At 70.2% G+C, this 114106-nt stretch carries 101 protein-coding genes, 1 tRNA gene and 3 pseudogenes (2 of these 105 running past the window's edge); 62 read left to right on the top strand and 43 right to left on the bottom strand.

Going from position 1 to position 114106, the window contains the following annotated elements; genetic code table 11:
- The 7 genes from ACFYPC_RS08790 to ACFYPC_RS08760 form a co-directional block, all read left to right on the top strand.
- On the top strand, positions 1-986 hold the end of the coding sequence (locus ACFYPC_RS08790) for a phage tail tape measure protein (protein WP_388672795.1). It extends 1117 nt beyond the left edge of the window; the window shows 986 of its 2103 coding nt (coding positions 1118-2103); the start codon falls outside the window, past its left edge; the stop codon is at positions 984-986.
- Positions 987-999: 13 nt separating this feature from the next.
- Positions 1000-3732, top strand: coding sequence for a hypothetical protein (locus ACFYPC_RS08785; protein WP_388672794.1), 2733 nt, complete (start codon positions 1000-1002; stop codon positions 3730-3732).
- Positions 3733-3742: 10 nt separating this feature from the next.
- Positions 3743-4249: a hypothetical protein gene (locus tag ACFYPC_RS08780; RefSeq protein WP_388672793.1), complete on the top strand. Its 507-nt coding sequence runs from the start codon at positions 3743-3745 to the stop codon at positions 4247-4249.
- 74 nt (positions 4250-4323) lie between these two features.
- On the top strand, positions 4324-5247 hold the full coding sequence (locus tag ACFYPC_RS08775) for an N-acetylmuramoyl-L-alanine amidase (RefSeq protein ID WP_388672792.1): 924 nt from the start codon (positions 4324-4326) through the stop codon (positions 5245-5247).
- 18 nt (positions 5248-5265) lie between these two features.
- A complete protein-coding gene (locus ACFYPC_RS08770) occupies positions 5266-5451 on the top strand; it encodes a hypothetical protein (protein ID WP_388672791.1) in 186 nt (61 codons plus the stop codon).
- 10 nt (positions 5452-5461) lie between these two features.
- A complete protein-coding gene (locus ACFYPC_RS08765; protein WP_388672790.1) occupies positions 5462-5728 on the top strand; it encodes a hypothetical protein in 267 nt (88 codons plus the stop codon).
- Positions 5725-6372, top strand: coding sequence for a collagen-like protein (locus tag ACFYPC_RS08760; protein WP_388672789.1), 648 nt, complete (start codon positions 5725-5727; stop codon positions 6370-6372). The genes ACFYPC_RS08765 and ACFYPC_RS08760 overlap by 4 nt, the downstream gene beginning before the upstream one ends.
- 67 nt (positions 6373-6439) lie before the next feature.
- Here the strand turns inward: ACFYPC_RS08760 and ACFYPC_RS08755 are convergent, their stop codons facing one another.
- The 3 genes from ACFYPC_RS08755 to ACFYPC_RS08745 are packed head-to-tail and all read right to left on the bottom strand — an operon-like array spanning position 6440 to position 8078.
- A complete protein-coding gene (locus tag ACFYPC_RS08755; protein ID WP_388672787.1) occupies positions 6440-7294 on the bottom strand; it encodes a helix-turn-helix domain-containing protein in 855 nt (284 codons plus the stop codon).
- Between the two features lie 24 nt (positions 7295-7318).
- Positions 7319-7846 carry a DUF6879 family protein gene (locus ACFYPC_RS08750; RefSeq protein ID WP_388672785.1) on the bottom strand — a complete coding sequence of 176 codons (528 nt, stop codon included), beginning with the start codon at positions 7844-7846 and terminating at the stop codon, positions 7319-7321.
- Entirely contained in the window at positions 7818-8078 is a 261-nt protein-coding gene (locus ACFYPC_RS08745; protein ID WP_388672783.1) for a hypothetical protein, read from the bottom strand. Before ACFYPC_RS08745 ends, ACFYPC_RS08750 begins: the two co-directional genes overlap by 29 nt.
- Positions 8079-8304: 226 nt before the next feature.
- On the opposite strand from ACFYPC_RS08745, the gene ACFYPC_RS08740 reads away from it, so the two are divergent.
- From ACFYPC_RS08740 to ACFYPC_RS08730, 3 genes are read left to right on the top strand one after another with little or no spacing between them, the layout of a single operon-like run.
- A complete protein-coding gene (locus ACFYPC_RS08740) occupies positions 8305-8583 on the top strand; it encodes a hypothetical protein (protein ID WP_388672781.1) in 279 nt (92 codons plus the stop codon).
- On the top strand, positions 8580-8777 hold the full coding sequence (locus ACFYPC_RS08735) for a hypothetical protein (protein ID WP_388672779.1): 198 nt from the start codon (positions 8580-8582) through the stop codon (positions 8775-8777). The genes ACFYPC_RS08740 and ACFYPC_RS08735 overlap by 4 nt, the downstream gene beginning before the upstream one ends.
- Positions 8777-8938 carry a hypothetical protein gene (locus ACFYPC_RS08730; protein WP_388672777.1) on the top strand — a complete coding sequence of 54 codons (162 nt, stop codon included), beginning with the start codon at positions 8777-8779 and terminating at the stop codon, positions 8936-8938. The genes ACFYPC_RS08735 and ACFYPC_RS08730 overlap by 1 nt, the downstream gene beginning before the upstream one ends.
- Positions 8939-9021: 83 nt before the next feature.
- Here ACFYPC_RS08730 and ACFYPC_RS08725 read toward each other — a convergent pair whose 3' ends face one another.
- Positions 9022-9264 carry a helix-turn-helix domain-containing protein gene (locus tag ACFYPC_RS08725; protein ID WP_388672775.1) on the bottom strand — a complete coding sequence of 81 codons (243 nt, stop codon included), beginning with the start codon at positions 9262-9264 and terminating at the stop codon, positions 9022-9024.
- 536 nt (positions 9265-9800) lie between these two features.
- A tRNA-Val gene (locus ACFYPC_RS08720) sits at positions 9801-9875 on the bottom strand.
- A 262-nt stretch (positions 9876-10137) separates the two neighbouring features.
- Here ACFYPC_RS08720 and ACFYPC_RS08715 point away from each other — a divergent pair.
- From ACFYPC_RS08715 to ACFYPC_RS08700, 4 genes are all read left to right on the top strand, one after another.
- On the top strand, positions 10138-10977 hold the full coding sequence (locus tag ACFYPC_RS08715; protein WP_388672773.1) for a DUF4097 family beta strand repeat-containing protein: 840 nt from the start codon (positions 10138-10140) through the stop codon (positions 10975-10977).
- Positions 10978-11051: 74 nt separating this feature from the next.
- Positions 11052-12503 (top strand): hypothetical protein, encoded by a 1452-nt coding sequence (locus ACFYPC_RS08710; protein ID WP_388672771.1) that lies wholly within the window; start codon positions 11052-11054, stop codon positions 12501-12503.
- Between the two features lie 201 nt (positions 12504-12704).
- On the top strand, positions 12705-13289 hold the full coding sequence (locus ACFYPC_RS08705) for a DUF4383 domain-containing protein (protein ID WP_388672769.1): 585 nt from the start codon (positions 12705-12707) through the stop codon (positions 13287-13289).
- Between the two features lie 40 nt (positions 13290-13329).
- Positions 13330-13548: a zinc ribbon domain-containing protein gene (locus ACFYPC_RS08700; RefSeq protein ID WP_388672767.1), complete on the top strand. Its 219-nt coding sequence runs from the start codon at positions 13330-13332 to the stop codon at positions 13546-13548.
- A gap of 135 nt (positions 13549-13683) precedes the next feature.
- On the opposite strand, the gene ACFYPC_RS08695 is transcribed toward ACFYPC_RS08700, so the two are convergent.
- Positions 13684-14277 (bottom strand): TetR family transcriptional regulator, encoded by a 594-nt coding sequence (locus ACFYPC_RS08695; RefSeq protein ID WP_388672765.1) that lies wholly within the window; start codon positions 14275-14277, stop codon positions 13684-13686.
- A 176-nt stretch (positions 14278-14453) separates the two neighbouring features.
- Between ACFYPC_RS08695 and ACFYPC_RS08690 the strand changes: the two genes are divergently transcribed.
- The 3 genes from ACFYPC_RS08690 to ACFYPC_RS08680 all read left to right on the top strand — a co-directional run bounded on the left by ACFYPC_RS08690 (position 14454) and on the right by ACFYPC_RS08680 (position 17695).
- The gene (locus ACFYPC_RS08690) at positions 14454-15887 is read left to right on the top strand and encodes an aldehyde dehydrogenase (RefSeq protein WP_388672763.1); all 1434 of its coding nucleotides are present in this window, start codon (positions 14454-14456) and stop codon (positions 15885-15887) included.
- 49 nt (positions 15888-15936) lie between these two features.
- Entirely contained in the window at positions 15937-16773 is an 837-nt protein-coding gene (locus ACFYPC_RS08685) for an oxidoreductase (RefSeq protein WP_388672761.1), read from the top strand.
- A 73-nt stretch (positions 16774-16846) separates the two neighbouring features.
- Positions 16847-17695, top strand: coding sequence for an MBL fold metallo-hydrolase (locus ACFYPC_RS08680; protein WP_388672759.1), 849 nt, complete (start codon positions 16847-16849; stop codon positions 17693-17695).
- Positions 17696-17723: 28 nt separating this feature from the next.
- Here the strand turns inward: ACFYPC_RS08680 and ACFYPC_RS08675 are convergent, their stop codons facing one another.
- From ACFYPC_RS08675 to ACFYPC_RS08665, 3 genes are all read right to left on the bottom strand, one after another.
- The gene (locus ACFYPC_RS08675) at positions 17724-18671 is read right to left on the bottom strand and encodes an HAD family hydrolase (RefSeq protein ID WP_388672757.1); all 948 of its coding nucleotides are present in this window, start codon (positions 18669-18671) and stop codon (positions 17724-17726) included.
- Positions 18671-21142: a phosphoribosyltransferase gene (locus ACFYPC_RS08670; RefSeq protein WP_388672755.1), complete on the bottom strand. Its 2472-nt coding sequence runs from the start codon at positions 21140-21142 to the stop codon at positions 18671-18673. Before ACFYPC_RS08670 ends, ACFYPC_RS08675 begins: the two co-directional genes overlap by 1 nt.
- 227 nt (positions 21143-21369) lie before the next feature.
- On the bottom strand, positions 21370-22539 hold the full coding sequence (locus tag ACFYPC_RS08665) for an HpcH/HpaI aldolase/citrate lyase family protein (protein ID WP_388672753.1): 1170 nt from the start codon (positions 22537-22539) through the stop codon (positions 21370-21372).
- Positions 22540-22727: 188 nt separating this feature from the next.
- On the opposite strand from ACFYPC_RS08665, the gene ACFYPC_RS08660 reads away from it, so the two are divergent.
- Positions 22728-23606, top strand: a complete 879-nt coding sequence (locus tag ACFYPC_RS08660) for a TerD family protein (protein ID WP_388672751.1) — start codon at positions 22728-22730, stop codon at positions 23604-23606.
- 24 nt (positions 23607-23630) lie between these two features.
- Here the strand turns inward: ACFYPC_RS08660 and ACFYPC_RS08655 are convergent, their stop codons facing one another.
- The 6 genes from ACFYPC_RS08655 to ACFYPC_RS08630 all read right to left on the bottom strand — a co-directional run bounded on the left by ACFYPC_RS08655 (position 23631) and on the right by ACFYPC_RS08630 (position 28209).
- Positions 23631-24368 (bottom strand): Tellurium resistance, encoded by a 738-nt coding sequence (locus tag ACFYPC_RS08655; RefSeq protein WP_388672749.1) that lies wholly within the window; start codon positions 24366-24368, stop codon positions 23631-23633.
- 144 nt (positions 24369-24512) lie between these two features.
- The gene (locus ACFYPC_RS08650; protein ID WP_388672747.1) at positions 24513-25658 is read right to left on the bottom strand and encodes a DUF475 domain-containing protein; all 1146 of its coding nucleotides are present in this window, start codon (positions 25656-25658) and stop codon (positions 24513-24515) included.
- 75 nt (positions 25659-25733) lie between these two features.
- Positions 25734-26309 carry a TerD family protein gene (locus ACFYPC_RS08645; protein ID WP_388672745.1) on the bottom strand — a complete coding sequence of 192 codons (576 nt, stop codon included), beginning with the start codon at positions 26307-26309 and terminating at the stop codon, positions 25734-25736.
- Positions 26310-26408: 99 nt separating this feature from the next.
- Positions 26409-26984, bottom strand: coding sequence for a TerD family protein (locus ACFYPC_RS08640; RefSeq protein WP_385734688.1), 576 nt, complete (start codon positions 26982-26984; stop codon positions 26409-26411).
- Between the two features lie 112 nt (positions 26985-27096).
- Positions 27097-27555, bottom strand: coding sequence for a peroxiredoxin (locus ACFYPC_RS08635; protein WP_388672743.1), 459 nt, complete (start codon positions 27553-27555; stop codon positions 27097-27099).
- Between the two features lie 213 nt (positions 27556-27768).
- The gene (locus ACFYPC_RS08630; protein ID WP_388672741.1) at positions 27769-28209 is read right to left on the bottom strand and encodes a DUF3052 domain-containing protein; all 441 of its coding nucleotides are present in this window, start codon (positions 28207-28209) and stop codon (positions 27769-27771) included.
- Between the two features lie 459 nt (positions 28210-28668).
- Here ACFYPC_RS08630 and aceE point away from each other — a divergent pair, with 459 nt between their 5' ends.
- Positions 28669-31401: a pyruvate dehydrogenase (acetyl-transferring), homodimeric type gene (gene aceE, locus ACFYPC_RS08625; RefSeq protein WP_388672739.1), complete on the top strand. Its 2733-nt coding sequence runs from the start codon at positions 28669-28671 to the stop codon at positions 31399-31401.
- 105 nt (positions 31402-31506) lie between these two features.
- Positions 31507-32313 carry a potassium channel family protein gene (locus ACFYPC_RS08620; protein WP_388672737.1) on the top strand — a complete coding sequence of 269 codons (807 nt, stop codon included), beginning with the start codon at positions 31507-31509 and terminating at the stop codon, positions 32311-32313.
- 46 nt (positions 32314-32359) lie between these two features.
- Here ACFYPC_RS08620 and ACFYPC_RS08615 read toward each other — a convergent pair whose 3' ends face one another.
- The gene (locus ACFYPC_RS08615; RefSeq protein WP_388672735.1) at positions 32360-32668 is read right to left on the bottom strand and encodes a small hydrophobic protein; all 309 of its coding nucleotides are present in this window, start codon (positions 32666-32668) and stop codon (positions 32360-32362) included.
- Positions 32669-32930: 262 nt separating this feature from the next.
- On the bottom strand, positions 32931-34550 hold the full coding sequence (locus tag ACFYPC_RS08610; protein ID WP_388672733.1) for an MFS transporter: 1620 nt from the start codon (positions 34548-34550) through the stop codon (positions 32931-32933).
- Positions 34551-34696: 146 nt separating this feature from the next.
- Here ACFYPC_RS08610 and ACFYPC_RS08605 point away from each other — a divergent pair, with 146 nt between their 5' ends.
- The 3 genes from ACFYPC_RS08605 to ACFYPC_RS08595 all read left to right on the top strand — a co-directional run bounded on the left by ACFYPC_RS08605 (position 34697) and on the right by ACFYPC_RS08595 (position 37718).
- A complete protein-coding gene (locus tag ACFYPC_RS08605; RefSeq protein ID WP_388672731.1) occupies positions 34697-35356 on the top strand; it encodes a TetR family transcriptional regulator in 660 nt (219 codons plus the stop codon).
- 214 nt (positions 35357-35570) lie between these two features.
- Complete coding sequence (locus tag ACFYPC_RS08600; protein ID WP_388672729.1) at positions 35571-36779, top strand: alpha/beta hydrolase; 1209 nt, start codon at positions 35571-35573, stop codon at positions 36777-36779.
- A gap of 66 nt (positions 36780-36845) precedes the next feature.
- Complete coding sequence (locus ACFYPC_RS08595; protein ID WP_388672727.1) at positions 36846-37718, top strand: DUF4429 domain-containing protein; 873 nt, start codon at positions 36846-36848, stop codon at positions 37716-37718.
- 145 nt (positions 37719-37863) lie between these two features.
- Here ACFYPC_RS08595 and ACFYPC_RS08590 read toward each other — a convergent pair whose 3' ends face one another.
- Positions 37864-38880 (bottom strand): aldo/keto reductase, encoded by a 1017-nt coding sequence (locus ACFYPC_RS08590; protein WP_388672725.1) that lies wholly within the window; start codon positions 38878-38880, stop codon positions 37864-37866.
- Positions 38880-39362, bottom strand: coding sequence for a MerR family transcriptional regulator (locus tag ACFYPC_RS08585; RefSeq protein ID WP_388672723.1), 483 nt, complete (start codon positions 39360-39362; stop codon positions 38880-38882). Before ACFYPC_RS08585 ends, ACFYPC_RS08590 begins: the two co-directional genes overlap by 1 nt.
- A 94-nt stretch (positions 39363-39456) precedes the next feature.
- On the opposite strand from ACFYPC_RS08585, the gene ACFYPC_RS08580 reads away from it, so the two are divergent.
- The 3 genes from ACFYPC_RS08580 to ACFYPC_RS08570 all read left to right on the top strand — a co-directional run bounded on the left by ACFYPC_RS08580 (position 39457) and on the right by ACFYPC_RS08570 (position 42654).
- Complete coding sequence (locus ACFYPC_RS08580) at positions 39457-39927, top strand: GNAT family N-acetyltransferase (RefSeq protein ID WP_388672721.1); 471 nt, start codon at positions 39457-39459, stop codon at positions 39925-39927.
- 19 nt (positions 39928-39946) lie between these two features.
- Positions 39947-40771: a serine hydrolase domain-containing protein gene (locus ACFYPC_RS08575; protein ID WP_388672719.1), complete on the top strand. Its 825-nt coding sequence runs from the start codon at positions 39947-39949 to the stop codon at positions 40769-40771.
- A gap of 95 nt (positions 40772-40866) precedes the next feature.
- Positions 40867-42654, top strand: a complete 1788-nt coding sequence (locus tag ACFYPC_RS08570) for a protein kinase (RefSeq protein WP_388672717.1) — start codon at positions 40867-40869, stop codon at positions 42652-42654.
- 48 nt (positions 42655-42702) lie between these two features.
- Here the strand turns inward: ACFYPC_RS08570 and ACFYPC_RS08565 are convergent, their stop codons facing one another.
- Complete coding sequence (locus tag ACFYPC_RS08565) at positions 42703-43356, bottom strand: pirin family protein (RefSeq protein WP_388673400.1); 654 nt, start codon at positions 43354-43356, stop codon at positions 42703-42705.
- A 92-nt stretch (positions 43357-43448) separates the two neighbouring features.
- Between ACFYPC_RS08565 and ACFYPC_RS08560 the strand changes: the two genes are divergently transcribed.
- The 5 genes from ACFYPC_RS08560 to fabF all read left to right on the top strand — a co-directional run bounded on the left by ACFYPC_RS08560 (position 43449) and on the right by fabF (position 48403).
- Positions 43449-44654 (top strand): PucR family transcriptional regulator, encoded by a 1206-nt coding sequence (locus tag ACFYPC_RS08560; RefSeq protein ID WP_388672715.1) that lies wholly within the window; start codon positions 43449-43451, stop codon positions 44652-44654.
- Between the two features lie 89 nt (positions 44655-44743).
- Entirely contained in the window at positions 44744-45670 is a 927-nt protein-coding gene (locus tag ACFYPC_RS08555) for an ACP S-malonyltransferase (RefSeq protein ID WP_388672713.1), read from the top strand.
- A 4-nt stretch (positions 45671-45674) separates the two neighbouring features.
- Positions 45675-46706 carry a ketoacyl-ACP synthase III gene (locus ACFYPC_RS08550; protein ID WP_388672711.1) on the top strand — a complete coding sequence of 344 codons (1032 nt, stop codon included), beginning with the start codon at positions 45675-45677 and terminating at the stop codon, positions 46704-46706.
- A gap of 71 nt (positions 46707-46777) precedes the next feature.
- On the top strand, positions 46778-47026 hold the full coding sequence (locus ACFYPC_RS08545; RefSeq protein ID WP_326723380.1) for an acyl carrier protein: 249 nt from the start codon (positions 46778-46780) through the stop codon (positions 47024-47026).
- A 105-nt stretch (positions 47027-47131) separates the two neighbouring features.
- Entirely contained in the window at positions 47132-48403 is a 1272-nt protein-coding gene (gene fabF, locus ACFYPC_RS08540; protein WP_388672709.1) for a beta-ketoacyl-ACP synthase II, read from the top strand.
- 77 nt (positions 48404-48480) lie between these two features.
- Here the strand turns inward: fabF and ACFYPC_RS08535 are convergent, their stop codons facing one another.
- Complete coding sequence (locus tag ACFYPC_RS08535) at positions 48481-48975, bottom strand: DUF3145 domain-containing protein (protein WP_388672707.1); 495 nt, start codon at positions 48973-48975, stop codon at positions 48481-48483.
- A gap of 220 nt (positions 48976-49195) precedes the next feature.
- On the opposite strand from ACFYPC_RS08535, the gene ACFYPC_RS08530 reads away from it, so the two are divergent.
- Positions 49196-50095: an SGNH/GDSL hydrolase family protein gene (locus ACFYPC_RS08530; RefSeq protein WP_388672705.1), complete on the top strand. Its 900-nt coding sequence runs from the start codon at positions 49196-49198 to the stop codon at positions 50093-50095.
- A gap of 97 nt (positions 50096-50192) precedes the next feature.
- Positions 50193-51182, top strand: a complete 990-nt coding sequence (locus tag ACFYPC_RS08525) for an aldose epimerase family protein (protein ID WP_388672703.1) — start codon at positions 50193-50195, stop codon at positions 51180-51182.
- A 133-nt stretch (positions 51183-51315) separates the two neighbouring features.
- Here ACFYPC_RS08525 and ACFYPC_RS08520 read toward each other — a convergent pair whose 3' ends face one another.
- On the bottom strand, positions 51316-53898 hold the full coding sequence (locus tag ACFYPC_RS08520) for a glycoside hydrolase family 3 protein (protein WP_388672701.1): 2583 nt from the start codon (positions 53896-53898) through the stop codon (positions 51316-51318).
- A gap of 193 nt (positions 53899-54091) precedes the next feature.
- Here ACFYPC_RS08520 and ACFYPC_RS08515 point away from each other — a divergent pair, with 193 nt between their 5' ends.
- On the top strand, positions 54092-55372 hold the full coding sequence (locus ACFYPC_RS08515) for a pyroglutamyl peptidase (protein ID WP_388672699.1): 1281 nt from the start codon (positions 54092-54094) through the stop codon (positions 55370-55372).
- Between the two features lie 40 nt (positions 55373-55412).
- On the opposite strand, the gene ACFYPC_RS08510 is transcribed toward ACFYPC_RS08515, so the two are convergent.
- The 3 genes from ACFYPC_RS08510 to ACFYPC_RS08500 form a co-directional block, all read right to left on the bottom strand.
- Positions 55413-56222 (bottom strand): EI24 domain-containing protein, encoded by an 810-nt coding sequence (locus ACFYPC_RS08510; RefSeq protein WP_388672697.1) that lies wholly within the window; start codon positions 56220-56222, stop codon positions 55413-55415.
- A 63-nt stretch (positions 56223-56285) separates the two neighbouring features.
- Positions 56286-56813, bottom strand: coding sequence for a pyridoxamine 5'-phosphate oxidase family protein (locus tag ACFYPC_RS08505; RefSeq protein WP_388672695.1), 528 nt, complete (start codon positions 56811-56813; stop codon positions 56286-56288).
- A gap of 180 nt (positions 56814-56993) precedes the next feature.
- On the bottom strand, positions 56994-57470 hold the full coding sequence (locus ACFYPC_RS08500; RefSeq protein ID WP_388673398.1) for an RrF2 family transcriptional regulator: 477 nt from the start codon (positions 57468-57470) through the stop codon (positions 56994-56996).
- Between the two features lie 154 nt (positions 57471-57624).
- Here ACFYPC_RS08500 and ACFYPC_RS08495 point away from each other — a divergent pair, with 154 nt between their 5' ends.
- Positions 57625-58353 carry an SDR family oxidoreductase gene (locus ACFYPC_RS08495; protein ID WP_388672693.1) on the top strand — a complete coding sequence of 243 codons (729 nt, stop codon included), beginning with the start codon at positions 57625-57627 and terminating at the stop codon, positions 58351-58353.
- A 478-nt stretch (positions 58354-58831) separates the two neighbouring features.
- The gene (locus ACFYPC_RS08490; RefSeq protein WP_388672691.1) at positions 58832-61366 is read left to right on the top strand and encodes a M14 family zinc carboxypeptidase; all 2535 of its coding nucleotides are present in this window, start codon (positions 58832-58834) and stop codon (positions 61364-61366) included.
- Between the two features lie 72 nt (positions 61367-61438).
- Here ACFYPC_RS08490 and ACFYPC_RS08485 read toward each other — a convergent pair whose 3' ends face one another.
- Positions 61439-61858 carry an organic hydroperoxide resistance protein gene (locus ACFYPC_RS08485; RefSeq protein WP_388672689.1) on the bottom strand — a complete coding sequence of 140 codons (420 nt, stop codon included), beginning with the start codon at positions 61856-61858 and terminating at the stop codon, positions 61439-61441.
- Positions 61859-61985: 127 nt separating this feature from the next.
- Positions 61986-63008: an NADP-dependent oxidoreductase gene (locus ACFYPC_RS08480; protein WP_388672687.1), complete on the bottom strand. Its 1023-nt coding sequence runs from the start codon at positions 63006-63008 to the stop codon at positions 61986-61988.
- Positions 63009-63164: 156 nt separating this feature from the next.
- On the opposite strand from ACFYPC_RS08480, the gene ACFYPC_RS08475 reads away from it, so the two are divergent.
- Positions 63165-63599, top strand: coding sequence for a MarR family winged helix-turn-helix transcriptional regulator (locus tag ACFYPC_RS08475; protein ID WP_388672685.1), 435 nt, complete (start codon positions 63165-63167; stop codon positions 63597-63599).
- A gap of 151 nt (positions 63600-63750) precedes the next feature.
- On the opposite strand, the gene ACFYPC_RS08470 is transcribed toward ACFYPC_RS08475, so the two are convergent.
- Positions 63751-64452: a hypothetical protein gene (locus tag ACFYPC_RS08470; protein ID WP_388672683.1), complete on the bottom strand. Its 702-nt coding sequence runs from the start codon at positions 64450-64452 to the stop codon at positions 63751-63753.
- Positions 64453-64721: 269 nt separating this feature from the next.
- Here ACFYPC_RS08470 and ACFYPC_RS08465 point away from each other — a divergent pair.
- From ACFYPC_RS08465 to ACFYPC_RS08455, 3 genes and pseudogenes are all read left to right on the top strand, one after another.
- Positions 64722-65210 (top strand): annotated as a pseudogene (locus ACFYPC_RS08465) (mandelate racemase/muconate lactonizing enzyme family protein); the annotation flags it as partial.
- 10 nt (positions 65211-65220) lie between these two features.
- Positions 65221-65967, top strand: a pseudogene (locus ACFYPC_RS08460) (sugar ABC transporter permease); the annotation flags it as partial.
- 262 nt (positions 65968-66229) lie between these two features.
- Positions 66230-67906 (top strand): aminotransferase class I/II-fold pyridoxal phosphate-dependent enzyme, encoded by a 1677-nt coding sequence (locus tag ACFYPC_RS08455; protein WP_388672681.1) that lies wholly within the window; start codon positions 66230-66232, stop codon positions 67904-67906.
- A 150-nt stretch (positions 67907-68056) separates the two neighbouring features.
- Here the strand turns inward: ACFYPC_RS08455 and ACFYPC_RS08450 are convergent, their stop codons facing one another.
- On the bottom strand, positions 68057-68911 hold the full coding sequence (locus ACFYPC_RS08450; RefSeq protein WP_388673396.1) for an RNA polymerase sigma factor SigF: 855 nt from the start codon (positions 68909-68911) through the stop codon (positions 68057-68059).
- Positions 68912-69154: 243 nt separating this feature from the next.
- Here ACFYPC_RS08450 and ACFYPC_RS08445 point away from each other — a divergent pair, with 243 nt between their 5' ends.
- From ACFYPC_RS08445 to ACFYPC_RS08435, 3 genes are all read left to right on the top strand, one after another.
- Complete coding sequence (locus tag ACFYPC_RS08445; RefSeq protein ID WP_388672679.1) at positions 69155-69568, top strand: ATP-binding protein; 414 nt, start codon at positions 69155-69157, stop codon at positions 69566-69568.
- 65 nt (positions 69569-69633) lie between these two features.
- Positions 69634-70281: a class I SAM-dependent methyltransferase gene (locus ACFYPC_RS08440; protein WP_388672678.1), complete on the top strand. Its 648-nt coding sequence runs from the start codon at positions 69634-69636 to the stop codon at positions 70279-70281.
- Positions 70282-70847: 566 nt separating this feature from the next.
- On the top strand, positions 70848-72023 hold the full coding sequence (locus ACFYPC_RS08435) for an acyltransferase family protein (protein ID WP_388672676.1): 1176 nt from the start codon (positions 70848-70850) through the stop codon (positions 72021-72023).
- 109 nt (positions 72024-72132) lie between these two features.
- On the opposite strand, the gene ACFYPC_RS08430 is transcribed toward ACFYPC_RS08435, so the two are convergent.
- Positions 72133-73068 (bottom strand): SDR family oxidoreductase, encoded by a 936-nt coding sequence (locus ACFYPC_RS08430; protein ID WP_388672674.1) that lies wholly within the window; start codon positions 73066-73068, stop codon positions 72133-72135.
- A 131-nt stretch (positions 73069-73199) separates the two neighbouring features.
- Between ACFYPC_RS08430 and ACFYPC_RS08425 the strand changes: the two genes are divergently transcribed.
- Positions 73200-73766 carry a TetR/AcrR family transcriptional regulator gene (locus tag ACFYPC_RS08425; RefSeq protein ID WP_388672672.1) on the top strand — a complete coding sequence of 189 codons (567 nt, stop codon included), beginning with the start codon at positions 73200-73202 and terminating at the stop codon, positions 73764-73766.
- Between the two features lie 29 nt (positions 73767-73795).
- On the opposite strand, the gene ACFYPC_RS08420 is transcribed toward ACFYPC_RS08425, so the two are convergent.
- On the bottom strand, positions 73796-74707 hold the full coding sequence (locus ACFYPC_RS08420) for a sulfite exporter TauE/SafE family protein (RefSeq protein WP_388672670.1): 912 nt from the start codon (positions 74705-74707) through the stop codon (positions 73796-73798).
- 381 nt (positions 74708-75088) lie between these two features.
- Here ACFYPC_RS08420 and ACFYPC_RS08415 point away from each other — a divergent pair, with 381 nt between their 5' ends.
- Positions 75089-78037: a beta-galactosidase gene (locus ACFYPC_RS08415; RefSeq protein WP_388672668.1), complete on the top strand. Its 2949-nt coding sequence runs from the start codon at positions 75089-75091 to the stop codon at positions 78035-78037.
- Between the two features lie 16 nt (positions 78038-78053).
- On the opposite strand, the gene ACFYPC_RS08410 is transcribed toward ACFYPC_RS08415, so the two are convergent.
- The 5 genes from ACFYPC_RS08410 to ACFYPC_RS08390 form a co-directional block, all read right to left on the bottom strand.
- Positions 78054-78896, bottom strand: coding sequence for an SMP-30/gluconolactonase/LRE family protein (locus ACFYPC_RS08410; RefSeq protein WP_388672666.1), 843 nt, complete (start codon positions 78894-78896; stop codon positions 78054-78056).
- Complete coding sequence (locus ACFYPC_RS08405) at positions 78893-79666, bottom strand: IclR family transcriptional regulator (RefSeq protein WP_388672664.1); 774 nt, start codon at positions 79664-79666, stop codon at positions 78893-78895. Before ACFYPC_RS08405 ends, ACFYPC_RS08410 begins: the two co-directional genes overlap by 4 nt.
- A gap of 128 nt (positions 79667-79794) precedes the next feature.
- On the bottom strand, positions 79795-81039 hold the full coding sequence (locus ACFYPC_RS08400; RefSeq protein WP_388672662.1) for a helix-turn-helix domain-containing protein: 1245 nt from the start codon (positions 81037-81039) through the stop codon (positions 79795-79797).
- The gene (locus tag ACFYPC_RS08395) at positions 81036-81347 is read right to left on the bottom strand and encodes a hypothetical protein (protein WP_388672660.1); all 312 of its coding nucleotides are present in this window, start codon (positions 81345-81347) and stop codon (positions 81036-81038) included. Before ACFYPC_RS08395 ends, ACFYPC_RS08400 begins: the two co-directional genes overlap by 4 nt.
- Position 81348: 1 nt before the next feature.
- Positions 81349-81501 carry a hypothetical protein gene (locus tag ACFYPC_RS08390; protein ID WP_384385684.1) on the bottom strand — a complete coding sequence of 51 codons (153 nt, stop codon included), beginning with the start codon at positions 81499-81501 and terminating at the stop codon, positions 81349-81351.
- A gap of 286 nt (positions 81502-81787) precedes the next feature.
- Here ACFYPC_RS08390 and ACFYPC_RS08385 point away from each other — a divergent pair, with 286 nt between their 5' ends.
- The 10 genes from ACFYPC_RS08385 to ACFYPC_RS08340 all read left to right on the top strand — a co-directional run bounded on the left by ACFYPC_RS08385 (position 81788) and on the right by ACFYPC_RS08340 (position 94303).
- Positions 81788-82765, top strand: a complete 978-nt coding sequence (locus tag ACFYPC_RS08385; RefSeq protein WP_388672658.1) for a DUF3068 domain-containing protein — start codon at positions 81788-81790, stop codon at positions 82763-82765.
- A gap of 326 nt (positions 82766-83091) precedes the next feature.
- Entirely contained in the window at positions 83092-84282 is a 1191-nt protein-coding gene (locus tag ACFYPC_RS08380; protein WP_388672656.1) for a glycosyltransferase family 4 protein, read from the top strand.
- Between the two features lie 197 nt (positions 84283-84479).
- Positions 84480-85205: a class I SAM-dependent methyltransferase gene (locus tag ACFYPC_RS08375; protein WP_388673394.1), complete on the top strand. Its 726-nt coding sequence runs from the start codon at positions 84480-84482 to the stop codon at positions 85203-85205.
- Positions 85202-89683: an alpha-(1->3)-arabinofuranosyltransferase family protein gene (locus ACFYPC_RS08370; RefSeq protein ID WP_388672654.1), complete on the top strand. Its 4482-nt coding sequence runs from the start codon at positions 85202-85204 to the stop codon at positions 89681-89683. Before ACFYPC_RS08375 ends, ACFYPC_RS08370 begins: the two co-directional genes overlap by 4 nt.
- Positions 89680-90999 carry a condensation protein gene (locus tag ACFYPC_RS08365; RefSeq protein WP_388672652.1) on the top strand — a complete coding sequence of 440 codons (1320 nt, stop codon included), beginning with the start codon at positions 89680-89682 and terminating at the stop codon, positions 90997-90999. Before ACFYPC_RS08370 ends, ACFYPC_RS08365 begins: the two co-directional genes overlap by 4 nt.
- Complete coding sequence (locus ACFYPC_RS08360) at positions 90996-91754, top strand: class I SAM-dependent methyltransferase (RefSeq protein WP_388672650.1); 759 nt, start codon at positions 90996-90998, stop codon at positions 91752-91754. The genes ACFYPC_RS08365 and ACFYPC_RS08360 overlap by 4 nt, the downstream gene beginning before the upstream one ends.
- Positions 91755-91769: 15 nt before the next feature.
- Entirely contained in the window at positions 91770-92675 is a 906-nt protein-coding gene (locus ACFYPC_RS08355; RefSeq protein WP_388673392.1) for a hypothetical protein, read from the top strand.
- Complete coding sequence (locus ACFYPC_RS08350) at positions 92672-92899, top strand: Trm112 family protein (protein WP_385734809.1); 228 nt, start codon at positions 92672-92674, stop codon at positions 92897-92899. Before ACFYPC_RS08355 ends, ACFYPC_RS08350 begins: the two co-directional genes overlap by 4 nt.
- Positions 92896-93792 carry an FkbM family methyltransferase gene (locus tag ACFYPC_RS08345; protein ID WP_388672648.1) on the top strand — a complete coding sequence of 299 codons (897 nt, stop codon included), beginning with the start codon at positions 92896-92898 and terminating at the stop codon, positions 93790-93792. The genes ACFYPC_RS08350 and ACFYPC_RS08345 overlap by 4 nt, the downstream gene beginning before the upstream one ends.
- Positions 93695-94303 (top strand): hypothetical protein, encoded by a 609-nt coding sequence (locus tag ACFYPC_RS08340; RefSeq protein ID WP_388672646.1) that lies wholly within the window; start codon positions 93695-93697, stop codon positions 94301-94303. The genes ACFYPC_RS08345 and ACFYPC_RS08340 overlap by 98 nt, the downstream gene beginning before the upstream one ends.
- Here ACFYPC_RS08340 and ACFYPC_RS08335 read toward each other — a convergent pair.
- The 7 genes and pseudogenes from ACFYPC_RS08335 to ACFYPC_RS08305 all read right to left on the bottom strand — a co-directional run.
- Positions 94284-95183 (bottom strand): RimK family alpha-L-glutamate ligase, encoded by a 900-nt coding sequence (locus ACFYPC_RS08335; protein ID WP_388672644.1) that lies wholly within the window; start codon positions 95181-95183, stop codon positions 94284-94286. The genes ACFYPC_RS08340 and ACFYPC_RS08335 overlap by 20 nt on opposite strands.
- A gap of 89 nt (positions 95184-95272) precedes the next feature.
- Complete coding sequence (locus ACFYPC_RS08330; RefSeq protein WP_388672642.1) at positions 95273-96658, bottom strand: FAD-dependent oxidoreductase; 1386 nt, start codon at positions 96656-96658, stop codon at positions 95273-95275.
- Between the two features lie 56 nt (positions 96659-96714).
- Positions 96715-97932: an MAB_1171c family putative transporter gene (locus tag ACFYPC_RS08325; RefSeq protein ID WP_388672640.1), complete on the bottom strand. Its 1218-nt coding sequence runs from the start codon at positions 97930-97932 to the stop codon at positions 96715-96717.
- A gap of 6 nt (positions 97933-97938) precedes the next feature.
- A complete protein-coding gene (locus tag ACFYPC_RS08320; protein ID WP_388672638.1) occupies positions 97939-98547 on the bottom strand; it encodes a toxin-antitoxin system, toxin component family protein in 609 nt (202 codons plus the stop codon).
- Positions 98544-98735 carry a hypothetical protein gene (locus tag ACFYPC_RS08315; protein ID WP_388672636.1) on the bottom strand — a complete coding sequence of 64 codons (192 nt, stop codon included), beginning with the start codon at positions 98733-98735 and terminating at the stop codon, positions 98544-98546. The genes ACFYPC_RS08320 and ACFYPC_RS08315 overlap by 4 nt, the downstream gene beginning before the upstream one ends.
- A 97-nt stretch (positions 98736-98832) precedes the next feature.
- Entirely contained in the window at positions 98833-100350 is a 1518-nt protein-coding gene (locus ACFYPC_RS08310; protein ID WP_388672634.1) for an oxidoreductase, read from the bottom strand.
- Between the two features lie 271 nt (positions 100351-100621).
- Positions 100622-100771 (bottom strand): annotated as a pseudogene (locus tag ACFYPC_RS08305) (UTRA domain-containing protein); the annotation flags it as partial.
- A 125-nt stretch (positions 100772-100896) separates the two neighbouring features.
- Between ACFYPC_RS08305 and ACFYPC_RS08300 the strand changes: the two are divergent.
- From ACFYPC_RS08300 to fxsT, 7 genes are all read left to right on the top strand, one after another.
- A complete protein-coding gene (locus ACFYPC_RS08300) occupies positions 100897-102471 on the top strand; it encodes an acyl-CoA synthetase (protein WP_388672632.1) in 1575 nt (524 codons plus the stop codon).
- Entirely contained in the window at positions 102468-103799 is a 1332-nt protein-coding gene (locus tag ACFYPC_RS08295; protein ID WP_388672630.1) for a carboxyl transferase domain-containing protein, read from the top strand. Before ACFYPC_RS08300 ends, ACFYPC_RS08295 begins: the two co-directional genes overlap by 4 nt.
- Positions 103800-104226: 427 nt before the next feature.
- Entirely contained in the window at positions 104227-105264 is a 1038-nt protein-coding gene (locus ACFYPC_RS08290) for a rod shape-determining protein (RefSeq protein WP_388672628.1), read from the top strand.
- 58 nt (positions 105265-105322) lie between these two features.
- The gene (locus ACFYPC_RS08285; protein ID WP_388672626.1) at positions 105323-106804 is read left to right on the top strand and encodes a GAF domain-containing protein; all 1482 of its coding nucleotides are present in this window, start codon (positions 105323-105325) and stop codon (positions 106802-106804) included.
- A gap of 609 nt (positions 106805-107413) precedes the next feature.
- The gene (gene fxsBH, locus ACFYPC_RS08280; protein WP_388672624.1) at positions 107414-109591 is read left to right on the top strand and encodes a radical SAM/SPASM protein FxsBH, inactivated beta-hydroxylase extension form; all 2178 of its coding nucleotides are present in this window, start codon (positions 107414-107416) and stop codon (positions 109589-109591) included.
- Positions 109592-109821: 230 nt separating this feature from the next.
- Positions 109822-111150: a TIR-like protein FxsC gene (locus ACFYPC_RS08275; RefSeq protein WP_388672622.1), complete on the top strand. Its 1329-nt coding sequence runs from the start codon at positions 109822-109824 to the stop codon at positions 111148-111150.
- A protein-coding gene (gene fxsT, locus ACFYPC_RS08270; protein ID WP_388672620.1) for an FxSxx-COOH system tetratricopeptide repeat protein crosses the window boundary here: on the top strand, positions 111147-114106 show its 5' portion. 982 nt of this gene lie beyond the right edge of the window; the window shows 2960 of its 3942 coding nt (coding positions 1-2960); its start codon is at positions 111147-111149; its stop codon lies beyond the right edge, outside the window. The genes ACFYPC_RS08275 and fxsT overlap by 4 nt, the downstream gene beginning before the upstream one ends.

Genomic DNA, 114106 nt, shown 5'->3' with positions numbered 1-114106 from the left:
CGATCAAGGGCGGGATGATCCTGTGGGCCGCCGCGCAGACCGCGTGGGCGGGTGCCACCGCTATTGCCACGGCTGCGCAGTGGGCATGGAACGCGGCGTTCGCTGCCACCGGTATCGGCGCGATCATCATCGGGGTCACCCTGCTGATCGGGGCCATCATCTACATCGCCCTGAAGACCACCTGGTTCCAGCAGGCGTGGACTGCCACCTGGAGCGCGGTCCAGACCGCCTTCGGCGCCACGGTCAACTGGTTCCGGGGAGCGCTGAGCTGGTTCGCCGGCCTGCCCGGCATGTTCGCCGGCTGGTTCGGCACCGCCAAGGACTGGGCGATCAGCAAATTCATGGAGCTGGTCACCTGGCACGCCGCCCTGCCCGGCCGCATCTTCAATGCGCTGGCTGGTCTGGCCGGGGCCCTGCGCAATCGGGCCTCGTCCGCCTTCCAGGCCATGCGGAACGCCGCCGCCGACAAGGCGTCCGCGCTCATGTCGTGGGCCACCGGCATCCCCGGGCGGATCGGCCGCGCGGTCACCGGCATGAACAACCTGCTGCACGACAAGGGCGCGGACGTCATCCGCGGCCTGTGGAACGGCATCTCGTCCATGGGCGGCTGGCTGTGGAACAAGGTCACGTCGTTCGTGTCGTCCAACGTCGTCGACGCGGCCAAGTCGTTCCTGCACATCGGGTCGCCGTCCAAGCTCATGGCGGACGCGATCGGCCAGTGGATTCCCGCAGGTATCGCGGTGGGCGCCGAGGACAACCGCGGCGTCCTCGACAAAACCATGCAAGGCCTGGTCAACCCGCAACTCGCCGCGCCCGCCACCACGCTCACCACCGGGATGGCGCCTCTGATGGGCGCCCAGGCCGGGGGCGGCGCCGTCCTGGTCCGCTTCGAGTTCGCGGGCGCCGACGGCAAGTTCAAAACCTTCGTCCAGAACATCGTCCGCGTCGAGGGACGCGGCAACGTCCAGACCGCCTTCGGGCAGTGAGGAGGCCGCCGCGATGGTGTTCCCGCAGACCCCGCTTGACGTGCGCATCGACCTCCAGATCAACGGCATCTGGACCGACGTCACCTCCGACGTCTACACCGCAGAGAAGATCACCATCACGCGGGGGCGCTCTGATGAGGGCGTGCGCGCCGACCCGGGCAAGTGCTCGCTCACCTTCAACAACCGGCTCGGCAAGTACAGCCCCCGCAACCCGCTGTCGCCGTACTACCAGCTGATCGGACGCAACACGCCCCTGCGGGTATCGGTCCGCGCGGGCTCCCCGTTCCTGTCCCTCACCGGTGTGGTCGCCGACTTCGCGTCCACGCCCGACGCGGCTGTCCTCGACCTCACTGGCGACCTTGATCTGCGCTGGGAGGGGGAAGCCGACTGGTACGCCGACGGCGCCCAGACCCTTATCGGGAAGTGGGAGGCGACCGGCGGACAGAAGGCGTACATGCTGCGCCTGGAGGACCGGGCCCTGATCATCCACCAGAGCACGGACGGCACCGGCGGCGCCTTCTTCGGGCGCACTCTGCCCCCGCTGCCGCGACGCGCAGCACTGCGCGCCACCCTGGACGTCGACAACGGCGCGGGCGGAAAGACAGCCCGCTTCTACTGGGCCCGCTCCATCGCAGGCCCGTGGACCGAGTTCGCCGATCCAGTCACCCTCGCCAGCACGCTGCCCACGTTCGCCAGCACCGCCCCGCTCAAGGTGGCGCCCGCCGACCTGACCGCCGTCATCCCCCGCTACCCGGTCGCGGGCAGGGCGTACAAGGCGGAAGTCCGCAACGGCATCGCGGGCACGGTCGTCGCCAACCCTGACTTCACCGCCCAGGCCGTCGGAGCGACCAGCTTCGTCGACGGCGCGGGCCGCACCTGGTCCATGAACGGGGCCGCGGCCGTCACCAACCGGCGGGTGCGGTTCATCGGCGAGGTCAGCAGCTGGCCCTCGCGCTGGGACGTGTCCGGCAAGGACATCCGCGTGCCCGTCGAGGCCGCGGGCATCCTGCGCCGCCTGGGCCAGGGGCAGCAGGCGTTGCAGTCCACCTTGCGCCGCCGCATCCCGTCCGGAGCCCCGCTGGCCTACTGGCCGCTGGAAGAGGGACGGGACGCCACCCAGTTCTACAGCCCGACTGCCGGTGTCCGGCCGCTGCGGACAGCAGGCTTCGACCTGGCCGCCGACGACTCCCTCGCCGGATCCAACGCGCTGCCCGCCGTGCAGGAAGGCGCCACGCTCATCGGGACGGTGCCCGCCCCGTCCGGCAGCCCCACCCAGTGGCACACCGAGTTCGTCTTCAACCTGCCGAACGCGGGCCCGGCGTCCGCGCGCACGGTCTTGCAGTGGACGGGCACGGGCACGGTGAAGCGGTGGCGGCTGATGCTGCGGACCGGCGTCTCAGAGATCTACGGGTACGACGATGACGACGTCGTCGTCACCTCGGCCCTGGTGAACCTGACCGGCCTGGGTGTGTTCAACACCTGGTCCCGCTGGCAGCTGTACGCCGTCCAGAACGGCGGCAACGTCGACTGGACGGTGCGATGGATCCCCATCGGCGGACAGGGCGGGCAGGTCACCACCAGCTACGCGGGCACCGTGGGCCGTATCAGCGGAGTCCTGGGCGTCACAGGCGGCTACAACAGCGATCTCAACGGCCTGCGCCTCGGGCACATCGCCGCCTTCACCACCGCCAACACGACCATCTACAACTCCGCCGACCTGGGGTTCGCGGGAGAGACCGCAGGCGTGCGGATGATGCGCCTGCGTGAGGAAGAGGCCGTGCCGCTGGTCATCAACGGCGTCGTCTCCCGCATGGAAGAGGTGGGTGCGCAGCGGCCGGACACACTCCTCACGCTCCTCGAGGAGTCCGCTAGCGTCGACGGCGGCATCCTGGGCGAGCGACGCGAGGACATCGCCCTCGCCTACCGCGACCGCATCTCCCTCTACAACCAGGCCGTCACCCTCGCCCTGGACTACCTGACGCCGGGCCATGTGGCGCCCCCGCTGGAACCCGTCGACGACGACCAGAAGGTCCGCAACGACGTCACCGTGACCCGCGAGGGCGGCTCCTCAGAACGCGCCGTCCTGGAGAGCGGGCCCCTGTCCGTCCAGGCCCCGCCCGACGGGGTCGGCGTCTACGACGAGGCAGTCACCCTCAACCTGTACGCCGACGAGCAGGCAGAGCAGCATGCCGGGTGGCGGCTGCACCTGGGCACCGTCGACGAGGCCCGCTACCCGGTCCTCAACGTCGACCTCGCCGCAGCACCGAGCCTCATCGACGCCGTCACCGACGTCGACTCCGGCGACCGCGTCCAGATCGCCCACCCGCCCGCCCATCTGCCACCCGACACGATCGACCTGCTCGCCCAGGGCTACACCGAAGTTCTGGGCCACCCCATCGACTGGGATATGCAGTTCAACTGCACCCCCGCCTTGCCCTGGAACGTCTGGGAGCTGGGGGCCGCCGACTACAACCGGCTGAAGTCGTCCGGGTCGACGCTGGCGGCATCAGCGACATCGACGGCCACCGCCCTGAGTGTGGCCAGCGCGGGCCTCCCCTGGACTACTGCCCCAGCAGCGCTGCCCTTCCGTATCCGAGTGGGGGGCGAGGTCATGACCGTCACGGCCATCACCGGAACCACTTCGCCGCAGGCCTTCACGGTCACCCGCTCCGTCAACGGTGTCGTCAAAGCCCAGAGCTCAGGTGCCGGCGTCCAGCTTGAGCACCCTGCCGTCGTACCCCTGTAGAGGAGACATTGTGGGATACCCACGGTGGCTGTCCGGAGACCAGCCCACCCCCGAGGACCTCAACGGGCTGATCCTGTCCGCCCGCAAGACCGTCACCGAGCCCCTGGCCAGCAGCAGCACCATGCAGAACGACGACGAACTGTTCGTCGCGGTCGAGGCGAGCGCGGTCTACCGGGTGGAACTGTTCCTGCTGTCCGACTCCGGGACGGCCGGGAGACTCAAAATCGGCTGGGCGGCACCCTCGGGCGCCTCCCTGGCTTGGGCTGTCCTAGGCCCCACCACCGCAGAATCGACGAACACGGCCATCGCCAGCTTGAATATGCAGACGAGGACGACGACAGAGGTCGCCTCCCTGGGCGGCTCAACATCTACCGGAGTCCTCGCCCTTGCTTTCGGCACGCTCATCGTCGGCAGCACGGCCGGCAACTTGCAGTTCCAGTGGGCGCAGAACGCCCTCAGCGTGACCAACACCAACGTCCGCGCGGGATCCCACCTGCTCCTGACTCGCATCGCCTGATCGCCAGGCGCAGCGCTACCCGCCCGCCCCGCGCCATCTGGCCGGGGCTTTCTGCATGCCCAGAAGGGGGCCTCATGGCCATACCACCGTCCGCCGCCACCTTCCTCGACCTGCTCCGCGACGAAGGCCTCAACGTCGTCGAGGTCGGCAACTGGGAGACCCACAACCGCAACCACATGGGCCCGTGGGGTCCCGTGCACGGCGTGATGATCCACCACACCGTCACTAAGGGCACCGCGAACACGGTGGCGCTGTGCCGCGACGGGCACTCCACGCTGCCCGGCCCGCTCTGCCACGGCGTCATCGCCAAGGACGGCACCGTGCACCTGGTCGGCTACGGCCGCGCCAACCACGCAGGCCTGGGCGACAGTGACGTCCTCGCCGCCGTCAAGAACGAGACCGCGCTGCCCGCCGACAACGAGGCGGACACCGACGGCAACCGCTCCTTCTACGGCTTCGAGTGCGAGAACCTCGGCGACGGCAAGGACCCATGGCCCGCCGCGCAGCTGGAAGCCATCGTGCGGGTATCGGCGGCGATCTGCCGGCACCACGGTTGGGATGAGCGTTCCGTCATCGGCCACCTGGAGTGGCAGCCCGGCAAGGTCGACCCGCGCGGGTTCACCATGGCGTCGATGCGTGCTGCTGTCGCTGAGCGGCTCGGCTCGAAGCCCGTCACCGTGCCCCCGCTGCCGAAGCCGGCCAAGCCTGTCGTCGACCTGTCGAAGCTGGTTGCCGCGGCCAAGACCAACCCGAAGGCAGCGGGCACTCCGGTCACTTACTCCGGGGTCCGCACCGTGGAGGCCGCGCTCGTCGACGCGGGCCTGCTCGCCAAGACGTACTCCGACGGCCACTTCGGCACGACCACGGTCGAGGCCTACGCGAAGTGGCAGCGCTCCAAGGCCGGCGGCGGCTACACCGGCAGCGCTGCCGACGGCGTCCCCGGCAAGGCCAGTCTCACCAAGCTCGGCGCGAAGTACGGATTCACCGTCGTCGCCTGAACCCGAAGGGGTACATCCATGAAGATCTCCAGCATCGCCAAGTCCATCTTGTCGGGGGTCGCCGCAGGCTCTGCCGCCGCGATCACCGCCGTGCAGGACAACGTCCTCACCACTGGTGAGGGCGTCACCATCACGCTCGCCGTCCTCGGCGCCTGGGGCATCGTCTACGCCGTGCCCAACAAGCAGGCCGCGCGCGACCAGTAGGGGAGCCACCTTGGACGCCGCCACCATCGGCGCGGTAATCGGGCTCGCTGGAGTCCTGTCCGGCTCGGTGGTGGCGTACCTCGGCAAGCGCGGTGAGAACGCGACCACCCGCATGAACTCGGAGATCGACCAAATCCAGGAAGAGCGCGACGGGCTCCGCAAGGAACTCGCCGACCGCGACACCCGGATCACCGCTCTCCTCGATCAACGGATCACAGACCAAGTGGAGATCGCCCGGCTCCGCGTCAAAGTCGTCGAGTTGGGAGGCGATCCATGACCCGTGCAGAACGGGCACTCGCCGGAAGCTGGCGTTGGATCGCCACCCTGTGCTGGCTCCTCGCGCTCTCGGGCGCGGCCGTCGTCGGCTGGTCCTGGTACAGCCAGCTGGCCGACGAGGCAGACCTACGCGGCAACGCCGTGAGCACGTTGGCCGGCGACGTCCGCGTCCTGCGCGCCCAAGTCCAAGCGGCGGGCGAAACCCCAAAGGCACCCGACCCGAGCAGGGCCGTCGAGGACCTGGACGACCGGGCCGAAGTGCCCGTCCCGATCCCCATCCCCGGGGAGAAGGGCGACAAGGGCGACCCCGGTAAACCGGCGCCCACCATCACCCCCTCGCCGGGAACTCCGGGCAAGAAGGGTGAGCCGGGCGACACGGTGACCGGACCGAGTGGGGACCCGGGGGCCGACGGTCCGATGGGGCCGGCCGGAGCCCAGGGCGAACGCGGCGAGAAGGGCGACACCGGAGAGCAGGGACCGGCAGGCCCGGCAGGGCAGTCCTGCCCCGAGGGCTACTCGTGGCAGACCCCAGCCGATGACCCCTACGCGAAGGTGTGCCGCCAGGACGGGGCACCCGATCCCGAGCCGACTGGCGGCGGCCTGCTCTCCGCAGGCCTCGACCCCAGCCGACGGCAGTACCCGTAGACGAACGACAGCGCCCCCAACCACGGTCACCACGACCGTGGCTGGGGGCGCTTCGTCATGCCTGGGGTCACCGCAGGGAGCCGATGGCCTTCACGATTAGGCCGCGCGCATCGGCGCCGTACACGGCCATGCCCCGCAGCTCCTCGAACGCCCTGATGTACAGCTCGATCTCGGAGGGCTGATTGATCCGCACCCTCGCGGAGACCAGCTCGACGGACACGAGCTTGTCGTCATACACGTGGAAGGTCTCACGCGGCCACTGTGAACGCAGGCTCGCGGCAGTCGGGATGACGCCGAGGGACACCGTTGGGATTGCGCCGGCGGTGAGTAGGTAACCGAGTTGCGCCGCCATGGCGTCGACGTCGGCGATCTGGCAGTAAAGGACGGACTCTTCGATGAGCAGGACGAAGCGGCGGCCGGGGTCGTGGATGATGCGCGAGCGCTCGACCCGGGCTCGCGCGGCTTGGGCACTGTCATCGTCAGGGAGCTGACGAAAGCGCGCGGCCTCGTGGAGGACACTGGCCGCGTAGCCCTCGGTCTGCAGAAGGCCGGGGACGAGAGTGGACGAGTAGACCCGGAACAGGTCGGTAGTGCGGAAGAGCCTGCCGGTGTTCTGCTGCAGCTCCGTCAGACCCCTGCGGATCTGGTCACGCCACTCCTTGTACATCGACTCGGCGTTCACCGACTGCACGATGATGTCCTGCGCCTGGGGCTTTGCCCCGGTGGCAGTGCACCACTGGCGGATGTCGTTGGCTGTGGGGGCAGTGACCGAGTTCTCGATGCGGGACGTCTTGGAGTGGTGCCAACCGCACCGGTCTGCCAGCTCAGTGATCGTCAGTCCTGCCTCTTTGCGGAGTCCGCGCAACCGTCCGGCGACGGCTGCGCGCGCGGCCTGGGCGGATGAGGATGGGGAGACGGGCATGAGCTGGCAGACCAGTGCTTCCTGTTAGTGGATCTCGTATTGATCGTGCGGGATGGCCCTGGCCCACACCTCTTCGAAGGCGCCGGCGCACAGCTTGGCGGCGGCGGGATCGTCGGAGAGTTCCTGGCCTGCCGATCCACCGTCGCCGGTGAAGTGGTTCCACCGGATCAGGCGTCCGTCGAAGAGCCAGAAGTCGTTGCCGGGCAGGGCGATGTCGGACGCGCGGCGGCGCGGCAGCCACCGCACCTCTTCGCCTGCGGCGACGTTCGTGAAGGTGCCGGAGTGCTCGAAGCGGATGTATTCGCTGACTGGCTCGGACACGATCCGTGCGCGCCGTACAACAACGCCGCGGGCGAGGGTCTCTTGGACCAGGTCGAGCCATGGCCGCCACCAGGACGCGGGGTCCACCTGGTCATGGCGGAAACCCTGGCGCCACGCCTCGATCTGCTCCCGCTCCTTGTCGACCGAGTAGACGTCGCGCATCTCCAGGTGCACCGCTGAGTGGGTACAGCCTGCGATCAACTCAGTGAACGTCGGCACGCTCGACGGCATCGCACGCCTCCCTGATCATCGGCACCATCCTGGCGGGGATACGGATCACTGCCTCGTGCTCCGGAATGCCCACCGCGTGGCCGGGCATCGTGAACTCGGCGCATTCGGCCTTGAGTTCGGGGCCGGGCTTCCAGCCTTGGAGGACGAGCTCGTGGGCCTCCTGGTCGACCCAGACTGTAGGGCTCTCGTCGTCGCCGGTGTTCGGGTCGATCCCGATGAACTGTAGGGGCATGGCTGTCTCCCTCAATGTGGTGTGCAGTTTTCTGCAACACCGTCACGCCCTGGGGTTCCAGGGTCAAGGGCACGAATCCGCCAACACTCCTCTACAGGGTGGGTGTTCTGCACAGTTCTGCACATCGCTGGCTGTGCTGCACGTCGCGCTCCTAGCTTCGGGAGACACAACTAAACCCGGCGGCCGCGTGAACGGCCCCGGGCGTGGCCGACTGGATGGAGTCGACATGGCCGACGATACGCATAGCGAGGACGCACCCGCCATCCCCGCTGCCTACGCCTGGTGTGCATGGCACGACGGGTACACGGACACTGCCCGGCTGATTTCCGCACAGGAGACCGTCGCGAACGGACGCGGATCCCGCTTCGCCTGCGCCCCATGCCGTACCGCGCACCGCCTGGTCCCGGCCGCCGATTGGAACAACATCTTCGGCGACGGAACCATCTTCATGCGGATCGCCGAGCCGGTACCCGGCCAGCACGGGGCGGAGGTCGAGGCGACATGACCGGCCGCATCTACATGACCTATCCCCTCGTCCTACAGCCCATCGCGCCCGCCGAGTACGGCGAACTCCTGCGCCACTGCACCGGATGCACGTCGTGCCGTGAGGTCCCGGACCGTGAGTGCTCATTCGCCGCCGGCCTTCGTCGCCAGTGGTCCGCGGCTGGCCGTGCGGCCCGCGCCCGGCGGGGTGTCTGATGAAGATTTGCGGACGCTGTGATGAGCCGATCCGTCCGGGACAGCCGTCCACGGAGCACCCCATCGACTCGCCGTCACTGGGCGGCACGGTCGTGTACCGGCATGTGCAGGAGTGCCGGCGCGTGCCCACCCAGACCAACCAGGCATCCCTGCGCCATTGAGACTCCCGCCCGTCCCGTACCCCGCGCCCAAGGGGGCGGCCGGGACCAGGCCCCGGCCGGACGCCGATCCCGGCCGGGGCCGCTCACCGCACGAGCTCGGAGAGGGGCACGCCGACGACGTCGGCCAGGACGAGAAGGTCTTCGAGCGTGGGGATTCGCTGGGCGTATTCCCAGCGATGGATGGTCCGGTGGTCCCGGCCGATGCGCTCGCCGAGCTGAATCTGCGTGAGCCCGGCTTGGAGGCGTGCCGCGCGCAGGCGTGAGCCGATCTCCCGGCGGCGGGCGGGCACCCAGTCGGGCATCGGGTCGAGCGGCACCCAGCCCACGCTTTAACGATCATGGCCAGATGTCTTTGCCTGGACGGGCAAATTTTCCGATCATGGGTGGCGTGAGCGCTCACGGCGGAGGGTATTAGGACAGGCGACCCCCCACGTCACATAGTTCCCAGCCTTGCGGTTACGGCATATGCCGCAAGGCTGCGTGTACTGTGTAGGAATCGAACGCGTGTTCACCCGTGTGGGTGATTACCTGTTCTGACCTGCCCTGATAGACATAAGTCAATGCCACACCGCTCACGCACACCCCCAATCGTGCCGGGCTTCACAGGGACGGTGCCCCCCTCCCGTGGCGGCCCGGCACACGCAGCCCCCGCCTCTCTTCCTGGGAGTGCGGGGGCTGCTCACTTGGGGGCCCACCTGCGGAAACGCCTTGATCGTTTGGGGGATATTTAGGGGATCGGCTCCCGTAGTGAGGTCGTGCCGACCTCGTAGGGACTATGTAGGCAGGTTGGTAGATCGGGGCACGAGAGAGGCCCCGGACCTTCCCTGACCTGGGAGTTCCGGGGCCCATCTGCTGGTCAACCTGGTGGGCGCGGACGGTTTCGAACCGCCGACATCCGCCTTGTAAGGGCGGCGCTCTACCACTGAGCTACGCGCCCAGGACGAGTCGACAGCCTACATTGCCCGGGGGGATGCCCCGCAAACGCGTATCCGGGGGCCGGGTTCGAAGACCAGCCCGCGACCAGCCCGGGACCAGTCCCGGACCAACCCGCGACCGGTCCGGGGGTTTTCCCCACCCAGGATCCGGGAGTGGCCCGGATCCCCCCGCGGCCATCGGATCCGTACGTTCGAAGAGCGTCGGAAGAGCAGGTGCCCCAGAGGCCCGGCGCATGCCGCCGTACTTCACAGGGGGAGATCTTCATGGCTCGCGCAGCACGTAGTGGCACGGCACGTACTCGCACAGCAAGTACCCGCACCGCAAATTTCCGTACTCGCTCTGCGCATACCCGCGCCGTGGCCGTCACCGGCGCCGTGGCCGTCGTGGCTCTGTTCGCCGCGGGATGCGGTGCCAGTGCCGGGGACGACAAGGAACCCGAGCACCGGTCCTTCGCGCTGAGCGGCCGGACGCTCACCGTCGACTCCGACGACTCCGCGCTCGACCTCGTTGTGGCGGACTCGGACGAGGCCGACAAGGTCGAGGTCACCCGCTGGTTCCAGGGCAGTGTCGTCGTCGGCGGGGACCCGAAGGTGACCTGGAAGATGGATGGCGACCGGCTGGTGCTGCGGATGAAGTGCTCGGGTGTGGTCGCCGACTGCTCGGCCAGGCACCGGATCGTGGTGCCGCGCGGCGTCGCCGTCACCGTGAAGGACGGGGACGGAAGCGTGAGCGCGCAGGGGTTCAGCGAGGCGCTGAGCATTCGTACGGCGGACGGATCCGTACGGGTGAAGGACTCCTCCGGGCCGCTGGACCTGCGTACCGCCGACGGCTCGATCCACGCGAGCGGTGTGGACTCGCGGCGCGTCCAGGCGCGTACGGAGGACGGCTCCGTACGGCTCGAACTCGACGCCGTACCGGACCTCGTGGAGTCCCGCACCGCGGACGGCTCCGTCACGATCGCGCTGCCGCAGGAGACGTACCGGGTGACCACGGAGACCGGTGACGGTTCGGTCGATGTGTCGGTGCCCCGGAGCGACGCCAGTTCGCATGTGGTGTCCGCCCACACCAGCGATGGGAAGATCACCGTGCGAACCGCGAACTAACGAGCCCGTGTGTTCGTCCTTAACGGGTGGGAGAATGACACCGGGCAGGGCGGATGACCACACGGGAGAGGGATGTGACGGCGACACCTTCACAGCCGTACACGGCGTCTGTGCCATGCGCGCAGGCAGAGGGTGGTCGCCCGCCGGGCTCGGGCCCGCCGGGCCCGGGAGTCGGCCGCAGCTCCGGTTTCCCGCAAGCCACCTCCTTCGCCGCTCGTGACGCGCTGACCCTCATGGCCCTGCCGCTGCTCGTCGCCCTCGCGCTGCCCGCGGCGTTCGCGGGCGGCGGCACCCGGCGCTGGTTCGGCGGGCGCGCCGAGGGTCAGCGGGCCGAGGCGCAGGCCGCGAAGGACGCCGCCGCGGCCGCCTTCTACGAACTCGACACCGCCCAGCGCGATCTGCGGATCTCGATAGAGACCATCACCGCCGTCGACGCCTCCCCCGCGGCCCGCCGCGCCGTCTCCGACTTCGAGGCGCTGGGCCGGCGCATCGACGAGGCCAGCCAGCAGTACATCACCGCCGTCGACGCCCACGATCTCGACCGGGACGAGCTGGAGGCCTCGGTCGCCACGCGGGCCCGCACCGAGCTCACCGCCGCCAAGGACGAGCTGGGCCGGGTCAAAACGGATCTGGACCGGTTCGAGCAGGGGCTCGGGCCGCTGCTCGGCAAGGCCGAGACGCAGCTCGCCCGGCTCGCCCCGTCCGTGGAGCGCGCCCGCCAGTCCCTGCTGGCCGCCTCGAACGCGCTGGACGGGGTGAGGGGGTCGGGGCTCAAGGCCGACGACCTCGCCGCCCGGCTGGCCGCCCTCGGACCCGAGCTGACCAAGCTCAATCAGGGCGCCGGGCAGCACGGCGTGCCGGAGACGCTGGAGCGCGCCGAGCGGGTCTCGAAGGAGGCCGAGGCGGTACGGGCGGAGGCGGAGCGGCTTCCCGAGCGGGCCGCCGAGATCGACCACCGGCTGGTCTCGCTGCGAACCCGCGCACAGGCGCTGACCACGCGATCCGGGCAGGTGGAACCGGTGCTGAGCGAGCTGCGGCGCCGGTTCTCGGCCGCATGCTGGCAGGACCTCCAGCACGTGCCGGAGCAGGCCGCGGAGAGCGTACGGCAGGCCGAGCTGAAGCTGAAAGAGGCGCGGACCGCCCGTGACGAGCAGCGCTGGCCGGACGCGACCTCCCTGCTGTCCACGGTCCGGGCGCTGCTCAACAACACCGACGAGGCGGTATCGGCGGCGGGCGACCGACTGCGGCGGCTGAACGCCGTGTCGAAGGACCCGCAGCAGGAGATCGACCGCACCCGCTTCGCCATCCGTGACGCCCAGCGCCTGGCCATGGCGGGCCGCAACACCCCCGACCCGCGCCATGCCCGCCCCCTGGATGACGCGGTGGCCCGCCTTGAGCGCGCCATCACCTCACTGGACGGCCGCCACCCCGACTACTGGCACTTCCTGACCGAGACCGAGGCGGTACGGCAGACGGTGGCACGAGTGGTCTCGCAGATCCGCGAGGAACGGGGCGGCGCGGCCTGAACAACCGGGTACGGCTCTGGGAGGAGGGCGCTGGGGCCTGATCAGCGCGTACACACCCCCAGTCAACAGCGACGCCCGCGCCCCACACCAGTCAACAGCGACGCCCGCACCCCACACACGGCCCCGGGAGTGGCATTCCCACTCCCCCGGGCGGATCCTGAAGGTACGCACGGCCTCCGCCGGCAGCGAGAGGAGGCGGAGATGGCCGCACACGTACTTCGTCCGGGAACCAGGCGGCGGCGGATCAGTTTCGACGAGCATCTGCCCGTCGATCACCGCCTCAGCACCTTCTACCGGATCGGCGCGGGCCTGATGGGCCTGGTACTGCTCGCGTTCGGCATCCTGGGTCTCATCGACAGGGTCGGCTTCTTCGACACCCGCGGGGACCAGGTCGCCGGGCTGAGCACCAACGGCGCGCTCAGCGTGCTGTCGATCTGCGTCGGGCTGCTGCTGTTCGCGGGGATGGTGATCGGCGGGAACTTCGCCTCCACCCTGAACATGGTCCTCGGCGTCCTCTTCATCCTCAGCGGCTTCGTGAATCTGGCGCTGCTCGACACCGGCGCCAACTTCCTCGCCTTCCGCATCCAGAACGTGCTGTTCAGTTTTGTCGTGGGCGTCATGCTGATGTTCTTCGGGATGTACGGAAGGGTCGGATCGGCCCTGCCCCACGACAACCCGTACTGGAAGGCCCGCCATCCCGAGCGGCAGGAACACGAGCAGCGGCTGCGGGCCAAGGCCCACGCGCTCGCCCTCCAGCGGGCGCGTGGGCGCGAGCTGCGCAGGTGATTCTCGTCGGCGGCACGCGGCGCCCGCTAACCTGTGCCCCATGCCTCGCTACGAGTACCGCTGCCGGACCTGCGGCGACACGTTCGAAAAGAGCCGCCCGATGGCGGAGTCCTCCGATCCCGCCGCCTGCCCCGTCGGCCACGACGACACGGTGAAGCTTCTGTCGACGGTCGCGGTCGGCGGTTCGGCCTCGGCGCCGGCGTCGGCCCCGAGCAGCGGAGGCGGGGGCGGCTGCTGCGGCGGGGGCTGCTGCGGCTGACCCAGCCCCTTCAGAGGCGCGGGCTGTCGCACATCTGCCGTGTTGTCGTCACTCACCGGCGTTCCAAGGCCCCGCCCATTTCCTGCGTCCTGACCGGCCTGACCGGCCTGACCGGCCTGACCGGCCTGACCGGTCCTAGTCGTCGGCGACAAGCCGCCGTACGGCTTCGACGACCGCTCCGCGATGCGAGCGCAGTACGGCCTCGTCCAGCCCCCCGGGCGCCATGGCGCTGGTCGGTGTCCACGCGCTGGCCAGGGCCAGTACGAACGTGAGGAGATCCTCGGCGGTGAACGCCGTGGGGACTCGGGAGTCGGCCTGCGCCTGGGCGATCGCCGCCGTCTTCTGTTCCATCGACGCCGCCAGGCGTACGGGGCCGGGGCCGTGACCGGTTCGTTCGAGACTGTTCCAGGTGGCCAGCCGCAGCTGGTGAGGGTTGGCGATCAGGAACTCGAACAGCTTGCCCGCGTAGCCGGGGAGGTCATCGGGTGTGAAGGGGACCTCGTCCAGGATCCGCGTCACATGGAGGTCCATGACGATGTCGAAGAGCTGGTCCTTGTTCCCGAAGTACGTATAGATCTGGGCCTTGTTGACCTTGGCCGCGGCCCCGATGCGGTCGATGCGGGCACCTGCGATGCCGTAGGCGGCGAACTCGTCCGTGGCCGCCTTCAGCAGCCGGGCCTTGGCGGCCTCTGAATCGCGGGTCCGTGGGGCACGGGGGGTCTCGGGCATGCCTCCAGGGTAAGGCAAATAAACGTTCAGTTTCCCCAGGGGCCGGTTGGTGCTAGTCTCTAAATGAACGTTTAGTTACTAGTGACCCCTTGCCCACCCCTTGCCCACTCCTTGCCGGGCCCCTTGTACGAGGCCCGCCCCCCGAGGCTCATTCACGCGAGAACAGGACCGTCCCGATGATCATCTACGACAAGCTCTACATCGGTGGCCGTTGGACCGACCCCGCCGATCCCCAGCTCCTCGACATCCGCTCCCCCCACGACCGCTCCCTGCTCGGCCGGGCCGCCCAGGCGACCACCGCCGACGTCGACAAGGCGGTGGCCGCCGCCCGGGAGGCCTTCGATCACGGCCCCTGGTCCAGGACCACCCCCCAGGAGCGCCAGGCCCTCGTCGTGCGCCTCAACGAACTGCGCGCCGGCCGGGCCAAGGAGATCGCCGCCCGTATCAGTGCCGAGGTGGGCGCCGCGCTCTGGTTCGCCGAGTGGGGTCAGCCCGCCCTCGACAAGCAGGCCGACGCCTATCTGCGCGCCGCGCGCTCCTTCGGCTGGGAGGAACCACTCGACCCCACCGGCGCGTCCGGCAGCCTCGTACGCCGTGAGCCGATCGGTGTCGTCGCCGCGGTCATCCCGTGGAACTCGCCCTACATGGCCGCCCTGGTGAAGATGATCCCGGCGCTCCTTGCCGGCAACACCGTCATCCTCAAGGCGTCGCCCGAGAACTCGCTGAGCATCATGCTGCTCGCCGAGATCTTCGACGAACTCGGCCTGCCGGAAGGCGTGGTGAGCATCCTGCCCGCCGACCGCGCGACCAGTGAGTACCTGGTCTCGCACTCCGACGTCGACAAGATCGCCTTCACCGGCTCCACCGCCGCGGGCCGCCGGATCGCCTCCGTCGCCGGTGAACAGCTCAAGCGGGTCTCGCTCGAACTGGGCGGCAAGTCCGCTTCGATCATCTGCGAGGACGCGGATCTCACCGCGGTGGCGAGCGGCCTGAGGTTCGCCTCCTTCGCGAACAACTCGCAGAACTGCCAGGCCCACACCCGCATCCTCGCGCCCCGCAGCCGCTACGACGAGGTCGTCGGCGTACTGAAGGACCTCGTGGAGTCGCTCACGGTGGGCGACCCCACCGACCCGGACACCTTCATCGGCCCGATGACGAGCGAGGTCCAGCAGCAGCGGGTCCTCAACTACATCCGGATCGGCATCGACGAGGGCGCCCGGATGGTCACCGGCGGTCCCGGGGTGCCCGAAGGGCTGGAGGGCGGCTACTACGTGCGGCCCACCCTCTTCGCCGACGTCGACAACAGCATGCGCATCGCCCAGGAGGAGATCTTCGGGCCCGTCATCGTGGTGATCCCGTACGAGGACGAGGAGGACGCCGTGCGGATCGCCAACGACTCCGTCTACGGCCTGGGCGGCGGCGTGTGGACCACGGATCCCGAACGCGGCCTGGCCCTCGCCCGCCGTGTCCGCACCGGCTTCTTCATGGTCAACGCCGCTCCCGTCGGCTTCGACGGCCCCTTCGGGGGCTACAAGGCGAGCGGCATCGGCCGCGAGATGGGCGCCTTCGGCCTGACCGAGTTCATCGAGCACAAAACCATCAACGTCTGATCGTCCCGAACCATCAACGTCCGCTCACCACAGGAAAGTTGAGAGCCCCATGTCCACGACCTGGCTCATCACCGGAAGTTCCCGCGGTCTGGGCCGCGCGCTCGCCGAGGCCGTCCTCGCCGCCGGCCATCAACTCGTCGCCACCGCCCGCAAGCCCGAGCAACTCGACGACCTCGTCCTGCTGTACGGCGATCGGGTCCGCGCTGTCGCCCTGGACGTCACCGACCCCGCCGCCGCGCGCTCCGCCGTCCGGCAGGCGATCGACGCCTTCGGCCGGCTGGACGTCATCGTCAACAACGCCGGTTACGCCGACGTCGCCGCCATCGAGGACTTCACGGAGGCCGACTTCCGCGCCCAGATCGACACCAACTTCTACGGCGTCGTCAACGTCACGAGGGCCGCGCTACCCGTGCTGCGGGACCAGGGCAGCGGGCACATCGTCCAGATCTCCTCCGTCGGCGGACGCGTCGGCACCCCGGGCCTGGGCGCGTACCAGGCCGCCAAGTGGGCCGTAGGAGGCTTCTCCGAGGTCCTGGCCAAGGAGGTCGCGTCCTTCGGCATCAAGGTCACCGTCGTCGAGCCGGGGGGCATGCGCACCAACTGGGCCGGATCCTCGATGAGTACGCCGCCGGTCAGTGACCCCTACAAGCCCGTCATCGACCCCATGGTGGGGTTCCTCAGCCAGGCCGACGGCACCCAGCCCGGCGATCCCGCCCGGACCGCCCAGGCCATCATCCACGTCACCGAGGTGGACGACCCGCCCGTGCGGCTGCTGCTCGGCAGCGACGCCGTCGCCGTGGCCGGCGCCATGGCCGAGCAACTGGCCGCCTCGGACGCCAAGTGGCGCGAGGTCAGCGAATCCATCGACTTCGACTCCGTGAACTGACACCGGCCCTTCTCCACCGGCCCTTCTCCACCGCCTCTTCTCCACCGCCTCTTCTCCTCAAAGGAGTTCACACATGACCACGTCGATCCAGATCGGCACCATGAAGATCACGGCGCTCGACGACGGTGAGAGTCACATGCCCCCGATGCTGTACCCGGGGCTGGACTTCGACGCCCATCCCGAGCTGCTGGAGAGCGACGGGACCTACCACATCCCGGGGGCCTGCTACCTGATCCAGGGCGAGGGTGTCACCGTCCTCGTGGACGCGGGCAGCGGCCCGGACAGCATCCCCTTCCCCGCGGAACTCGCCGCCGCGGCCGGTCTGGCCCCGGCGCCGGAGTTCATCTCGGTGGGCGGCCGACTGCCCGGCCGGCTGGCCGCGCTGGGCGTGCCGCCCGAGGACGTCAGCACCGTCTTCCTCACCCATCTGCATGGAGATCATGTGGGCTGGGTCGCCCCGGGCGGCAAGCCGTTCTTCCCGAACGCGGAGGTCGTGTACGGCGCCGCCGACTGGGACGCGCTGATCGCATCCGCCCCGGCCGAGGATCCCGCCCGCACCACGATGGAGGCCGCCGAGGCTGCCGGAGTCCTCCGAGCGATCGAGGCGCCCACCGTGGAGATCGCCCCGGGGGTCACCGCCCACCACACCCCCGGGCACACCCCTGGCCACTACGCGGTCCGCGTCGCCTCGGGCGGCCAGGAGGCGTATCTCCTCGGAGACGCCGTGCACCACCCGCTCCAGCTGAACGACACCGGCATCTCCTTCCTCTTCGACGCCGACGCCCAGCACGCGCTGCGGACCCGCGAGGAGTTGCTCGCACAGTTCGCGGACAGCGGCGCGGCCATCGGCATCAGCCACTTCCCCGGCCTGGCCTTCCAGCGCGTCAGCGCCCAGGACGGCCGGAAGTGGACCGAAGTCTGACCCCCGCCGGAGCGTACGAGCCGGGGAGCTACCGGACGCCGCCCAGGAGCTCCCGCAGGATCCGCTCCCCCGCCGCGACCCCGAGCTCCGCGAGCGCCGTGACCGTGGGCGCCGTCCATCGCGCCTCGGCGAGTTCCCCGTGCCCCGGCCGCCATCCGCGGTCGGCGGCGAGCAGGAGGTCGGCGTCGAGGAGAGAGTCCCCGGCGGCCAGCGTCAGGGGAGCGCCCGTGCGCCGCGCGACCTCGTACATCGCCGCGCTCTTGGTGAGCGGCTTCGGCACGGCGTAGATCTTGCGGCCCTGGAGGGACACCGTCCAGCCGCGGTTCTCGGCCCAGACCGCGAGTTCCTTGACCCAGTCCTCGGGGAGCAGTTCGCGCTCGACGACGAGATAGACGAACAGGTCCTCGGCGACCCGGTGTTTGCGGACCCAGGCCGGGTCGGCGGTGGCCTCCATGCGCTCGCGCACCTCGGTGAGTGAGGCGCACTCGCCGGCCAGCCGGGCGGTGACCCGCGCGTGCCAGTCGGCGTCGGACACGCCGTCGACGAGCAGGTGCCCGCCGTTGGCGCAGATCGCGTACTTCGGGGCGGGGCCCGGCAGACTGATGCGCTGGTACTGCTTGCGGGTGCGGGTCGTGGTGGGGACGAAGTCGGCCACCTCGCCGAGTTCGGCCAGAAGGGCGGCCGCGGTCTCCGTCATGTAGGACAGCGGCCTGCTCTCGTGCACCTCGACACAGAGCAGCCGGGGCGCCACCGCATCCGGCATGGTCAGCGCGAGGGCGGCGGCGGAGTAGATGAGCGTGCGGTCGAGGTCGCTGGCGACGAGCACCTTGGGCGAGGTCGCCGAAGAAACCGAGACCGCCGAAGAAACCGAGACTGTCGAAGCAAGCGAGGCAACCGAGGCCGCCGAAGCCGCCGAAGCCGCCGAGGCGATCGAAGCCGCCGAGGCCGACGCGGAACTCTCAGAGATCCCGGACATCAGACGGTCACCGACTTGCCGTCGGCACCCGTCGCACCGCGGGTGAACTTCGGGTGGATCAACCCCACGCAGGTGTACGGGAGTTCGGCGACCTCCTCGACGGGCACCCCGCGCTGTTCGGCGAGCAGGCGTACGTGGTCGAGGTCGGCGCCGGCCCCCGCGCGGGCCAGGATCTTCCAGGGGACGCGGCGCAACAGCACCCGGGTGGTCTCGCCGACGCCCGGCTTGACGAGGTTCACGTCGTGGATCCCGTACTCCTCGCTGATCCGCTCGACGGCCCCCCAGCCCTCCCAGGTGGGCGTACGGTCGGCGGCGAGCAGTTCCTTGGCCTGGGCGCAGGCGGCGTCGGCGACGTCGGGGAACCGGGCGGCGACGGCGTCCAGGAAGTCGACGGAGACATCGGATCCGGCGAGTTCGCGGTAGAACTTCGCGCCGTGGAAGTCGTGCTCGCCGACGAGGTCGGAGCGCAGGACGGTTCGCGAAATCAGGCCGGACACCGTGGAGTTGAGGCAGGCGGAGGGGATCAGGAAGTCCTCGCGGGTGCCGTACGTCCGTACGCACGAGCCCGGGTCGGCGAGCACCGCGATCTCCGGGTCGAAGCCGGTGACTCCTTCGGCTTCCTCGAACTCCCTTATCGCGTCGGCGAGTTCGCGGGTGATGGCGCCCTTGCCGGTCCAGCCGTCGACGAACACGACGTCGGCCGGGTCGTGGTGGGCGGCCAGCCAGCGCAGCGCGTTGGCGTCGATACCGCGGCCCCGGACGATGGAGACGGCGTAGTGCGGGAGGTCGAGGCCATGCCGGTACTGGGCCCAGCGGCGCATCAGGACGCCTACCGGGGTGCCCGCGCGGGCCAGCGAGACGAGCACCGGGCGCGGTGACCGCTCGGCGAGCACCAACTCGGTGACCGCGCCGACGGCCTGGGCGATCCGGGCGGCCGAGGTGCCGAGCGCCGCGTGGAACAGCTCCTGGTAGTGGGCGCTCGGCTGGTACTCGACCGGCAGCGACTCCGCGTAGTGCGCACCGCCGCTCTGGATGGCCTCCTCGCGTTCCTCGGTCGGCGCCTCCAGCGTCACGTCCGAGAGGTCCTGCAGCAGCCAGCCGACGTCTTCGGGCGCGTACGAGGAGAAGGCTGGGCCGCGGAGGGGCTCGGGGAGCATGGAGGGCCTTTCGGTGGACGGGCGTCCGGGGACGTACGAGGGGACGACCGCGAGCAGGACGTTCGGTGTGTGGGCGGCGAGCTGCGCCAACAGGCCGTCCATGGCGTGCAGTTCGGGGGTGTCTGCGGTGGAGTCGACGACGGCGATGACGGCGTCGAAGCCTGCGCCGGCGACGTTGTAGGCGTAGCGCTCGCCGGGGCCGTCGCCCGGGTTGTCGTGGGCGGGGAAGACGAGCCTGCTGCGTATCGCGTAGCCGGGGTTGTCCAGGGCGAGCACCGGGGAGCGGGTGGTCGTGGAGTAGCGCACCTCGGCGGCCACCACCTGCTCCAGTTCGCGGGCCAGCCGCAGCGGCGCGTACATGAGCTCCTCGAAGCCGAGTACGAGCACGCGCCGGGCGTCGCCGGGAAGTGCGCCGGCGACGCGCGCGGCCAGGGCGGGCAGGGCGCCGTCCAGCCGTATTCGCTGGCCGGGCGTGAAGCCGTGCCGTCCGCCGTCGGGAACGCCCCGCGGCCAGCCGAGCTCGACGCGGGTGACTCGCCCGGCGCGTGCCCGGGCCCGGGCACGCGCCGCGAGTACCGCGGGGCCCGCGGGTGCCGCGAGCGCCGCCGCCTCCTGCTCGGCGACCAGCGCCTGCCCCTTCTGCAGCACCCCTTCGGGAAGCTTCACCGTCCCCGACGCCGCCGTCACCAGGTCGACCCGCGCGCCGATCTCCCGGGCGAACTCGTCCAGGCGCCCCATGTCGGCGGCGGACCGCATGTCGACGAGGGCGACGACGACGTACCGCTCGCGCGGGTAGCGGGCGTGCAGGTCACGGATGGTGTTGAGCACCGTGTTGCCGGTGGAGAACTCGTCGTCGACGAGGACCAGCGGGCCGGGGCCGGAGAGGAGGGCCGGGTTCTCGGGAAGGAGCAGATGGGAGGTGGCGTGCGAGTGGGACTCCTCGAAGCCGCCCGCACTGGCGACGCCGGGGACGGGTCGGCGGGTGGAGTGCAGGTAGGGCGCGAGGCCCACGCCGTCCGCGACGCAGTGGCCGAGCCCGGTAGCCGTCTCGGCATAGCCGAGGACCACCGCGGCGCGGCACTCCTCGGCGCCCAGCAGGTCCCGCACGCGCCGGCCGAGCGCGAACCCGTGTCCGTACACCACGGACGGCGACTGCGGCACATGCTTGCCGAGCACGTTCGACACGAGCAGATGCGCCCGCTTGGGGTTGCGCCGCAGCGCGAGCCCCAGGAGGTCGGTCAGCTTCTCGTCCCCGACCAGCTCGACGCCGAGCCGTTCGGCGACCCAGGTCCCCGTCCACACCACGTTGCTCATCAATCCCTTAATCGGTAAAGGTCACACTACGACTGGAAGGTCACTACGACCGGTCGGGCCGTTTCGGTCTCACGCGGGAAATCCGGCCTCGGCCACTCGCTCCGGCCACGATCGGTCGGTCGGGCCAGGGTCGGTCGGGCCACGGTCGGTCAGGCCGGCCACGGTCGGTCAGTCTCGGTCGGCCGGGGCCGCCTCGGTCGGTCCGGTCTCGGGGAAGGGTTCCGGTGTCAGTCGGGAAGTCCGGCGGCCAGCAGCTCCACGAAGCCGATGTCCTCGTTGGCGACGCCGAAGACTTCGGCGCGCTGCATGGTGCGCTCGGCCCAGGCGCGGTGCGGCTTCACCTCGTTCATCTTGTTCGTGTACGCCGACCGCAGCACACCCCCACCGCAGCGCTCGGGCCTGAGGATGTCCTCGGCGTCGCTGTACTCCTCGTGGCTGACGACGGACAGCGCGTGCACGGCCGGCACGTGCGAGGGGTGGATGCAGGTCTTGCCGAGCAGGCCGTTGGCGCGGTCGAGGGCGATCTCGCGCAGCAGCCCGTCCAGGTCGTGTTCTATGAGTGACTGGCGCAGTTCCTCGACCTCACCTTCCTGGAAGGGGCTGCGGCGCAGCTGTGGTTTGAACATGCGCTCCTGGACCCGGAAGTACTCCCACACCGGCCCGGTCACCGTGAAGCCGGTGCCGTCGGCGCGGCCGAGCACGTTCACCACGTCGGCGATCACGGAGGCGACGATCTGGACGTCGTACGCGGTCATGTCGGGCGCCCTGCGCAGTCCGTAGGCCGAGCAGAAGTCGGTGACGCCGAGGCGCAGTGCGAGGACGCGGTCGCGGTATTTGGTGACCGTGCGGTGGATGCCCTCCAGGGTCTCCCCGCGGGACTCCAGGTGCAGCAGGCCGGGCGATTCGAGGACCGGCATGGCGAAAAGGCGCCGCCCGCTCGCGTTTTCGGCCGCCGTGAGCGCCTCCAGGAACGGGACGCCCCGCTCCTCGGTGAACTTCGGCAGTACGAATCCGGACAGCAGCCGCACCGCCGGGCCGAGCCGCTGGACGAGGTCCGGGATCTGCTGGGGTTCACGGACTCTTACGAAGAGCAGGGGGAGGTCGGAGAGGTGCGGCCGGTCCGCGAGGTCGGTGAACTGGCGGACCAGGTTCTCCTCGGCGCCCACGACCTCGGAGTCGTCGATCGAGTCCTCCAGGCACAGCACCATGGAGACCACGCCGCGCCCGGCCTGCTTGACGATGTCGTCGGCGAGCCGCGGCCTGGTCGCCGGGCTGTAGAGGGTGGCTCCCAGAGCTGCCGCGAGTACGTGCGCCGGCGATTCGGCGGTGAAGACGTTCGGCTCCCGGTAGAAGAGGCGCTGCCGCTCTTCCGGGGCGATATGACCGAAATGACGCATGAAACTCCCCGTGGCGACTAGACGGCCCGACCTGATGTGGCCGGTAATAGTACGTACGAATCAATGTCAAGGGTTCCCACCGGGCATGAAGTTCTGGTAACTCAGCCATGTCCACTGTTCCCCGGTCCCGGCCGGGGATCTTCACCCCCGCGTTGTCCTGACCAGGCCCCAGAGGGCAGGATGACCGCATGACGCACGCGATGCTGAAGGGGTCGAACGTCCCGCTGGACGCCACAGCGGTGCGCGCTGTGCTGCGCTGGACGCCCGGACAGGGTGTCCCGGACGTGGATGCCTCGGCGCTGCTCCTCGGCCCCGACGGTCGTGTGCGATCCGACGAGGACTTCGTCTTCTACAACCAGCCCCGCCACCCCTCGGGCAAGGTCAGACTGCTCGGCAAGAAACGCGGGACCGAGGGCCTTACCGACACCATCCAGACAGATCTCACGGGTGTCGAGTCCGCTGTCGGACAGATTCTGCTGGTCGCATCGGCGGAGGACGTCACTTTCGACCGCGTACGGGGGCTGCGCATCCTGCTGTACGACGCGACCGTCGCGAACGGCGAGCCGCTGGCGTACTTCGACGTCAAGCCGGAGACCGGCGCGGAGACGGCGCTGATCTGCGGCGAACTGTACCGGCGCGGCGGGGGCTGGAAGTTCCGGGCGCTCGGCGAGGGCTATTCGAACGGCCTGCAGGGGCTGGCCGGCGACTTCGGGATCTCGGTGGACGAATCGGAGACCGCCGCCCCGCTGACGGATCCCGCGCCGCAGGCCCCGGCGTGGTCGGCACCCGCCGCGGCCCCCGAGACCTCCGTACCGCTGCCGCCCGAGCAGCCTGCCCCGGTGCCGCAGCAGCCCGCGTACGGCTACCCCGGCCCCCAGACGGCCCCTGCGGCCGCCCAGCCCTCGTACGGCTATCCACAGCCGTCCAGCCAGCCCGCCTACGGCTATCCGGGGCCCCAGACCGCGCCTGCCGCGGCGCCCGCGTACGGCTTCCCGCAGGCGGTCGGCGCCCTGCCGGACCCGGACTTCAAACTGCCGCCGCAGGGCCCGCAGTTCATCGGACGCTGAGCTCCGCCTCGCAGGGGGCGGCGCTCAGCGGCCGGCCTTGGACTTGTACCCGCGCCCCCACTGCAGCCCCCAGCCGTACAACCGGTCGAGTTCGGCCTGGAATCCGTACACGAATCGCACCTCGCGGCGCACGATCAGCTCGCCCTTGATGTTCTCGATCATCACGACCGCGCAGGAGCGGGCCTGCGGATGGCGCTCGTCGAGGCTGATCTCGACACGTGGGCCGTTGCTCGGGAAGAGCGTGACGATGGCGTGGGTACGGTCGAAGGCCGGGGTCTGGTCGTAGATGTAGACGAAGACCAGGAGCCGCTGGATGTCGTCGCGGTGGTCGAGGTTGACGTAGATCGTCTCGCCGGACGCCGAGCCGAAGCGGTCGTCGCCGCTGAGTTTGACGTACGGCGGCCCGTTGAGTTCGCCGAAGAAGCTGCCCAGCGGCTGGACGACGCCCTTGGAGCCGTCCTTGAGTTCGTACATGACGCCGAGGTCGAGGTCGACGTTGACCATGCTCTGGGTGTGCGCCTGGACCACTTCCGGCTTGAAGGTGCGGAAGGGGTGGCGCAGCAGGCTGCCGCGTTGCGGCCCGCCTATGTCGGAGGTGCGCATGCGCCAGGACAGGTTGATGCGCAGGTTGCCGGTGGCCGCGCCCTGCTTGGTGAGCGAGACCGTGCGGTTCCGCTTGGTCAGCTCGATGGAGTTGGTGGCCGCGCTGCCCGAGTCGAAGTCCGCCGAGCGCCCGCGCCACAGGTCCTGCCAGATGCCCATTCCGCCCCCACGTTCCCTCTGTATGCCTGCGGGGGGGGGGGGGGGGGGGGGGGGGGCCGCCGCCCCCCCCCCCCCCCCCCCCCCCCCCCCGTTCAGAGCGTTCCTCAACCAGGCCCGGGTCACACCCCGGAACCCGGACCGGGGTCAGACCCCGGACGAGACCTCGGCCTTGTCGTCCGAGGGCTCACCTTTTCCCTCGGCCGCCGCCAGCGCGTTGTTGCGGCGCACCGAGGACCAGAAGGACCAGGCGATCAGGATGACACCGGTGAGACCGGTGACGAGCTCGTTGATCTCGAAACGGATGGTGACGAGCAGGATCGCCGCGAGGGCGCCGATCGCGTAGTGCGCGCCGTGCTCCAGGTAGACGTAGTCGTCGAGGGTGCCCTGGCGGACCAGGTAGACGGTGAGCGACCGGACGTACATGGCGCCGATACCGAGGCCGAGCGCCATCAGGATGATGTCGTTCGTGATGGCGAAGGCGCCGATGACACCGTCGAAGGAGAAGGACGCGTCCAGGACCTCGAGGTAGAGGAACATGAAGAAGGCGGCCTTGCCTGCGAGCGCCACCGCGGAGACCGGCTTGCCCTCGCGCTTGGCCTCTTCCTCGGCCTCGTGCTCGCGCTCCTCTTCCTCCTCCAGCCGGTTCTCGAAGAAGCTGGAGAGGCCGCCGACGATGAGGTACGTGATGAGACCGCCGACGCCGGAGAGCAGGACCGTCTCCGCCTTGTCGGCGTGTCCGGCGTGCAGATGGGCCTGGGGGGCGAAGTACAGCGCGGAGACGAGCAGGACGATCAGGGCGATGCAGACCGACAGCATGTCGACCTTGCCGAGCTTGGCCAGCGGGCGCTCGATCCAGCCGAGCCACTTGATGTCACGGTCCTCGAAAATGAAGTCGAGGAAGATCATCAGAAGGAACATGCCGCCGAAGGCCGCGATCGACGGGTGAGCGTCGGTCACCAGTTCCTGGTAGCGGTTCGGGTCGTTCAGCGCCAGGTCGACCGCTTCGATGGGGCCGAGTGACGCGCTGATCGCCACGATCACGACGGGGAAGACCAGCCGCATTCCGAAGACGGCGATCAGAACACCGATCGTGAGGAAGATCTTTTGCCAGAACGGGCTCATCTTCTTCAGGATTCCGGCGTTGACCACCGCGTTGTCGAAGGACAGCGAGATTTCGAGAACGGAAAGGATCAGGACGATCCCGAACGCTGTCCATCCGTCGATCAACACCGCTGCGACCAAGCCGAGCGCGGTGACCGCGAACGACCAGCCGAAGGTTTTCAGGACCACTGGTTACCCCATCGTGTGTTGGGGGGCTACCCCCGGACGAAGTCCGGAGAGGGTTTCCCCCCGCCGTACCCGGCTTTACGAAACGTTGACTCCGAAGTCTAGAGCGATGCCCCGCAAGCCCGACGCGTACCCCTGTCCCACTGCACGGAACTTCCATTCCGCTCCATAGCGGTAAACCTCGCCGAAGATCATCGCCGTTTCCGTGGAGGCGTCCTCGGACAGGTCGTAGCGGGCGAGTTCCTGGCCGTCGGCCTGGTTGACGACGCGGATGAAGGCATTGCTGACCTGGCCGAAGGTCTGGCCGCGGTTGTCGGCGTCGTGGATCGAGACCGGGAAGACGATCTTGTCCACATTGGCCGGAACCTTGGACAGATCGATCAGGAGCGACTCGTCGTCGCCGTCGCCCTCACCCGTGAGGTTGTCACCGGTGTGCTCCACCGAGCCGTCGGGGCTCTTGAGCTGGTTGTAGAAAACGAACCACTCGTCGCCGAGCACCCGGCCGGCATTGCACAGCAGCGCGCTGGCGTCCAGGTCGAAGTCGGCTCCCGTGGTGGAGCGTGCGTCCCAGCCGAGCCCGATCAACACCTGCGTGAGGTTGGGTGCGGCCTTCGAGAGGGAGACGTTGCCTCCCTTGGCGAGCGTGACGCCCATGATCTGGTCCTCCCCGAGGTCAAGCGTTCAGTTGCCGAGCGCGTCCGGCGCCGCACGTGAAGTGTGCGGCGCCGGACGGATGAGCCATAGGACTTTTACTCAGACGTTGACGCCGAAGTCCTGCGCGATGCCACGCAGGCCCGAGGCGTAGCCCTGGCCGATGGCACGGAACTTCCACTCCGCGCCGTGCCGGTAGAGCTCGCCGAAGACCATGGCGGTCTCCGTCGAGGCGTCCTCGGACAGGTCGTAGCGCGCGATCTCCGCCCCGCCCGCCTGGTTCACCACGCGAATGAACGCGTTGCGGACCTGGCCGAAGGACTGCTGGCGGTTCTCGGCGTCGTAGATCGAGACCGGGAAGACGATCTTCTCGATGTCGGCGGGGACGCCGGCGAGGTTGACCTTGATCTGCTCGTCGTCGCCCTCGCCCTCACCGGTGGTGTTGTCCCCGGTGTGCTCGACCGAGCCGTCCGGGCTCTTCAGGTTGTTGAAGAACACGAAGTTGGCGTCACTGCTGACCTTGCCGTCCGGGTTCGTGAGGATGGCGCTGGCGTCGAGGTCGAAGTCGGTGCCGGTGGTGGTGCGGATGTCCCACCCCAGACCGATGATGACCGCGGTCAGTCCCGGGGCCTCCTTCGAAAGCGATACGTTGCCGCCCTTGCTGAGGCTGACTCCCACGAGTCCTCCATTGGTGTTCAGGGGCGGGATGCCCCGACTGCGTTCGGTATCGGATCAACGAGTCGATCCTAGTGACGGGTTCCCGCACCCTGCAGGGCTTGGGACCGAACAATCACAGGGTGTCGAGTGCCTTGACGTACTCGTTCAGGTCGCGCGCGTCCGGCAGGGCGTTGACGACGGTCCAGCGGACGACGCCCTCCTTGTCGATGACGAAGGTGCCGCGCACCGCGCAGCCCTTGTCCTCGTCGAAGACGCCGTACGCGCGCGAAGTGTTGCCGTGCGGCCAGAAGTCGGAGAGCAGCGGGTAGTCCAGGCCCTCCTGCTCGGCGAAGACGCGCAGGGTGTGGATGGAGTCGTTGGAGACGGCCAGCAGCTGGGTGTCACGGTCGGTGAACTGCGGCAGGTTGTCGCGCAGGGAGCACAGCTCGCCGGTGCACACGCCGGTGAAGGCGAACGGGTAGAAGAGCAGCACCACGTTCTTCTCACCGCGGAATTCGGACAGCCGCACGGTGGCGCCGTGGTTGTCCTTGAGTTCGAAGTCCGGCGCCTTGGTGCCGACCGCGATCGCCATAGTCACACGCTTCCCTTCCAGGGGGCTGTTCGGGTGAGTCCACCCTACGCAGCGGCCACCGCGACCCCGGGAAAGGCCGACACGGCAGAACGCCGGACCGGCTGAGCGTCTCAGCGGGTCCGGCGTTCGATGACGAGGCCCTTCAGGCCGCATGTCCGGGGGTCCGGTGGCAGAAGCCGCCGGAGTGGTTGCCCGGATCGGCCCGGCGGAGTATCAGCGCTTGCCGGACTTGGCCCCCTTCGGGGTGGCCAGCCGGCTGCCGCTCCAGTCCTTGCCCACGCTGGCGCTCTTGGTCGCAGACAGACCCGCGGTCGTCGCCGCTTCGGCAATGTCGCTCGGCTCCACATAGCCGTCGCGGCCGGTCTTCGGCGTCAGCAGGAGGATGGCGCCGCCCTCTTCGATGTACGTGGTGGCGTCCACCAGTACGTCGGTCAGGTCGCCGTCCTCGTCGCGGAACCACAGCACCACGGCATCGGCGACGTCGTCGTACTCCTCGTCCACGAGCTCGCTGCCGATGACTTCCTCAATGGCCTCGCGGAGCTCCTGGTCGACGTCGTCGTCGTAGCCGATCTCCTGGACCACCTGCTCGGGCTGGAACCCCAGCCTTGCGGCAGGGTTCGTCCTCTCCTCCGCGTGGTCCGCGGTCGCGCTCACGGGTTGCCTCCTGATCATGTTTCTGGTTGGTGTCTCCCCCGGCTTTGTCGGAGCTGGGGGAGTCTTCTGGCCACGCGCGTGCGCGAAGCATTGGCCGTAGTCCACACGGACGGGGCGGATCGCGCAAGTACCCGGCCGCCGAGACCGCCGAAACGGTGACGATCCTGGCGGTGTCGACGCAACTCCAGGCATGGAATCGCGGCACCCAGTGACGCGCACCACACCCTTCTGTCCGGTTTGCGAATTTCACAGCTCTTGAAGCGTACGAGACCCGAACGACTTTGCGGAACGCGTCACGGACTGAGCGTATCGTTGCGTTTTGGCCCGGCACGTCCCGGCGTACTGCGCGGACGTCTCGGTTACCCCTCAGTAGAGGTGACGATTCCGTTCGCCGGGTACACGATGGGGAACGGTGTGGACACAGTGAAGTACAGCCCCCTCTGACAGCGAAGGAACAGCGTGGCTTCCGGATCCGATCGCAACCCGATCATCATTGGCGGCCTTCCCAGCCAGGTCCCGGACTTCGACCCTGAGGAGACTCAGGAGTGGCTCGATTCCCTCGACGCCGCCGTCGACGAGCGCGGCCGGGAGCGCGCCCGCTATCTGATGCTGCGGCTCATCGAGCGGGCCCGCGAGAAGCGCGTGGCCGTGCCCGAGATGCGCAGCACGGACTACGTCAACACGATCGCCACCAAGGACGAGCCGTTCTTCCCCGGCAACGAGGAGATCGAGCGCAAGGTCCTGAACGCGACCCGCTGGAACGCGGCGGTGATGGTGTCCAGGGCCCAGCGCCCGGGCATCGGCGTGGGCGGTCACATCGCCACCTTCGCGTCCTCCGCCTCGCTGTACGACGTGGGCTTCAACCACTTCTTCCGCGGCAAGGACGAGGGCGACGGCGGCGACCAGATCTTCTTCCAGGGGCACGCCTCGCCGGGCATCTACGCCCGCGCGTTCCTGCTGGACCGGCTGAGCGAGCAGCAGCTCGACGCGTTCCGGCAGGAGAAGTCGAAGGCGCCGTACGGGCTGTCCTCGTACCCGCACCCGCGGCTGATGCCGGACTTCTGGGAGTTCCCGACCGTCTCCATGGGCCTCGGCCCGCTCGGCGCGATCTTCCAGGCGCGGATGAACCGCTACATGGAGGCGCGTGAGATCGCCGACACCTCCAAGTCGCATGTCTGGGCGTTCCTGGGCGACGGCGAGATGGACGAGCCGGAGTCGCTCGGCCAGCTGTCGATCGCGGCGCGCGAAGGCCTGGACAACCTGACCTTCGTCGTCAACTGCAACCTCCAGCGGCTCGACGGCCCGGTGCGCGGCAACGGCAAGATCATCCAGGAGCTGGAGTCGCAGTTCCGGGGCGCCGGCTGGAACGTCATCAAGCTGGTCTGGGACCGCACCTGGGACCCGCTGCTCGCGCAGGACCGCGACGGCGTGCTGGTCAACCAGCTCAACACCACCCCGGACGGCCAGTTCCAGACGTACGCCACCGAGACCGGCGCGTACATCCGCGAGCACTTCTTCGGGCACGACCACCGGCTGCGCGCGATGGTCGAGAACATGACGGACGACCAGATCCTGCACCTGGGGCGCGGCGGCCACGACCACAAGAAGGTGTACGCGGCCTTCGCGGCGGCCAAGGCGCACAAGGGCCAGCCGACGGTGGTCCTTGCGCAGACCGTCAAGGGCTGGACGCTCGGCCCGAACTTCGAGGGCCGCAACGCGACCCACCAGATGAAGAAGCTGACGACCGCGGACCTCAAGGGTTTCCGCGACCGGCTGCACATCCCGATCACGGACCAGCAGCTGGAGGGCGGCGCGCCGCCGTACTACCACCCGGGCCGTGACTCGGAGGAGATCCAGTACATGCACGACCGTCGCAAGGGGCTCGGCGGGTACGTCCCGACGCGCGTCGTGCGGTCGAAGCCCCTCGTCCTCCCCGAGGACAAGACGTACGCGAGCGTGAAGAAGGGCTCGGGTCAGCAGTCGATCGCCACGACCATGGCGTTCGTACGGCTGCTCAAAGACCTCATGCGGGACAAGGAGATCGGCAGGCGGTTCGTGTTGATCGCGCCCGACGAGTACCGCACCTTCGGCATGGACTCGTTCTTCCCGAGCGCGAAGATCTACAACCCGCTCGGCCAGCAGTACGAGTCCGTGGACCGCGATCTGCTGCTCGCCTACAAGGAGTCGCCGACGGGCCAGATGCTGCACGACGGCATCTCGGAGGCGGGCTGTACGGCGTCCCTGATCGCCGCGGGTTCGGCGTACGCCACGCACGGCGAGCCGCTGATCCCCGTCTACGTCTTCTACTCGATGTTCGGTTTCCAGCGCACCGGCGACCAGTTCTGGCAGATGGCCGACCAGTTGGCACGCGGTTTCGTACTGGGTGCGACCGCCGGTCGTACGACGCTGACCGGTGAGGGTCTCCAGCACGCGGACGGCCACTCGCAGCTGCTCGCCTCGACGAACCCGGGCTGTGTCGCGTACGACCCGGCGTACGGGTACGAGATCGCGCACATCGTCAAGGACGGTCTGCGCAGGATGTACGGCCCCGACAGCGAAGACGTGTTCTACTACCTGACCGTCTACAACGAGCCGATCCAGCATCCGGCAGAACCGGAGAGCGTGGACGTGGACGGCATTCTGAAGGGCATCTACCGCCTCAAGTCCGGTGACCAGGGCGTCATTCCGGCGCAGATCATGGCCTCCGGTGTCGCGGTGCCGTGGGCGGTCGAGGCGCAGCGGATCCTGGCCGCCGACTGGAACGTGAAGGCGGACGTCTGGTCGGCGACCTCCTGGAACGAGCTGCGGCGCGAGGCCGTCGAGGTGGAGCGGCACAACCTGCTGCACCCCGAGGAGGAGCAGCGCGTCCCGTACGTGACGCAGAAGCTGTCGGGAGCCGAGGGCCCGTTCGTCGCCGTCTCCGACTGGATGCGGTCCGTCCCCGACCAGATCTCCCGCTGGGTGCCGGGGACCTACCAGTCCCTGGGCGCCGACGGCTTCGGCTTCGCGGACACGCGTGGGGCGGCCCGGCGCTTCTTCCACATCGACGCGCAGTCGATCGTGGTCGCGGTGCTGACCGAGCTGGCGCGCGAGGGCAAGGTCGACCGGTCGGTACTGAAGCAGGCGATCGACCGCTACCAACTGCTCGACGTGCAGGCGGCCGACCCGGGGGCCGCGGGCGGCGACGCGTAGTCCGTACGTCCATCGAGGGGCGGTGGGGCCACGGGCCCCGCCGCCCCTTCCGCTGTCTTCTTATTGCTGTCTTCTTATTGCTGTCTTCTTATTTACGATGCGGGCATGAAGGAGCAGTCGGCACAAGTCCGGTGGGAGCGGCGCACCCAGCGGCCGCTGCTGGGGTTCGCCCTGGCGTTCGCCGTCGCCTACGCCGTGCCGATCGTGTGGCCTGCGGCGGGTCACGACGTGGCGGTCGTGTGCACGGCGGTGGAGTGGGTGGTGTGGGGCGCGTTCGCGGCGGACTACGCGGCCCGACTGGTACTTGCCGAACGGCGCAAGGAGTTCGTACGGACGCACTGGCTCGACCTGATCGCGGTGGTGCTGCCGCTGGTCCAGCCGATGCGGTTGCTGCGGCTCGTCTCCACGCTGCTGCTCGTCGGGCAACGGGCCCGGATCGCCTCGCAGATACAGCTCACGACGTACGTCGCGGGCTCGGTGGTGGGCCTGTTGATGTTCGGCTCGCTCGCGGTCCTCTCCGTGGAGCGGGATTCGCCGAACGGGAACATCAGGACGCTGGGCGACGCGGTGTGGTGGTCGTTCACGACGATGACGACGGTGGGGTACGGGGATCACGCCCCGACCACCGGTCTCGGCCGCGTGCTCGCGGTCGGCCTGATGCTCTCCGGCATCGCCCTGCTGGGTGTCGTCACCGCCAACATCGCCGCCTGGTTCATCTCCCGCTTCGAGATGGACGATGTCGAGGAACGCCGGCAGACGGCCGCGATCACCGCCCTCACGGAGGAGGTACGCGCCCTGCGGGCGGAGGTGGCCGCGCTGTCACGGGACACGGCGGCTGAAGGGTCGCCCTTCACGGCGGTGCCGCACCCGGTGCCGGGTGCGGCGGAAAAGCACTCGCTCCAGTTCGACTGACGTGCGCGTACCGCGAGTCGGTGCCGGCCGTCGTCCTGGACCGCGATCAGAGCAGTCCGGTGCCCGGCCCCGCCGTCCCGGCCAGCCACATGATGGCCAGCAGGGTGTCGATCGCGCCCAGCACGAGGGCGACGACAGCCGGGATGGGGCGGGCTCCTGCCCAGCTGCGGCCCATGGCGAGCCAGCCGCAGACGATCGCCACCGGGCCGAGGATGATCCCCAGCACGAAGAAGCCGACGATCGCGCAAATGAGTCCCACAGTGCCCAGCGTCGCGCGATCCGGCCCGGTCCGTGACCTCGTACGGCTACGTGAACGGGGGTACCTGCGCGTGCCGTGCCCAAAGCCCGCCATCATCCATCAACTCCTGAACTCCCGGAAAAGCTCGGTCGGTTCGGGTCGATATGCGGGTACCCCCGTATCCCGTCCTCAGACCTGGCGGCGCGCTGCCCCCCTCCGGCAGCGCGCCGCAAGTCCGGTCGTCCTCCAGGCCGTACGGAGGACTTGACCCACTGTGACGTGCGGCGCTCGCCGGGTGCGAGGGATCTTTAGCGTTGTCACCCTGATAGGGGAAACGGGCACCGGGAAACGGGCCTTGGAACGGGCTCAGGAACAGGCCCTAGATGTGGCCGGCGCCGGCGCCCGCCTCCGCGTTGTCGCCGCGCTTGGTGAGCAGTGCGACGAAGACCGCCACGACGGCGACCCCGGACGCGACCAGGCAGGCCAGGCTCATGCCGGAGATGAAGGTGTCGTGGGCGACGTCCGTGATCTGCGCGGCGAGGGCGGCGGGCGTGTCCGGGGCGACCGGCGCGGCGCCGACCTGGACCGCCTCGGAGGCCGCGTCCAGCTGCTCCGGGGTGAGCGGGGGCAGTTTGGCGTCGGCCCAGTTGCCCGCCAGGTCGCCGTCGACCTTGGAGGCCATGACGGCGCCGAGGACCGCCGTACCGAGGCTGCCGCCGATCTGCATCGCGGCCTGCTGGAGACCACCGGCGACACCGGAGAGCTCCATCGGCGCGTTGCCGACGATGACCTCGGTGGCGCCGACCATGACCGGCGCGAGACCGAGTCCGAGACCGGCGAACCAGAGCGACATGACGGCGCTGCTGGTGTCCGTCTGCAGCGTGGACATGCCGTACATGGAGATCGCGGTGAGGGCCATACCGCCGGCGAGCGGGATGCGCGGGCCGGTCTTGGTGATCATGGCGCCGGCCAGCGGGGAGCCCACGATCATCATTCCGGTCAGCGGGAGAAGGTGCAGGCCCGCGTCGACCGGGCTCATACCGTGCACGTTCTGCAGGTAGAAGGTGACGAAGAACAGGCCGCCCAGGAAGGCGATGGCCATGAGGACCATGAGGACCACGCCCGCCGACAGCGGCACGGAGCGGAACAGGCCCAAGGGGATCAGCGGTTCCTTCACCCGCTTCTCCCAGAAGGCGAAGAGCCCGAAGCCGAGCACCGAGACGCCCAGGAAGGACCAGGTCAGGCCGTCGCCCCAGCCCCAGGTCGGGGCCTTGATGAGGGCCCAGACCAGGCAGAACATGGCACTGGAGAGCAGGGCTATGCCGAGGATGTCGAAGGAACGGGGCGCGTTCTTGGCGCGGTGGTCGGTAAGGATCAGCACGCCGAGTACCAGCGCGAGGACGCCGACCGGCACGTTGATGAAGAACACCGACTGCCAGCTGACGTGCTGGACCAGCAGACCGCCGAGGATCGGGCCGCCCGCGGTGGACGCGCCGATGACCATGCCCCAGATGCCGATCGCCATGTTCAGCTTCTCGGCCGGGAAGGTGGCCCGCAGCAGACCGAGCGCGGCCGGCATGAGCAGCGCGCCGAACAGACCCTGCAGGACACGGAAGGTGACCACCAGGGCGATGCTGCTGGAGAACCCGATGGCCCCGGAGGCCGCGGCGAAGCCGACGACGCCGATGAGGAAGGTCTGCCGGTGACCGAACCGGTCGCCGAGCTTGCCTGCGGTGATCAGGGTGACCGCGAGTGCGAGGAAGTAGCCGTTGGTGATCCACTGGACGTCGGCGAAGCTCGCGCCGAGGTCCTTCTGGATGGCCGGGTTGGCGATGGCCACGATGGTGCCGTCCAGGGCGACCATCATGACGCCGACGGCGACGGTGAACAGGGTGAACCAGGGGTGGCCGCGCAGCCCCGAGGACGGCGTCGGCCCGGAGACGGGTGCCGGGGCCTTGTCGGCCGGTCCCGTCGCGTCGACAGTGGTCTGACTAGTCATGTTTTCGAGGCTAGTGTCAGCCGCTGACAGTTGACAGAAATCCGATTCACAAGTCGGTAACGGTCACATCCCTCGCGGATACCCTGAACTGGGCAGACGGTTCACGGTGCGGCCGGTCCGGAGGCGAGGACCAGAGGAGAGGGACCATGGACACGGCGGACCGTCCCGGCCCGGCGCCACGGCAGGGACTGCGGGAACTCAAGAAACAGCGCACCCGGGACGCGCTCCTGCACGCCGCCCTCGAACTGTTCACCACCCAGGGGTACGAGCAGACGACCGTCGACGAGATCGCCGAAGCCGTCGACGTCTCGCAGCGAACCTTCTTCCGTTACTTCGCGGGCAAGGAGGAGGCCGCCCTGTTCACCCAGCGGCTCACGGAATCACAGTTCCTCACCGCAGTGCGCGAACGCCCGCTCCACGAAGCCCCGTTGGAGGCCCTGCGGCGCTCCGTCCTGGAGAGCTGGGACACCATCGGTGAGGCGATCGAGGCCGTCATCCCGATCGAACTGCACATGCGCACCCTGCGGTTGATCGAGTCGACACCCGCACTGCTCGCCGTCAGTCTCCGCCGTTCCGTGGAGCTGGAGGAGGAGATCGCCCAGGTGATCGCCGAGCGCGAGGGACTCGACGTGGACGGAGACCCTCGCCCGCGCGTCGCCGTCGCCGTGTTCGGCGGGGTGATGCGCATGACGAGCCGCCTGTGGGGTCAGGGCGAGGACATCGGCGTCGAGGCGATCCGCGAACTGACCGCCTCATATCTCGGCCATGTGGGGCCCTCGTTGGCGGAAACATGGCGTACGGAATAACTCCTGCCGTACGGAAAGACGTCCGACCCGTGTAGCCCACGCCGCTCACACCGGACGGAGAGTTACAGATCCCTCACAGAGATCCGGCATTTCTCACCCAGCGTGAGTATTTAGCGCAAACTGAACACGCTTTGCCCCAATTACCGCACCAGAAACGTGATCCGCCTCACTCGGTTAACGCGAGACCCGTTTGTTCTCCTAGTGTGTCCTCCCAGTGACTTCCTTCGACGCTTCTCCCCAACTGAACGTCTGGCGCGCACTGCTCGCGTTGGCCGTTGTGTTCGTGATGCTGGCCACCAGTGGCTGGACCGCGCTTCACAGTCATCGGGGGTCCTCGGCCCTCGAATCCTCGCGCTCCGCGTGGGACCACGGGAGCCTCGCCGGGAGCCCGCTCCCGGACACCGACTCCGCGCCGAGTGTCGTGGCCCGCTTCTTCGCCTCGCTCGACGCCGGCCAGCGCGACCGTCTCGCCCGCAGCTACTCGCTCGCGGTCGGCAACATGAACGGCGCGCCCGTGACCCTGCGCTACCGCGCGAACCGCCTCGCCCTGGCGGAACAGCGGAAGGTCGAGCTCACACGCATGCACGACACCCGGCTCTCGCCACTCGGACAGCACGAGGCGGGCCGCCGCATGCACCGCTACGAGGCGCTGCTCGAAAAGGGCCGCAAGATCCTCGCCTTCGACCCCCTGGGTGGGGGCCGGATCGCCGAGGTCGTCGGAGATCTCGACACGGCCGAGCGCGTCTCCGTCGTGGTGCCCGGCGTCGACACCGACCTGCTCACCTTCCAGCGCACGGCCAAGAAGTACACGGCGCCCGTCGGCATGGCGCACTCCCTGTACACGGCGGAGCGCCAGGCGAGCCCCACCACGCGTACGGCCGTGATCGCCTGGGCCGACTACACCGCACCCAGCGGGCTCGGCATCGACTCGGCCACCGCGATGCGCGCCGAGGAAGGCGCGGTCCGGCTGAACGCCCTGGTGCGGGCGCTGCCGGGAAGCTCTTCGGTGGCGCTGTACTGCCACAGTTACGGCTCCGTGCTGTGCGGGGTCGCCGCCCATGAGCTGCCCTCACGGGTCTCCGACATAGCGGTCGCGGGCAGCCCGGGCATGCGGGCCGACACGGTCGCGGGACTGCACACCACCGCCCAGGTCTGGGCGATGCGGGACTCCGACGACTGGATCCAGGACGTACCGCATCTGGAGGTCGGCGGGCTCGGACACGGCGCCGACCCGGTGTCGACGGCGTTCGGAGCGCGGGTGCTGTCCGCGCGGGACGCGAAGGGTCACACCGGCTACTTCGAGCCGGGCACCGACAGCCTCCACAACTTCGCGGAGATCGGCATCGGCGCGTACGGCTCGGTCGACTGCGCACACACGGATGACGCGTGCCGGACGGGTTTGTCCGGCGGGTCGTCAGCCTGACGCGCGTAGAAGCGAAAGAACCGCGGTCCGCCAAGGGAGGCGACGCCGGCCCCTGTGCCGCATACGATGGCCCGCATGGGTGACGTACTGGCCGGATTTCATGCCGCCTGGGAGTTCGGGTCCGACTCCGTGCTCATCCGCTTCGAACGGGGAATCCGCACGCCGAAGCTGTTCCAGGCGCTCGGCGAACGCCGTATCCCGCTCGACGCGATCGCGGCGGTGACACTGACGCCCGGGAAGCGCGGCACGGTCGTGCTGCGCGCGGTCCCCAGACCGGGCGCCGACCCCCTCATCGAGGCGGCGGCGGGACAGCTCAAGGAGGGTTGCGACCCCTATCGCCTGGTGCTGCCCGCCGAGCGCGAGACGCTCGCCGAGTACTACGCGGACGAGCTGCGCGCGCAGCTCACGAAGGACGACGAACCCGCCGAGCGGTATCTCGTCGAACCGCCCGAGGCACCGTTGCACTTCAAGGCGTACGACGGCAAGGCGTCCTTCGACGGCAGGTCGGTGTCCTTCCGGTGGTTCTGGACAGGAGCCTCGTCGGCGAAGTGGAAAGCCGGCGACCAGACCTTCCCCGTCACCGGCCTCAGCGGTGTCGAATGGCGCTCGCCCGAGATCTTCGAGGGGCATCTGCGGCTGCTGCGCCGTGAGCCGGCCGAGGCGCAGCCCGTGCAGGCCGACCAGGATCCGGCGGCGGTCGTGTTCGGGCTCGGGTACGGGCCGGTGCACGAGTCGCTGCCGTTCGCGGCGGCTGTGCTGGCCGCGGTACGGGGTTCTGGCGGGGCGCCTGTGCCGGCCCCGGCGGCGCCTCCCGCGTCCCGGTGTGACCCCGCCGACATCGCCGAGCGCATCCGGCACCTCGGCGAGTTGCGCGACGCCGGGCTCGTGACGGACGAGGAGTTCTCGACGAAGAAGGCGGAGTTGCTGGCGGAGCTGTAACCCCCCCCCCCCGGGGCGGGGAAGTTGGATTCGCCCCCTCCGCCCCTGCCCGTCCCTTGTTCCTGGGGGCTGCCGCCCCCAGACCCCCGCTTCGGCCTGAACGGCCTCGTCCTCAAACGCCGGACGGGCTGAGAGACCGCCCCCGCTACTCCCGGGCCGCCGAAGTGAAGGCCATGTCCGCGTAGCGGTCGCCCGCGACCTTGGCGGCGATGGGCTCCAGCAGGGCCAGTTCGGCCTCGGTGAGGACGATCCGGGTCGCGGCCGTGTTCTCCTCGACGCGCTTCGCCTTGGTGGTGCCGGGAATCGGGACGACGGCGAACCCGTACACGGCCGCCCGCTGCTGCGCCCAGGCCAGTGCGACCTGGCCGAGCGAGGCGCCATGGGCGTCGGCGACGGCACGTACCGGGTCGAGGAGCGCGGCGTTGACGGCCGCGTTCTCACCGTTGAAGCGGGGCTGTTGGCTCCGGAAGTCGTTCGCCCCCAGCTCCTTCCCGGCGTCCGCGAAGGACCCCGTGAGGAACCCACGCCCGAGCGGCGAGTACGCCACGAGCGCCACGCCCAGCTCGCGCGCCACCGGAACCACCCCGGCCTCGATGTCACGGCTGAACAGGGACCACTCCGACTGCACGGCGGCGATCGGATGCACACCCTGCGCGGCACGCAGTTCCCCGCCCGTCACCTCGCTCAGCCCGAGATGCTTGACCTTGCCCTCGCGCACCAGCTCGGCCATGGTCCCGACGGTCTCCTCGATCGGGATGTTCACGTCACGCCGGTGCATGTAGTAGAGGTCGATCACGTCGACGTCCAGCCGCCGCAGGCTCGCCTCGACGGCCTGCCGGATGTAGGGCGCGTCGTTGCGGATGATCCGCTTGGTCGGGTCGTCCGGCGGGATGGTCAGGGCGAACTTCGTCGCGATGACGAGTTCGTCGCGGTGCGCCTTGAAGAACGGGGACAGGAGCTTCTCGTTCTCACCCTGCCCGTAGGCGTCCGCGGTGTCGTAGAGCGTGACGCCGAGCTCCAGCGCCCGCTCCAGGGCGGCCCGCGACTCGTCGGCGTCGGCGGGACCGTACGCGAAGCTCATGCCCATGCAGCCCAGGCCCTGCACCCCGACCTCGGGGCCGCCGGTTCCGAGCTGCACCTTCGCGATCTTGCTGTCCGTCATCAGGACCTCTCCGACGCCAGGGCACGCCCGGCGTCCGCGTAGAAAGTGATTTTGCGGTCGAGCACCGCGAGGGTGTCCTGGAGCTCGGCGATCCGGGACTGCACATCCCTGCGGGTCGCTTCCAGGAGTTCGTAGCGCTCGATGTAGGTGTGGTCGCCCGCGCGCACCAGCTCCGCGTACCGCACCATGTCGGCGACCGGCATACCGGTGAGCCGCAGCTTGCCGACGAGGCCCAGCCAGTCCAGGTCGCGGTTGGTGTAGCGGCGCTGTCCGGTGTGCGAGCGGTCGATGTGCGGCATCAGCCCGATCCGCTCGTACCAGCGCAGGGTGTGCGCGGTCAGGCCGGTGTAGGCGACGACCTCGCTGATCGTGTAGTTGTCCTGGCCGTCCGGGCGCCGCAGCTCCCGCTCAGGGTGTGCGGCGCACAGATCGGGACTGCTACCGGTCTCGGCGGCCTCGGCCGTGGTCTCCATCACCGTCATGACCTCCACGCTAAAACCCTGGAGTGCACTCCAAGCAAGCGGAACCATGAAAATCCGGTGACGTCGCCCGCTCGCGGTGTCTACGTTACGGATCATGACTCTTGCACGCCGTGCCGTGCCCGCGGACGCCGAGGAAGTACTGCGACTGCGCCAGGTGATGCTCGACTCGGTCTCCGGCACCGATTCGTCCATTTCCTGGCACGCCGAGTCGCTTCCCACCGTAAGGGCCAGGCTCGCCGACCCCGACGGGGACTTCGCGGCCTTCGTCATCGACCACCCGGACCGGCCGGACGCGCTGGCGGCCCTCGTCGCCGGGACGATCGACTACCGCATCGGGAACGCCGGGAATCCGCGCGGCGCGATGGGATACGTCTTCAGCGTCGCCACCGATCCGGACGCACGGCGCCGCGGTTACGCCCGCGCGGGCGTCGAGACACTCCTCGACTGGTTCCGCGAACGGAGCGTCCGCCAGGTGAACCTGACCACCTCCGCGGAGGCCGAGCCGCTGTACGCCTCGCTCGGTTTCGTGCGCAAGCCGGACCCCTCGATGCGGCTCCAGCTCTGAGCCGCTTAGGCTCGTAGGCATGTCCCTGCAGAGCCTCGCGTTGATCGAGAACTGGCCCGTTCCCACCGCCGCGGCGGCCGTCGTCCGCGCGGACGGCACGCTGCTCGGGAGCCATGGGCCCGCTGCGCGGCCCTTCGCGCTCGCGTCGGTGACCAAGCCGCTTGCCGCGTACGCCGTCCTCGTCGCGTACGAGGAAGGCGCCATCGAGCTCGACGAACCCGCCGGGCCCGAGGGCTCGACCGTCCGTCATCTCCTCGCACACACCTCCGGACTCGCCTTCGACGAGCACCGGGTGACCTCCGCGCCCGGGGAGCGGCGGCTGTACTCCAACGCCGGCTTCGAGGTGCTCGGGGAACACATCGCCAAGGCGACGGACATTCCCTTCGGGGAGTATCTGCGGCAGGCGGTGCTGGCTCCGCTGGGGATGGCGTCGACCACGCTCGACGGGTCACCCGCGAAGGACGGGGTGTCCACGGTGGACGACCTCGTGCGCTTCGCGGCCGAGGTCCAGGCCCCGCGACTCCTCGACCCTCGTACGGTCGCGGAGGCGATGACCGTCCAGTTCCCGGGCACGAAGGGCGTCCTGCCGGGGTACGGGCACCGCAACCCCAACGACTGGGGGCTCGGCTTCGAGATCCGCGACTCCAAGTCCCCTCACTGGACGGGGGGTTCGTCCTCGCCGCGGACGTTCGGGCACTTCGGGCAGTCGGGTACGTTCCTGTGGATCGACCCCGTCGCGGGGGTGGCCTGCGCGGCTCTCACCGACCGGGCGTTCGGGCCGTGGGCCGTCGAGGCTTGGCCGCCGTTCACGGACGCGGTGCTCGAAGACGTCAAGAAGTGGTGAACGAACCCGGAGTTGAAGGCTCCGCCTGAGACGTTATTGATCCGTTCGGCTACCCTCCCCCTGCACAGATGCCTCACAAATTTCGGGGGAGAACGATGGGCGAGACACAACCGGGCGGGCATTTCCGCCCGTTGGAGGACGGCGACCCGACGGTCGTGGCGGGCTACCGGCTCGCCGCACGGCTCGGCTCGGGCGGCATGGGCACGGTGTACCTGACGTACACGCCGGGCGGGCACCCGATCGCACTGAAGACGATCCGGCCGGAGCTGAGCGAGGACCCCGAGTTCCGCCGCAGGTTCAAGCAGGAGGTCCAGGCCGCCCAGCGCGTCCAGGGCCTGTACACCGCACCGGTCCTCGACCACGACACCGAGAGCGCCACCCAGCCCTGGCTGGCCACCGCCTACGTACCCGGCCCCTCGCTGGCCTCGGCGGTCACCGAGCACGGCCCGCTGCCGGTGCCGACGGTCCTGCTGCTGATCGCGGGGATCGCGGAGGCGCTGTCGGTCATCCACGGCGCGGGAATCGTCCACCGCGACCTGAAGCCCTCGAACGTGCTGCTCGCCGCCGACGGCCCCCGGGTCATCGACTTCGGCATCGCCCGCGCCGCCGACGCCACCGCGCTGACCAACACCGGTGTATCCATCGGGACCCCGGCCTTCATGTCACCGGAGCAGGCCTCCGGGCGGGGTGAGCTCACCCCCGCCTCGGACATCTTCGCCCTCGGCCAGGTCGCCGCGTACGCGGCACGGGGCAGCTCCGCGTACGGGGACGGGCCCTCGCACGCCGTGCTGTACCGCATCGTCCACGAGGAGCCGGACCTCACGGGCCTCCCGGACGAACTCCGGTTCATCACACGCCTGCTGGCCAAGAATGCGGCCGACCGGCCCTCACCGGCCGAGGTCATCGCCCTGTGCCAGGAGGCCTCGCCCACCCCGCTGCGCCAGTCCGGGTCCTGGCTGCCGGATCCGATCGGCGAGCAGATCACCCGTCGGGTCTCGGCGTCGGCGGAGCTCCTCGCGGCCCGCGCAGACGCCCCGGCGACACCGGCCGACGCGGTGCCTCCGCCGACCGCTCCGGTGACCCAGCTGAACACTCCGGGCGTCGACCCGGCCGCACACACGGTGCACGCGGCCCACGTCCCGACGCCTCCGCCCACCCCGCCGCCGTACGTACAGCAACCCGCGCACCAGACGTACCCCACGCATCCGACGGCGCCGTACCCGCCGCAGAACACCTGGCAGCCGCAGCCGTCGGCCCAGAAGTACCCGTACCCGTACTCCCAGCCCCTCCCGCCGCCCAAGAGCAATGCGGGCAAGGTCCTCGCGATCATCGCGGGGGTGCTCGTGGTGATGGTCGGCGGCTGCGTCTCGCTCCTCGGCAACATGGACGACGACACGAAGAACAACTCCGCCTCCGGTACCAGCGGAAGCTCGGACTCCAGCGGCTCCGGGGCGCTCCCCGACCCCAAGCCGGCCACCTACAAGGGGATCAACATTCCCGACGGCTACTACGTACGCTTCGCCGACTCGCCACCCAGGCCGGCCGACAGCGGCGGGGACGCCGCTTACAAGGAAGACAGGGACTTCTACTACTCCGTGACGAGCTTCCTCGAGGACAGGCACGTGGGCAGCAGCAGCGACAAGATCGTCCTGCTGAACAACTCCCGGAAGGGTTCCCTCGAGGTCTGCCGCGCGGAGACCCGGTACGCGGCGACCGTCACCCTCGGCCAGCTCTCCAAGGGCTCCCAGATGTGCGTCCACACCGAGTCCGGCCACATCGCCCTGGTGACCTTCCAGGGCTCGGCGCCGACCGGCGACCCCAGCGACTACGTGTCCGTGGACATCACGGTGTGGCGGAACGCGGAGGAGCCCACGTCCGGCTGAGCCCAGTCGGCCGACAGTGCGCCCGGCCGTCCGGCGGCCGGGACACCGTCATTCCGTCATCTCCCACACCAGTAGCTCCGCCGGAGACCCCGCCACCGCCTCCAGGTCCTTCGCGTCGGTGATGCGGGCCGCGTCACCGGGGCCCAGCTCCTCGCCGTCCAGGCGGACTTCACCGCGTACGACATGGACGTACGCGTACGCCGCGTCCGGAATCGCCGTCCGCTCCCCCGCCGTCAGGCGGCGTACATGGAGCATGGCGCCCGCCTCCGGGACGGCGTACGGCGTGGAGTCCGCGATGCCGTGGACGATCTCGTAGGCGGGTTCGCCGCCGGGCTCCAGCGGGGCCAGCCACATCTGGACGAAGGTCAGCGGCTGCGTGCCGTCGTTGCGTTCCACGTGGCGGACGCCGCCCCCGGCGCTGAGGCGCTGCACGTCACCGGGGCGGACCACCGACTCGTGGCCGGTGGAGTCGCGGTGGGTCAACTCGCCCTCGACCACCCAGGTGACGATCTCGGTATGGCTGTGCGGGTGCTCGTCGAAGCCGGCGCCGGGGGCGAGCCACTCCTCGTTGCAGGCGATCACCGCGCCGAAACGGAGGTTGTCCGGCTCGTAGTGGGGTCCGAAGGAGAAGGCATGGAGCGAGGAGATCCCGGTCGCCGGGTCCCCTCCGCTGTAGCGCTCGTCGGCGCGGCGGACATCCATCACAGCCCCACCGTAGCCGCGCCCCGGCGCTCTCCCGGTGTTTACGCGACCCGCCGCCGCACACCTGCGTCCGGATAAGGCAGTCTTGTCCCGTGCCCGAACCCGAAACCAGCAACACCGCACGCCCACCGCTCGACGCCCGCGCGCACGCGGCGACCCTGAAGCGGTTGGAGAAGTCGGCCGGGAGTCTCGCCGCGCAGGCCATCGCGCGGATGGACGAGACGCTGCCGTGGTACCGGGCCATGCCCCCGGAGAACCGTTCCTGGATCGGTCTGGTCGCCCAGGCCGGAATCGCGGCCTTCACCGAGTGGTTCCGGCGTCCGGACGCCCCGCAGGCCATCTCCACCGATGTGTTCGGGACCGCACCACGCGAACTGACCAGGGCGATCACCCTGCGTCAGACCGTCGAGATGGTGCGAACGACGATCGAGGTGATGGAAAGCGCGGTCCCCGAGGTCGCGTCGCCGGGTGACGAGTCCGTGCTCCGTGAGGCGCTCCTCGTCTACGCTCGCGAGATCGCCTTCGCGACCGCCCAGGTGTATGCCCAGGCCGCGGAGGCGCGGGGGGCCTGGGACGCCCGCCTGGAATCGCTCGTCGTGAACGCCGTGCTGTCGGGCGAGGCCGACGAGGGCGCTGTCAGCCGGGCCTCGGCGCTGGGCTGGAACTCACCCGAACATGTCTGCGTGGTGCTGGGTACCGCGCCCGACGGTGACAGCGAGCTGACGGTCGAGGCCATCCGGCGGGCCTCGCGGCACGCCAAGCTCCAGGTCCTGACCGGGGTGCTCGGGGACCGGCTGGTCGTCATCGCGGGCGGCAGCAACAACCCGCTCGCCGTCGCCAAGTCGCTGATCGGGCCCTATGCGGCCGGCGCCGTCGTCGCGGGGCCCGTCGTACCCGACCTGCTCGCCGCCACCCGCTCCGCGCAGGCCGCCGCCGCCGGGCTGAAGGCGTGTTTCGCCTGGCAGGACGCGCCGCGGCCGGTACTCGCGGACGATCTGCTGCCGGAGCGCGCCATCGCCGGTGACCCCGCCGCTCGCGACCAGCTGGTGGAGGAGATCTACAGACCCCTGGAGGAGGCCGGTTCCGCTCTCCTGGAGACCCTCGCCGTCTATCTGGAGCAGGCGAGCAGTCTCGAAGGCGCGGCCCGGATGCTCTTCGTCCATCCCAACACCGTGCGCTACCGGCTCCGACGTGTGACTGACGTCACCGGTTGGTCGCCCTCGGACGTACGCTCCGCGTTCACGTTGCGCATCGCACTGATCCTGGGGCGTTTGGCGGGCGGAGATCCACAAACCTAGGCTTTTGTCGGGGCCCTACAATTCCCCTTCGTGTTCTTCGTCCCTGTCCCCACGGGCGGTTGTGGCCGTCCACAAGAGAGAGTGTGAGAGTGCTCGTACTCGTCGCTCCCGGCCAGGGCGCCCAGACGCCCGGCTTCCTGACTCCTTGGCTCGACCTTCCCGGCGCGGCCGACCGCCTCGCCGGCTGGTCGGACGCCATCGGGCTCGACCTTGCCCACTACGGCACCCAGGCCGACGCGGACTCGATCCGCGACACGGCCGTGGCGCAGCCGCTGCTCGTCGCGGCCGGACTGCTGTCCGCCGCCGCGCTGGGCGAGGTGACCCCGGGTGCCGTCGCGGGCCACAGCGTCGGTGAGATCACCGCCGCCGCGTTCGCGGGAGTGCTGGACGACACGGCCGCCCTCCACCTCGTACGCAAGCGGGGCCTGGCTATGGCCGAGGCCGCCGCCATCACACAGACCGGGATGTCCGCCCTGCTCGGCGGCGATCCCGGGACGACGGTCGCGCACCTGGAGAAGCTCGGCCTGACGGCGGCGAACGTGAACGGCGCGGGCCAGATCGTGGCGGCCGGCACGCTGGAGCAGCTCGCCGAGCTCGCCGAGGACAAGCCCGAGGGCGTCCGCAAGGTCGTCGCTCTGAAGGTCGCCGGTGCCTTCCACACGCGCCACATGGCGCCCGCCGTCGACGCGCTGGCCAAGGCGGCCGAGGAGCTGGCCCCCGCGGACCCGAAGTTCCCGTACGTCTCGAACAAGGACGGCCAGGCCGTGGCCACCGGCGACGAGGTCGTCGCCCGGCTGGTCGGGCAGGTCGCCAACCCGGTCCGCTGGGACCTGTGCATGGACACCTTCAAGGAGCTCGGCGTCACCGCGCTGCTCGAGGTGTGCCCCGGCGGCACCCTGACCGGACTGGCCAAGCGCGCCCTGCCCGGCGTCAGGACGCTGGCGCTGAAGACCCCCGACGACCTCGACGCGGCTCGCGAACTCATCGCCGAGCACAGTGCCCGACAAGGAGCTTGAGAGCATGTCGAAGATCAAGCCCAGCAAGGGCGCCCCGTACGCGCGCATCCTCGGCGTGGGCGGCTACCGTCCCGTCCGGGTCGTGCCCAACGAGGTGATCCTCGAGACGATCGACTCGTCCGACGAGTGGATCCGTTCGCGCTCCGGCATCGAGACCCGGCACTGGGCGAACGACGAGGAGACCGTCGCCGCGATGTCCATCGAGGCGTCCGGCAAGGCGATCGCCGACGCCGGGATCAGCGTCGAGCAGATCGGCGCGGTCGTCGTCTCCACCGTGTCGCACTTCAGCCAGACCCCTGCCATCGCCACCGAGATCGCCGACAAGCTCGGCACGAACAAGGCCGCCGCCTTCGACATCTCGGCCGGCTGCGCGGGCTTCGGCTACGGCCTGACCCTCGCCAAGGGCATCGTCGTCGAGGGCTCCGCGGAGTACGTCCTCGTCATCGGCGTCGAGCGTCTTTCCGACCTCACCGACCTGGAGGACCGCGCGACGGCCTTCCTCTTCGGTGACGGCGCGGGAGCGGTCGTCGTGGGTCCCTCCCAGGAGCCGCACATCGGCCCGACGATCTGGGGCAGCGAGGGCGACAAGTCCAACACGATCAAGCAGACCGTGCCGTGGGACGAGTTCCGTGCCTCGGACTTGTCCGCCCTGCCGCGCGATTCCAAGGGCGAGGTCAAGTTCCCCGCCATCACGCAGGAGGGCCAGGCGGTGTTCCGCTGGGCCGTGTACGAGATGGCGAAGGTCGCTCAGCAGGCGCTGGACGCGGCCGGGATCACCTCGGCCGACCTGGACGTCTTCATCCCTCACCAGGCCAACGAGCGGATCATCGACTCGATGGTGAAGACACTGAAACTGCCGGAGCACGTCACGGTCGCCCGCGACGTACGCACCACCGGCAACACGTCGGCCGCCTCGATTCCGCTCGCGATGGAGCGGCTTCTGGCGACCGGCGAGGCGAAGAGCGGCGACACCGCGCTCGTCATCGGCTTCGGGGCGGGTCTCGTGTACGCCGCCACGGTCGTTACCCTCCCCTAGGCACACCGTCCGGATCTTTCCGGCCGGAGTACCGCCACACCCTCTGGATACATACCGAAGGAGCGCCTGACATGGCCGCCACTCAGGAAGAGATCGTCGAAGGTCTCGCCGAGATCGTTAACGAGATCGCCGGGATCCCCACCGAGGACGTCCAGCTGGACAAGTCCTTCACCGACGACCTGGACGTCGACTCGCTGTCCATGGTCGAGGTCGTCGTCGCCGCCGAAGAGCGCTTCGACGTGAAGATCCCGGACGACGACGTCAAGAACCTCAAGACCGTCGGCGACGCCACCGACTACATCCTCAAGAACCAGGGCTGATCCTCCCGGTCAACTCTGGGCTGACTGCCCGATCCCTGGGCTGACTGCCCCGCCACCCGGCGGTGGCGCCGCTGAATCCTCGTATCCGTTGGAGAAAGAATTCCCGTGAGCCCGACCAATCGCACCGTGGTCGTCACCGGTATCGGCGCAACCACACCGCTGGGTGGCGACGCAGCCTCAACCTGGGAGGGCCTGGTCGCCGGACGTTCCGGCGTCCGCGCCCTGGAACAGGACTGGGCCTCCGAGCAGGCCGTCCGTATCGCGGCGCAGATCGCCGTGGAGCCGAGCGAGGTCATCCCGCGCCCGCAGGCCCGTCGACTTGACCGCTCGGCGCAGTTCGCGCTGATCGCGGCGAAGGAGGCGTGGGCCGACGCCGGTTTCACCGACAAGGCGGGCGAGGACAAGAACGTCGACCCCGACCGGCTCGGCGCGGTCATCGCCTCCGGCATCGGCGGCGTCACCACCCTCCTCGACCAGTACGACGTGCTGAAGGAGAAGGGCGTACGCCGCGTCTCCCCGCACACCGTCCCGATGCTGATGCCGAACGGTCCGTCCGCCAACGTGGGCCTCGCTGTCGGCGCCCGCGCCGGTGTGCACACCCCGGTCTCCGCCTGCGCGTCGGGCGCCGAGGCCATCGGCTACGCGATCGAGATGATCCGTACCGGCCGCGCCGACGTCGTCGTCGCCGGTGGTACGGAGGCGGCCATCCACCCGCTGCCCATCGCCGCCTTCGGGAACATGATGGCGATGTCCAAGAACAACGACGACCCCCAGGGCGCCTCGCGCCCCTACGATCTCGCGCGCGACGGCTTCGTCCTCGGTGAGGGCTCCGGCGTCCTCGTCCTGGAGTCGGCCGAGCACGCCGCCAAGCGCGGTGCCCGCGTCTACGCGGAGGCGGTCGGCCAGGGCATCTCCGCCGACAGCCACGACATCGTGCAGCCCGAACCCGAGGGCCGCGGCATCGCCCACGCCCTGCAGAACCTGCTCGACAACACCGACCTGGACCCTGCCGAGATCGTGCACGTGAACGCGCACGCGACCTCGACTCCGGCCGGTGACGTGGCCGAGTTGAAGGCACTGCGCAAGGTCTTCGGCGACGACGCCGACCACATGGCGGTGTCCGCCACCAAGTCGATGACCGGTCACCTCCTCGGTGGCGCGGGCGGCGTGGAGTCGGTCGCCTCGGTGCTCGCCCTGTACCACCGGGTGGCTCCGCCGACCATCAACGTCGACAACCTCGACCCCGAGGCGGCGGCTGCCGCCGACGTCGTTCGCGGTGAGGCGCGGAAGCTGCCGGTCTCCGGGCGGATCGCCGCGCTGAACGACTCGTTCGGATTCGGTGGGCACAACGTGGTGCTTGCGTTCCGCACGGTCTAGTTCCCGCTGTTCGCGTTACGTACGTGAAGGGCCCCACCGCTTGGTGGGGCCCTTCGTGTGTGGTTGAGGGGAACTGCTCAGACGACCTGGTGGAGCCAGCGCACCGGCGCGCCCTCGCCCGCGTACCGGAACGGCTCCAGTTCGTCGTCCCAGGGCTTGCCGAGGAGCTTGGCGAGTTCGGCTTCGAGGTCGGTCTCGCCCCGCTGGGAGCGCAGGAGCGCGGCGCGGAGGCGATCCTCGGGGATCAGGATGTCGCCGTGGATTCCGGTGACGGCGTGGTAGATGCCGAGCTCGGGTGTGCAGCTGTAGCGCTCGCCCTCCGCTGTGGGGCAGGGCTCGGCGGTGACCTCGAAGCGCAGCATCTGCCAGCCGCGCAGCGCGGAGGCGAGCTTGGAGGCCGCGGAGACCTCGCCCTTCCAGGAGAACTCTGATCTCCAGGTGCCCGGCTGGGCCGGCTGCCGGGTCCAGTCGAGGCTGACGCGCGTGCCGAGCACCCCCGCGACGGCCCACTCGACGTGCGGGCACAACGCGCGGGGCGCGGAGTGCACGTAGAGAACTCCACGTGTCGTCACTGGGGCCTCCGGACAGAGCGACGCATCTTGTAACTTGGCGGGACGGCGGTGGCAGGGCTGCCACGTGGCGAGGCTACCGTGCGGCGGCGCAAGGAGTGTGACGTACCGTCGGTCCCAGCGCGCAGAAACACTGAGGTTTCACCCAAGGGGACGCGGTGTTGACCGACCGTGTCCGTCGGGGTAGTGACCGACCCTGCACAACGAACGAGGGGACCAGGGGATGCGGAACCGTAGCCACCGTTCGCGGGCCGTTTTCGCCACCCTGGCGGCGGCCCTGCTGGGCGTCGCCGGTTGCGACGCCACGGGTGGTGACTCCCCGGCGCCGAAGAGCACCACGGCGGCCCGGCCGTCCCCGAAGCCCACGCCTGCCTGGGACCGCAGCCCCGACTCCATGGCCGCGGTCGGCGACTCCATCACGCGCGGCTTCGACGCGTGCACCGTGCTGTCGGACTGCCCGGAGGCGTCCTGGGCGACCGGCAGCGACAAGGAGGTCAACAGTCTCGCCGTACGGCTGCTGGGGACGGCCGGTGCGGCCGAGCGCAGTTGGAACTACGCGGTGACCGGGGCGCGGATGGCGGATCTGCCCGGGCAGATGGCGCAGGCCGTCACGGAGAAGCCGGCGTTGGTGGCGGTGATGGCGGGCGCCAACGACGCCTGCCGCGCGTCCGTTTCGGCGATGACGTCCGTCGCCGAGTTCCGGGCCGACTTCGAGGACGCGTTGGGCACGCTGCGCGCCACGCTGCCCAAGACCCAGGTGTACGTGTCGAGCGTGCCGGACCTGAAGCGGCTCTGGTCCGAGGGCCGCACCAACCCGGTCGGCAAGCAGATCTGGAAGCTGGGCATCTGTCCTTCGATGCTGGGTGACGCGGACTCCCTCGACGCTGCGGCGACGCTGCGGCGCGACACGGTGCAGGACCGGGTGGAGGCGTACAACGAGGTGCTGGGGGAGGTCTGCGCCAAGGACAAGTACTGCCGCTTCGACGGCGGTGCGGTCTTCGACTACCGCTTCGGGACCGATCAGCTGAGCCACTGGGACTGGTTCCACCCGAGCAAGAACGGCCAGGCGCAGCTCGCGGAGATGGCTTATCACGTGGTGACGGCGAAGAGGCCGGTGGCCTGACCGGCGCAGCTCCGGCCGTCCGCCGATGCGCGCATGACCACGCCGTAACGCGGTGGCCAGGCGTCCGTCCGCGACCGGTTGACCTACGCTTCCGATCATGTACGACGAACTCTTCGGCACCCTTCCGGACGGCACCCCGGTCCACCGCTGGACACTGGAGCGCGCCGGTGTACGGGTGCGGGTCCTGACGTACGGCGGGATCGTGCAGTCGGTCGAGGTGCCGGGCCGGGACCGCCGGACCGGGGACGTGGTGCTGGGCTTCCCGGACCTGGCCGGGTACCTCGTGCATACGGAGCCGTACTTCGGGGCGTTGGTCGGGCGCTACGCGAACCGGATCGCGGACGGCCGCTTCCCGCTCGACGGCCGGACGTATCACCTGGCCCAGAACAACGGCACCAACTCCCTGCACGGCGGCGAGCGCGGCTTCGACAAACGCGTGTGGGACACGCAGGCGGTCGAACACGGGGTCCGGCTGTCACGGGCCGCTCCGCACGGCGAGGAGGGCTTCCCGGGGCGCCTGGAGGTCTCGGCGACGTACACGCTCGACGAGGGTGGCGCGCTGCGGATCGCGTACGAGGCGGTCACGGACGCGCCGACCGTGGTGAACCTGACGAACCACACGTACTGGAACCTGAGCGGCGGCGGCTCGGGGAGCGCGGGCGGACACGAACTCCGCATCGCCGCCTCGCGGTTGACTCCGGTGGACGCGGACCTCATCCCGACCGGGGAGTTCCTGGACGTGGCGGGCACCCGTTTCGACTTCCGGGAGGCGCGGAAGGCGGGCGCCGGGTACGACCACAACTTCGTGCTCGACAAGGGGCTGACCGAGGCGCCCGTCGAGGTCGCCGAGCTGCACGATCCGGCGTCCGGGCGCGTACTGACCGTGGCCACCACCGAGCCCGGTCTGCAGCTCTACACGGCCGATCATCTCGACGACTCGGTGCCCTTCGCGCCCGGCGACGGCATCGCGCTGGAGACGCAGCACTTCCCGGACTCGCCGAACCGGCCCGGGTTCCCGAGCACCGAACTGCGGCCGGGCGGGGTGTACAGGTCGGAGACCGTGTATCGCTTCGCGGTGCGGGACTAGGGAACTCTGAACTCGCTGCCAGGAGACTCCGGGCCCGCTGCCAGGAGACTCCGGGCCCGCCGTTCTTCCCGAGCCCCGGCCCGGTCTGTCAGGTTCCGGACCGGGACTGTTCAGGAGGGCGGCTCGTCCTGCGTCAGACGGTAACGGTCGACGTGACGCGGCGGTCCGCGATCGAGCGTCCTGCCCGGATCTCGTACGAACCCTTCACAAATGCCCACGAGTTCGCCGTCTCGTCCCAGACCTCGAAGGCGCGGCGCGGGAGTTCGACGACGGCCTCGACGCTCTCGCCGGGTCCCGCCTCCACTCCGGCGAAACCGGCGAGCCACCGGGCCGGGCGGGCGGTGTCCCGCACAGTGGGCGCCAGGTAGACCTGGACGACCTCCCGTCCGGTGCGTTCGCCGGAGTTGCGGACGCGGATCCTGACGGTCCTGCCGTCGACCTCGATCGACTCGTACGTCCAGTCGGTGTACCCCAAGCCGTGTCCGAAGGCGTACGAGGGGGTGACGCCGGTCTTGTCCCAGGCGCGGTAGCCGATGAAGACGCCCTCGGTGTACGGGAGTTCACCGTCGGACGGGGTCACCCGGGTGACCGGGGCATCGCTCAGTGAGCCCCAGGTGGTCGGCAGCCGGCCGCCCGGCTCGTGAGCGCCGGTGAGGACGTCGGCGAGCGCGGCGCCGCCCTCCTGGCCGGGGAACCAGCTCAGCAGGACGGCCGCGACCTCCTCACGCCACGGAAGCTCCACCGGAGAGCCGGAGTTGACGATCACGACGGTGTTCGGGTTGGCGGCGGCGACCGCGTGGACCAGGTCGTCCTGGCGGCCGGGAAGTCGGAGATCCGTACGGTCGAACCCCTCGGACTCGACGCGCTCGGTGGTGGCGACCACGACGACGGCGGTGTCGGCGGCGCGGGCCGACTCGACCGCCTCGGCGATCAGTTCGTCGGCGTCGCGCCGCGGCTCCTGGTGGGCGAGCGTGAAGCCGATCACCTTCAGGGGGATGCTTTCGGGGAGGGTGACGACGTGGGTGAGGGAGACGTGCACCGGTTCGCCGGCGGTCAGTTCGACCTGGGCGCGGGGCATCGGAGCACCGAAGAAAGTGACGAACGGGTCGTCCTTCTCGGCTCGCTGGACGTCGTCGAAGTACGTCGTGCCGTCGATGGTGAGCGTGAAGGCGCCAAGTCCCTTGATACCGAAGGTGTGCGTGCCGCTGTCGCGCGGGGTGAAGGTGCCGGTCAGCTCGACGGTGCGGAGGGCGGCGTGGGTGACGCCGGCCGGGAGATCGTCGCCCATCCACTGGATCTGGCCACTGGGCGCGGAGCCGCTGCCGATGACCTCACCGGCCGTGTCGCGGCAGACGGCGCGCAGCTCGAACCCCTTGTCGGCGACGGCGAGTTCCTCGTTCGGGTCGGCTCCGACGGCGTACGTCAGGCTGCCCTCGGGGAGGGCCGCGGTGAGACCGTCGAGGGGCGAGACGACATGGGAGGGGAAGACGGTGGCGGAACCGCCGCCGAGGACGCGGGCGTCGCGGGCGGCGGCGCCGATGAGCGCGACGGTGCCGGGCCTGAGCGGGAGAGCTCGGCGTTCGTTGCGCACTTCCTGCACTTCGTTGCGTACTTCATTGCGTACTTCATCGCGCACTTCATCGCGTACTTCGTTGCGTACGAGCACGAAGGCGCGGTGGGCGATCTCGCGGGCCAGGGCCTCGCCGTCGATGGGGGCGGGCGGCTCGGTCACGGCCGGCTCGGCGCCGGACAGGATGCCCACGCGCGCGGCGAGGCGCAGCACGTTGCGTACGGCCCCGTCGACCGTCTGCTCCTTGATGCGACCCGCTCGTACGGCCCGCGCGAGTGGCTCGCCGTACACGGTCCGCGGGCCGGGCATGGCGACGTCGAGGCCGCCCTCGATGTCGGGGGCCGTGGAGCGGGCGGCCATCCAGTCGGAGACGTTGAAGCCGTCGAAGCCCCACTCGCCGCGCAGGATCTCGTTCACGAGGTGGCGGTGTTCGGTCATGGTCGTGCCGTTGACCGAGTTGTAGGCGGTCATGACGCCCCAGGGGCGGGCGTTTTCGACGATGGCCTCGAAGGGCGCCAAGTAGAGCTCACGCAGGGCGCGTTGGGAGACCAGGTTGTTCACCGTGAAGCGGTCGGTCTCGGCGTCGTTGGCGACGAAGTGCTTGACCGTGGTGGCGACGCCGCCGGACTGGACGCCGTCGACAAAGCCCGAGCCGATCTGTCCGGTCAGATACGGGTCCTCGCTGTACGCCTCGAAGTGGCGGCCGCCGAGCGGGGAGCGGTGCAGGTTGACCGTGGGCGCGAGCAGGACGTGGACGTGTCTGCGGCGGGCCTCCTGGGCGAGGAGCGCGCCGGCGCGGCGGGCGAGGGCCGGGTCCCAGGTGGCGGCGAGCGCGGTCGGGGACGGGAGGGCGATGGAGGGGTCGTCGGCGGTCCAGCGGACGCCCCGTACGCCGATCGGGCCGTCGGACATGACCAGGGACTTCAGCCCGATCTCCGGGAGTGCGGGCAGCGACCACATGTCCTGCCCGGACAGCAGCCTCGCCTTCGCGTCTAGGTCGAGCCTGCCGAGCGCCGCCTCGACGACCGCCTCGCGGGCGTGGTCACGCGGGGTCTGGTCCGGCGGGGTCTGGTCCGGCGGAGTCCGGTCCGGCGGAGTCCGGTCCCGCGAGGTCCGGTCATGCGGGGTCTGCTCGGTCTCCGCCACGGCGGCACCTCCACGTTGAAGTCCGGTTGAGGTCCGGTTGAAGCACGCGTTGAAGCCCTTGGACATCTCCGTCTCCATCCTGCCCCGGCCGCTCGCGAACCGGGATCTTTCTGCGATGGCGTACGCCCCACCCGTCACGGGATACTTTCGCCGTCCGGCAGCACCCCCACAGCGGCGGAAGGCCAGAACTCCCTTGAATCACATACGTACTCGGATCGGCGTACTCGGACTGACCCTGGTGGCCGGGCTGGCGGTGGCGCCCACCGCGTCCGCCGCCCCTTCGGCCGTGCAGACCCCCACCGTGGAGGAGCTGCGGCTCGACAAGGCTGCGCCCCAGGAGATCCTGCGGCGTTCCGGATTCGACACCGTGGCACCGGAGTTCGCGCGGGCACTGGAGAAGGCCGACTCGTACGCGCAGGCCGAGCGGGCCGTCGTACAGCAGGGTGCGCGGCTGTGGCAGCGGGCCGTGGACCGCGCGCAGGGCCGGGGTCCGGCGGGCGGGGACCTTAGCCGGGACGACGACCGGCCGCTGTACTGGGCTCGGCTCGGCATGACGCGTGACGTGCGCGAGTGGGAGCCGGAGTTCGCGCTCACGGATGCCCAACGCAGCAAGTTGCTGAGCAAGTTGGAGGTGTCCTCGCGTGGTCAGGACGCCATTCGTTATCCCGCGGCCAAGGGCGTGAAGCGGATCCTCGTCACCGGGTTCGACCCCTTCACGCTGGACCGTGACATCCGGATCTCCAACCCGTCCGGAGCCAGCGCCCTCGCCCTGGACGGTACGACGATCCAGACCGCGGACGGTCCGGCGCGCATCGAGACGGCCGTGTTCCCGGTCCGCTGGGAGGACTTCACTGGGGGCACCTCCCAGGCATTCGGCTCTGGGGGAGGAATGGTCGAGCGGGCGCTGCGTTCGTCCCTGCCGCAGGTGGATCTCTTCACCACCGTCAGCCAGGGCCGCGTGGGCCGGTTCGACGTGGAGCGGACCAACGGGGCCTGGCGGGGCGGCTTCGGGGACAACCTGAACACCGGGGTCGCCGGGACCGTCCCGGTCACCGACCCGGCCTCGCAGCCGCAGTGGACGTCAACGACCCTTCCGTACGCGGAGATCGTGGCCGCGAACACGGGCCGCTTCCCGGTGTACGACAACACGTCGGTGACCGAGATCCCGGCGGGCGGCACCACCGCGGTCGTACGTCCCACCGGCCCGACCCCGGGGTCGACGGCCCGTGCCGGGGGCGGCGGCGACTACCTCTCCAACGAGATCGCCTACCGCGCGACGCTGCTGCGCGACCGTCTCGGCCTGCACGACAGTCTGCCCGGCGGTCATGTGCACACGCCCGTGCTGCAGTTCGGCACGGGGAACACCGACCCGGCGACCGGGGTGGTCACGGATGCCGAGTTCGTACAGAACCGGCTGGACATCATTGCTCAGGTGCGGGCGATTTTGACGGTGGCGGTGGAGGCGGGGTCCTGAGCGGGGTGGCGGGCGCCGAGGGTCGGCCCGTGGACGGGATTCAGCCCGTGGACGCCCGTTCCTGATCGTCCGCGCCGTCCCTGTCCCGGTCGCCGTTCATCACCGTCTCCTCGCCGAGCAGGTCGCGGGCCATCAGCGTGGCGCCCGCGACCGCGCCGGGCATCAGGAAGACGGCGACGAACGGAACCAGGAAGGAGACGGCGAGGGGGGTACCGAAACCCCAGATCAGGGTCTTGCGGGAGCGGAGGAGGGTGAGGCGGTGGCGGAGGTCGACGCGGCGGCGTTGCATCGCCACCGCGGTCAGCTCCTCCGTGAGGAAGAAGCCGGTGACGAAGAACCCGATCACCGGGACGGCCGTCTGTCCGACGAACGGGATGAAGCCGAGGGCGAAGAGCAGGATGCCCCACAGGGCCGCCCGCACGACGATACGAAGGCTGTCGCGGGCCGAGATCCACAGCTCCCGCCACAGCGGCAGACCCGACTCCGGTGCCGTGCCGTCCGTGGAGACGTCCCGGTCGACCTTCTCCGAGAGGTTCTCGTAGAAGGGCTGGCCGATGAGGAGGGTGACCGCGGTGAAGGTGACCACGGAGAGGAGGAGCGCGAGGGCGAACAGCACGACGGTCAGGAAGCCGCGGAAGAGTCCCTGCCAGGGGCTGGACCAGTCGTCCGCGAACGGAGTGGCCCAGCCGATGAAGTCGTCGCCGTACACCGCCAGGGCGACGAGCGCCGCCGCGTACAACACGAGGGTGATCAGTCCCGGGAGCAGCCCGAACCCGTACTGCTTCCCGTGCCTCCCCACCCATCGCTGGCCCTGCACCAAGTAGTTGAAGCCCACCCCGAAGTCACGCATGCGGGAACTTTAGCGTCGATCCTTCATGAGGGTTCGCGAGGGTTCATGAGCGTCTCGGCAAACTCAGTGTGGTCTCGCCGTCAGGGGTAGACCGTGATCCGAGACAGGCACGTCGGCGAGGGACGGCCGTTGGTCCAGCCACATCCCGTCGCGCATGATGACTCTGCCGCGTAGTTCCGGCTCGCCGCGCCAAGCGCGCACGGTGCTCGGGACTACGCGTACATACACAAAGGAACCCTCTTCCGCGCGTGGATCCCACCCGAACTTGTCGGCGAACGCCTCCGCTGCGCCTGCGGGCACCTCCCGGTCCGGGAAGCACTCCGCCTCACCCTGGAGGAGCACCACGTCGAAGGTGTCCGGTAGCGACAGGCGCACGCGCGGCTCCTTGCGAACGTTCCGCGCAGTCACGGAAGTGGCGCTGGTACACATCCACACTGCTCGCCCGTCCCACAAGAACCACAGGGGCACCTGGTGCGGTCCGTGATCAGGGTGAGCCGTCGACACCCATACATCCCGCTCCGTAACGAGCCGCTCCAGAGCGTCGCGCATACGCTCCGCCGTCTGACGACGAACGATCCCCGTGCTCTCCATGAGGACCGACCCTAATCAGCAGGCGCGCAGTGCGCCTGAGGCGCGGGACCTACTCCCAACGACCGATGGACCCTCAGCTTTTGGGGCGGGCGAGCCACTGCTCCGTCAGGTCTTTCCCCTCGGGCCACCCGGGCTCCCCGGGTGGCCCGGGCTACCGGCCCACTCAGGCCGCTCAAGAGCTCACGCCTCCGGCGTCGTCAGCCACGTGCCGATGCCTGCCAGCGCGCCGGGGCCGTAGTCCGAGCCGACGCTCCGGACCAGGTCGGCGATCGATACGGCGCGCAAGGACGCTCGCCAGGCCGCGTCCGCTCCGTTCATCGCGCGGGTGATCGCGCAGGGTACGGTGCACGACTCGGCGGGGGAGGCCAGCGGACCCCTCTGGCGGATCTCTGTGCAGATGAACGCCGGGCCGGGCCCGTCGACCGCTTCAACCACGTCCAGGACCGTGATGGAGTCCGGCTCCCGGGTGAGTACGTAGCCGCCCGCCTTGCCCTGCACCGAGCGGACCAGTCCGGCGCGCGAAAGGGACTGCAACTGCTTGGCCAGATAGCTCGCCGAGACGTCGTGCAGCTCCGCCAGCCGGGTCGCGGGGACGGGCTCGTCGACCGAGGTGAGCACCACGCAGCAATGCAGGGCCCACTCGACCCCGCCGGACATCTTCACTCGTTCACTCTAACCAGACCCCCTTGACTCGGACAGCACCTGTCCGAGTATATTCCCGGATAGGAGATGTCCGGGTTCGGAGCGGGACGGCTTCCCTGGAGCCCATACGCACTGGTTACGGACGTAGCACCCAAATGAAGGGCACGTCATGAAGATTGCGGTCATCGGCGGTACCGGGCTGATCGGGTCGCAGGTCGTCAGGAATCTGAACGCCGCCGGGCACGAGGCGGTACCGCACTCGCAGTCCACCGGAGTCGACGTCATCACCGGTCAGGGCCTGGACGACGCGGCGGCGGGGGCGGACGTCATCGTCAACCTGACGAACTCCCCGACCTTCGACGAAGCGTCCCCGGCCTTCTTCCAGACCTCGATGGACAACCTGCTGGCCGCGGGCCAGAAGGGCGGCGTCCGTCACTTCGTCATTCTCTCGATCGTCGGCGTGGACCAGGTCCCGGAGCTGGACTACTACCGGGCGAAGGCGCTCCAGGAGGAGATCCTGGTGGCCGGGCCGATCCCCTACTCGATCGTCCGCGCGACGCAGTTCATGGAGTTCGTCGAGGCGGTGCTGTCGTGGACCACCGACGGCGACACCGTCCGGCTGCCCGCCACGCCGATCCAGCCGATCGCCGCCAAGGACGTGGCCGCCGCGGTGGCGGAGGTCGCCGCCGGTGCCCCGCTGGGAGGCATCCGCAACATCGCCGGACCCGAGATCTTCACCCTGGACGAACTGGGCCGGCTCACCCTGTCCAGCAAGCCCGACGGCCGCACCGTGGTCACCGACCCCAACTCCGGCATGTTCGCCGCCGTCAAGGGTGACGTCCTCACCGACAAGGACGCCCACCTCGCCACCACCCGCTACACCGACTGGCTCTCCTGAACCGCTCGCACCCACCCGGTGACATGAGCGCTGTCGCTACCACCGGAGTCGGTACGAGGAACAGGCCCGCGGCGACCCCGTCGCCGCGGGCGCCACCTCGTCGAGGACCGGCAGCAGACCGGCAGCAGACTGTCGCCCGGCACGGCCCGTGGTCATCGCCCTGCGGGCCCGTCGGCCGCCGAACGTGCATCTGGCGGAACCGTGTCGAAGACGAACTCGGACAGGACGCCGGCCAACTCCGGGCGCGGCGAGCAGAGGACATCGGGGCTCTCCTCGCCACGCGCGTACCGCTCGGCCGTTGCCGGCGTGCCCCGCCCGGCCCCGCCCTGCCCGCCCGGCCCACCCGGAATGCGCCGGCAGGGGCAGCCATGACTCCGTGTGTGACGGCAACGCCCTCTTGTTGCGGAGGAGTCGAACAGGTACACCTCGCCGTACCGACCCTGTGCCGATCTCAGGCATTACCCAGGAGGTACGACGCGTGCGCCTACCGAGACCCGTCCTGACCGCCACCGTCATCGCCACGGCGACCGGCTCACTCCTGCTCGCCCCGCACAGCGCCACCGCGGACCGCAACCCGCCGGTCAGGGAGGGATCCACCCAATCCCAAGGAAACGGCGCCGCCAGGAACTCCGCGAGCGCCGCCCTCAACGCCCTCGCCTCCCCCGTCACCGACCTCTCCGGCGCCCCCGCCGGCTACCCCCGTGAACAGGTCCTCACCCCGGACCCGGAGAACCCCGCCGACAAGTCCATCAAGCTCGGCCTCACCCCGTACCACGCGATCGCCCCGAAGCTGAACTCCCTTCAGGAGCTGGGTGACCGGGTCAGCGTGGAGGTCGCGGGCGAGTCGGCCGGGGGCCACCGCCTCTACCTCGTCACCGTCACCGCGCCCGAGTCCGCCCGCGAGACGCGCGCCCAGGAGCGGATGCGTGAACTCATCGAGAACGCGCCGCAGTCGGCGGCCAAGGACCCGGCCGTGAAGAAGACCTACAAGACGCCCGTCTTCTTCAACAACAACATTCACGGCAACGAATGGGAGGGCACGGACGCCGCCCTCGGGCTCATCGAGCAGCTCGCGACGGCCAAGGACGTCAGGACCGCCGACCTTCTCGCGCACAGCCGCCTCTACTTCAACATCACGGCGAACCCGGACGGCCGTATCGCGGGCACCCGCGCCAACGCCAACGGCTTCGACCTGAACCGGGACTTCATCACCGCCTCGCAGCCCGAGGCCCGCGCGATCCGCCAGATCGGCATCGACAAACAGCCGGCGGTCATGGTCGACCTGCACGGCTACGTCAACGGCACGCTGATCGAGCCGACGACCCCGCCGCACGGCGAGAACTACGAGTACGACCTCTTCCTCAAGAACACCTACGCCAACGCGCTGGGCATGGAAGCCGCCGTCAACGGCCTCGGCTACACACCCGCCGATGACGGTGTGGAGCCGGCCCAGATCCCCTTCCGCGACCAGGAGGAGGGCTGGGACGACTGGCCGCCGATCTTCACGCCGCAGTACGCGGCGTTCCATGGCACGGTCGCCGCGCACACCGTCGAGATCCCGATGCAGGTGAACAACGCCGCCTACGAGTCGCTGCCCGTCGCCGAGTTGAAGCGGCGCTCCGCGATCAACGTCGATGTCGCGGGCGCGGCCATGCGCGCGACCCTCGACTTCGCCCAGGCTCACCGGACTTCGCTCATCGCCGACCAGATCGAGGTCTTCCGGCGCGGCGCGACCGGAGCCGCGCAGGTACCGGTCTCCGCCGAGACGGTCCCCGGCGTCCCGGGCATCGGCCCCGAGGACGTCTACACGACCGAGTTCCCCCGCGCGTACGTCATTCCGGCGGGCGCCACGCAGCGCTCCGCGACCGCCGCCGCCCGCCTCGTCGACCACCTCCTCGCCAACGATGTCCGTGTCACCCGCGCGACCGCCGGCTTCCGGCTCGCGGGACGGGCGTACGCGAAGGGCAGTTACGTCGTCGACCTGCGTCAGCCCAAGCGCGGGATGGCCAATGTGCTGCTGGCGGACGGGACGGACATCAGCGACAAGGTGTCGGTGATGTACGACATCTCGGGGTGGAGCCTGGGCCGGCTGTGGGGCGCGACGGTCACGCCCGTGCGCGGCGGCACCAGTCTGGCGGCCGTCCCGCTGCGCGCGGTCGGCGCCGCCACGGACGCGGGTTACGTCGCCCCACGTGGCGACCTGAGGCTCCGCCTCGACGATCCCCAGGAAGTCGCGGCTCTCAACTCCCTTCTGAAGCAAGGGGTTTCGGTACGGCAGGCCGCTGACGGCAGCGCGCTCGTGCCGGCCTCCGCCCGGGCGAAGGCAGTTGCCGCCGCCCGCGAGTACGACGTCGCTCTCGACGCGACGAAGGCGACGGGCGGTACTCCCCTGCGCCTCACCCGGGTCGCCGCGGCCGTCACCCCGGGCGAGCTGTTCGCGCTGCGCGAGATGAACTTCGACGTGGTCCCGGTGTCGACGGCCGTCCTCAACGCGGGCTTCGACTGGTCGAGCGCCGACGTGCTCTTCGCGTCGTCGGGGATCAGTTACCCGGGCCTGAGCGCGTCCGCACGGGCCGCTCTCGGCGCCTTCCTGGGCACCCACGGCCTGGTGGGGCGCGGAGCCACCGGCGCCGCGCTCAACACCGCCACAGGGCTGCTCCCGGTACGGCCGGTGGCGGGCGACGGGGACGCCAACGGCGTTGTACGGGTGGTGAATTCGGGCGCGGTCACCGCGGGCGCCCCCGACCACAGTTTCGTCTACGCCCCGCTCTGGTTCACCGAACTCGGCCCCGGGGTGCGCGTGGAGCAGTCGTACGCGACGGGCGACCCGCTCGTCTCCGGGCACTGGCGCCCACTGGCCGACGGCACGGCCGGGCCCACGGCGGCGGGCGGCCAGGCCTCCGTGGTCAGCGGTCCGCATGCGGTCCTCTTCGGGACCGAGCCGCTCTTCCGTGACCATCCCAAGGGTGAATTCCCGCAGGTGGCACGGGCCTTGCTCACTCTCCCCCAGTAGCGGGGGGCCGTACGACAGAGGCCGCGCCCCACGTCCTTGGGGTGCGGCCTCCGCCCTGTGCAACGACTGCGGTCAGACGAGCGTCACGGTGATGTTGCCGCGCGTCGCCTTCGAGTACGGGCAGACCTGGTGGGCCTTCTCGAGCAGCGCCGTGGCCGTCGCCGTGTCCACGTTCGGGATGGCGGCGGAGATTTCGACGATGAGCCCGAAGCCGTCCTCGTTCTTGCCTATGCCGACCTTCGCGGTGACGGTCGAGCCGGAAATGTCGGCCTTCTCCCGGCGGGCCACGACGCCGAGGGCGCCCTGGAAGCAGGCGCTGTACCCGGCGGCGAACAGTTGCTCCGGGTTGGCGCCGACGCCACTGCCGCCCATTTCCTTGGGCGGATCGAGGACGAAGTCGATCTTGCCGTCATCGGTGGCTACTCGGCCGTCGCGGCCGCTCTCGGCGGTGGCGACGGCGGTGTACAGAACGTCGGACTGCTGGATGGACATGCGGTGCGTTCCTCCTTGGTCCGCCGCGACTCGCGCCCGCGATCGCGACGATTCTGGAAAGAAGTTACCGCATGTCGGAAGTCCAGCAGAAGGGCAGTGTCGGAAGTCCGGCAGAACCCTGACGGGCCTAGAGCTTGACGATCATCTTTCCGGTGTTGTCGCCGCGCAGGACCCCGAGGAACGCCTCCAGGTTGTTCTCGATGCCCTCGACGACCGTCTCGCGGTACTTGAGCGCGCCCGAGGCGACCCAGGGGCCGACCTCCTGGACGAACTGCGACTGCAGGTCGTAGTGGTCGCCGACGAGGAAGCCCTCGATGCGGCCGCGGGTCTGGATCAGGCGGGCGAGGTTCTTCGGGCCGGGGACGGGCTCGGTGCTGTTGTAGACGGAGATCGCGCCACAGATCGCGATGCGGCCGTCCCGGTTCAGCTGCCCGATGGCCGCCTCCAGGTGGTCGCCGCCGACATTGTCGAAGTAGACGTCGACGCCGTCGGGGGCAGCCTCGCGCAGCTGCGCGTTCACGGGGCCGTTCTTGTAGTTGAACGCGGCGTCGAAGCCGTACTCCTCGACGAGCAGCTTGACCTTCTCGTCGGAGCCCGCCGAACCGATGACGCGCGAGGCGCCCTTGAGCTTGGCGATCTGGCCGACCTGGCTGCCGACCGCACCGGCGGCGCCCGAGACGAACACCGAGTCGCCCTCCTTGAAGGAGGCGGTGCGCAGCAGACCGGCGTACGCGGTGAGGCCGGTCATGCCCAGCACACCGAGGTACGTGCTCAGCGGCGCGGCCTCGGGGTCCACCTTGACCGCCTGCTTGGCGTCGACCACGGCGTACTCGCGCCAGCCGAAGAAGTGCAGTACGTGGTCGCCGGTCTCGATGCCCTGGGCGTTGGAGGCGACGACCTCGCCGACCGCGCCGCCCTGCATGACCTTGCCCAGTTCGAAGGGGGCGACGTACGACTTGGCGGCGCTCATGCGGCCGCGCATGTACGGGTCGACGGAGAGGTACTTGTTCCGCACCAGCACCTGACCCTCACCCGGCTGCCGCACCTCGGCCTCGACCAGGGCGAAGTCCTCGGGCTTGGGCCAGCCTTCCGGACGGCTGACCAGGTGCCATTCGCGGCTGACGGCGGGGAGCTGGGGGGAGTCGGTCATGGGAGGGCGCCTTTCGTGTTTCCTGCGGCTCTGACACTTCGGTTGCATCAGTTCATTTACTTCGGCTCATTCACTTCAGCTCATTTACTTCAGCACCTGAAACAACCATGCTCCTGAATATTTCATGATGTCAAGTAACGCGGTACTCTGGAGCGCATGGTCACCCAGAAGACTCCCCGTATCGACCCACTGACGCTGGAGGTCGTCGACCTCATCGGCACGGTGGTGTCGCGATATCACGAGGAGTACGAGGACGCCGCCGCCGAGCACACGCTGACCGGCGCGCAGGCGCGGCTGCTGAGCCTGCTGTCACTGGAGCCGCTGCCGATGCGGCGGCTCGCGCAGAAGCTGAAGTGTGAACCGTCGAACGTCACCGGGATCGTGGACCGGCTGGAGGCGCGGGGGCTGGTCGAGCGGCGGCCGGACCCCACGGACCGCCGGGTCAAGCTGGCGGCTGCGACGGAGGAGGGGCTGCGGATCGCCCGAAGTCTGCGCGATTCACTCCGCTTCGCGCGGGAGCCGTTGGCCGGGCTGTCGCGGGAGGAGCGGGTGTCGCTGCGGGGGATGCTTCAGCGGATGCTCGCCGCGTAAGTGGGGGCGGGGGTCGGGGTGGGTTTGTTTGGGGTGGGGATTGTTCGCCCCCTCCGCCCCTGCCCGTCCCTTGTTGCCGGAGGCTCTGCCCCCAGCCCCCCGTGTCGCGCTGGACGCGCTCGTCCTCAAACGCCGGACGGGCTGAAAACCCTTACGTGCACCACCACAAGAACTGGTCGCACGAGTCCGAAGGCGAGGGCTCCGGGGTCGGATCCGCCGAGGTCGGATCGGCGCTCGGGGGCTGGGAGGTCTCGGTGGGGGTCGTGGACGCGGGGGCCGAGGTCTGCGGGGTCGTGATCGTTGACGCCGACCCCTCTACGTTGTTCTCGCCCTCGTCCGCGGCGGACTCCGAGGCGGATACGGAAGCGGACGGCGAGGGCGACTCGGAGGCGGACGGCGAGGCGCCGGCCGAGGCGTCGCTGGAGCCCGAGCCTGTTGGATCATCCTCAAGGGGCAGGGCGGTCTCGGCCGGGGTGCTGGTGCCGCCCTCGGGCGACTCGTCGGCCGTCGCGGCCTGCGGGTTGGCACCGGGCGCGTCCACGCCCAGTTCGGCGAGGCTCAGCCCGCCCGCGGCGAGGAACAGTCCGGCGCCGACTATCAGGGCTCCACGGCGTCTTCGCCGGTGCGCGGCCGCCTTCCGGTCCCGTCGGCTGCCCCCGCCCGCGGCTGAACCCCTACGCCGCCCACGGGGGCGTGTGTCGTCACCCTCGTGCCCGTCGTCGACGTCGTCGTCCGTTTCGGGACGCGACTGGACCGCGTCCGCGTGTTCGCGGACCTTTTCGGCTGGTGTGCCGCACCCCGGGCAGGCAAGGGCGCCATTGAGGTGCCTGTGGCACGGGAGGCAATAGTCCATGACGCCGGAAGACTAAGTTCCCCCCAGGTAACGTTCATAGCCACAGCTGTGAATGTTGTGTGGTGAACGACCCGTTCCGCTGTGTCCAGTTGGGGACACCCCCGAACATTCCCCGCCAGTCTCAGGCATCCCGCACGCATCACATCACATCGAACCGTTTTGCGTGCCACCCATTGACACCTCGGCGACACCTCCTTAATGTCACGCCAACACTTCGAACGTGTGACGAAATTTCGAACATAGCCGAAGAGTCACAGGGGGCAACTGCCGTGCGCATCACGGGAATCAGCACACACGTGGTCGGGACGCCCTGGCGGAACCTGACGTACGTCCAGGTGCACACGGACGAAGGTGTCACCGGAGTCGGCGAGACCCGCATGCTGGGCCACACCGACGCGCTGATCGGCTATCTGCGGGAGGCGGAGGCCAACCACATCCTCGGCTCGGACCCCTTCGCCGTCGAGGATCTCGTCCGGCGGATGAAGTACGGCGACTACGGGCGGGCGGGCGAGATCGTGATGTCCGGTATCGCCGTCGTCGAGATGGCCTGCTGGGACATCAAGGGCAGGGCTCTCGGCGTGCCCGTCTGGCAACTGCTCGGCGGCAAGGTCACCGACAAGGTCAAGGCGTACGCCAACGGTTGGTACACCACCGAGCGAACCCCGGAGGCCTACCACAAGGCGGCCCAGGAGGTCGTCGAGCGCGGGTACAAGGCCCTCAAGATCGACCCCTTCGGCACCGGGCACTTCGAGCTCGACGGGCGGCGGCCTGCTCCAGTTGGCGCTGGCCGGTCTGCGCCGCAACATGCGCCAGTACGGCATGCTGATCGCCCTCGGTCTGATCGTGGCGCTGTTCGCGGTGTGGACCGACGGCGACCTGCTGCTGCCGCGTAACGTCTCCAATCTGGTCCTGCAGAACAGTTACATCCTGATCCTCGCGATCGGCATGACGCTGGTGATCATCGCGGGCCATATCGACCTGTCGGTCGGCTCGTTGACCGCGTTCGTGGGCGCTTTCGCGGCCGTGCTGACGGTGCAGCACGATGTGCCGTGGCCGGTCGCGGTGGTGCTGTGCCTGATGATGGGCGCGCTGGCGGGCGCGGTGCAGGGCTTCTTCATCGCGTACGGCGGCATACCGTCGTTCATCGTCACCCTCGCCGGCATGCTGATCTTCCGCGGTCTGACGGAGATCCTGCTTGAGGGGCAGACCCTCGGCCCGTTCCCGGGCGGGCTGCAGGATCTCGGCAACGGCTTCCTGCCGGCGACCGGTCCGGAAACCAACTACCACAACATCACCCTGCTGCTCGGCATCGCGCTGATCGTCTTCGCGGTTCTCCAGGAGGTCCGCGACCGGAGGCGCCAGCAGGAGTTCTCGCTCGACGTGATGCCCAGGAACGTCTTCCTGCTCAAGCTCGTCGCCATTGCCGCCGCGATCCTCGTCGTCACGATGCTGCTCGCCGGCTACAAGGGCGCGCCGATCATCCTGCTGGTCCTCGGTGTGCTGGTGGTCGGCTTCGACGTGTGGAACAAGCGCAAGGTCGGTTCGTAAGCGCAAGGCCGGTTCGTAAGCGCAAGGGCAGCGACCGAGGTTCCTGTGAGTGGGCTGAGGGTCTCACGGCGCCTTCGGTTGCCTGCGATCATCAACCCTCACCAAATTCACACGAGTTGAACAGCGCCCCTGCTGTATCCGTACCTTTGGGTGGCCCGCGCTCCCCCGTTCGGGCCACCCACAGACGGAGGGCCCGTCCCCCATCGGGCCCGCCCCCTACGGAGGTTCCATGGCCGACAACGTCACCTCGCTGTTCCGCAGCACGGCGGCGCACAGCCCCTCAATGGCAGCGCTCACCCGTGAGGGCGGCGAAGGGGCCGGTCCGGTCGACTTCTGTATCCCGTGCAACCCCTACTTCCCGACGCCCGCCATGTTCGACGACCTGGCGGGCCGGCTGCGCGAGATCATCACGTACTACCCGAGCAGCGCCGACACCATCACGGCCGAGCTCTGCAACCTCCTCCAACTTCCCCCGCAGTGCGTCGCGATGGGCAACGGATCGACCGAACTCATCACCTGGATCGACCACTTGCTGGTCCGGGAGTCCCTCGCGATACCCGTCCCCACCTTCGGCCGCTGGACCGACCAGCCGATGGAGACCGGCAAGCGCGTCGACATGTTCCCGCTGCAGGAGTCCAGCGGGTTCGCCCTCGACCTCGCCAAGTACGCCGAGTTCATCCGCGCCCGCGGCACCCGGGTCGCCGTCATCTGCAACCCGAACAACCCCGACGGCGGCTTCGTACCCCGCCAGTCGCTCGTCCAGTTCATGGACGCGATGGCGGACCTGGACCTCATCGTCATCGACGAGTCGTTCCTCGAGTTCGCCGACGCGGAGCACGAACCGAGTGTCGTCGAGGACGCCGTGATGCGGCCCAACGTCATCGTGCTGCGCAGCCTGGGCAAGAACTTCGGCCTGCACGGCATCCGCTTCGGCTATCTCGTCGCCAACCCCGCGCTGGCCGGCAAGGTCCGCTCGATGCTGCCCAAGTGGAATCTCAACTCCTTCGCGGAGACCGTGGTGTTCATGCTCAAGAACCACGGCCAGGAGTACATGCAGAGCCTGCACATGGTCCGCCGCGACCGCCTCGACATGGCGCAGCAGCTCTCCCACCTGCCCGGTCTGACGATCTATCCGTCGCAGGGCAACTTCCTCTTCGTACGCCTCCCCGTGGGCGCCGAAGGCACCGTGGTGCGGGACCGGCTGCTCACCGAGCACCGCATCCTGGTCCGCGAGTGCGGCAACAAGATCGGTTCGTCGAGCCGCTTCCTGCGACTCGTGGTGCGCCCCCAGGTGGACGTGCGTCGCCTGGTGTCCGGCCTGGAAGGCGTGCTCTACGGGACCAGCAGGAGGGGAGCCGCCGTACCCGAGATGGTCAACGGGACCAATTACAGCTCGGGTACGGCGGCGGTGGACAGACTCGTCGGCGCCACGAACGGAGCGGGCATGCCGGGGCTGGCGGCGCAGGCGGCGGCAATGCCGAGCCTCGCGGGTGCGGGCGCGGGTGCGGGTTTCGCGGGTGCGCAGGCCGGCGGCTGGCCGGCACCGGCCCCCACCCCCGCACAGGTCTCCGATGCCATGCCGGGCCTGGCGCCGGCCGCGGCGCCGGCCGCCGTGATGCCGCCGGCCGCCCCGATGCCCGGTTACGCTCCGGTCCCGGCCGCCGGACTACCCGCCTACACCCAGACCGGAATGCCCGGCATGGCCGCGGCCATGCAAACCCCCCAGCCCGGTGTGATGGCTCCCGTGCCGAACCCTCAGCCCGGCGTAATGGCCCCCGTGCCGGGCGCCCACCCGAGCGGGCTGACCGCCGCGCAGGTCCGCGGCCGTACGCAGCCAGAACCTCCCCCACCACCTCGGGCCATGGGCTGGCCTGCCGCGGGAGCCGTCTACAACCAGGCGGGTTAGCCGGACGGGAGCCGCGCAGGGCGCTGCGCCCCTCCCCGACTCCCGTCACACACCTGCCCGACTCCCTTCACACACCTGCCACTTCACGCCACACGCCCACTGAACCTTCCGTACGTGCATCGTCGTACGACCCGTCGTTCACGACCGGAGTCAGCGGGTGGTGAGCATTCCTTCCCGCAGACGCGCCAGGGTGCGCGTCAGGAGGCGGGAGACATGCATCTGGGACACACCGAGCCGTTCGCCGATCTGTGACTGGGTGAGCTCGTCGACGAAGCGCATCCGGAGTATCTGCCGGTCGCGGTCGTCGAGTTCGGCGATGAGCGGGGCGAGGGCGTGGAAGTCCTCGACCAGCTCCATCGCGGCGTCCTCCTCGCCGATGAAGCTGGCCAGGGCGGTCTCGCCTTCGTCGCCGTCGCCGTGGATGGCGGCGTCGAGGGAGGTGGAGTTGTAACCGTTGGAGGCCATACGGGCTTCGATGACCTCGTCCTCGGTGAGGTCCATCAGAGCTGCCAGTTCAGCGACCTTGGGAGCGCGCCCCAGCCGGGTGCTCAGTTCCTCGGTGGCCCTGGCGAGGTCGACGCGGGCCTCCTGAAGCCGGCGCGGAACGTGGACGGCCCAGGACGTGTCACGGAAGAAGCGCTTGATCTCGCCGACTATGTACGGCACGGCGAACGTGGCGAACTGCGTCTCACGGGTGAGTTCGAACCGGTCGATGGCCTTGATGAGGCCGATCATGCCGACCTGGGCGATGTCCTCCATGTCGTCGCCACGGTGGCGGAACCGGCCCGCCGCGTACCGGACGAGCGACATGTTCATCTCGATGAGGGTGTTGCGCGCGTACTGGTACTCGGGTGTTCCCTCTTCCAGTACGGCGAGTTGAGCGAAGAACCGCGTCGACAGGTCGCGCGCGTCCTTCGGCGCGACCGCCTGCGGGTCGACGATCTCCGGCAGCCCTGCGAATCCGGTGTCCGCGGGTGTCCGGACCGCCGTCGTCATGGTCGCCATCGTCGTCATCGTTACCCTCCCTGGTCCGTCGGCCCTCTGCCATCCCCCGACAGAAGCGTGTTCGCCGTCTACCCGCACATCGGGACCTCACTCCCTTCCGCACGTACCAATGTGCGAGACCCTCCCCATCTCCGGGCCGGTGTGACGGACGGCGACTCAAGGTCCGCCCGAGATTGCGTTACAGCGTGCGCTTCAGGGGCAGGCGTTCATCCTGAACAGGAGCCACCCGTACGAGGAGGGCTTATGCGAACGCGACACCCGCGAGTGGACGGCCGCCCGTGGGAGCACGCGGTCTTCGACGCCCGGCCCGAGGCCATCGCGGACGCGCGGCGCATCGCCGACGCGTTCATGAACAGCCTCACCCCGGCGGTGGACGACCTGACGGCGTCGAGCGTCGCCCTCGTGGTGTCCGAACTCGTCACCAACGTCGTACGGCACGCACAGGGCACGTCCTGCTCACTGCGCCTGTGGGCGCGCCCCGGCGCCATCACCGTCGCCGTCACCGACGCGGACCCACGACCGCCGCGGGAACGCGATCCCGATCTCACGGGCGGAACGGGCGGTTTCGGCTGGCCGATGGTCCAGAACCTGGCCAGGTCGGTCACCGTGAAGACAGGCCCCGGCGGCAAGACCATCCGAGCGGAGCTCCCCCGGTAACCCCGGCAGCCGTCCGGGGCCAACCGGGTTGGGCGCACGGCGGGCCGGGAACTACCGTCGCGGGCATGGTCGAACACGATGCCTTCAGTGCCACCCGCGAGGGGTACGACGCCGCTGCCTCCACCTATGCACAGTTGTTCCGCGACACGCTGCGGGACAGACCCCTGGACCGCGCCATCCTGGGTGCCTTCGCCGAGGTCGTCCGTGCGGGTGGGGACGGTCAGGTCGCGGACCTGGGGTGCGGGCCCGGCCATATCACCGCCCACCTCGACGAGTTGGGACTCGCGGCGTTCGGCGTGGATGCCTCTCCGGCAATGATCGAGTTGGCTCGGCAGACCTACCCGGGCCTGCGGTTCGACGTGGGCTCGATGGCCGCGCTGGACATCGCCGACGGCGCGCTGGGCGGCGTACTCTCACGTTGGTCCGTCATCCACACGCCGCCGCCGGAACTCCCCGCCATCCTGACCGAGTTCCACCGCGTGCTGGCACCCGGCGGCCACCTTCTGCTCGGCTTCTCGGCAAGCGAGGATCCGTCCCACCCGACGCAGGTCTTCGACCACACCGTCTCGCCGGCCTATCGCTGGTGGCCCGATCACCTCGCCACGCTGCTGCACGAGTCCGGCCTGCCCGAGGTGGCCCGGATGGTCCGCGAGCCCGAGCCCACCGACCGACGGCAGTTCCAGGAGATTCAGCTGCTCACCCGCAAGGCCTAGGCAGGGGTTCTTCTTCAGCTCCTTTGCTCGCCCGCAAAGCCCAGGCAGGGGTTCTTCTTCAGCTCCGTGGTGACCCAGGCATTGTGGTTCCGGCGTGTCCGCCGGTGGTCCGGCCGACGTCTCGGTGACGCCGTGCGCGACACCCGTTCGGGTGCGTGTGTCCCGTGCTCCGGCGGGCAGCGGAGCGGGATGAGAATTCTCCGCGGAGACAGATCGTCCCTGCTCGGGGCGCGCGCCCACAGGGCGGGCCCGGTGGTGACCGCCCTGGCGACCGCCCTGGTGACCGCCCTGGTGACCGCCCTGGTCGAGACGGTCGAGACGGTCGAGACGGTCGAGACGGTCGCTCAGGAGCCTCCCAGACTGGGCGAGTACGGTGCGATTCGGGCGGCGCGACAACCCTGTGAGCGCCGGAGCACCCCTGTGAGAGCCGACGCGCGATGCCGCCGGGCTGTCGTTCACACGCCGGGGCGCGGGGCGGGTGAGCCGGATCCGCCGTGCGCCGCGCCGGCAGCTCTCCATCATTCGGACGATGGCTCCCGCACGGGCCGGACAGGCGGAATGGACACGTGATACAGGCCGGAAGCGTCGCCGCCGAGCACCGGCGGCAGCAGCACCAGCCCCTCGAACACGACACACTCCCGCCGACGAGCGGCAAGCCGCCGGCCGCTGCCAAGGACGCGCGGCCCAAGCCCCGGCTGTACGTGATCGACGCACTGCGGCTGGTGGCCGCTCTGATGGTGGCGGTGCACCACTACATCGGCACCTACCGGGCCGACCAGCCCGGCAACCTCATCTGGGACCGCCCGGTCTCGGAGATCTTCCCCAGCCTCTACCCGCTCGCCACCTACGGCTGGATCGGCGTCGAGTTCTTCTTCGTCATCAGCGGCTTCGTCATCTGCATGTCGAGCTGGGGCCGACGGGCCAGGGACTTCTTCGTCTCGCGCGTCATCCGCCTCTACCCGGCCTACTGGTTCGCGGTGCTGTTCACCACCGCGGTACTCACGCTGTGGCCGGCGGAGTTCACCGCCATCCCCTCCGTGAAGGTCATCCTCAACCTCTCCATGCTCCAGCAGGGCGAGGGGGCGCCCGCGGTGGACGGCGTGTACTGGACGCTCTGGTCCGAACTGCGCTTCTACGTCATCTTCATGCTGGTGGTGGCGACCGGGCTGACGTACCGCAAGGTCGTGATGTTCTGCTGCGTCTGGGGCGCGCTCGCGGCGGTCGCGCCCAACTCCGGGATTCCGCTGGTGGTGACGGTCGTCAACCCGGAGGCCGCGTGGTTCTTCATCGCCGGCCTCGCCCTGTACCTCATGCACCGCTTCGGCCAGGACCTGCTGCTGTGGGGCATCCTGGGCCTGGCCTGGGTGATGTCCCAGAACCAGCTACTGGCCCGGATCAGTGTGGAGAAGGTGTCGAGCTGGTCGGGCTCGCTGATCCTCTACACGCTCTTCCTGCTCCTCATGGTGGCCATCGCGCTCGGCCTGACCGACCGAATCCAGTGGAGGTGGCTGGCCACCGCGGGATCACTCACCTATCCCTTCTACCTCCTGCACTACGGCGTCGGCACCACGCTGATCCACCATCTGCACGACAGCATCGACGCCCGCCTGCTCGTCCCCGCGGTCGTCGTCGCGATGCTCGCGCTGAGTTGGCTCGTCCACCGCTTCGTCGAAGTACCGCTGGCACGAAAACTCAAGCAGGGCCTGACCAGCGCGTTCAGCAGACTGGACGCCAAGCACTGAACCAGGCCCAGCGGGCCGGGACGCAGTCCCCTGCGTCCTGGTCAAGGAGTCATGCCGAGGGCGTGTGGACGTAAAGGAGTCAGGCCGAGGGCGTACGGAAGTAAAGGAGTCAGGCCGAAGGCGTGTGGAAGTAGTGGCCCTTGTCGAGGTCCTCCAGGAGCCCGGGTTGGACCGGCTGCCACCCGAGCAACTCGCGGGTCAGCGCGCTCGATACCGGACTGTCGACCCCCAGAGGGCCGGCCAGCCAGCCGAAGTGCTCGCCCGCGTCCTCGGGAGCGACGGAGGCCACGGGGATGCCGAGATGGCGTCCGATCACTTCGGCGATGTCGCGGATCGGCACGCCCTCGTCGGCGACGGCGTGCAGCGTCGAGCCCGCCGGTGCCTTGTCCAGCGCCAGGCCGATGAGGTGCGCGGAATCGAGCCGGTGCGCGGCGGGCCAGCGGTTGGATCCGTCGCCGATGTATCCGGAGACGCCCTTGTCGCGGGCGATGCCGACGAGGGTCTTCATGAAGCCGTTGTCTCCTTCGCCGTGATTGGTCGGGGCGAGCCGCACAACGGACGAGCGGACTCCGCGGGAGGCGAGGGAGAGCGCCAGTTCGGCGGTTGCCAGCCGGGCCTGCGGGCCCTCGCCCCAGGCGGCGACCTCCCGGGCGGGACCGTGCCCGTCCTCTTCGGTCCCCATCCGCCCGGAGGTGAGCCCGAGCGTCCCGGAGGCGATGAGCAGCGGCCGGTCCGAACCGGCGAGCGCCTCGCCGAAGGTCTCGACGGCACGGCGATCCGCGTCGGCGGCGCTCCCGAAGCCCCCGGAGAAAGCGATGTCGTGCTTGAACGCGAGGTGGATCACACCGTCCGACGCGGCGGCTGCCTCGCGCAGAGCGTCGAGGTCGTCGAGCGTGCCGCGGTAGACCTCCACTCCGGCCTCGGTGAGGGCCCCGGCTGACGCGTCGGAGCGGGCGAGCCCGGTGACCTGGTGGCCCGCGCCGATGAGTTCGGGGACGACGGCGGATCCGATCCAGCCGGACGCACCCGTCATGAACACGCGCATGGGAGACCTCCTGAGTGGTTTCGGCTGCTCGCACGACGGCGAACGACGCACGACGGCGAGGCAGTCGATGACAGTGACTGCCATCAGCCTACATCTGATGCCAGTCACTGTCATCACATAGAATCCGGGGCATGAGTCGATGGGAGCCGAACGCACGCGGCCGACTGGCGCAGGCCGCACTGGAGCTCTACAGCGAGCGCGGGTACGAACAGACCACCGTGACCGAGATCGCCAGGCGGGCGGGGCTCACGGAGCGGACGTTCTTCCGGCACTACGCCGACAAGCGCGAGGTCCTGTTCGAGGGCTCGACCTCGCTGGAGGAGCTCCTCGTCGGCGCCCTGAACGGCGCACCGGAGTCCGCGACCCCGATCGACGCGGTGGCCGCCGCCCTCGACGCCGCCGCGGCGGTCTTCGAAGAGCGCCGCGAACACTCCCAGAGGCGCCAGAAGGTCATCGCCGCCAACGCGGAGCTGCGGGAGCGCGAGCTGATCAAGCTCGCGTCGCTGTCCGCGGCGCTCGCCGACGCGTTGCGCCGGCGCGGTGTCACGGACCCGGCCGCGAGCCTGGCCGCCGAGGCGGGTATCGCCGTCTTCAAGATCGCGTACGAACGCTGGGTCGGCGAGACCAACCAACGGCAGATGGCACAGCTCATCAGGGAGTCACTGGACGAGCTCAAGGCCGTGACCGCGGGCAAGTAGTCAACTGGGCTTGTGCGTGCGGGAGTGCGTCACCGGACCGCGACGGGCTGCAGTTCCCCGGCCGTCGATTCCTCCGCCTTCTCCCTGCGGTAGGCGCGGATCGAGTACGTCAGGGCGCCGGCCCACAGGACGTAGACGAGGACGTACACAGGGGTGCTGGCCGCGCCGGACGCGGCGATCCAGTCGCTCTTGAGGAGCGTACGGACGTTGGTGACGATGATGATGCCGCCGACCGCGGAACCGAGGACGCGTGGCGGGACCAGCCGGACCAGCCAGGCGGCGACGGGTGCGGCGACCACGCCGCCGAGCAGGAAGGCGGCGACCCAGCCCCAGTTCAGGCCCTGGGAGCCGAGGGAGAAGAGGAAGCCGAGGCTCGCGGCGACGGCGACCAGGAACTCGCTGGTGTCGATCGAGCCGATCACCTTGCGCGGCTCCATCCGGCCGCTGGCGAGCAGTGCGGGTGTGCCGACGGGTCCCCAGCCGCCTCCGCCCGTCGCGTCCAGGAACCCGGCCACCAGGCCGAGCGGCGCGAGGAACCGCGTGCGGAGCGACTGGCCGAGCTTGTCCTTTGGCATGCCGCGGAAGGTGAAGCGGGACATGACGTACAGGCCGAGGCCGAACAGGATCAGGGACATCGCGGGCTCGGCGACCTCGGTGGAGAGGTGGGAGAGCACGGTCGCGCCGAGGAAGGAACCGACGGCGCCCGGCACGCCGATCCTGGCGACGACCTTCCAGTCCACGTTGCCGAAGCGCCAGTGGGAGGCGCCCGACATCAGCGTGGTGCCGATCTCGGAGAGGTGGACGGTGGCCGAGGCCAGCGCCGGGTTGGTGCCCATGGCGAGCAGCAGGGTGGTCGAGGTGACGCCGTAGGCCATGCCCAGGCTGCCGTCCACCAGCTGGGCACCAAGGCCCGCGAGAGCCAGCAGTATGAGCGTGCGCATGGGGAAGCCGTTCCGTCGTTCTGGGTTTCCGGTCTTTCCCATCGGTCCGACGGGATTCTGTTCCCGTCGGACAGGCGGGTTTCTGTTCCCGTCCGACCGGCGGGTTTCCGTTCCCGTCGGACCGACAGGAGTGGACGGGATTGGACGCGAGGGGACGCGAGGGGACGGGACGTGACGCTAAGGGGAGAACCTGAGTGCGCCCTTAGTGCGGAATGAGGACGCTTCACAGACGGGACCCGGCCTCGCCCTGCCGGACGGCCGGGCTCCACTGGCGCCCGTACCGCGTAATCGACCCGCGGCGAGATCCTCATACGACCATGTGGAACGAACCGCTGTGGACAATGGCCGCACCCGAGCCGCCGCTGTCCAGGGGAGAACCGCATGGTGTTGAGCAGACGTACCTTCAGCGCACTCGCCACAACCACCGCTCTCGGCTTCTCCCTGAGCGGCAGTGGGAGCAGTGGCGCGTACGCCGTCGATACCGCGCCCACCGGAGCCGCGCCCGGGCCGCCGGTCGCCGACGGCGACCGGCACACCGTCGGCTTCGACAGGTACTCCATGCTGATCGACGGCAGGCGCGTCGTCCTGTGGTCCGGCGAGGTCCACCCCTTCCGGCTCCCGAGCCCGTCCCTGTGGCGTGACGTCCTGCAGAAGCTGCGCGCCCACGGCTACAACGCCATCAGCATCTACGTGTCCTGGAACTACCACTCCTCCGCGCCCGGGACGTACGACTTCACCGGTGTCCGCGACCTCGACCTGTTCCTGCGCATGGCCGCCGAGACGGGTCTGTACGTGATCCTGCGACCGGGGCCCTACATCAACGCCGAGGTCGACGCGGGCGGGTTCCCCGGCTGGCTGACCGCCACCGAGGGCGTGGCGAGAACCTCGGACCCGACTTACCTGAAGCACGTCGACGAGTGGCTGACCGTCGTCGACCGGATCGTCGCCCGGCACCTCTACACCGACGGCGGCGGCACGGTCGTCCTCTACCAGCTGGAGAACGAGTACGCGGACCACGTCAACAGCCCACTGGGCCGCGACTACATGGCCCACCTGTACGCCAAGGTCCGAGCCGACGGCATCGACGTGCCGCTGTTCCACAACGACAAGGGCAGGAACGGCCATTGGGCCCCCGGGACCTTCGACACGGGCGGGGAGAGCGGGCGTTACCTGTACGGCTTCGACGGGTATCCCTCGCCGGTCAAACCCCCGCCGGACTGGGGTTACTTCGGGGTCGGTGGTACGAAGGGGGGCTCGACGGCGAGTCCCGGTACCCCGGGATTCATGCCCGAGTTCGGGGGCGGCTGGTTCGATCCCTGGGGCGGGGTCGAGTTCGACGGCAAAGGGTACGCGGAGTCGGCCAGGACGCGCGACGCGGCGTACGAACGGCGTTTCTACCTCACCAACCTCGCCAACGGCATCAAGGTCCACAACGTCTACATGACCTTCGGCGGCACCTCCTGGGGCTGGCTGCCCGCGCCGATCGTCTACACGTCGTACGACTACGGCGCCGCCCTCGACGAGGCCCGCCGGCCGACCCCCAAGCTGGTTCCGATGCACCAGATCGGGCAGTTGCTGCACTCCGTGCCCGACCTGGCCAAGCTGGACCGCGCGGAGCCGGTCACCGGGACGGACCCGCGGGTCAAGGTGTATCCACTGGTCAACCCGGACACCGGCGCGCGCTTCTACGTCGTACGCAACGACACCGCGGCGGAGGTGACCACGGCGCTTCCCTTCTCGGAGCATCCGCTCACCGTGCCCGCCCTCGACGCCCGGCTGCTGGCCACCGGGATCGCCCTCGGGCGGCGGAAGCTTGCGTACTCCACCGCGCAGCCGATGCTGTGGCTCGCGACCGGGCGGCAGGACATCGCCGTGCTCACCGGACGCTCGGGGGAGACCACCGAGACCGCGCTGGAGTGTGCGAGTGAGCCGACGGTGACCGTCCTTGAGGGGTCCGCGGCATATGAGTACGAGAGTGGTGTGCTCCGGGTTTCGGCTCAACTCGACGGTCTTACGCGGGTGTTGGTGAAGGGCGGCGGCACCTCGACACCGCTTCTGTTGCTCCTCGCGGACGACGACACCTCCGGACGGCTGTGGCGGTACGACACCCCGTCGGGCCCAGTGCTGGTGCGCGGCCCCGCGCTCCTGCGCACCGCCGGCCTGCGCGGCTCCACCGTCCATCTCACCGGCGACACCGTGGAGGCGGCCGACCTGGAGGTGTGGGGACCACGCGGGGCGAGTGAAGTCGTCTGGAACCAGGGTGCGTTGAGGACTCGTGCCACGCCCTCCGGGAGTCTGCAGGCCGAGCGGCGGCTGCCCGGCGTGCCGGGTGTCCGGCTCCCCGAGCTGACCGGCTGGCGACGGTCCGAGGAGAACCCGGAGTCCGCCGCGGACTTCGACGACTCGGGGTGGCAGGTCGCGGACAGGAGGTCCTCGTACAGCACCACCCCCGTACCGGCCGGGCAGCCCGTGCTGTTCGCCGACGACTACGGCTTCCACTACGGGGACGTCTGGTACCGGGGACGCTTCGAGGGCGCGGCGGAGTCCGTGTCCCTGGCCTTCACCACGGGCACGCAGGGTGTGCTGATGGCCTGGCTGGACGGGCGGCCGCTGGGCACACACCGGATGCCGGTGCCGGACAAGCAGACGGTCAGGCAGGGGACTTGGGCCGACACGGCGGTCTTCCCCCTCCCGACCGGCGAGGGGCCGCACGTCCTCTCCGTCCTCGTCCGCCGTATGCAGCACGACCAGGACGGGAAGGCGGACGACACCCACAAGGCGGCCCGCGGGCTGACCGCCGTGACCTTCAACGGGGCCTCCCCCGGCGTCACTTGGCGGATCCAGGGCGCGGCGGCCCCGGATCCGGTACGCGGGCCGCTCAACCACGGCGGGCTGTACGGGGAGCGCGAGGGCTGGCACCTGCCCGGGTTCGCGGACGGCGGCTGGAAGAAGGCGGGCTTCCCGCGGGCCGAGCGGCGGCAGGGCGTTGTCTGGTACCGCACCGGATTCCGGCTCTCCGTCGACCCCGGCGTCGACGCCTCGATCGGGCTCACGCTCACCGACGACCCGGCCCGCGCCTACCGCGTCCAGATCTTCCTGAACGGCTGGAACATGGGCCAGTACATCAACGACGTAGGCCCCCAGCACACCTTCGTCCTGCCGAACGGGGTGCTGCGCACACGTGGCGAGAACACCCTGGCCCTCGCCGTCCTGTCCGACGGGAGCACACCTTCAGGTCCCGGCGAGGTGAGGCTGACGCTGCTTGGCAGTGCGGCCGGAGGAGTGCCGGTGACGGTGGTGGAATCTCCCGGCCGTGTTCGCGCGAGGTAGGGCGCTTCGGTCGGCGCTAACCGGCGAACGCCGCCTGGTGGAGTCCCTTGCCGGCGCCGGGCACCACCAGCACCGAGCCCGACAACGGATGCGGTGCCTCCAGGCCCGTACGGGCTGTGGTGATGTACAGATCGGTGAGGTCGGGGCCGCCGAACGCGCAGGCGGTGGGGCGGAGTACGGGCAGCTCGATCACACGGTCGAGGTTCCCGTCCGGGGTGTAGCGGTGGATCGCGCCGCCGTCCCAGAGGGCCACCCAGACGCAGCCGTCGGCGTCGACGGTGAGACCGTCGGGGAAGCCGTCGGTCACCGCTGCCAACTGGCGCCTGTTGACCGGCAGTTGATCATCACCGAGGTCGAACACGTCGATGCTTCGGGTCGGCGAGTCGACGTAGTACATCAGCCGACCGTCGGGGCCCCAGCCGATGCCGTTGCTGACGGCGACGGAATCGAGGACGGTCCGTGCGCTGCCGTCGGGGGCGAGCCGGGACAGGGTGCCGCCGCCGGCCGCCTCGTCGTAGCGCATGGTGCCGAACCACAGGGCGCCGTCGGGCGCGACCGCCGCGTCGTTGCCACGGCGGCCCGGGACGAGCTCCCGGTACAGCCACCGGAAGCCGTCGATGCCGTCGTAGACCCCCACGCCGTCACGGAGGTTGACCACCAGGCCACCGCCCGTGCGCGGCTTCGCGGCGCCCACGTGCTGCTCGGTGACCATGACCGTGCGACGGCCGGTGCCCGGGTCGTAGGTGTGGACCCGCGAGCCGAGGATGTCGACCCAGATCAGCCGCTGCTCCCGGGAGTCCCACGTGGGCCCCTCCCCCAGGGTCGCGTGCTCGTGCACGGCGACCTCGACCGCCGTCATCCCACGCTCCGGTGGCCGAGCCGCTCGGACAGCTCGGCGGCGCCCTTCACGGCGAGCTGCTCCAACTCGGCGCGGCGCTCGTCGCTCCAGCGGATCATCGGTACGGAGATGGAGAGGGCGGCGACGACCTGGCCCGTGCGGTCGCGCACCGGGGCGGCGACGCAGCTGACGTCCGGATTGGACTCGCGGCTCTCCACCGCGATGCCCCGGCCGCGGATCTCGGCGAGGGCCTCTCGCAGGGCAGCCGGCTCGGTGATGCTGTTGGGCGTCATCGCGACCAGCTCGGCCTCGTCCGGGAGGCGGGACGTCAGCTCCTGATCGGGGAGCGAGGCGAGCAGCATCTTGCCGACCGAGGTGCAGTGGGCGGGCAGTCGGCGGCCCGTCGCGGACACCATGCGCACGGCGTGCGTGGAGTCCACCTTCGCGATGTAGATGACGTCGGTGCCCTCCAGGATGGCGACGTGCACCGTCTCGTCGCAGGTCTCGGCGACCGAGCGGGCGACCTGCTGGCCCTCGGCGGCGAGGTCCAGCTGCTCCGCGTACCGGCTGCCCAGCTGATACGGCCGTACCCCTAGCCGGTAACGTCCTGGCTGACCGGGCACCTGGACGATGTACGAGCGGGCGGCGAGTGTGGTGACCAGCTCGTGCACGGTCGTGCGCGGCAGTTGCAGCCTGCGCACGATGTCCGGGGCGGAGAGCGTGCCGTCGCCGTCGAGGAAGAGCTCGAGTATGTCCAGAGCTCGGGTCACGGCAGGTACGAGTCGTCCCACGACCGGCCCCCTCCCTGCGTTCGAGATGTCAACAGCCGATCGGCATGACGAACACAGGTTACTCATGGTGGTCTTGTGGGGGCAATGGGTGTGCGTTGTGCGTGATCGCTGGGGCTCGGGGCGGGTGACTACCGCCGGGCTCTGGGATCTCCCAGTTCCCCACGCAGGCGTTGCGCCCTGAGCACCAGCTCCAGCTCGAAGCGACGGTCGGGGTCGTCGACCTCGTCGCCCCACAGCTCCCTTATCTGGCGCAGGCGATAGCGGACGGTCTGCGGGTGGACGCCGAGGCGGGCCGCGACCTCGGGGGCGCCACCGCGCGTTTCCAGCCAGGCGAGCAGGGTCTCGGCGAGGCGCCGGCCGTGTGTGGGGCCGCAGTGGGCGAGGGGCGCGAGGCAGCGCAGGGCGAGGTCGTCGATGAGTTCCTCGGGCTGGAGGAGGACGAGGGCCTCGGTGTGTTCCGTGCAGTGCAGGACCTCACCGGCGGGCAGCAGGCGCCGCTCCATGAGGTGTACGGCGGCCTCCGCCCAGCGCAGTGACTTCGCGGCGTCGGCGAGCGGCACCGGGGGGCCGATGGCGCCGGACCAGCCGGTCAGCGCGCGGTGCAGCAGTTCGGGGCGGCCGGCGGCGTCGGGTTCGGGGACGACCATGCGGGGCTGCTCGTACTCCATGTCGAGCAGGATGCCCTGGCCCACTGCGGGCGCGACGGCCTCCCGGGCGGGGCGCAGCAGTACCCCGACGGCGACCTTGTCGGGCAGTTGCCAGCCGATGCGTGCGGCGCGTTCGGTGAGTGCTTCGGCCGGGTCGCCCCGGTGGTGGTGTTCGGAGAGCAGGAGCTCCATCAGGCGGCGTTGGAGGCGCAGGCGTTCCCCGGCCTGCCGGGCGGCGGCCTCTGCGTAGCCGCGTACGGACTGGTCCACCAGACCGTCCAGGTATTCGTAGCCGGCGTCGACGAGTTCGTACATCGCCGGTGGCGGGATATCGACCCGCTGTCCGATCTCGGCGAACCGGCGCCAGGCGAGTCTGACGCCGAGCCGGTAGATCGCCTGGAGCGAGTCGAGGCTGCGGCCGTTGAGGCCCTCGCCGCGGCCGAACTCCTGGAAGACCTCCGGGTGGACACGGGGCCGGCCCTCGGCGGTCTCCAGGTGCTGCACGAACACCTCGATGGCGCGGCGGATGCCGATCAGCGCCATGGGCTCGCCGGAGTCGTCCAGGAAGACGGGCAGCGTCGGGTACTCGTGGCGGATCTCCTGCAGGATCTCCTCGGCCAGCACCGGCGCCTCGGCCATCGCGAGCGCCGCGAACTGGCGCACCTGGAGGCGCGGGACCTCGCGCCAGGCCGAGCGCGTCGTGACGGTTCCCGGCCGGGGGGTCACGTCGGGGCTCCGGTGAGGAACGAGCCGGGTGCACTCACCGGCGGTCCTCCGGTGAGCGTCGGGCCGCGCGGGGTCACGGTCGGCCCTCCGGTGAGCGACCGGCCTGGTGCGCTCACCGGCGGCGCTCCGGTGAGCGCCGGGCCGCGCAGGGACACCGGCGGCATTCCGGTGAGCGCCGGGACGCGCAGGGACACCGGCGGCATTCCGGTGAGCGACCGGCGGCGCGGGGCCGCGGTCAGCACACCGGTGAGCGACCGGCCAGGAGGAGGCGCCGGCGGCGCTCCTGCGCGCGGCGGGTGGGGCGGCATGTCAGCGCTCCTGCCCGGCGTTCTCGTATGTGATGAGCGGGGTGTTCGGCTGGTCGGGAGTCGCTTCGAGCAGGGCGACGATGCCGAGCGCGGCACCCACCGCGAGTGCGGTGGCGCCAAGGACGGTCAGTGCGGCGGCGAGCAGTCTGGACATCGCAGGTCAGCCTCTCTGTCGGAGGTCGTCCCCACCCCTGGCCGCTTCGTCCGCGGCCGTGGTCGTCCCACGGCCGTGCGGTCGGCGACCCCTGCCCGTTCCCCGTGGTGCGTTCCCGATGTTCGCCGGTCCCGTCCGGCAAGTCCACAGTCTCGACAATGCATTGACACCCCGTCAAGGGTGCGCCTACGGTTCCCGGCCCATACCGCAGGTGCACTTTCCCCACGGTGTCGACCCGCCCGCACGACCCGCGTGTCGAGCCGCCTCACGCCCCTGGAGTGCCCGGATGCACCGGAAAGCCTCGCCCGTCTCCCTCATCCTCTTGGGCCTCGGGACCTTTCTCCTCGTGCTGGCCCCGCTGCTCGCGTGGTACGTGAAACCACATGCCGCCGTGAATCCGATCGACATCGACCAGACCGCCGTCTACACCGGCACGGGCAGCGTCTTCGACGTCACCAAGGTCGAGACCGTGCCCGACCAGAAGATCACCGTCACCCAGAAGGTACGCGGTGACGTCGCCGCCAGCGAGACCAGCGGAAACGGGGTCTGGGACGTGACGACCACGGTCGACACGGACAAGTCGCTGCCCGCGGCCGACCCGCACGACGCGCTGGAGTTCACCCCGCACCGGTGGGTCATGGACCGGGCCACCAACAAGCCGGTGCACTGCTGCCAGGAAAAGCCGTACATCCAGGGCGAGGCGTACCTCAAGTTCCCCTTCGACGTGCAGAAACGCGCCTACCGCTGGTGGGACAACTCCCTCGGCGCGACGGTGACTTTGAACTACCGGGGTACCAAGAAGATTCAGGGGTACGCGGGTTACCGGTTCACCGGGACGGTCCCGGCGACCAGGACCGGGACACGGCTCGTACCGGGCGCGATCGTCGGCGAGCCCGAGCGCAGCCAGGTGCTCGCCGAGGAGTGGTACGCCAACCACCTCGTCGAACTCGTCGTCGACCAGCGCACTGGACGGGTGCTGTACGCGCAGGTGGGACCCCGTAAGACACTGCGGGCGCCGGGCGGAACGGAGGACGCCGCGGTGCTGTTGGACGCCGAGAAGCTCGCCTTCACCACGGACACCCAGAAGTTTGCGGTGGACCGGGCCAAGGAGGAGAGCGGCCAGCTGCGCGCCGTGGGGGAGACGTTGCCGATCGGGGCGGGTGCGCTGGGACTGGTACTGGCCGCGGTGGGTGTGGTTTTGGTCGTACGCGGCCGTACGCATCCCGATACGTCCGAGTCCTCCCAGCCTGTGACCACGATGTGATGAGGCGTCAGCCCACAAAGCTGAAAAATTGTCACCTAAGTGAGTAGCAGCATCGAACCGCCGGGCGAAAACTATCCACCCCCACCCGAGCACAGCCCGCCCACACCCCCGATACAGCCAATGCCCACAAATCCCACAGAACGGCACACACCCACGGGTCCGCCAGACCGCCAGCCCGCCACATCCGCAGGACCGGCCGCAAAATCCACAACCCGCAACCGAACCCGCAATCCGCAATCCGCAATCCGCAATCCGCAATCCGCTCGATGAACGACCGTCCGACCCCCCACGCTGAGTTCCGCACCCTGAGACGAGTTGGAGCACCCATGCCCCAGCACGTGCCGTCCCCTCACCCGTTCTCGACTCCGCTCGAGCGAGAGGACCCCCACCGCGCCGCGTTCCCGCGCCCCGTGCAGCACCTTCCGGTGCTCCACCAGCCGCCGCGCCGCATCGTCTTCCTTGCCCGCCGGGATCTCGACAACCCGGCGGCCGGCGGCTCCGAGCTGCTGGTCGACCGCCTCGCCGAAGGGCTGACCCAGCTCGGTCACCAGGTCACCCTGCTGTGCGGCGGGCCGGCGGCCTACCGCGACTACCGGGTCGTCTCGGCCGGCAGCGACCTGGGGCACTATCTGCGCGTCCGCCCCACGCTCCACCGGCAGGTCGGTGACTGCGACCTGCTCGTCGAGGTGTCCAACGGCATGCCCTACCTGGCGCCGCTGTGGCACCGCGGACCCACGCTCTGCCTGGTCAACCACGTCCACACCGACCTGTGGCGGATGCGGTTCGGCGGACCGCTGGCGCCGGCGGCCCGGATCGGCCGAAGACTCGAACACTGGGCGCTGGCCGGCGCCGCACAGCGCCGCAACCTGCTGGTCGCCGTCTCTCCGTCGACGGCCCACGCCCTGCACGCGATCGGAGTCGAGCGGGACCGGGTCCGGGTCGTGCACAACGGGGTCGAAGAGCCGGGCCCCCAGGGCCCGCGCTCGCCGGAGCCGCTGTTCGTGGCGATGGGGCGGCTCGTCGAGTACAAGCGGATCGATCTGCTGCTGCGGCTCTGGGAACGGGTACGCCCCGTCACCGGCGGACGTCTGGTGATCGTCGGGGACGGCCCCGAGCGAGAAAGCCTGGAGCAACTCGCGGGCCCCGGCGTGGAGTTCGCCGGCCATGTCTCCGAAGCCGAGAAGCACCGGCTGCTGTGCGCCGCGTGGCTGCTGCTGCATCCCTCGGCGGTCGAGGGCTGGGGCCTGGTGGTCACGGAGGCGGCGGTCCGCGAGACCCCGGCGGTCGCCTTCGACGTACCCGGTCTGCGCGACTCGGTGGTGGACGGCGAGACGGGTGTACTGGCTCGGGGCGAGTCCTCCTTCGCGGCGGCCTGGTGCACCCTCGCCCTCTCCGCCCACCGCCGCACCCTGATGGGCAAGGCGGCCCGCGACCGTGCCGCGCGGTACCGCTGGAACCACACGGTCCGCCGGTTCAGGGCGGTGGCCGCTGAGGCGGTGAGGGGCTGGGCACCATGACCGGCCGCGAGGACAGCGAGGCGCTGGGCACCCAAAGCGACCGCCAAGGCAGCGGGGCACAGCGCACCAGGTACGACCGCGAAGACAGCAAGGCGCAGGGCACCCAAAGCGACCGCGAACGCAGCGAGGCACAGCGCACCAAGAACGGCCGCGAAGACAGCAAGGCGCAGGGCACCAAGAGTGCCGCCACCACACGCATGAAGGACCCCTCCGTACGCCGGTCCTTCACCCTCTTCCGGGCCTTCCTGCACGAGCAGGACGACCCGGAGGCCTGCTACTCGATGCTCGCCCGTGACGCCGCCGACCAGGTCGAGGCGTACGGCGGCGCCGTCGAGAACCGCACCGTCGTGGACGTCGGTGGGGGCAGCGGGTACTTCACCGAGGAGTTCCGGCGGCGCGGGGCGCACGCGTACCTCTTCGAACCGGACATGGCGGAGCTGGGGCCGAAGCCGCCCAGCTCGGCGGTCGTGGCGGACGGCTACCTGCTGCCGCTGGCCGACGGGGTCGCGGACGTCTGTTTCTCGTCCAACGTCCTTGAGCACGTGGCCGATCCGCAGACGTTCATCAGCGAGCTGGTACGGGTGACCCGGCCCGGCGGGCTGATCTACGTGTCGTTCACCAACTGGCTGTCCCCGTGGGGCGGTCACGAGTGGGCGCCCTGGCACTACTTCGGCGCCGAGCGGGCGCGGGCCCGCTACCACCGGCGTACCGGAAAGACCGCCAAGCACACCCTCGGCGAGAACCTCTTCGCCGTACACATCGGAAGCACCCTGCGGCAGGTGCGCGCCCGTGACGACGTCCATGTCGTCTCGGCGCGCTCCCGCTACTGGCCGTTCCTCGCGGGAGCCGTCGCGAAGGCGCCGGGGCTGCGCGAGTTCGCCACCTGGAATCTCCTTCTCATCCTCCGGCGGTCCTCACCATGACGAGCACGGTCCAGGCTCCACCCCCGGCAGCCGCCCGCCCCACCGTGACCACTTCGGGTCCCCCTCAGGGGCCGCGGTCGCGGCGGTGGCTGCTGGGGTTCTGGGCCGTGCTGTTCGTGCTGTTCCTGGTCGTGCATCCCGGGCGCACGACCTTCGACACCAAGCTCGGTGTCGTGCTCGATCCATGGCAGTTCCTCTCCGATCTGGGCCAGTTGTGGCACGACCGGGGCGGCTTCGGCGGCATCCAGGACCAGTACGTCGGCTACGTCTGGCCGATGCTGCCGTTCTACGGCCTGTGCAAGCTCATCAGCCTGCCGGTGTGGCTGGCTGAGCGGCTGTGGATGTCGCTCATCGTGTCCGTCGCGTTCTGGGGCGCGCTGCGGCTGGCCGAGCGGCTGCGCATCGGCACGCCCGCGTCCCGGCTGCTCGCCGCCGTCGCGTACGCGCTGTGGCCGGTGTTCACGATCGTCGTCGGCTCGACCTCGGCCGCCGCGCTCCCCGGCGCGTTTCTCCCCTGGGTCCTGCTCCCGCTCACCAACGAGCGTTACAGCGCCCGCGTCGCGGCGCTCCGCTCGGCGCTGGTCATCCCCTTCATGGGCGGGGTGAACGCGGCCTCGACGCTCGCCGCGCTGCTCCCCGTCGGCCTGTACCTCCTCTCCCGACCAAGCGGCACCCGGAAGCGCAAGCTGATCGCCTGGTGGGTGCCGGGGGTGATCCTGGCGACCGCCTGGTGGGTGGTCCCGCTGCTGGTGCTGGGCATCTACGGCGAGAACTTCCTTCCCTACGTGGAGACTTCACAGACCACGACGGCCACCATGTCGGCGGCGGAGACCCTGCGCGGCGCCGGCAACTGGGTCGCGTATCTGCACTTCGGCGAAGCCTGGCTGCCGGCCGGCTGGACGGTCGTGTCCTCGGTGGTCGTGGTCGTCTGCTCGGCGCTCGCGGCGGGCCTCGGCCTCGCCGGACTCGCCCGCCGTGACCTGCCCGAGCGGCGCTGGCTGGTGCTCACCGTACTGTCGGTCGTGCTCATCACCCTTGCCGGGTACGGCGGTTCGTTCGGCGCGCCCTTCCACGGCGTGGTCCAGGACTGGCTGAACGGCGGGCTCGTCCCCTTCCGCAACATCTACAAGTTCCAGGTGGGGCTCGCGCTGGCCCTCGTGTTGGGGCTGGCCCATCTGGTCGGGATCGCCTCGGAGGAGCGAGGGGCCAGGCAGGTCCGCGGGCGCCGCTACGCCCCGCTGATCGCCGCGGTCCTGATCCTCCCCGGCCTCGCCTGGCCGTATCTCAACGGGTCGATCCTGAACCCGGGTTCCTTCCAGGAACTCCCCAAGTACTGGCAGTCCACGGCGGACTGGCTGGAGAAGTACTCTCCCGACTCCCGCGCCCTCGTCGTGCCCGCCACCGCGCACGGCATCTACACCTGGGGCTCCCCCATCGACCAGCCCCTGGACGTGCTCGCCGAGTCCCGCTGGGCACAACGCGATTACGTCCCCTTCGGCACCGCGGGCAACCGGCGCGCCATGGACGCGGTCGAGCAGTCGCTGATGACGGGTTCCGAAGTCCCGGGCCTGGCCGACTACTTGAGCCGGGCCGGTCTCTACTACGTCGTCGTACGCAACGACCTGGACCCCGACCAGCTGGGCTATGTCCCGACCACGACCGTGAAGCGGACCCTGGAACAGTCGGGCTACCGGCGTGTGACGGGCTTCGGCCCCGAAATGACCGGTGGCCGGATCGCCGAGGACACTCCCTTGCAGGTCGAGGGCCTGTATCCGCGCCAACGTGCCGTGGAGATCTACGAACCGGCGAGCGCGGACGTGGTGCGGCCGGGGCAGGCCGGGCTCAAGCCGATCGCCGACACGGCCGTCGTCTCCGGCGGTCCCGAGGCGCTCCTCCCGCTCTCCGCCGACCCGTCGATGCGGGACCGCGCCGCCGTGCTCACCGGCGACAACCATCCAGGCCTCGGCACCCCTGCCGTCCAGGTGGTCGGCGACGGGCTGCGGCGGGCCGACACCCGCTTCGGTCTTGTCAACGCCAACACCTCGTACACGTACACGGCCGACCAGCGCAACGACAGCGACAGTGCGCAGGACCCGGGCGAGAAACCGCACCAGATCCTGCCGACCAGCGGCATCGAGCACCAGACGGTCGCCGAACTGCGCGGCGCCCGCGAGGTGACGACCTCCTCGACCGGCAACTGGCTGTTCTACCTGCCGCAGTACGACCCCGTGAACGCCTTCGACGGCAACCCGGACACCGCGTGGGCGGAGGGCTCGGCGGGCTCGGCGGACGGGCAGTGGCTGCGGATCGGCTTCACCGGATCCGTGGACATGCCGTCGTCGTTCAGGGTGACTCCGCTGCCGCAGGACGGTGTGCGCTCGGCGGCGACGCGGGTGCGGGTGGAGACGGAGAAGGGTTCCGCGACGAGCTATCTCCAGCCGAACGGGATGACGCAGAGCATCAAGTCACCGGCCGGTTCGACGAGTTGGCTGAAGATCACGATCGTCGCCTCCACCGCGCAGCACGCCGGCCTGACCGGCGCCGGCTTCTCCGAGATCGACATCCCGGACGTGCAGGTGACCCGCCTGCTGAAGCTCCCGACGGACGCCGCCGACTCGGACGCCGGCGCCGAGATCGTCTCCCTGCACCGCTCGGCCGACCCGACCGGGCTGTCCCCGACGGGCACGGAGGCGGGCCTGCACCGCACCTTCTCGACGTCGACGGCGGGGACGTACGAGATCAGGGCGAGCGCGGTGCCGGTCCCGGGCGAGGAACTCGACAGGCTGCTCTACGAGGTGGCGCCCGAGCAGCAGAGCCGGATCGTCGCGACGGCCGACTCGACGGCGCAGCTCGGCGCCGGGCTTTCGGCACGCAATCTCACGGACGGCGACCTGACGACGGCATGGATCGCGGGCGACAAGGCGACGATCCACCTGAGCTGGCCGGACAGGCAGCCGGTCTCCTCGATCGTCCTGGCCCCGGCGGGCGGTCTGTCCACCCGGCCCACGAAGATCGCCATCAGCTCCCCGGACGGGGCGGCGATCGTCGGCGTCGACGAGAACGGCTGGGCACGCTTCGAGCCCATCACCACCGACCAGCTCGACATCACCGTCACCGAGACCGCGCCGCTGACCGTCCACAACCCGGTCGCGGACGCCGACCTGCAACTTCCGGTCGGGCTCACCGAGGCGTACATCCCGGCGCTCGACCAGTACCGCACCCCGCAGCCTTCGGGCACCCGCGAGTTCTCGCTCCCCTGCGGGGAAGGGCCGGTGCTCGCGGTCGACGGGAAGCTGTACGGGACGAGCGCCACCGGGACGGTGGAGGACCTGGTGGAACGCCGGGCCATCGACCTGACGCTCTGCCAGGAAGGGCGTGAAGATGCCGAGTTGGACCTCGGTACCGGCGCGCACCGAGTCGAGGCCGGGGACGCGGGACCGCTCACCGTCACCGATGTGACGCTGACCCGGGGGACGGTCGCGGAGGCCGCCACCGCCGGGCGTGAGCTGGGGATACGGGACTGGCTCGGCGACCGCCGCGAGGTGACGGTCGGCTCCGGCGCGGCCTCGTACCTGACGACGTACGAGAACTTCAACGACGGCTGGAAGGCGACGCTCGACGGCAGGGAACTCACGCCGGTACGTCTCGACGGCTGGCAGCAGGGCTGGCAGATCCCGTCCGGCGCGGGCGGCACGGTCAAGCTGTCGTACGAGCCCTCGACGACGTACGAGGCCGGGCTGATCGGCGGCGGAGTCGGCGTGGCCGCTCTCGTGGGCCTCGTCCTGTGGCGCCGCCACGAACCCAACCCCGACGAGCCGCAGCCGGTGCCGCCGGGGCCCGGGGTGTGGCTGGGCCTGGTCGCGCTCACGCTGGTCGCGATCCTGATCGCCGGGTTCTTCGCGCTGCTGGTCCCCGCGCTGGCGCTGCTCGCGTGGAAACGGCACACGCTCCTCGTACCGATCGCGTTCCTCGCGCTCGCCGGGGCGGGGATCGCCGCCGCGACGGGGGCCGGGGAGGCGGTGTCCGCGGATGCGGGGGCGTTCTCGGCGGTGGCTCAACTGCTCGCGCTGATCGGGCTGTTCGCGGGGCTGGTGACTGTCGGGGAGGCCGCTCCCGCCGGTCCGCCCCCTTGGCGGCGGTCGTCGTCACCGGACTCGGCCGGGTCCGAGGCGCCGACGGCGCCGTTGCCGCAGCGGGTGCGGGGGGAGAGCCCCGGGCCGGGGTTCGATCCCCGTGCGGGGGACAAGCGCGGCTCTACCGATTCGCGGGCCGAGTCAGGGGCCGACTCCGAGTCCCGGACCGACGTTGATTCGCCCCCTCCGCCCCTACCCGTCCCCTCACGGGGCTCCACCCCGGACCCCGCTCCTCAAACGCCGGAGGGGCTGGATTCTCCTCCGGCGGGACCGACGATCTCCGCTCGCGGGCCCGGGTCCGGGTCCGCCCACTCCGTCGACGCAGAGAGGGACAAGGCCATATGACCGCGGTCGAGCACCCGGCACGCAGCGGCGCGGACGGGCCGGTCGGACCCCCCGCGCGGGTCCCCTTCCCCGTCGTCGACGAAGTCGCCCGGCACTGCCTGCAGGAGGCGGAGCCGGAGACGGTCCACATCGAGGTGCACGTGCCCGGCAGGCTGGACCCCGCCCGTATACGGGCGGCCTTCACCGAGGCGCTGCGCCGGCACCCCAGGATCCTGATGCGGGAGGCCCCGGGGCCCTGGTACCGCCTGCGGTACGAGTGGGAGCTCACCGAGGGCCCGGACGTGGAGGTCGTGACGTTTCCGCCGCCGGACCGGGACGCCCTCAAGCACGCCCGCGACCGGGCGCTGGACGACGCCCCGCCGTTGTCGGCCGCGCCGCCGGTACGCCTGGAAGTCGTCGACGAGGACGGCGCGTCCGACGGCACCGTCCTCTTCCTCACCATGAACCACACGGCACTCGACGGCCCCGCCTGCCTCCGCATCCTGGCCACGACGGCGGAACTGTACGGCGGGCGGGACAACTCCCCCGCCGCACCCCCTGTACGCACACCCGGTGCCCCCGAGGCCGAGCAGGTGGACAACCCCTCCACCTGGGCTCCGCCCGCCCGCGTCGCCCGCGGCACGCCCGAACCCTCCCCGGGCAACGGCATGCTCGTCACCGAACTCAGCGTCCCGCGCCGCCCCAAGGGCTCCCCCTACACGGTGAACGATCAGCTCATGGTCACCACCGCCCTGATGCTCGCCCACTGGAACAGGGAACACGGCGCCCGTCCCCGCCCGCTGCGGATCACCATGCCGGTCGACGACCGGCCCCGGGACATGGGCATGCCCATCGGGAACGGCACCAGACTCGTCGAAGTCACCTTCGCGTCGCAGGAGTTGGACGCGGAAAGGATGGGCGAGCTGCTGCGCCGCACCGCGCTCCGCACCCAGGCCCTGAAGTCCGTGGAGCGCCCCCAACTCGGCCACGGAGCGGCGCTGCTGACCGCTCCCGTGGTCCCGGTGTCCTGGCGCGCGGCCGTCACCCGGGGCCTGCGCAGGGCCGCCGCGCCCTGGACGTCGACCACACTGCTGAGCAACATCGGCCGGGTCCCGTACCCGCTGGACTTCGGGGAGGCGGCGGGCCGCGCCACCGCGGTCTGGTTCTCCGCGCCAGCCCGGATGCCCCGCGGCCTGACCGTCACCACCGCCTCCACCGCGGGCCGCCTGCATGTCGCCCTGCGCTGGTCGCGCAGCCTGCTCAGCCACGGTGACGGCGCCCACCTCCGCGACCTCTTCGAGCACTATCTGCACGCGACGGAGGAGAACGGCCCATGACGACAAAGGCTCCCGCGGCCGCGCGGACAACAGGCGCCGTACGCCGGGGACTTCGCGACTTCTACGAGGACCCGGCGGTCCCCGTCGCGTCCGGCGGCGCGCGCAGCCTGCGCCAGGCCCGGATGCTGGCCGCCGCGCTCGGCCCGGCGACGGCGGGCGCGAAGACCGTCCTGGACGTCGGGTGCGGCGACGGCTCCGCCGCCGCGACCGCCGCGCCCCTCCTCGCCGGGCACCGCCTGGTCGGCGTCGACTGGTCGCAGGACGCCCTGCGCCGGGCCCACGCCCATGTGCCGTACGTGATCCGCGGCGAACTCAGCGACGGCGGGCTGCCGTTCGCGACGGGATCGGCCGACGCGGTGCTGTTCAGCGAGGTCATCGAGCACCTCGTGGACCCGGATTCCGCGCTCGACGAGATCCGCCGGGTGCTGCGCCCCGGGGGCCACCTGATGCTCTCCACCCCGAACCTCGCCGCCTGGTACAACCGCGCACTGCTGCTGGCCGGCGTGCAGCCGGTGTTCTCGGAGGTGAGCCTGCGCGCGATCCACGGCCGTCCCGGCAAGGAGGTGGTGGGCCATCTGCGGCTCTACACGGCCCGCGCGCTGCGGGAGTTCGTGTCCGCGTCCGGATTCGAGGTCGCCGGGCTGAAGGGGGCGCCCTTCCACGGCGTACCGCGTCCGCTGCGCCCGCTGGACCGGCTGGCCTGCGCGGTCCCGTCGGCGTCCTCCATCCTGCTCCTGCACGCCAGAAGGACGTAGACCATGTGGTGGGGGGTGGCTGCGGCCCTGCTGGCGAACGTCCTGTACAGCACCGGATTCGTGCTGGAGAAACGCGCGTTGGCGGCCATGCCCCAGGTCGACATCCGCCGCCCCGCCAGGCTGCTGCGGCTGGTCCTCGGCAGCCCGCTGTGGATCGGCGGCTCGCTGTCCCTCGCCGCCGGGTTCGGCGCCCAGCTCGCCGTCTACCGCACGCTTCCCATCGCCGCCGCCCAGGGCATCTTCGTCTCCGGTCTCGTCCTCCTCGTACTGCTCTCCTCCCGGCTGCTGGGGGAACGGACAACGAGCCGTGAGCGGTACGCGCTCGGCGCGATACTCGCCGCCCTGCTGATGGTGGTGCTGTCGCTGAGCGAGGACTCGGACACGGTCAGCCGCAGCGCTCCGGCGCCGCTGATCCTCACCGTCTGCCTGCCGTCCCTGGCGCTCGGCATCTGGCTGTACGGGGCCGCCGAGCGGCGCTCCCGGCACCGGCACCGGCAGCCGAGCACCGGCGTCGAATACGGCGTGGCGGTGGGCCTGTTGTACGGGGTGAGCTCGCTCGCCATCAAGGGTGTGTCCAGCTATCTGACGACAAGTGGACCGCTCGGCGCGCTGGTTGACCTGCTGCGCTCCCCGTACCCCTATCTCCTGATCTTCACCGGCGCGTTCGGCCTGGTGATGTCGCAGGCGGCGCTGCAGCGCTGCCGGGCCTCGCTGATCGTGCCGGTCTGCACGACGGTGACGTGTCTGTTCACGGCAGTGCTCGGCACGCTCGCGTTCGGCGAGGCGCTCCCGCACGAACCCGTGCGGCTCGCGCTGCGTCTGGCGGGCACCGCTCTCGCGGTCTCCGTCCTGCTCGCCATGCCCAAGCATGACACCGCGCCCCAACCCCCTTATGCCCCCAAGGAGTTGACTCCCCCATGAACCCCGACGACCCGTTGCTGAAAATCCTGGCCTGCCCGCTGGACAAGGGCCCGCTCCATCTGCTCGTACCCGATGAGTCGGTGGGTTCGGAAGCGGCGCTGTACAACCCGCGCCTGCAACGCCGTTACCCGATCGTGGACGGCATTCCGCAGCTGCTGCCGTCCTCGGGAGAACAGGTCGGCGACGACGAACACGAGGAACTCCTCAAGCGGATGGCCCCATGACCAGCCCGGTACCGAAGACCCTGACCGCCCGCCTTGCCCGCTTCTTCCCCACGCGTCTGGTCGCGGCGACCGCCCGCCTCGTCTACCCGCGTTTCGAACCCGAACTGGCCCGGCTGTCCGACCTCTGCCCACCCGGCTGCGGCACGGCGGTGGACGTGGGCGGCTGGTACGGCCCCTGGACACACCGTCTGGCCGGCCGGGCCGACCGCGTGGTGACCGTCGAACCGGTCCCGCACCTGGCCCGGCTCCTCTCCTCCGGGACCCCCGCGAACGTCCGCGTGATCCACGCCGCCGCCTCCGACCACCGGGGCACGGCCCACTTGTGGCTCCCCCCGGACGACGCCGGCGACCGCGGCGTGTCCTCCCTCGTCCGCAGGGACATCCACGCCCGCGCCCTGGACGTGCCGTGCCTGACCCTGGACAGCCTGGACCTCCATGACGTCGACTTCATCAAGATCGACGTGGACGGCAACGAACTCGCGGTCCTGCGCGGCGCGAGCGCCCTCATCGCCCGCGACCGCCCTGCCCTCTTCATCGAGCTGGAGTCCCGTATCCAACCCGTGGCCCCGGTCGTCGCGCACCTCACCCAGCAGGGGTACGGGGGCTGGGTACTGCCCGGCGACACCTGGCTGCCCCTGTCGTCCTTCCCCCTGGAAGACCACCAGGCCCGTACGTCGCACGTCGCCTCGCAGGGGCTGCTGCGCAGAGTGCTCCCGCCGCGCGGTCCCCGCTATGTGAACTCGGTCCTCTTCCTCCCGGACGGCCGCCGTCCGGGCGCCGCGCGCTTACGCGAAGATGGACCTCATGCCGCCGGCGAAACGCCCCACGACCCCTTTCACGCCTCTCGACTTCCAGCTGGTCCTGCTGCGCCGCATGGCGGACCACAACCCTGACCTCGTCGAGGACGCCCGCCACGAGCTGGACGTCTCCATCGCCGACATGCGCGAGGCCAACCGGCGCTGGCAGGCGATGCTGCACGCCCCGCGCACCCGCGCGGCCACCTCGCGCTACCGCTCCATCCTGGGCATCCCCGAGTCCGTCACCCCCCGCCGGATCGGCGACCTGGCCTGCGAGGCCCTGCTCTGGCCCGTCCCCCTCTGGCCCGACCTCCGCTTCGAGGTCCTGGTCGCCCCGAACGGGGTGGCCTGGAACGAGTGGCTGGTTCGCGCCCCAGGCGCCCCGGGCCCGGTCCTCGACACCCTCGACGACCTCACCCCCTGGTCCTGCACGGTCGACGAGGCGGCCCGCGCCTTCGCCCCCGCCCGCCCCCTGGAGGGCACGGCCCCGACCCGCTGGGGGCTGGCCTTCACGGCCCCGGACGCCTCGGGCGTACGACAGGAGTGCGCGGCGGAGTTCACGTACGGGCTGTTGCAGAGAGTGGGTGTCAAAGGGCAGCCGCGATGATCGCCTCCGTGACCGCGGGCACCGACTCAGGGTGCAGCCACAGGAAGAGATTGGGCTCGATCAGCTCCAGCTCCATGACGCAGGGCTCCCCGTCGTCGCCGTCGACGAGGTCCACGCGCGCGTAGAGCACCTCCCCCGCGTCCGGTACGGCGGCCAACGCGCGCTCCGCGACGGAGAGTTCGGCCGGGGTCGGCTTCCAGGGCTCCAGCCGGGGATGCGCGACCTTGTTCTCGTCGTACGCCGTTCCGGGCTCCAGGACGGCGCCCTTCCGGCTGGCGTGCAGCAGCCGCCCGCCGAAGAACTGGAGTGCCCGCTCGCCACCGGCGTCGATGTTCTTCACGTACGGCTGCACCATCGCGGTGAGCCCTTCCGCGTGCATCCGCGCGAGATGCCGTACGGCCGTCTCCCGCTCCTCGGGTGCGTACCGGGCGGCATACCGCGCACCCGCGCCCGCCGTGGGCTTCACGACGAACTCCCGGTCCTCGGGAAAATCGACGGGGTCGCCCGGCGCGACATACCGGGTCGGCACCACCGGAACCCCCGCCCGCGCCAGATCCCCGACATACCTCTTGTCGGCGTTCCAGCGCACCAGGCCCGCCGGATTGGCCAGCCGCGTCACGCGCCCGCACCGCTCCGCCCACGCCACGAACTCCGCGAGGCGCCAGCTGTAGTCCCAGGTGGACCGGATCACGACGAGGTCGAACCCCGCCCAGTCGACGTCCGGATCGTCCCAGCGGGCGACAGCGGCCCCGGCCCCCGCCTCCTCCAGCGCCGCCGCCAGCACGGGCAGGTCCCGGTCCCTGGGCGAGTCCTCGCTGGGGGCGTAGGTGGCGAGCGCGATACGGGCACGTGCGGCACTGCGGGCCACGGTGGACTCCATCCTCGTACGACAGGCAACTCCTGGTGATCTTTCCGCAGGCTAACAACCCGTCGCGGGGCCGGGCCGGACTGTTTCACCTGGAGGGCGGCTCAGCCGAGGGGGACGGCGGCCTTCCGCTCCTCGGCCGTCAGCGGCGGCTCCGTGAGCTGCGGCTTGAGCGGGCCGACCACGGCGGCGAGGAGCACGCTGGGGGCGAGCAGGACGTGCGCGCCGCGCTCCAGCGAGGACACGTCGGTGAAGCGGCGGGCGATGCGGCCGTTGCCGGTGGCGGTGAGCAGGAGGCGGTTGACGTACGCGGCCAGGATCCGGTCCCTGAGCGTGGGGCCGCTCTCCGTCGCGCCCGGGTAGAAGACGTCCTGGCCGGTGGCGAGGTCCCACGCCGCGTTCACCGGCCGGGCCACCGTCTTCTGCAGAGCGCGGGCCAGGCCGGGGGTGCCCCAGCCCCGGCCCCTGATCGTGTCGCGCAGCGCGACGGCACTCTGCGCCGCGACCGACATGCCGTGCCCGTAGATCGGGTTGTACGCCGCGAGCGCGTCCCCGATCACCGTGAAACCGTCGGGCCAGGAACGCGAACGCTCGTAGTAGTAGCGGCGGTTGGAGGTGGACCGGGTGAACGCGACGCCGGACAGCGGCTCGGCGCCGGCGAGGAACTCCCCGATGACGGGGTGGCGCAGCTCCTCGGTGGCGAAGCGCTCGAAGTCGCTTTCGTGGGGGGTGGGTTCGCCGCCTCGGGTGCCGGTGAGGGTGACCTGCCACCGTCCTTCCTCGATGGGCATCAGGATGCCCGCCCTGCCGGGTCCCCCGCCGCGCGGGGCAGCCTGCACATTGAGGACGGGGAAGCCGTGCCGGGCCGTATCCGGGGCACGGTAGAGCCGACTGGCGTACGCGAGGCCCGAGTTGACCTGCCGTTGTTGCGGCGCGGGGAGGCCGAGGGCCGCGAGCCACTCCGACGCGCGGGAGGCTCGTCCGGTGGCGTCCACGACCAGGCCGGCGGGGAGCGTGCGCTCCGCGCCGTCGTGGCCGCGGACGCGGACTCCGACGACGGCTTCCACGGTGCCCTGGAGGCCGAGCACCTCGGTGCGTTCGACGAGCTTGATCCGTTCGTCGTCGAGGATCCGCGCGCGGAGGGTCGCGTCGAGGAGGTCGCGGCTGCTCAGCACCATGTAGTGGGACTCGCTCCAGCGGCGGTACCAGCCCTGGGGTGACAGCGCGACCATGTCCGTGGTCAGCGGAAGGCGGTTCGCGCCGGCGTCCCGGAGCAGGCCGGTGACGCCGGGGACGAGTTCCTCCATCGCCGAGGCGCCCCCGGACCACAGCAGATGGACGTGCTGGGCCTGGGGCAGGTTCTTGCGAGGCTCGGGCCCCTCGGGCAGGACATCGCGCTCGACGACCGTGACGACGTCCGCGAACTCGGTCAGGGCGCGCGCCGCGAGCATTCCGGCCATGCTGCCGCCGAGGACGACGGCCGACCTCATGGGCCGTGCGCTGGAAGGTCGTTCGCTCCGGCGACGGGCGCTCCGGGGGCTGGCACTCATGCGGCGGGCACACTCTCTGCTGCTGCGGCCGCGAGTTCGCGGACCGCCCTGATGTCGTCCGTGTGGCGGAGGGCTCGGGACACGGCCTCGATCTCCCCCAGCAGGTCTTCGATGTCGGGGCTGTTGAGGGGGGCCGAGGCGGCGTCCTTCCGGGATTGTCTCCTGGTCTCGATGGCGTCCTGGATCGTCACGACGTGGGCGAGCGACTTCGCCCGGCCGGCCTCGTGTCCCAGGCCGACCGCGCTGTCGTACGCCCGTCGGCCCAGGTCCCCGTCGATGTAGCGCGCGAGGTGGAGCAACTCGTCCCGAATGAACGTCTCGCGGCGCGTCAGGCGCAGTTCGGGCGTGGCCCTCAGCTCGAAGGGGACGCGGTCGCCGCCGACGGCTCGCGTCAGCAGGTAGAGGGACCGCAGGCGCCAGTGGCTGAGCCGGGTGCGGGCACGGCGGCGCAGGTACTGGCCGCCGTGGGGCAGGATGAAGCCCACCGCGATCAGGATGGCGGAGAGACAGGCGACGGGGGGCGCGAGATTGGTGCTCAGCCAGTCGAGGTCGTGGCCGGTCCACCGGGCGACGACGGCCGAGAGCTTCGCGCCGTCGAAGATCAGGTTCATCGCGTATCCGACGCCCAGGCACTTCAGGCCGCCTCGCAGCCATACGTCGAGACCGTCGGTGCGGACCCAGTTCCAGATCAGCTTGGCGGTGATCAGACACGCCACGGTGTGCGCGAGCAGATAGAGCAGGATCTCCTCGCGCATGAAGGCGGTGGTGGCGTAGTACGTGTCGAGGTCCCGCCGCCGCTCTTCGTGGACGTCGGCGAGCGCGAACAGCACCCACAGCGCGATGATCACGCCCGAGTAGACGATGACGACCCACCGTGTGACGCGGCGGGTCGCCTCGGACCGGTCGGAGATGCCGTTGCGCCAAGCGGCGATCAACAGCAGGCAGGATCCGCAGAACGCGCTGAGGAGGCTGTAGACCAAGGGTGCCGAGATGTTCGGTACGCCGGTGACCCGGTTGGTCCAGGCGATGGTCGGCGGCGCCGCGAAGACGAAGACGCCACAGGCGAGGACGAGCAGGCCCCCGACCGCTCGGAGCAGCGGGTCCTTCCAGAGCTTGACGATGCTGGGCAGTTTGATCACGAGCGCGATCGCCAGGACGGCTGTCGGTATCCAGAAGGAGATGTAGAGGTCGCCGAAGAAACGGGAAGGACTCATCGCCGGTCAGTCCTGCGGTCCGCGATAGCCCAGTGACGCCTGGATGGCCCGTCCGACCGGGTCGACCGGCCCCGGTCGCGCACCGGAAGCGGTCACCCACGAGCGGAAGACGCTCGCCAGCCGCAGCCCGAAATCCTCGGCCTCGTCCTCGTCGGCCGCATGGGACCCGTGGCGGGCGGCGACGGTGAGGGCGATCTCCTGCCAGCCGGTGCCGTCCGACAGGGTGCGGGCCGCGGCGGCCGCCCCGCCGACGTGATGGTTGTGGTGTCCCTGCCTCATGTGCCACAACTCATGCCCGAGGATGACCAGTTGCTGCACGGCCTCGGCGCGCTCCTCGATGATGACGAGGTCGAAGTCGTGGAACTCCAGCCACAGGCCGGTGACCTCGAACTCGTCGGGGAAGCGCTCGAAGCGGAGCCGTACGGGCCGCCCGTCCCGGCGCCCGCTCATCTCCTCGCACAGCGCCTGCGCCAACTCCCGGACATCGACGGGGGTCCTGTCGATCCGCTTGCGCAGCACACGGCTCAGCTCCACCGCCAGACGCCGCATCTCGGAGTCGGTACCGGCCGGCCGCAGCCCCGCCACGAGCTCGCGCGCCTTACGGACAAGCCTCATCGCCGCTCTCCCTGGGAGAACTCGGAGATCGGCTTCCCGCCGGCCACTAGACAGGCCACGAGATAGGCCACGAGATATCCCACGGTCAGCGCCCGTACGCCGAGCACTCCGCCTCGGTGCAGGCTCTTCTCGGCAATCGGCGTATCGAGACGCGCGAGTGCCTCGGCAAGAGTCGGGGACTCACTCACCAAGGGGCTCCCGGAAGTTAACTCATCAAGTTGTCAGCTTCCGCCGACCCTACGTCGCCCGGTCGGGCCGCGCCATGACTTTCGAGTTCGCCCGACGCTAACTCCTGTTCAGCGTGCGGGTGACGCCCGCGAGCACCGCCGTGGTGAGCACCCAGCCGGCGGCGATCAGCGCGTACGCCAGCCACTGCGGGCCGCTGTCCGCCCAGTACCAGTTCGCGCGCTGGCCCAGGCCGCCGATGGGAATCAGCAGGTCGAGGGTGTAGACGAAGGGCTGGAACGGGGCTCCTTCGCCCTCCTTGACCGGCACCGGATCGTCGGCAGCGAACACCAGCGTGCCGAGCATGATCAGCCCGAGGAGCCAGACACCGGCCAGCCACGGCCGGTATCCGTATCCGACGGTGGCATCCAGCACGTGTCCCCACGCGCGGCCGGCCGGGCCCAGCGTACGGCGTCGATGGCGCTGTTTCGCCAGCAGCACCCGGCGGGCGTCGTCGTCGTGGCCGGCCTTGCGGTACCAGCCGGCGAGCTGCTCGTACGGCTGGGGACTGTAACCGGGATTCCGGCGTACCCAGTGCATCCGGCGGGCCACGCTCTCCCGCCGGCCCACTGCCTCGCGCCGCTGCCCCGCCTGGACCGTCTCGACGGACCCGTAGACGAAGCCCTCCAGTTCCACCACGTCCGGCCAGCTGCGCTCGTTCTCGTGGAGGAAAGCGACCTGAGCGCCCCGCAGGTCGACGGCGCCCTCGGGTGTCTCGGCAACGGTGAAGTCGAAGTCGGTGGCCTGCATCTGAAGGCAGACGACGGAGGGCTCCTCCCCACCACGCGCGCCCATCAGGATCGCTCCCTCGAAGGTCAGGTTGTCCGAGATCCGGGCGCCTCGCAGCCGTACGGTGCCCTCCGCGGTGAACCCCTTCGACAGATCCAGCGTCGTGGCGGTCACGTTGTCCGCCGCCAGGGCCACACCGCCGTCACTGCTGAGCCGCGCCCCCTGCATGAACAGCCCCCCGGACAACTGCGCGCCCGGCAATCGGATCCCTCCCCGCGTGCTGAGGTTCTTGCAGAAGACGCCGCCTTCCATGACCAGCCCGCCCGCGAAGATGGCCCACTCCCCGGAGGCCGTGATCCGCGTCCCGTTCAGGTTCAGCTCCCCGGCTATCTGGGCGTTGACGAGCGAAAGCCGGTTCCCGTCCAGCACCGAACGCTTCAGGTCGAGATGCCCTTGGACCCGGGCCAGCCCGGCCTCCACACCAGGAACCCGGCTGTCCCTGATGTGGACCGTCCGAGTCGACGCCCCGTAGAGGCTCACCGCCTCATCGAACCGGCAGTGTTCGAGCCAGAGCACATGGCCGGTCTCCCCGCCGTCGAGGTCGAGCCGTCCGGTGATCCGCGCTCCGGCGAGACGCAGGCCGGCGACGGCACCGGAGGGCTCGGCGTTGCCGCCCAGCAACAGCCCAACCAGCACAGCCGCCCGAACCGTCCGGTCCGGCCCCCACTCCCCGCCCCGCACCGGATCATCGGCCTCGGACTCACCGGTCCGCAGATCCACCCACCGCCCTTCGGGAAAGGCGTCCCATACCCGTTGCTCCGGGGGCGTCAACTCGATGTCAGGCAGCACACGGGCACAGTAACGATCAATTCCGCGGGTCGGTGAACTCGTACCGCAGCTCGTACAGATGGCCCGCCTTGACCAGGACCGACACTTCGATGGGCCGGTCACTCCCTGAGCCAGGGGTAGGGCTCGCCGGGCATTCGACGCGTCGAAGCGAGCCTTGAGCTGCACCGTGGACGGCACCTTGGCCCCCGGCGACAGATCTCCGCACATGATGTCCTCGCGCAGATCCGCCGCGATCCGCTCATGCAGCGCACGGCGGTCCAAGTCCTCGTCCTCAGCTCTGGGCACGGTCGTCACCGATCCTGATCTCATATCGGAGCTGCTGGCGGTGGGCCGGCATCGCCATGCGGTCCACCTGGATGGGCCGGTCCTCGCGATCGAGAGTGACTCGGGTCAGTTGCAGGACGGGTTCGCCGTCTGCTGTCGCCAGTACTTCGAGACGAGCCCGCAGAGGCGTCATCATGTAGGAACAGTTCAGACGATGCCCCGCAGAAAGTCCCTGGCAGTCCCTGTGGCAACCCAACGCCGTCCCTCTGACAAGGAGTACGCGTGTCTCACCTCTTTCCGGCCCTGGTGGGCGGCTCGGTCGCGGAGCGGCCCGCGGTGCGGTTCGGTGACCGGTCGCTGACGTACGGGGAGCTCGCCGACGCGGCGGGAGGTCTGGCGGGGCGGCTCGGCGGGGCCGGGAGGGTCGCCGTGTGGGCGACGTCGAGCCTGGAGACGGCTGTCGCAGTGGTGGCCGCGCTGCTCGCCGGAGTACCCGCCGTGCCGCTCAACCCGAAGTCGGGGGAGGGCGAGCTGGGGCACATCCTGGCCGACAGCCGGCCGTCGCTGGTGCTGGCGGCGGCGGGAGTGGAACTGCCTGACTCGCTGCGGGAGTTGGCGCGGATCGACGTCGAGGTGAGCCAAGGGGTTGGCGGCACGGCGGCAAACCGGGGAGTCCCGCAGGACGCCACCGAGGGGCGCCCAGCGGGCAGCGGTGCCGCAGCGACCTTCCGGGAGGTCCCGGAGGATTCCGCCGCCCTCGTCGTCTACACCTCCGGCACCACGGGTCCGCCCAAGGGCGCCGTCATCCCGCGCCGGGCGATCGCCGCCACCCTCGACGCGCTGGCCGACGCCTGGCAGTGGACCGGCGACGACGTCCTCGTGCACGGGCTGCCGCTGTTCCATGTGCACGGGCTGATCCTGGGGGTGCTGGGGCCGCTGCGGCGCGGCGGATCGCTGCGGCATCTGGGGCGGTTCAGCACGGAGGGCGTGGCCCGGGAGCTGAACGACGGCGCCACGATGCTGTTCGGGGTGCCGACGATGTACCACCGGCTCGCCGAAGCCCTGGGGGAGGACACGGCCGAGGACGTGGAGCTGGCGAAGGCGCTCGGCCGGGCGCGGCTCCTGGTGTCCGGTTCCGCCGCGCTCCCCGTGCACGACCACCAGAGGATCACGGCCGCGACCGGGCGCCGGGTCATCGAGCGGTACGGCATGACGGAGACCCTGATGAACACAAGTGTCCGGGCGGACGGTGAACCCCGGCCCGGGACCGTCGGCGTACCGCTGCCCGGCGTCGACCTGCGGCTCGTCGAGGAGGACGGGTCGACGATCGCCGCGTACGACACCGACGGCGTTCCGACGGGCGCGACCGACGGTGACCACGTGGGCGAGATCCAGGTCCGCGGGCCGAACCTCTTCACCGAGTACCTGAACCGGCCCGACGCCACCGCCGCCGCGTTCACCGAGGACGGCTGGTTCCGCACCGGCGACATGGCGACCCTCGACGCCGACGGCTACGTACGCATCGTCGGCCGCAAGGCCACCGACCTCATCAAGAGCGGCGGCTACAAGATCGGCGCCGGCGAGATCGAGAACGCGTTGCTGGAACACCCCGCCGTGCGGGAAGCGGCCGTCACGGGTGAACCCGACGACGATCTCGGCGAGCGGATCGTGGCCTGGGTGGTGCCGAACAGCGCCCCCGCCCCCGCGGCCCTCGGCCCGGAACTCTCCGACCACGTGGCCCGCCGCCTCGCCCCGCACAAGCGCCCGCGCGTCGTCCACTTCCTGGACGCCCTGCCCCGCAACGACATGGGCAAGATCCTGAAGCGGGCCCTGAGGAAGACCGAGGAAGACCAATGACTGAACGGCTCACCGCCCGCGAGGCCATCGCCCTCGTCACGGACGGCGAGTTCAGTGAACTGGCCTCACCCGTCGGCAACTTCAAGCCCGACGGTCCCCTGTCCTGGCAGGGGTACGACGACTCGCGTGCCCGCGCCGCCACCCGCACCGGCGAGGAGGAGTCCGTCGCCTGTGGCCGCGCCACCATCGGCTCCACCCCTGCCGTACTGATCGCCTTCGAGTTCGGCTTCCTCGGCGGTTCGCTGGGCGAGCGCACCGGCGACCGGCTGGAGGCGGCGTACACCTACGCACGCGAGCATCGCCTCCCGCTCGTCTCCCTCGTCGCGACCGGCGGCAGCCGGATGCAGGAAGGCATGCTCGCGCTCACCCAACTCCAGCGCGTGGCACGGCAGTCGGCTCTCACCCGGGAAGCGGGGACGGCGCAGATCGCCGTACTGCGGGATCCGACGACGGGCGGCGGCTGGGCCACGCTCGGCGCGGGCGCCGACGTGACCCTGGCGCTCCCCGGCGCTCAGGTGGGCTTCGCGGGCTCCCGGGTCCGCCCGCCCGACGCGGACCCGGCGGCGTACACCGCCGAGGCCCAGGTGTCGGCGGGCGCGGTGGACGCCGTCGTACGACCGCAGGAGCTGCGGCAGACGCTGGCCCGCTGGCTTCAGCTGCTCACCAGCCCATCGGCCAAGGCCGCGGCCCCTCCGGCCGCCCTCGGCGCGCTGGGCCTCCCCGCCACCGGCCAGGACGCCGTCGACCGTGCCCGCTCCCCTCAACGTCCTCGCGCCGCCGCCTACTTGGACGCCTACTTCACCCACCGCACCAGCATCAGCGGCGACCGCTGCGGAGGCACCGACGCCGGCATGCTGTGCGGCTTCGGCTCGCACGACGGGCGGACCATCGCGTACGCCGCCCAGTGCGGGACGGCCACCCGCCCCGCGGGCTACCGCACCGCCGCCCGCCTGATCCGCCTCGCGGGACGACTCGGCATCCCGGTACTGACGTTGGTGGACACCCCGGGCGCCGCGAACGACGCCGAGGCGGAGCGACAGGGCGCGGGCTCGGCGATCGCGGACCTGTTCGCCGCGGTGGCGACCGCCCGTACGCCGGTCACCACACTGGTGATCGGCGAGGGCGGCTCGGGCGGCGCCCTCGCGCTCGCCGCGCCGGACAACACCTGGGCCACGCCGGACAGCTACTTCTCCGTCATCGCGCCGGAGCTCGCGGCGGCAATCCTCAAGCGCTCCGCAGGTGAGGTGCGGGCAACGGCCGACCAACTCCGCATCCGGCCGCAGGACTTGCTCGACCTCGGGATCGTCCGGGGCATCGTGAGCGAATAGGGCACAAAAAGGGGCCGGGGCTGCCGTATACGGTCTCCGGCCTGCCCACTCGCCCGTCAGCGGCACCGCGCGCCGCCGGCACCCCCCGTTCCTCGCGGAGACCACACCCAGCCGCTCCGCCACCACCGCTTCCCGGTCGAGATGTCCACGTACGACGACCGCCACCACCGCTTCCCGGTCGAGATGTCCGGATACGACGACCGGCACCACCGGGGCGGTCGGCTCACCTCCCGTGCCCGTCGACCGCGCGGCCCCGACCGCGCGGCCCCGACCGCGCGGCCTCGACCGCCCGCCGCCAAGACCACCCGTCCAGCGGCACCCCACCCGGCCCCCCACAAAAGGCGACACTCCGTCAGCGACCGCACGATGCGAGAGAGGACCGCCGCCCGGTGGAGTCCCACGGTCTGCGCTCTCGGGAGGATCTGCCATGACCGACAGTCTGGAGCAGTTGCGCCGCTGCCACTTCGCCGTCGATCTGGGCGCGGCGAGGACCCGTGTGTATGTGAAGGGCGCGGGGCTGGTCGTCGACCAGCCGAGTGTCGCCGCGATCAACACGAAGACGGGTGCGCTGATCGCGGTCGGCGAGTTCGCGGAGAAGATGACCGGGCGCACGCCCGACTACATCCGTGTCGTACGGCCGGTGTCCGGTGGCACGGTCGTCGACATCGAGATGGCGCAGCGGATGCTGCGTCAGCTGCTCGGTGACAAGGTCCGCCGCACGCTGCGCCGCAAGCCGCGGCTGCGGGCCGCCGCCTGCACCCCGCACGACGCGGACCCGCTGGCCCAGCGCGCCACGATCGAGACGCTCGTGGGCCTGGGAGCCCGACGGGTCGAACTCGTCGACACGCTGATCGCCGCCGCCGTCGGGTGCGGGCTGCCCGTGGAGCGCCCCGAGGCCACCATGGTCATGGTGTGCGGCGCCGCCGCGACCCAGCTCGCCGTGTTGTCACTGGGCTCGATCGTCACCGCCGAGCGCATCCCGGTGGGCGGCGAGGCCGTCGACCACGCGATCGTGCAGCACCTGCGCCACCAGCACGAGCTGATGCTGCCGAGTCAGGCTGTACGCCCCCTGCAGCTCGCCCTCTCCGGGAACGGGCTCACCCCGCACGGCCCGGCGTCGACGGAGATCCACGGACGGGACGTGGCGACCGGCCTCGCGCGTTCCGTGCAGGTCGACACCGCCGCCGTACGCGATGCCATCCAGACCCCGCTGACCGCCGTACTCGACGGCATCGGCAAGGTGCTGCGCGCCTGCCCGCCCGACCTGGTGGCCGACCTCGCCGACCGGGGAATCATGATGGTCGGCGGCAGCGCCCTCCTCCCCGGGCTCGACCAGATGCTGCGGCACGCGACGGGCATGCCGGTGCACATCGCGGAACGGCCCGACGTCTGTGCCGTCCAGGGCCTCGGCTACATGCTGGAGGGCAGGATCGAGCCTTTGGTCCTGGACCCGCTGGGGGACTGACGGCCCGGCGTCGGAGGGGCACCGTGTACAACCGGTCCCGCCACCCGGAGGCCCCCGTATGACCGACTCCCTCCCCCGCCTCCCGCCCCTCCTGGAAGCCGTCCTCGGTGTCGGCACCGACCTCGAACTGCGGGTCACGCTCCAGCACATCGTGGACGGTGCCGCCGAGCTCACCGGCGCCCGGTACGCGGCGCTGGACATCGCCGACCCGGGCCCCGGGCAGGACGGACTCGTGGAGGTCCGTACGGCGGGCCCGTCCTCCGGCGGGACCGGGCGGTCCGACGGCTCCCTCGGCGTTCCGGTCCGCGTGGACGACGGCTCCCTCGGCGTTCCCGTCCGCGTGGACGAGGAAGTGTTCGGCACCCTTCATCTCGCCGACAAGGAGGGCGGGCCGTTCACCGCCAGGGACGAACAACTGCTGCGTCTGCTGGCCACCCAGGCGGGCATCGCGATCGGCAACTCCCGGCTGTACGAGACGGCCCGGCAGCGCGAGCGCTGGATCGAGGGTGCGGCGGCCGTCACGTCGGCACTGCTGACGGGTGAGAGTGCCGCCGAGGCGCTGATGACCGTCGCCGAGCGGGCCCGGGTCCTCGCCGGCGCGGCGGCGGGCGTCGTCCTGCAGGCCACGCCGGAGGGAGGCATGGAGATCGTGACCGCTTCCACACTCGAGGACCCCGGGGACATCGTCGGCACCGTCATTGAGCCCGGCAGTCCCGTCCTCGAACAACTCCTCGGCGGGGAGCCGGTGTTCATCGACGACTCGGCGACCGACCCGAGGATGACCACGCACGTGCGGTCACGGTTCGGACCGAGCATGATGCTCCCCCTCCAGGCCGACGGCCGCCTCATCGGCACGCTGGCCCTCCCCCGCCGGCGCGGCGAGCGGCCGTACACCCCGGTGGAACAGCTGCTCGCCACGCAGTTCGCCTCGCAGGCGGCGCTGGCGCTGGTCCTCGCGGACGTCCAGCACCGCCGCGAACGGCTCGCGGTCTACGAGGACCGTGACCGGATCGCCCGCGACCTGCACGACCTGGTCGTCCAGAGGCTTTTCGCCACCGGCATGATGCTGGAGTCCACCCAGCGCCGCGCCACCGGCGGCGCGGCCGACGAGGGCGCCGAGGTGCACGCCGTCCTCGGCCGCGCCGTCGACGAGCTGCAGTCCACCATCCAGGAGGTCCGCACCGCGATCTTCGCTCTCCAGCAGCCGCCCGCCGACGCCCCCACCACCTTCCGCGGCAAGGTGCTGCGCGAGACGGCCGGCGTGGCGGCCGCCCTGGGCTTCCAGCCGTCCGTCCACTTCACCGGCCCCGTGGACAGCCGCGTCACCGAGCCCGTCGCCGGTCACCTGCTCACCGCCCTGCGCCGCAAGCTGACCGCCGCCGCGCACCGCGCCGGGGTGTCCCGCATCGAGGTCACGGTGGACGCGACGGCCACCCTTCCGGACGGCCGCTCAGGCCTGCGCCTGACGGTGTACGACGACGGCGCCAGGGACGACGGGGAGGGCACCGGTACGACAGTCACCTGGCGGTCACCGCTGTGAGCAGGTGACACCCGCCGAACTCACGTCTCCCGACCGGACCGCCGTACCGGGCACAGGACACAAAAAACACAGGACACAGCAAGCAGCGCACAGGCCACAGGGCAAGGGGGCAAGGGCACAGGGCAAGGGCACAGGAAACGCATTCAGCCTGTTGGCGGCGCTCCGATTGCTAAAGCCCCGACACGGGTCAAACCTGAATTCCAGAAAGTGGCGACCCACGCCTAGATCAAACTGCTACTCTCGGGCTCCTCTGAGCTTCCCCACGAACGAAAGCCATCAAATGAGCCTCTCGGTGACGCCGGCGACGCAACACTCCGCCGCCCCTCGGTCCATGCGCCGGTCGCACACTCCCCTGTCGGCCATCGACCCGCTCGGGACCGCCGCCGTGAGGTCAGCCGGACGAGTGACGGACATCCCCGGACGACGCCCGGTCCGGCCGATCACTTTCGACTCGGCGCTCTAAGGGCACACCCCCTTCGACACAGGCGCATCCGGCGGTTCAGGACCCCGCCCGGTGCGCCTTTGTCACGCGCCGGAGCCCTCAATGACCTTGAGCTGTAGCGGATTTCGCGGGGCACGCCACCCCTCCGCGCCACTATCGTTCCCCGGGTGAAGCTGCAGCAACTCGTCCTCAAGATCCATAGCAGATGCGACCTCGCCTGCGACCACTGCTATGTGTACGAGCATGCCGATCAGAGCTGGCAAGGGCGCCCCACCGTCATTTCCGAGGAAACGCTCGGAAAGGTCGCCCAGCGATTCGCGGCATATGCCGAATCACATGAACTGCCTTCTGTTTCCGTGATCCTTCACGGTGGTGAACCTCTTCTCGTGGGCCCCGCCCGTATGAGAAGCATTTGCGCGGAGCTCACCCGCGTCATCACCCCGGTCACCAAGCTGAATCTGCATATCCACACCAACGCGGTACAGCTCAACACCCGCCATCTCGAAGTGTTCAAGGAATTCGGCGTCAAGGTCAGCGTCTCGCTCGACGGCGACCGCGTCGCCAACGACCGGCACCGGCGCGACCGCAGGCGGCGCAGCAGCTACGACCGGGTGGTGCGGGCGATCAACCTGTTGCGCACCCCCGAGTACCGGCACCTCTACAGCGGACTGCTGTGCACGGTGGACGTGGCCAACGATCCCGTCGCGGTGCACGACGCCCTGGTGTCTTTGCGTCCGCCTCGCATCGACTATCTGCTTCCGCACTCCACCTGGGACAGCCCACCGCCCAGGCCCGCCGGTTCACCCGCCGCGTACGCCGACTGGCTGCTCAGGATCTTCGACCGGTGGGACCGGCAGGGCCGTACCGTCTCGGTGCGGACCTTCGAGTCGGTCCTGAGCACCCTGCGGGGCGGACCGAGCCTGACGGAGGCGATGGGGCTCGCGCCGAGCGATCTCGCGGTGGTGGAGACCGACGGCACCTTCGAGCAGGCCGACTCGCTGAAGACGGCCTATGACGGAGCCCCCGCGACGGGTTACGACGCCTTCCGGCACAGCTTCGAGGAGTTCGCGCAGCATCCCGGTGTACGCGCGCGCCAGCTGGGCCTCGCCGGTGTCAGCGAGACCTGCCGGAGCTGCCCGGTGATCGAGTCGTGCGGCGGCGGGCTCTACGCGCACCGGTACAGCAGTGGCCGCGGCTTCGACAACCCGTCCGCCTTCTGCCCGGACCTGCGCGCCTTCGTCGACGGCGTCGCCGAGCGGATCACCGAGCACGCGCTCAGCCCGGCCGTCCACAGTGACGAGGAACTCCGGTTCGCCCAGGGCGAGTCGGTCCGGCATATGCTCTCCCGGGTCGCGGCCCGGCATGCGGGCGAGCCGGACTGGGACGAGGTGTGGCGGGCCTTCATGGACCTGGACGGCATGGCGGATGTCACGCCGTACGTCGACGAGATCCTCGCCCATCCCTACCTCTACACCACTCTGAAGAACTGTCTGCACGACCGCGTCACCACCCCGGGGCCGCTCGGCTCGGCGATCACCGCCGTCGCCGTCCGCGCAAGGGCCGACGTCAAGCTCGCCTGGGACCAGACCGAACCCGGGCTGCATCTCCCGACGCTGGGAACCCTCACGCTCCCCAAGCCCGGCCGGGTCGAGGTCACGGTCAACTCGGGCCGCCTGCACGTGCGCACCGAGGACGGCGCCGAGTACTCGCCCGAGGAGACCCCGGCCGCCTGGCGCCCCCTGCGTTCCGTGTACCTCGGTGGCAGCGCCCCCCTGCTCCTCGACGACGCCGACCCTCTCCGCGACTGCTATCCCGTCCCCGTCGCCGCTCCGCTGAGCCCCGGCGATCTCGTCCTGTTCTCCGAACGGCTGCGTACGGCACACGAGTTGGCGGACGCGCGGGAGCCCGCCTGGCGTGACGATGTCAACGCTCTCCTCGTCACCACGGTCACCCCGCTCGTGGCGGGCTCGGGGGTGCGGCTCGGCGCCCATGGCCTGGGCGCACTGGGGGTGGCCGTCGACTTCGAGCCGGAAGATTTTGTACGTGAACTGCCGCGCACCGGGCGGCTGGCCAGGCTCACCGCGCTGCGCGAGACGGCCGACCTGAACGTGCCGGGCAACCAGGCCGGGCAGCTGCTCGCCGAGGCCAGCGGTGGGCTCGGCGATGCCGCGTACCACCGGGGCGAGCCGGCGGCGCGGGCCGCCGCGCTGGCACGGGCGGGCCGTTCCCTGGAGCGGCTGGCCGCCCTCCCCGAGCGTGAACTCACCGAAACCGGCGTGGTGTTGGCGGATGAGTTGCGGGCCGAATGGGCCGGGCAGGCCAGGCTGGCCGTGCGGCGAAACTGATCGAGGCCCGGCTGCCGCGTGATCTCGCGACGGAACGGGAAATGGCCGGGAAAGCGGTGCGGCACCTCGGGATACGGGGACGGTGTCGACCGGACGGTGGTCCAGATGTCTGGATATCGCCAGGGATTGACGTGAAAGAGGCGACCCGTACAGGCCGACGGTCGGGAAGATTGTGGGCTCCGGTCGGCTGACGTCCCGTAGGGGCCGCCCGTCCACAGGCAGGGGGGCGCGTGGAGATACCTGATCGGGACCTGGAACGGGAACGGGTTTCGGACAACAGGCCCTATTTCTTCCTGAGTTACGCCCACACACCGCCGTGGGGGCCGGGCGGTGGCGACCCCGATCACTGGGTGCAGGTGCTCTTCACGGATCTCTGCGACCACATCATGGCGCTCACGGACCTTCCGGCCGGCGCGCCCGCCGGATTCATGGACCGGGAGATGCGCTCGGGGGACGGCTGGCCGGAGAAACTCAGTGAGAATCTGGCGAACTGCCGGGTCTTCGTACCGCTGTTCTCGCCGCGCTACTTCACGAGCGAGAGTTGTGGCCGGGAATGGTTCGCGTTCAACGAACGTATTCTGCGGGCGCGGGCCACCGGTTCCGGTGCCGTCCCCACCATCGTGCCCGCTCTGTGGACGCATATCGATTACGCCCAACTCCCGGATTCCGTACGGCATATACACGTGGATCACGCCCAGTTCGGCGACCGGTACGCGGCCAACGGGATCTACGGGCTGATCAAGCTCAACCGGCTGCGCGACGAGTACGAGGAGACCGTGCTGGGGCTGGCCCAGCGGATCGTGCGGGTCGCCCACGAGTCGCCGTTGCCGTCCAGCAGGCCCCGCCCCTACGAGCGGACGCCGAGCGCGTTCAAACCGCGCGGCGAGGGGCCCCGGCACATCCATCTGACCGTGGCCGCACCCACCCGGCACAGCATCCCCGAGCACCGCGACACCCGCCCGTACGGCGAGGACGCCCAGGACTGGAACCCGTACCACTCGGAGTCGACCCGGCCACTGCCGACCATCGCCGAGGAGCTGATCCGCTCGCTCGACTACCGGATCACGGTGTCGTCCTTCGACGACGAGGACCCCGGCGAGGACCTGCTGACGGACGACTCCGACAAGACGGCGCCGAGCCACCCCGGGATCCTGCTGATCGACCGCTGGGCGCTCGGTGACGAGGAACGGCGGCGCAGACTCAAGGCGTTCGACGCGAACGCCCGCCCCTGGGTCAGCGCGATCGTCCCCTGGAACCGGGCCGACCTCCAGTGCCACGGCGAGGAGGGCCGGCAACTGGCGGAGGAGCTGGAGCGGACGCTGCCGGTGATCCTGGACCGGGGCCGGCGCACCGACTCCCGGGTCGCCGTCAACGGCGTACCGACCCTCAAGTCCTTCACCGACGTGCTGCCGGCCGTCGTCGCGCACGCGACCCGGCAGTACCTCAAGCACGCCGAGGCCCATCCGCCGCCGGGCCCCGCGCTCCGCAGGCCCCGACTGACGGGCCCCACCCACCCCCCGCAGCTCGACAGCGGATCCGAACCCGGAGGAGAAGCATGACGGCCGTGCAGGACGGACGCATCATCACCTTCTACTCGTACAAAGGGGGCACGGGCCGCACGATGGCCCTGGCCAACACCGCCTGGATCCTCGCCGCCAACGGCAAACGCGTCCTGACCGTCGACTGGGACCTGGAGGCTCCGGGGCTGCACCGCTTCTTCCACCCCTTCCTCCCCGACGCGCTCGCGGCGACCACCGGCGTCATCGACATCATCAGCGAGTACGCCTGGGCCGCGACCACCCGGACCCAGCGCACCGGCCCCTGGCACCTGGACTACGCGCACGTGGAACAGCACGCCATCTCGCTGACCCCCGAGCGGCTCGGACTGCGCTTCCCGGACGGCGGCTCCCTCGACTTCCTCTCCGCCGGACGCCAGGACCGCTCGTACTCCGCGACGGTGTCGTCCTTCGAGTGGGACAACTTCTACGAGCGCCTGGGCGGCGGCCTGTTCTTCGACGCGCTGCGCGACGACATGAAGGCGTCGTACGACTATGTCCTGATCGACTCGCGTACCGGGCTCTCGGACAGCGCCGACATCTGCACCATCCAGATGCCGGACGTGCTCGTGGACTGCTTCACGCTCAGCGACCAGTCGCTGGACGGCGCGGCGGCCGTGGCCCGCAGCGTCGAGGGCGGATACGGCAAGCGCAAGATCCGGGTGCTGCCCGTGCCGATGCGTATCGACGAGGGCGAGAAGGAGAAGGTCGACGCCGGACGGGCCCTTGCCCGGCTGAAGTTCGACGGCCTGCCCAAGGGGCTCGGCGGCGAGGAGCTCGGCTCCGAGGACCTGAGCGCGTACTGGGGCAACGTCGAGATCCCCTACCGCCCCTACTACGCGTACGAGGAGACGCTGGCCACCGTCGGCGACGAGAGCGGGCTCGCCAACTCGCTGCTGTCCGCCTTCGAACGGCTCACCGCGGTCATCTCCGACGGCGAGGTCACCTCGCTGCCGCCGGTGCCGGAGCCGGTGCGGCTGCGCTGCCGCGACGCGTTCCTGCGGCGGCGGCCGCTGACGACCGCCACCGCTGTCGTCATCGCGTACGCGGCGGAGAACCGCATGTGGGCCGACTGGGTCGAGTCGCTCCTTGTGCGCGCCGGCTGCCATGTCACCCCGCACGACATCGCCGCCGGGCCCGTCGAGCACCTGGACACGGCCACGCGCACCCTGGTCCTGCTGTCGAACGCCTTCAGGAAGTCCCGGTACGCCGACACCGTCTGGCGCGCGCTCATCGAGTCCGGGGCGGGCGCCCCCGGGGTCCCGGGAGCCCAGCTGGTCCCGCTGCGGGTCGACGAGATCCGGCTGCCCGAGAGCTACCTCGACCACAACCCGGTCGACCTGCACCGGCTCGACGAGACCCAGTGCGTCAGCGCGCTGCTGGGCGCCCTGGAACTGCCGGGGCTGCTCACCGACAACGGCGAGTCGGGACCCCGCTTCCCGGGTATCGCCCCGGCGATCTGGAACGCGCCCCAGCGCAACAACACCTTCACCGGCCGCAACGCCATCCTGGACCGGGTCCGCGACCAGATCGGCGGCGGCATGTCCATCGTGCTGCCGCAGCCGCAGGCGCTGTTCGGGCTCGGCGGCGTCGGCAAGACGCAGGTGGCGCTGGAGTACGTGCACCGCTTCATGGCCGACTACGACCTGGTGTGGTGGATCTCCGCCGAGGACACCGGCAACGTCGTCGCCTCGCTCGCCGACCTGGGGGCCCGCATCGGCGCGCCCAGCCGCGACGACATCAACCTGGCCGCCCAGGAAGCCGTCCAGATGCTGGCGCGCGGGGCGCCCACCAAGCGCTGGATCCTGGTCTTCGACAACGCCGACGACCCGTCGGAGCTCACCCGCTACTTCCCCAGGGGAGGCGGCGGCCACATCCTCGTCACCTCGCGCAACCAGGCCTGGGCGCAGCAGGGGGTGTCCCTGCCCATCGACGTGTTCCTGCGTGAGGAAAGCGTGGAACACCTCACCGGGCGTGCCTCGGGGCTCAGCGCCGAGGAGGCCGACCAGGTGGCGAGCGCGGTCGGCGACCTGCCGCTCGCGGTGGAGCAGGCGGCGGCCTGGCTGGCCGAGACGGCGACGCCCATCAGGGACTATCTGCGCCAGCTTGCCGAGCAGACCACCGAGGTACTGGACCTCAACCAGCCCCCGGACTACCCCAAGACGGTGGCCGCGACCTGGAACATCTCCATAGCGCGTCTGAAGGAACGTTCCCCGGCCTCCGTACGGCTGCTGCAGTTGTGCGCGTTCCTGGCCGCCGAGCCGATCTCCTCGGACCTGCTCTACAGCAAGGAGATGATCGACGCTCTCAGGCCCTACGATCCCGCACTCCAGGAGAGTCTGCTGCTCGGCCGGGTGATCCGCGAGATCGGCCGGTTCGCGCTCGCCAAGGTCGACCAGGTCAGCAACAGCATCCAGGTGCACCGCCTGGTGCAGGCCGTGATCCGCTCGCAGCTGACCGAGGAGGAACAGCGGGAGGCCCGGCACGTGGTGCACACGGTGCTCGCGGGCTGCCGGCCGGACGGCGACGAGCCCATCGACGACCCGGAGAACTGGCCGAAGTTCGCGGTCATCTGGCCGCACCTGACGGCCTCCGACGCCCGCAACTGCACGGACGCGGGCACCCGTCGTCTCCTCATCGACCGCGTCCGTTACTTCTGGAAGCGCGGCGACTTCCCCAGCGCACAGCAGCGCGCGGAGACCCTCCTCGCGGACTGGAAGCCGATCCTCGGCGAGGACGACGTCCAGTACCTGTATCTGCGCTGCCAGCTCGGCAACATCCTGCGCTCCCAAGGGCTTTACGTGGAGGCCCGGGAGATCAACACCGAGCTGCTGGAGCGCCAGAAGCGGGTGCTCGGGCCCTCGCACCCGCACACGTACGTCACCATGTCCAGTCTCGCCAGTGATCTGGCGGCGCTCGGCGTGTACGGGTCGGCGGTGGACTTCGCCCGCGAGGCGCA

Source organism: Streptomyces sp. NPDC005808, from assembly GCF_042871385.1.
Taxonomy (GTDB): Bacteria; Actinomycetota; Actinomycetes; order Streptomycetales; family Streptomycetaceae; genus Streptomyces.
Note: the sequence above shows the minus strand (reverse complement) of the source record. Positions and strands in the feature narration are given on the sequence as shown.

Excerpts from the sequence above, each read along its gene's own strand:
- ACFYPC_RS08660 (WP_388672751.1), top strand. The coding sequence starts at position 22,728 with ATGACGCACGCGATGCTGAAGGGGTCGAACGTCCCGCTGGACGCCACA.
- ACFYPC_RS08360 (WP_388672650.1), top strand. The coding sequence starts at position 90,996 with ATGACGACAAAGGCTCCCGCGGCCGCGCGGACAACAGGCGCCGTACGC.
- ACFYPC_RS08635 (WP_388672743.1), bottom strand. The coding sequence starts at position 27,555 with ATGGCGATCGCGGTCGGCACCAAGGCGCCGGACTTCGAACTCAAGGAC.
- ACFYPC_RS08700 (WP_388672767.1), top strand. The coding sequence starts at position 13,330 with ATGCCTCGCTACGAGTACCGCTGCCGGACCTGCGGCGACACGTTCGAA.
- ACFYPC_RS08685 (WP_388672761.1), top strand. The coding sequence starts at position 15,937 with ATGTCCACGACCTGGCTCATCACCGGAAGTTCCCGCGGTCTGGGCCGC.
- ACFYPC_RS08755 (WP_388672787.1), bottom strand. The coding sequence starts at position 7,294 with ATGCCCGTCTCCCCATCCTCATCCGCCCAGGCCGCGCGCGCAGCCGTC.
- ACFYPC_RS08575 (WP_388672719.1), top strand. The coding sequence starts at position 39,947 with ATGTCCCTGCAGAGCCTCGCGTTGATCGAGAACTGGCCCGTTCCCACC.
- ACFYPC_RS08615 (WP_388672735.1), bottom strand. The coding sequence starts at position 32,668 with ATGATGGCGGGCTTTGGGCACGGCACGCGCAGGTACCCCCGTTCACGT.
- ACFYPC_RS08785 (WP_388672794.1), top strand. The coding sequence starts at position 1,000 with ATGGTGTTCCCGCAGACCCCGCTTGACGTGCGCATCGACCTCCAGATC.
- ACFYPC_RS08645 (WP_388672745.1), bottom strand. The coding sequence starts at position 26,309 with ATGGGCGTCACGCTCGCCAAGGGAGGCAACGTCTCCCTCTCGAAGGCC.
- ACFYPC_RS08295 (WP_388672630.1), top strand. The coding sequence starts at position 102,468 with ATGACTGAACGGCTCACCGCCCGCGAGGCCATCGCCCTCGTCACGGAC.
- ACFYPC_RS08595 (WP_388672727.1), top strand. The coding sequence starts at position 36,846 with ATGGCCCGCATGGGTGACGTACTGGCCGGATTTCATGCCGCCTGGGAG.
- ACFYPC_RS08545 (WP_326723380.1), top strand. The coding sequence starts at position 46,778 with ATGGCCGCCACTCAGGAAGAGATCGTCGAAGGTCTCGCCGAGATCGTT.
- ACFYPC_RS08470 (WP_388672683.1), bottom strand. The coding sequence starts at position 64,452 with ATGGACTATTGCCTCCCGTGCCACAGGCACCTCAATGGCGCCCTTGCC.
- ACFYPC_RS08585 (WP_388672723.1), bottom strand. The coding sequence starts at position 39,362 with ATGACGGTGATGGAGACCACGGCCGAGGCCGCCGAGACCGGTAGCAGT.
- ACFYPC_RS08440 (WP_388672678.1), top strand. The coding sequence starts at position 69,634 with ATGGTCGAACACGATGCCTTCAGTGCCACCCGCGAGGGGTACGACGCC.
- ACFYPC_RS08690 (WP_388672763.1), top strand. The coding sequence starts at position 14,454 with ATGATCATCTACGACAAGCTCTACATCGGTGGCCGTTGGACCGACCCC.
- ACFYPC_RS08605 (WP_388672731.1), top strand. The coding sequence starts at position 34,697 with ATGGACACGGCGGACCGTCCCGGCCCGGCGCCACGGCAGGGACTGCGG.
- ACFYPC_RS08590 (WP_388672725.1), bottom strand. The coding sequence starts at position 38,880 with ATGACGGACAGCAAGATCGCGAAGGTGCAGCTCGGAACCGGCGGCCCC.
- ACFYPC_RS08530 (WP_388672705.1), top strand. The coding sequence starts at position 49,196 with ATGCGGAACCGTAGCCACCGTTCGCGGGCCGTTTTCGCCACCCTGGCG.
- ACFYPC_RS08380 (WP_388672656.1), top strand. The coding sequence starts at position 83,092 with ATGCCCCAGCACGTGCCGTCCCCTCACCCGTTCTCGACTCCGCTCGAG.
- ACFYPC_RS08285 (WP_388672626.1), top strand. The coding sequence starts at position 105,323 with ATGACCGACTCCCTCCCCCGCCTCCCGCCCCTCCTGGAAGCCGTCCTC.
- ACFYPC_RS08500 (WP_388673398.1), bottom strand. The coding sequence starts at position 57,470 with ATGTCCGGCGGGGTCGAGTGGGCCCTGCATTGCTGCGTGGTGCTCACC.
- ACFYPC_RS08655 (WP_388672749.1), bottom strand. The coding sequence starts at position 24,368 with ATGGGCATCTGGCAGGACCTGTGGCGCGGGCGCTCGGCGGACTTCGAC.
- ACFYPC_RS08695 (WP_388672765.1), bottom strand. The coding sequence starts at position 14,277 with ATGCCCGAGACCCCCCGTGCCCCACGGACCCGCGATTCAGAGGCCGCC.
- ACFYPC_RS08370 (WP_388672654.1), top strand. The coding sequence starts at position 85,202 with ATGACGAGCACGGTCCAGGCTCCACCCCCGGCAGCCGCCCGCCCCACC.
- ACFYPC_RS08325 (WP_388672640.1), bottom strand. The coding sequence starts at position 97,932 with ATGAGTCCTTCCCGTTTCTTCGGCGACCTCTACATCTCCTTCTGGATA.
- ACFYPC_RS08525 (WP_388672703.1), top strand. The coding sequence starts at position 50,193 with ATGTACGACGAACTCTTCGGCACCCTTCCGGACGGCACCCCGGTCCAC.
- ACFYPC_RS08505 (WP_388672695.1), bottom strand. The coding sequence starts at position 56,813 with ATGGAGAGCACGGGGATCGTTCGTCGTCAGACGGCGGAGCGTATGCGC.
- ACFYPC_RS08390 (WP_384385684.1), bottom strand. The coding sequence starts at position 81,501 with ATGTCCAGACTGCTCGCCGCCGCACTGACCGTCCTTGGCGCCACCGCA.
- ACFYPC_RS08350 (WP_385734809.1), top strand. The coding sequence starts at position 92,672 with ATGAACCCCGACGACCCGTTGCTGAAAATCCTGGCCTGCCCGCTGGAC.
- ACFYPC_RS08320 (WP_388672638.1), bottom strand. The coding sequence starts at position 98,547 with ATGAGGCTTGTCCGTAAGGCGCGCGAGCTCGTGGCGGGGCTGCGGCCG.
- ACFYPC_RS08730 (WP_388672777.1), top strand. The coding sequence starts at position 8,777 with ATGAAGATTTGCGGACGCTGTGATGAGCCGATCCGTCCGGGACAGCCG.
- ACFYPC_RS08375 (WP_388673394.1), top strand. The coding sequence starts at position 84,480 with ATGAAGGACCCCTCCGTACGCCGGTCCTTCACCCTCTTCCGGGCCTTC.
- ACFYPC_RS08715 (WP_388672773.1), top strand. The coding sequence starts at position 10,138 with ATGGCTCGCGCAGCACGTAGTGGCACGGCACGTACTCGCACAGCAAGT.
- ACFYPC_RS08385 (WP_388672658.1), top strand. The coding sequence starts at position 81,788 with ATGCACCGGAAAGCCTCGCCCGTCTCCCTCATCCTCTTGGGCCTCGGG.
- ACFYPC_RS08760 (WP_388672789.1), top strand. The coding sequence starts at position 5,725 with ATGACCCGTGCAGAACGGGCACTCGCCGGAAGCTGGCGTTGGATCGCC.
- ACFYPC_RS08510 (WP_388672697.1), bottom strand. The coding sequence starts at position 56,222 with ATGCGTGACTTCGGGGTGGGCTTCAACTACTTGGTGCAGGGCCAGCGA.
- ACFYPC_RS08750 (WP_388672785.1), bottom strand. The coding sequence starts at position 7,846 with ATGCCGTCGAGCGTGCCGACGTTCACTGAGTTGATCGCAGGCTGTACC.
- ACFYPC_RS08775 (WP_388672792.1), top strand. The coding sequence starts at position 4,324 with ATGGCCATACCACCGTCCGCCGCCACCTTCCTCGACCTGCTCCGCGAC.
- ACFYPC_RS08565 (WP_388673400.1), bottom strand. The coding sequence starts at position 43,356 with ATGGATGTCCGCCGCGCCGACGAGCGCTACAGCGGAGGGGACCCGGCG.
- ACFYPC_RS08675 (WP_388672757.1), bottom strand. The coding sequence starts at position 18,671 with ATGTCCGGGATCTCTGAGAGTTCCGCGTCGGCCTCGGCGGCTTCGATC.
- ACFYPC_RS08745 (WP_388672783.1), bottom strand. The coding sequence starts at position 8,078 with ATGCCCCTACAGTTCATCGGGATCGACCCGAACACCGGCGACGACGAG.
- ACFYPC_RS08740 (WP_388672781.1), top strand. The coding sequence starts at position 8,305 with ATGGCCGACGATACGCATAGCGAGGACGCACCCGCCATCCCCGCTGCC.
- ACFYPC_RS08665 (WP_388672753.1), bottom strand. The coding sequence starts at position 22,539 with ATGCGTCATTTCGGTCATATCGCCCCGGAAGAGCGGCAGCGCCTCTTC.
- ACFYPC_RS08680 (WP_388672759.1), top strand. The coding sequence starts at position 16,847 with ATGACCACGTCGATCCAGATCGGCACCATGAAGATCACGGCGCTCGAC.
- ACFYPC_RS08455 (WP_388672681.1), top strand. The coding sequence starts at position 66,230 with ATGGCCGACAACGTCACCTCGCTGTTCCGCAGCACGGCGGCGCACAGC.
- ACFYPC_RS08330 (WP_388672642.1), bottom strand. The coding sequence starts at position 96,658 with ATGAGGTCGGCCGTCGTCCTCGGCGGCAGCATGGCCGGAATGCTCGCG.
- ACFYPC_RS08570 (WP_388672717.1), top strand. The coding sequence starts at position 40,867 with ATGGGCGAGACACAACCGGGCGGGCATTTCCGCCCGTTGGAGGACGGC.
- ACFYPC_RS08735 (WP_388672779.1), top strand. The coding sequence starts at position 8,580 with ATGACCGGCCGCATCTACATGACCTATCCCCTCGTCCTACAGCCCATC.
- ACFYPC_RS08580 (WP_388672721.1), top strand. The coding sequence starts at position 39,457 with ATGACTCTTGCACGCCGTGCCGTGCCCGCGGACGCCGAGGAAGTACTG.
- ACFYPC_RS08610 (WP_388672733.1), bottom strand. The coding sequence starts at position 34,550 with ATGACTAGTCAGACCACTGTCGACGCGACGGGACCGGCCGACAAGGCC.
- ACFYPC_RS08340 (WP_388672646.1), top strand. The coding sequence starts at position 93,695 with ATGGACCTCATGCCGCCGGCGAAACGCCCCACGACCCCTTTCACGCCT.
- ACFYPC_RS08770 (WP_388672791.1), top strand. The coding sequence starts at position 5,266 with ATGAAGATCTCCAGCATCGCCAAGTCCATCTTGTCGGGGGTCGCCGCA.
- ACFYPC_RS08290 (WP_388672628.1), top strand. The coding sequence starts at position 104,227 with ATGACCGACAGTCTGGAGCAGTTGCGCCGCTGCCACTTCGCCGTCGAT.
- ACFYPC_RS08550 (WP_388672711.1), top strand. The coding sequence starts at position 45,675 with ATGTCGAAGATCAAGCCCAGCAAGGGCGCCCCGTACGCGCGCATCCTC.
- ACFYPC_RS08420 (WP_388672670.1), bottom strand. The coding sequence starts at position 74,707 with ATGCGCACGCTCATACTGCTGGCTCTCGCGGGCCTTGGTGCCCAGCTG.
- ACFYPC_RS08670 (WP_388672755.1), bottom strand. The coding sequence starts at position 21,142 with ATGAGCAACGTGGTGTGGACGGGGACCTGGGTCGCCGAACGGCTCGGC.
- ACFYPC_RS08485 (WP_388672689.1), bottom strand. The coding sequence starts at position 61,858 with ATGTCCATCCAGCAGTCCGACGTTCTGTACACCGCCGTCGCCACCGCC.
- ACFYPC_RS08365 (WP_388672652.1), top strand. The coding sequence starts at position 89,680 with ATGACCGCGGTCGAGCACCCGGCACGCAGCGGCGCGGACGGGCCGGTC.
- ACFYPC_RS08620 (WP_388672737.1), top strand. The coding sequence starts at position 31,507 with ATGAAGGAGCAGTCGGCACAAGTCCGGTGGGAGCGGCGCACCCAGCGG.
- ACFYPC_RS08480 (WP_388672687.1), bottom strand. The coding sequence starts at position 63,008 with ATGACCGACTCCCCCCAGCTCCCCGCCGTCAGCCGCGAATGGCACCTG.
- ACFYPC_RS08450 (WP_388673396.1), bottom strand. The coding sequence starts at position 68,911 with ATGGCGACCATGACGACGGCGGTCCGGACACCCGCGGACACCGGATTC.
- ACFYPC_RS08430 (WP_388672674.1), bottom strand. The coding sequence starts at position 73,068 with ATGCGCGTGTTCATGACGGGTGCGTCCGGCTGGATCGGATCCGCCGTC.
- ACFYPC_RS08475 (WP_388672685.1), top strand. The coding sequence starts at position 63,165 with ATGGTCACCCAGAAGACTCCCCGTATCGACCCACTGACGCTGGAGGTC.
- ACFYPC_RS08445 (WP_388672679.1), top strand. The coding sequence starts at position 69,155 with ATGCGAACGCGACACCCGCGAGTGGACGGCCGCCCGTGGGAGCACGCG.
- ACFYPC_RS08495 (WP_388672693.1), top strand. The coding sequence starts at position 57,625 with ATGAAGATTGCGGTCATCGGCGGTACCGGGCTGATCGGGTCGCAGGTC.
- ACFYPC_RS08410 (WP_388672666.1), bottom strand. The coding sequence starts at position 78,896 with ATGACGGCGGTCGAGGTCGCCGTGCACGAGCACGCGACCCTGGGGGAG.
- ACFYPC_RS08345 (WP_388672648.1), top strand. The coding sequence starts at position 92,896 with ATGACCAGCCCGGTACCGAAGACCCTGACCGCCCGCCTTGCCCGCTTC.
- ACFYPC_RS08395 (WP_388672660.1), bottom strand. The coding sequence starts at position 81,347 with ATGCCGCCCCACCCGCCGCGCGCAGGAGCGCCGCCGGCGCCTCCTCCT.
- ACFYPC_RS08425 (WP_388672672.1), top strand. The coding sequence starts at position 73,200 with ATGAGTCGATGGGAGCCGAACGCACGCGGCCGACTGGCGCAGGCCGCA.
- ACFYPC_RS08415 (WP_388672668.1), top strand. The coding sequence starts at position 75,089 with ATGGTGTTGAGCAGACGTACCTTCAGCGCACTCGCCACAACCACCGCT.
- ACFYPC_RS08335 (WP_388672644.1), bottom strand. The coding sequence starts at position 95,183 with ATGGAGTCCACCGTGGCCCGCAGTGCCGCACGTGCCCGTATCGCGCTC.
- ACFYPC_RS08705 (WP_388672769.1), top strand. The coding sequence starts at position 12,705 with ATGGCCGCACACGTACTTCGTCCGGGAACCAGGCGGCGGCGGATCAGT.